A 111,473-nucleotide genomic window follows, 5' to 3' on the forward strand; every position below is an offset into this window, starting at 1 on the left:
TCTTCTGGGCGATATCGTTTTCCCGACATTCTCTATCTCCTTGAATGCAGCCATTTGTTTCCTTGTTCGTGGCTGCGTTCAAAGGGGTCGGGTCAAGACTGACGTCGCCCCTCGGGTGGGACAATCCTCGCCAGTCCCGTATTCGTCTGCGATCGACGTTCGCGTGGCTCGACATGGCCGATGCGCGGGTTACCGATGAACTGAAGTCAAGCGAGAAGCTCCAGAGATTCCTGATGACGGCGGACAAGGTAACCGCGCCAGGCTTCGACCAGTTCTCTTCCGGCGTCGTCCATTGGGGTGGCAAGCAACCCCTCGATCTCCTGAATTGCTGCCTCGAACGTGAGCCACGGCGCAGCCTCAACCTGGCCCGCAAGGCGCCGGGCGATCGCCCGCCTGCCGGAGCGGCGCTGCGCCTCGCTCAGCACGTCCGGGCGTTCGATGTAGATCAGCCTGCGACCGAGCTCGACCAGCCTGGCATCCTCGAATTGCTCAACGATCGCAGGCCGCACTTCCCACGGAACCTTGTGGAATCTCTCCATGCGCGTTTCGTCGGCTGCTTGAACGAACCCGTCGTAAACTCGCTCTTCGACGTGGACTGAAGCCTGACGCGGCTCCCGCGTTGACTCGAATACGGCAATCAGGCGCGCCCGCAGACCATGGTCCGACCGCAGTACATTGGCGCGGCGTTCCAGTTCCTGCATACCCAGCATTTTCGACCGCGCGATGTCCGGCGCGTCATGGGCCGGCATGAGGATCGGCGAGCCGTTGCACTTAACCACGTGAATCGGCTTTGGCAGGCCGCAGAGCCGCGCCGCCAGTTCTTCGTCACTCAAATTGCGCAGCTCATCGGGATCATGGCCGAGCTCGAAGACGTAATATTCCGAACCGTTCGCCGCGTTCGGTCCAAGGGCTGTAACCAGCCACGAGTACGTGCGGCCTCCGTAGATGGCGCTGAGGGAGAGCACACGCTCGTCGCCAAAGCATTCGAGCACCGCGGCCTTTTGACTGAGACGCATGAAGGCCGACCAGACATCCGGCGCCCGCTCCTGGATCAACCGGCAAAGATGTACAGTGGCCTCGGCGTCAGCCATCGCGTCATGGGCGTTGATGTGGAGCCAGCCATTTGCGCGCGCGACCCGTGCCAGGGCGAAACTTGGCACGCCCAGCTGATCGGCAGGGATCGCGAGCGCATCGGGTACGTAGATCGCCGACGCTTGAACCATGCGCATTACGTCGGTCCGAACGTTGCCGCCGGTGTTCGTCAGGAAGCAGGGGTGCAGGGTCTGGTAGAGGGCCTGGCGCAGTAGGTGCTCGTCGAAGCGGTATGAGTTGTAGGCCACGAACAGCGCGGGCGACCATGCGAGCAGCTTCTCGCGGATCGCTCGCACCATCTCGTAATGCGACGGCAGCGCCGGATCAGTCAGATGGGCGATCGTCCTTCCCGTCAGTCGCATCGCCTGCGGCGCCGGAACGATGTGCGGCTGAAGACGGCAGCGCGTCTCAAATCGTTCCAGTTCGTTCAGCTCGCTGTCCGTCCTGATGGCGGCAAACTGAAGGATCTGGTCGAACGACGTGCTCGTCCCGGTCGTCTCCACATCGTAGAAGACAATGGCCATCGCCGGCCCTCACGCGTCCAGTCAGCGCTTCGGCAGGTTCCTAATTCTGTATTCGAGCATCTGCTTGCTGACCCGGAGTTGCCGGGCGAGGTCCTCGATCGGTGCATCATCGTCTATGTCGAACCTGCGCGAAGCGAGCGCCTTCTCGATGAAGAAGTCCGGCACGAGCAATGCCGCCGCGAAGCGGTTGGCCTCGATCTCGATGATGTCCGTACCCAGGGCTGAGGCCGCGTCGCGCCTCAGGGCGCGTAGCTCGATGCGGAACTCCTTATCGACATGGACCTTCTCGGTAATGAGGTCACGGTGCATCTCGAGATGGCCGATCTCGTGCGCGATGCTAAAGCGTTGCCGGTTCGGATGATGTAGGGCGTTAATGCCGATGATCGGCCGCCCGTCCTTCACGAAGATCATACCGGAAAGCTCATCGTCGAGCGGCGAGTAACGGAGCGTGGCGCCCATGTCCTTAGCGATCCTGTCCACGGGAACCGGCACGCCGTGGATAGCCATGCGCTCAAGCACTGCGTGGGCTGTCTTTTCGGGATTGGGTCTTCTTGCGGGGGCCATGGTCTTCATCCTCCTCGTTGACATTGGCGGCAGTGTCATCGCGGATCAGCCGCGCTACCTGTGCCCGCTGGGTGCGACTCAGATTCTCGGGTAGCGGCAGCTCGTCCGCCTCCACCGTGCTTTCGAGCAAGGCGGGGTTGGGCAGAAGATCGGTCACCTTCAGCCCCAACATCTCGGCAAACCGGTAGAGGTGGTGCAGAAGCATGTTCTGCCGGCCGGTCTCGATGTTTGCGAGCGCGGCCCTCGACATGCCCATCCGGGCGGCGAGGTCTTCCTGCGTGATCTTGAGCCGCTTGCGCCGCGCCTTGATCAGCGCGCCGACATGCCGGCGCAGCAATTCCGAGTCCATGCGACGTTTCTAAGAGTGTACGCCGCTCATGTCAATCTCAAGCACAATGTGCTTGTCACACACATTGATGGCGTGCCTATAATTGACAAAATCGAGAATCGACATCATAGTCCCTCGCAATGCTGGCGTGCCAGCGCAACCATCGGGCAGAGGAGAAGGATCCCATGTCCCAGATAGCTGTCGAGGAAGACATCATCGATGTCGAAGATTGCGTCCGGCGCGGCGAGGAGCCGCGCACGGGCGCGCAGTACCGTATCAAGGTCGGCAACGACCGGCTCGAGTATGAGACCTATGTCGTCGCCGATCCTGTGCCCACCGGCGCGCAGGTACTCACGGCGGCCGGGCACACGCACGTCGTCGGCCATATCTTGATCGCCGTGCTCCGGGACGGCGGCCTGGAAGAAATCCGGCCGGATGAAACCGTCGAGATTTTCCGCCGGGGCGTCGAGCGTTTCATCGCTTTCCGCTCCGACCGGTCCTTCCGGTTCATCCTCAACGACCGGCGCCTCGAATGGGGTGCCGACAGCATCCTCGGGCGAGTGCTCAAGCTCCTGGCGGGTCTCGACCCGGCCAAGAGCGGCGTGTGGCTGGAGCGCCGCGACGAGCCCGATATGCTCGTCGAGGACGATCAGCTCATCTCGCTCGCCGGGAAGGAGGTCGAGCGGTTCCGCGCCGCGCCCGTCTTCATCCTCTGCATCGAAGGCGACTCACATCGCTGGCTGAAAAGCACCATCACGATGGAGGAAATCGCCGCGCTCGGCGGATGGGACCCTTCGCAGGGCGTCATCGAGGTCGATAAGGACCAGAACGAGCGCCAGCTCAAGCCGGGCGAGGTCATCACGCTCAAACCCGGCTTCAGCTACGGCAAGAAGCTCTGCTGGAAGCGGGGCTGACCATGAACGCGCGCATCGAGGCGGAGCTCGGCTTGCTCCGCCTCCACTATGATGAGGCCGAGTATGTCCACACGGGCGGGCTCCACTGGTTCAGGGTCGGCCCTCTCCGCACCCCGGAAAACTGGTCGCCGGATGCGATCCCGGCCGTGTTCTCGGTGACGGAGGGGCACCCGGGAGCCGTGCCCTACGGGTTCTATGTGCCGGCTGATCTGACCTTCAACGGCAAGCCACCGTCCGAACACCCGGCACCGCATCAGCCGCCATTTGCCGGCAAATGGCGCTTCCTCTCGTGGCAGGCGGTCGGATGGCGACCGACTGCCGACATCTCGACCGGCTCGAATCTTTGGGGATGGGTGAGGAGCTTCGTCCAGCGATTGCGAGAGGGCCAATGACCGACACGCTGTTGCTCCTCACCCCGGACCTGCACGCTGCTCTGTGGGCGCATCTGCTTCCAGAGGATAATCACCGCGAACAGGCGGCGTTTCTCTTCTGCCGCTCAAAGGCCGAGGGCGGCTGCGTGGCGCTTGAGGCGATCGAGGCCGCGTTTCTTAAGGCGGCGGATTTCGCCGCCCAATACAGCGATTATATCGAGTTGACCGATGAATGCCGGATCGGTCTGATCAAACGCGCTCACGGCCTTGGCGCCGCTCTTGCCGAGTTTCACTCGCATCCCGGTCCGTGGCCGGCCGCGTTCTCGCCCTCCGACCGCCGTGGACTGAGGGAGACAGTGCCGCATATGCGCTGGCGCCTCCCCGGTCGCCCTTACCTTGCGGTCGTGGTCGCCCCGTCCGGATTTGACGCCCTTCTTTGGTCGGACGGAGAGAAAGTGCCCTGGCCGCTTGCCGGCATCCGGGTGGCCGGCCGGGTCCATACACCGACTAACGCCTCGCTGGAAGGTTGGACCAATGCCGACGCCCGACCGCTTTGATCGAAATGAGCGCCTATTCGGAAAGGAGGGCCAACAGGCAGTACGCCGTGCCCATGTCGGGATCGTCGGTGTCGGCGGCCTAGGCACGCATGTCGTCCAGCAACTCGCGCTCCTCGGCGTTGGTGCCCTCACGCTGGTCGATCATGAGGATCTGTCGCGTTCCAACCGCAACCGCTATGTCGGTGCGTGGCATGACGATCCGGTACCCGGCTCACCCAAAGTCGACCTTGGTCGGCGGCTCGCCGGACTGATCGATCCCGCGATCATTGTCGTGACCGTCCGGGATAGCTTGCTGTCATCCGCGGCCATCAGCGCACTCCGCAGCTGCGACTACGTTTTCGGCTGTATCGATTCCGATGGCGCGCGCTTCGTCCTGAATGAGTTTTGCCTCGCCTATCGCAAGCCGCTCTTCGACTTGGCCTCGGACGCGCCGGAGCCGGGTTACTATGGCGGTCGCGTCGCCGTTGTGTGGGGCGACAGCGGCTGCCTCCACTGCCGCGAACTACTCGACGAGGAGGAAGTGCGGCGGTTCCTCTCGACAGCAGAGATCCTCGAGAACGAGGCGTCGGTCTATGGCATCGACCGCGCGGCATTGGGCGAGGCCGGCCCGTCGGTCGTGTCAGTCAACGGCGTGGTCGCGTCGCTCGCCGTGACGGAATTCATGGCTATTGTCACGGGTATCCGTCCACCACAGCTACATCTCGACTATCGTGGCGATCGTGGCACGGTTGGCACAAGGACCGATGACCGTGCTCCTGATTGCTACTACTGTACGGCCATCAAGGGTCAGGGCGACGCCGCGCGCATTGATAGATATTTTCAATCACCGGCGGCCGTGCGAAGCGCCGCGCCTTGATGCAAGATCGAACGATCTTCGCGATGGCGCTACCCGCAGGGCTTCGGTAGGCTCTTCAAAAGAGAAGAAGACACCTCAGCACTCCCTCACGCGCGCGCCGCCAATCGTGGAATCTCGCTTTCCGCGAGCCTGAAAGTCGTTGGTTGTGGACTCGTGCGCAATGCGCATCACGATGTCGACGAGTGATCGTCTGTCGTCTGGAGTTTGGCGTTAGGTTCGAACGTGCCGGGCCGCGGTTCCGGCGTTCGCGGCAATTGCTGAGACGACCGGGCGCGAGATCGTCGCGCACTTCATGCAACATTCAAACTTTCAGCGCGCGGCAGCCCCCGCATCAAACCAGCTGGATCCGGTCGCTACGGAGATTGCATGGGTGGCGCGCACCACCACATCGCAAATCAATTTTGATGTCCTCAGCTGTCCGCGCTTTGGCTGGATTGGCCTCCCGGAAATACATCGTCACGGCTCTTCGAGCTGGTTGACCACCTTGCGGATCGCCGTGCGCTGTCGCGGCGAGAGCAAGCGTCGTGATAGACACCAGATGGGTCTGAATGTGGGACCCCCGGGGGATGGCGCACCCAACAGGATTCGAACCTGTGACCTCCACCTTCGGAGGGTGGCGCTCTATCCAGCTGAGCTATGGGTGCATGCCGTGTTGCTTACGTGGTGCTTACGCGGGTTTCTTGCGAGAGAGAGGCCTCTGAGCACCGATCTCACAAGTCCTTATTTTACAAGCTCCTTTCGATCTCCCTTCCTGTGCGAGCCGGCTTGACACCTGCCTTCGGAGGGCAGATCGGCAGGCCATAAATAACTTTGTTGTCACTGTATGAAGCAATATATGACATGTGGCTAAGGCCTGTGTACGAGAAGGGGCTACATTGGGAAGCCGGACTCTTCCGTTGACGGATTTAGCCATATCTCATATATGGTTATGTCAGACTAAGACAAAGTAGTTCATGTCATGTCCCGGCTCGTCTCCGCCCCTTTCTTTAGCGCGCATCCGGTCTTCGACCGTGCGGAGTACGCGGCTGCGGTAGGCCGAGATCCGAGTGACAAGGTCGTCACCGCGATGCTTGCTCAGCACCTTCAAGCCGGCAACATCAAGCGGGTCGCGCGGGGCGTCTTCGCTTCCGTTCCCAAACACGCCGACGCCCGAAAGTGGTCGGTCGATCGGTTCTTGGCAGCATCCCGACTACGCCGGGGCGCTGTCATCGCCTATCACTCGGCGCTGGAGCTGCACGGCTCCGCCTACACGGAGGGGTATGAGGTCCAGGTGATCGCACCCGGTGAGCCAGGCGTGCTCGAAGCCGCCGGCTTCTCCTGCCGCTTCGTCAAGCCGCCGCGCGGCTTCGCCCGACGAGATGGAGAATTGAAGGACGGGGTGATGGTGGTTGACCGCATGGGGCTCGATGTTCGCGTCACGACGGTCGAGCGCACGATCGCGGATCTGTTCGACCGCTACGAACTCGCCGGCGGGGCGGATGAGCTGTTCAACTCTCTCGATCTCGTGGCACGGGTCGATGCTGCAGCCCTGGTCCGCCACATGCGCGCACTTGGCAACGCGGCGGCGGCCGGTGCGCTGGGCTTCTGGCTCGAGCGCGAACAAAAGCGGCTTGGCATTCCCGACGCAGCGCTCCGGCAACTGCACGCGATGGCACCGCGTCAGGCTCGTTATGCCCTGGGCGCCAGGCCAGGAGAGGGGAGGACGGCCAAGGGCTGGAACGTGATCTTACCTCTCGACGTCATGGAACGCCGGTTCGAGGGGCTGTGAGTGGCGGCGCCTTCGATTCAGACGCTTCAGCGGATTGCCGACGATACCGGTCATCAGGCCGGGACGCTCGAAAAGGTACTCCGGCTGCTCGATATCCTGCAGCAAGCTGCGGGCGACACCATCTTGAGTGAACGGCTCGCTCTCAAGTGCGGCACGGCGCTCAATGTCTTTCATCTCGGTCTCGACCGGCTGTCGGTTGATATCGACCTCAACTATATCGGCGCCCTTGAGCGATCGGCGATGGAAGCTGAGCGGCCAGAGGTCGAAGCTGCTCTGAACCGTCTCCTCGCATCTCAAGGCTATGTCGTTCGACGCCAGCCTGACGAGCATGCGGGCGGCAAGTGGCTTCTGCGCTTTGCCTCCGCGTTGGGCGGAAACGCCACGCTGGAGCTCGATGTGAACTACATGGCGCGCCAGCCGCTGTTTGGCGCCGCTCGTATGCCGTCGACTTCGCTTGGCGGCGTACGAGCAGAACAAGTGCTGGTCCTCGACCTCCATGAGATCGTCGCCGGCAAGCTCGTTGCACTCTTCGACCGGCACGCAGCGCGCGATCTTTTTGACGCGCGCCGCATCCTGTCGCTCGATGGACTCGACTGGAAAAAGATCAAGGCCGCCATGCTCGCTTTTGGCGCCTGCGGGCGCCGAGACTGGCGAACGGTGTCAATCGATTCCATCAAAGGTGATCCGCGCGAGCTTCGGCAAAAGCTTATGATTTGTCTGCCGCGTGGCTATTTCGCTGACCGGCGTGCGATTGACACTTGGGTTGAGGAAACCGTCGCGCTCTGCCGAGAGAAATTTGCCTTCCTTCTCGATTTGACGACGGCCGAGCGGGAGTTCCTTGACTGCGTACTCGACCGTGGGGAGATCAATACCGATCTGCTGGATGTTGCACCCGAGATCCGCGCTCGCATGGGGGCTATGCCGATGCTTGCCTGGAAGTGCCAGAACGTGCGGAAGCATCGTGGGCTCGACGGTTGATGTCTGGTTCAATGTACGATGACGTACCTCGTCGAGTGAGTTTCGACCTCATCCGTCAGAAGCGTGCATACATTTCTCTGACGGAGCTGCGCTGGGTGGCGGCACGAAGGGCCGCAACACCTGACCTATTAATGGCGTGCGCGGTCGCAACCAACTTGATTGCACCTCTGAAGGTGTACGGATTGACGAGAGGGTGACCGTGGCCCGAGTCTTCACGCGTGAGCAATTCTATGAGCTCGTCTGGTCCAAGCCGATGACGCACTTGGCGAAAGAGTTCGCCATCTCCGATGTTGCGCTTCACAAGATCTGCCGAAAGCACGACATCCCCAACCCACCGCTTGGCTGGTGGGCGAAGAAGGCGGCCGGAAAGAAGGTGAAGCAGACGCCACTGCCGGAAGCCAAGCCCGGTGCTCCCGACAGGATCACGATTGCCGATGGTGAGTTCAGTCGTGAATCCGCCAATCTCGCGGCCGCACGCGAGCAGGCACGCGTTCTGGCATCCGACGGCGGCGACAACGAAACTGCACCGCCGCACCCGATCGTCGACCGCACCATCGCGGCGCTCAGAAAGGCGAAACCATCCGATATCGGACTGGTCGCCGTCAGCCAAGGTGGACTCATCAGGTGCGAGGTTGCGCCGCGATCTGTCGATCGCCTCGCAGTCATCCTGCCGCGGATCGTACGGGCGGCTTCCTTGCAGGGATTCCAGCTTGTCGGCGGTGAGGGCGCGGCGCACTTCAAATCTGAGACCGAAGTCATCGGTTTTTCGATCTCCGAGCTGGTCAAGCGGGAGAAGCATGTGCTGACCGATGCCGAGCGTACCAAGGAGGAGGCATGGCAACGCAAGCGCGACCTGGCGGCAAGGCGCAATGGCTGGGATTCTGCATTCTTCGAGAGGCCGCGATTTCCCGAATGGGACCATCACCCGACAGGTCGGCTCTCGTTCGAGTTCGAGCAGGTCTATGTGCTCGGAGGAGGCACTGCGCCTCGTCGCAGCTTCCGCGACGCCAAGGTTCAACGGCTCGAGACCATGGCGAGCGAGATCGGCGTGGGGCTGGCGGTGCTCGCCGCCGCAAAGACAGAGCAACGGCTCAAGAGGGAAGCGGAGGAGCGGAGAAGGGAGGAAGAGCGACGCCGGCGCGAACTGGCGGAGCGTGCCAAGCATATCGAGGATCGTCGCATCGCCGGGCTTGGGGCCATTCTGGCGGAACTCGACGAGCTCGATCGGCTGCGCCGGCTCATCGCCATGCTCACGACAGAAGCCCCGGCCGAAGCGACACCGCGCCTTTCGACGTTCCTCTCCTGGGCACGGGATCATTTGGCAAAGCGCGAAGCGCGGCTTTCTGCGCAGGCGATCGAGGAGCGGTTCGCGGCCGCGCATTTGTTCGGCGACGACGACGATCATGCCTTCACGCCGTCGAGATGGTACTAAAGCGAGAAACTTGGCGTGCGAGCCAATGGCGAATGATTGCTGATCGTGCTAAAGCAATGACAGTATTTCTCGCACTGCCCGCGCGACGCGTTGCGTGATCGACGAAGCGAAAAAATCGACCTATCATTGTCGATAGTCGCTGAAACCTCGTTGAATTGGAGCGCGATTTTCTGTTGAAAATCAGCACCAAAAATTTTTGTCGGTGCGCAGTTCGGATCGCGACATGCGATCGAAAAAAATTGCGCTGAAAAATCAGCGCATTAACATGGCCAAAAATAGATGAGTGGGTAGGGCGCAGCGCGGGCCTTATGCGAAATAGCCCACCGTCGCGCCGATGAGCAGATAGACCCGTCCCAGAGGCGAGCTCAGATATTCCTCCAGGTCTTCGTCCGCCGTCTCCGAAGCGGTCGCATCCTCCAGAAGCCGCTCGAAGCCCTGCAGGAAAGCGTGCACGTCGCGCTCGAAGCCCTTGTCGCGGGCCGCTTCGGCCCGTATGCGACGCTTCACGTCCGCCTCGTTGAGGCGCAGCAGCCGGTTGGCGAACACATTGCGGTCGCCGCGCTCGAACCGCTCGCGCAATGGCGCGGGCGGTTCTCCGTAAAGACGGGTCTCAAGCTCGAAAGTGAAAGCCTGCAGTCTGCTGACGATCCGGATGGCGTCGGCGGAGTCGGCCTCGGCTCCGATCGGCGCCGGCCCGTCGGCCGGTTCGCTCGAAGGCGTCGGCGGCGTGACGGAAACGGCCGCGAGATCGAGCGGATCGGCTTCGTCCGTCGCGTCAAGGATCTCGCGCCAGCTCACCTCCTGCTTGCGCCGGCGCGGACGCGAAGCCTCCCGGTCGGCCTGGGCGGAGCGCCCCTGCGCGGATGAGCGAGATTTCGCCGGGACCGGCGGCTCGCGTCGCCCGTTCTTGCGGCGCTCGGCGAGGTCCTCGGCGAACGCCTCGAACTTACGGCCGTTCTTTCCTGCATTTTCCGACCCCGCGTCGGCGCGCGCGGCATCCTTGAGATCGAGCGGCTCGTCGCTGGCGATTTTTCCGGGAGCTGGCTTGCGTTCGGCGGCCTCGTCGCCGGCGGATTTTTCTGCTGGCGTTGTTTGCGCGCTCTGGCTGACAGGGACTTCGGGCGGTTGCGGCGTCGCGCGCGGCGCGGACCCGTGCGCAGGCGCGCTTTGCGCTTCGGCGGCGGCCTCGGCTGCGGCGGGCGTTGGCGCTTCTTTCTGTGCGCGGGTCTTTTCTTCCCGGCGGCGGGCTTCAGCCAGTCGGGCGAGTCGTTCGGTTTGGGTCGCGATCGCGTCGGCGAGCCGGTCGGCGCGTTTGCGCTGCTCCTCGATCAGCGCCTCAAGGCGCGCGTTCTCGCGCTCGAGGGCTTCGCGCGCCTCGGCGAGCGCGCGATTGCGCGCCTCGATGCGGGCGGCGGCTTCGGCCTGGGCGGTTTCGGCGCTCTCGGCATTGGCGCGCGCTTCGCTGCTGGCGCGGGCGAAATCGCCGGAGGCTTTGGCGGCGGCCTCCGCGGCGCGCCGGGCGGCCTGGCTTACTTCCGCCGCCGCGGCGTTGGCCCTGGCCGCTTCGGCCGAGGCGGCCTCGACGGTCTCATGAGTCGCGCGGCGCATCGTTTCGAGCGCCGATTCGGCGGCCTTTCGGGCTTCCTCGGCGAGCCGGGCGGTCGAAGCGGTGACCGTCTCGGCGCTGCGGGCGGCGGCGTCGGCCGCTTCAGCCGAGACGCTCGTCGCCTTTTCGATGGCCGTTCGCGTCTGCGCCGCGGAAGAGTCGACGGCTCCGGCCGCGGCGCGGAATCGCTCGTCCGCGCCCTGCAACGCCTCGCACAGAGCGTTGAAACTCTGATAGGCGGTCTGGGCGGCCGCATCGAGCCGGGCGAGCCGTTCTTCGAGATTGGCCTGGGCGCGGGCCGCCACGTCGTCGGCCGTATGGAGGGCTTCGATGCTCGCCTGCGCCTTGGCGGCGATGGCCGCGGCGAAGGCGTCGGCCTGGGCGTTCAGATGCTCGGTGAGATCGATCAGGCGCGCGCGCTCGTCGGCGACGCGCTGAACCGCGCCCGCGGCGCTCGACTCCATCGACGCGCCGGCTGTCTCAATGGCGTCGACATGCTGGCGGATCATCGCCTCGACCGCGGCGAGGCGCCGCAGCGCGCCGTCGAGCCCGGTGTTGAGGGCGTCGACCTGCTCGCGCACGACCGCGCCGACGCTGCGCGCGCCTTCGGCGGCGGCGACGTCGGGCGTAACGAACTGGCGCGCCGCCGCGGCGATCGACTCGGCCGCGCCCATCATCTGCATCTGCCGGGACATGATGTAACCGATCAGCAGAATGAGCGTCGGCACGATGACGACGAGCAGAAAGACCTCCAGGCTGAGCGATTCATAGAAAGACCAGCCGCCAAGCCCGTCATTGATCTCCCGATAGGCGAGGGCGTCGCCCAAGGGCCAGCCGATAACGACAGCGCAGAAGAGAAACAGCGCAGACAGCCGGGCGCACAGCCACATCTGCCGGCTCGCGGCGTTCCAGCCCCGTCGCCGGCGGGGATTCTCCCACGAAGCTGCTCGCAACGCGCCTTCGGGCGCATCCTCGTTCTCAAGCGCGCCGCCGCCCGGCGCTTCGACGATGCCGCTCACGCGCAGGCGCGGCGCGTCGCCGCCAGCGGCGGTCGGCGCGTCGGGGTCGATGGGCAAGGTCGGCTCGGTGCGGTCGTTCATTCGCTTGTCGTTAAGCAAGCTCAACCGCATAGCGGATTTCGGCGCCCGCGCCAAATGTCGCGCTTCGGGCCGGCGCCCCGTCGCGGGCGACGCTTCGCCATTCCGCCGCGGGAGAGAATCCGGCTAGCAGACGAACGATACGGAGGCCAGGAAATGCTGCGCGATCTCGTCAGACGCTGTGTCGAGAGCCGCTGGTTTCAGTACGGCGTGCTGGCGCTGATCGTCTTCAATGCGGTCATTCTAGGAGCCGACACCATCCCTGCCGTGCGCGCCGCGCTCGGGCAGACGCTGCTCGCCGCGGACCGGATCATCGTTTACGCTTTCGTCGGCGAGATCGCCCTGCGAATTTACGCCTATCGTCTGGATTACTTTAAATCCGGCTGGAATCTCTTTGATTTCCTGATCGTATTCATATCGCTGTTCGCCGCATCAAGCGGCCTGTCGGCGCTGCGTGCTTTCCGCGTGCTGCGGGTTCTGCGCGTCATCGCCGTCATTCCCCGCATGCGGGTCGTCGTTTCAGCGCTGCTCGACGCCATTCCCGGCATCGCTTCGGCCGGAGTCGTGATCGTACTGATCCTCTATGTCTTTGCGGTGATCGCCGCGAATCTCTACGGCGCGGCCCATCCGGCGCTTTTCGGCGACGTCTTCGCGGCGATGTACACGCTGTTTCAGGTGATGACGCTCGAGGGTTGGCCGGACATCGCCGAGGCGGTGCGCGAGACGCATCCGCGCTCTTGGGCCTTCTTCGTGAGCTTCCTGCTGATCGGCGCCTTCACGTTGCTCAACCTCTTTGTCGCCATTGTCGTGCGCGCGGTGGAGGAGGACGCCGGCCCGCTTTTCGGCGGCTTTGTGGAGGAGCAGCGGGCGCTGCGCGAGGAGGTCGCCGCCCTGCGCCGCGAAATCGCCGCGCTCGCCCGACGCGAGCGTTGAGCCCGCCCTTGCTTGCCGGCGCTGCGCGCGGCGCGTATTGCTAGGCCCAATAATCGAACGATCAGTCAGGGAAAGGACGCGCCCCATGCGTTCCAATTCGCGCATCCAGCTCAACTTCGCCCTTGATCCCGTCATCGAGGAAATGCGCGCCATGGTCGCGCGCTGGGTCGATGAAAAGCTCGCTCCCAGAGCCGATGAGATCGACCGCACGAACGAGTTCCCCCGCGACCTGTGGCCGGAGCTCGGCGCGCTCGGGCTTCTCGGGATCACCGCCGACGAGGAATTCGGCGGCGCGGGGCTCGGCTATCTCGCCCATTGCGTGGCGATGGAGGAGATTTCGCGCGGCTCCGGCGCGGTGGGCCTGTCCTATGGCGCCCACTCCAATCTCTGCGTCAACCAGATCAACCTCAACGGTTCGAAGGAGCAGAAGGCGCGCTATCTGCCGAAGCTCGTCGCCGGCGAGCACCTCGGCGCGCTCGCCATGTCCGAGCCCGGCGCGGGCTCCGACGTCGTGGGCATGAAGCTCCGGGCCGAGAAGAAGGGCGACCGATACGTCCTCAACGGCTCGAAGATGTGGATCACCAACGGGCCGGGCGCCGACGTCGCGGTGGTCTACGCCAAGACCGATCCGGCCGCGGGCCCGCGCGGCATCACCGCCTTCATCGTCGAGAAGGGGTTCAAGGGATTCCGCTCCGCCCAGAAGCTCGACAAGATGGGCATGCGCGGCTCGGACACGTCCGAGCTCGTTTTCGAGGACTGCGAAGTCCCTGAAGAAAACGTTCTCGGCAAGCTCAATGAAGGCGTGGGCGTGCTGATGAGCGGGCTCGACTATGAGCGCACGGTGCTTTCCGCCGGCCCCGTCGGCATCATGCAGGCCTGTCTCGACACGGTGATCCCGTACGTTCACGAGCGCGAGCAGTTCGGCAAGCCGATCGGCTCCTTCCAGCTCGTGCAGGCCAAGATCGCCGACATGTACACGACCATGAACGCCTGCCGCGCCTATGTTTACGCCGTGGCGGCGGCCTGCGACCGCGGCGAGACGACCCGGCAGGACGCGGCCGGCTGCATCCTCTATGCGGCGGAAAAGGCGACCCAGGTCGCCCTCGACGCGATCCAGCTTCTTGGCGGCAACGGCTACATCAACGAATATCCGACTCCGCGCTTTCTGCGCGACGCCAAGCTCTACGAAATCGGCGCCGGCACATCGGAGATCCGCCGCATGCTGATCGGCCGGGAGATTTTCGAGAAGACTGCGTGAGCGACCGGCGTCCGACCGTTCAGGCGGACAGTCTTTCGATGAGCGGGCAGTCCGGGTTCCCGGCGGCGGCGCGTTTCTTCGATGATCGTCCGGGTTGCGGCGCGATGTGGCGGCAGAACTCCGGGGCGGCGCCGCGCCTATGACGACATGGAAGACCCGCGGAAGGCGCAGGGCCGCGCCTGTTGAGGGCCGGTTCACCTTTCCTTGACCATCAAGCGGCGAGAATGCCGGTTGCGCGCCGTCTCGCGCGGCCCGATACTGCGCGCGCCGGCAAGGGAACAGGCTTTCGCCGATGGAACTAACGCGCCGTCTGCTGACAGGCATGCTCGCCGCGGTCCTCGCGGCCGCGCCGGCGCTCGCCTGCTGCCTGCAGGCGGGCGCGGCGCACGCCCACGCGGCTGGCCCCGCGACGCCTGTCCACGCCGCGTCTCATGCCGCGCCCGCCGCGAGCCACTGCGACGAGGCCCCCGAAGAGACGGGCGGGAAGGCCGCCGATAACTCGCCGGACGCCGGGCCGGAAAAGCGATGCCCGGACTGCGACGAGTGCGAATCAGCCTCGTTCAAGAAGGACATGGCGGCCGCCAAAGCGTCGCAGAAGATCGACGGGCCGGCCCTGGCGACGTTGCCTGTAACGGCGGCTTACGCGGCCGCGCCGAGAGCCGGCGCGCGCCCGGGACTGCCGCCGCCGGCGACCGCGCCGCCCCGACCGACGCCGGTCTCCCTTAAAGACATTCTGCGCCGCTGATCCCTGCGCGAAGAACGGGCCGCTCGCCGCGGCCGCGACGTTTATTCGTACAGGGATCGCTTTATGCTTGCTGAAAATCGTCTTGGCGCCGTTGCGGCGCTTTTCCGACGCCGTCCAGGTTTCGCCGCTGCGCTTGCGGCGTTGCTCGTTCTTATCGGCGCGCCGGCCGCCGCGCAAAGCTTCGAAGAGCTCGAGGCGCGCCTCGCCGCGCATCCGTCCGTGACGTCGCTGCGCGCCGAGCGCGAGGCCCGCGAGCAGCTCGCGCGCGCCGCGCGCGGCCTGCCCGATCCTGTCGTGTCCTTCGGCGTCAACAATCTGCCGCTGTCCGATCCGGGCTTCGACAGACTGATGATGACCAACAAGGCGATCGGCGTGCGCCAGCAGATTCCCAACCGGCGCGAGACCCGCGCCCGCGCCGAGCAGGAGCGGGGCGCGGCGCGCGCGGCCGATCTGAAAGCCGACTGGCTGCTTTCGCGTCTTCGCGCCGAGCTGGTCGCCGCGCTTGCGGAGAAAGGACGCGCCGCTGAGCAGCTCGCCATCGCAAGACGACAGGCCGAGAAATATGACGCGCTCGAAGCGATCCTGCGCGGCGAGCTGGACGCGGGCCGGCCGGCCTTCGCGCGGCTGTCGCAGATTGACGTGGAACGTGCGGACATCGACCGCCGGATCGCCGCGCTTGAAGGCGAGCGCGGGCGGATCGACGCCGCGCTAGTCGATCTCGTGGGCGAAGCGGCCGACGTCTCGCCGCCGGCGGAAGAACTCCGCATCTGGGACGGGGACGTCGGCGCGTTCTATGCCGCTCGCCTCGCCGAGGCGGGCGTGAACATCGCCGAAGCGGGCGTGCGCGAATGTAAGGCCGCCTTCGGTCCAGATTTCGGCGTGCAGCTTACCTATCAGCAGCGCGAGAGCGGCGTCGATCCGCTGGGCGACCCGTTCAACGGCGACGACTGGTTCTCCGCCGGCGTGACGCTGACGGTTCCTCTGTGGGCGGCGAGCAGCCAGAAACCGCGCCTCGCCGCCGCGCGCGCGCGCGAGTCGGCCGCACGGCTCGATTATCACGCCGCTGTCCGCGCGGCAGAAGAAGAATGGCGCGCGCGCCTCGCCCTTTATCTCGCCGCGCAGCGCGGCCTCGCGGCTCTCGAAGAAAAAATCGCCGCCGTAGACGAACGCATCGCCGCCATGAAGCGCGCTTACGAAGCCGGGCGGGGCGATTACGCGCTCATCCTCGACGCGGAGATCGGCCGGCTCACGCTCTTGTCGCAGCGCGCCGCCGAACGCGCCGCGATCCGCCGCCTCGCCGCTGAAGCCAACAGCCTTCTGGTGATGCCATGAAACGGATTTTCCAGGCCCTTCTGCTCGCTTTCGCACTCCTCGCCGTCGGCTGCGGCAAAGCTCCCGAGGAAGAGTCGCAGCTCTATTACTGTCCGATGCATCCCCACTACACATCGGAGCATGAGGGGGCCTGCCCGATATGCGGCATGGATCTCGTTCCGGCAGAGAAGGGCTACACGCCTGCTCCGCAGGCGACGCAAAGCCGTCTGCAAACTGAAGAGGAGAAGAAAGAAGACCGTGGGCGGATTCTTTATTACCGTCATCCGATGGGGCTTCCCGACACCTCGCCGGTTCCGAAGAAAGACTCGATGGGAATGGACTACATTCCTGTCTATGAAGGCGATATCGACGCCGGTTTGGGCGCGGTCGCAGTGGCGCCGGAGATGATCCAGAGCATGGGCGTGCGCACGGCGTCCGTTCGCATGGAGACGTTCGGCCGAACGGCGCGCGCCTTTGGCGCGATCGAGGCGAGCACGCGGCTCGAAACGACGGTGTCGGCCCGCGTCGAGGGATGGGTCGAAGCGCTCCAGGCGAGCGCAGTCGGCGACGAGGTCGCGGCGGGCGATCTTCTCTTCCGGCTTTACAGTCCTGATCTCATCGCGGCGCAGCAGGACTATCTCGCGGCCCTGCGCGCGGGCGGGCAGGAACGGATCGCGTCGGCCGCGCGGCGGCTGCGCTCGCTGGGGCTCGACGCGCGCGCGATCGAAGCGATCCGCGAGACCGGCCGCGTCGAAGAGCGCGCGCCGGTCTACGCCCCGCGCGACGGCGTCGTCGCTGCGCTCGACATTCGCGAAGGCGGGTTCGTGAAGCCGGGCGACCGGCTGCTGGCGTTGCAGAACTACGAGGAGGTGTGGATCATCGCCGCACTCGCCGAACAGGATCTTGCGATGATCCGCCCGGGCCAGCCGGTCGAAGCGGTCGTCGCCGGCGACGCCGGCGCGCGGCGTGCCGGCGTCGTCGATTACGTCTATCCTACCGTCGATCCCGAGACGCGCACAGGCCGGGCGCGGATCGTTCTCGCCAATGACGACGGCGTGCTGAAACCTGGCGCCTTGGCGGACGTGACCATCGCTGTCGACGCGCGCCCGCGGCTGGCGGTTCCCTCCGAAGCCGTGCTGCGCGATTCCCGTGGCGCGCATGTGATCCGAGCGCTGGGGGAAGGGCGCTTCGCACCGATTGCGGTGGAGACGGGCGTAGTCGCCGCAGGCTTCACGGAAATTGTCTCAGGCCTTTCAGAGGGCGACGAGATCGTCGTCAGCGGGCAGTTCCTTATCGATTCGGAGAGCAGTCTGCGCGAATCCCTCCGCAAACTGACGGCGCCGGAGGCCGATGAAAGTGCGGCTCACCTGCAGCACGAACACGGGGGCGGGCATTGACGCAGCAGGACGCTCACGCGCTCGCGGGCCGGGATCCGTCTCAGTCATGGGTCGCGCGCCTCATCGTCTGGTCGACGCACAATCAGCTTATCGTGACGGCGCTCGCCGCGGCGCTCGCCGTCGCGGGCGTGCTTGCGATAAGCCGCACGCCGCTCGACGCGATTCCCGATCTCACTGACACGCAGGTCATCATCCGCACGGACTTTCCGGGTCAGTCGCCGCAGATCGTCGAGGATCTCGTCACCTACCCCCTGTCGACCGCCATGCTGGGCCTGCCGAGAGCCAGAGACGTGCGCGGACAGTCCATGTTCGGGTCGAGCTTCGTCTATGTGATCTTCGAGGACGGGGTCGACCAGTACTGGGCGCGCGCGCGCGTCGTTGAGGCGTTGTCGAAGCTCGGCGGCGCCCTGCCGCCCGGCGCCGTTCCGCGCATCGGGCCCGACGCGACCGGAGTCGGCTGGGTTTATCAGTATGCGCTCATAGATCGGTCGGGCCGGCATGATCTCGCTGATCTGCGCGCGCTTCAGGACTGGTTCCTCAAGTTCGAGCTTTCCGCCGTGCCCGGCGTTGCGGAAGTGGGCTCGGTCGGCGGCTTCGTGCGCGAGTATCAGGTGCTGATCGATCCCGTCCGGCTGCGCGCCTATGACGTGCCGTTCTCGCGCATCGCGGACGCCGTCCGGGCGGCGAGCGGCGAGGTCGGCGGGCGCGTCGTCGAACAGGCCGAGACGGAGTTCGTCATCCGCTCGGCCGGCTATGTGAACGGGCTCGACGATCTTCGAAACGTCGTCGTCTATGCGCGCGACGGCGCGCCGGTCACGCTTGCGGACGTCGCGCGCGTCGTCGAAGGCCCGGCGCTGCGGCGCGGGATCGTCGAGCTGGACGGCGAAGGCGAAGTCGTCGGGGGCGTCGTCATAATGCGTTCGGGCGAGAACGCCCTCAATGTGATCGAGGCGGTGAAGGAGAAAATCCGCACGATCGCGCCGGGCCTGCCGGAAGGGGTCGAGATCATTCCTGTCTACGATCGCGCGCCGCTGATCGAAGGCGCCGTCGAGTATCTCGCGCACAAGCTGATCGAAGAGGGGATCGCGGTCGCGCTCGTCACGCTCATCTTTCTTCTGCACGCCCGTTCGGCCTTCGTCGCCATCGTCATTTTGCCGCTCGGCGTGCTCGGCGCGTTCCTTGTCATGTCGTGGCAGGGCGTGACGGCGAACATCATGTCCCTCGGCGGCATCGCCATCGCCATCGGCGCGATGGTGGACGCTTCCATCGTGATGGTGGAAAACGCAAGCCGGCGACTTTCCGCATTGGGAGAAAGACCGGATCCGGCGACGCGGCGGCGCGCGATTCTCGAAGCTGCTCAGGAAGTGGGGCCGGGCCTCTTCTTCTCGCTTCTCATTATCACCGTCTCGTTTCTGCCGGTCTTCGCCTTGACCGGCGAAAGCTATCGGCTGTTCTCGCCGCTCGCCTTCACAAAGACTTATGCGATGGCCTTTGCTGCGATCCTGTCGGTGACGCTTGCGCCGGTCCTGATGCTCTGGCTGATCCGCGGCCGGATCGCGCCGGAGGGGCGAAACCCGGCGAACCGCTTCTTCATGCGCCTGTATCGGCCGGCGCTGACGCTGGCTTTGCGGTTCCGCTGGCTCACGCTTGCGGCGGCCGGTCTTCTGCTCGCAAGCGCCCTGTGGCCGCTCGCCAGGACGGGCATGGAGTTCATGCCGGCGCTCTATGAAGGCGAGCTGCTCTATATGCCGATCACGTTGCCGGGCGCGTCCGCGACGAAGATGCGCGAGATTCTGGGACAGACGAACCGTCTCATCAGAACCGTTCCCGAGGTCGAAAGCGTCTTCGGCAAGGCGGGCCGCGCCGACACGGCCACCGATCCGGCGCCGCTCACCATGATCGAGACCTGGGTCAGGCTGAAGCCGAAATCCGAATGGCGCCCCGGCATGACGCCTGAAAAGCTTATCGAGGAGCTCGATCGTCGGCTGAAGCTGCCCGGACTCGTCAACAGCTGGGGCTATCCCATCAAGATTCGCATGGACATGGTCTCGACCGGCGTGCGCACGCCGGTCGGCGTGAAGATCGCGGGCGACGATCTCGACGAGATCGCACGCATCGCCGGCGAGGTCGAGCGCGTCGTCGCGGCGGCGCCGGGCGCGCGCTCGGCTTTCGCCGATCGCGTGCTCGGCGGGAAATATCTCGAAATCGTTCCCGATCGCGTCGAACTCGCCCGACGCGGCGTCGATATGGCCGCCTTTCAGGCCGTCGTGCAGGCGGCGCTGGGCGGCGCGAAGCTCGCCGAAAGCATCGAGGGCAGGGAGCGTTACGACATCATCGCGCGCTATGACCGGCCGTACCGGGAATCGGCGGAGGACCTGCGCGACGTTCTCGTTCGGACGCCGGCCGGCCAGCACATTCCGCTCGGCGAACTGGCCGACATCCGCTTCGTCGAGGGTCCGCCGATGATCCGTTCCGAGAACGCCCGGCTGACCGGCTGGGTGTTCGTCGACATCGCCGGGCGCGATCTCGGCGGCTTCGTGGAAGAAGCGCGCCGCCTCGTCGCTGAAAACGTCGCGCTGCCGGCCGGCTACTCCATAGAATGGTCGGGCCAGTTCGAACAGCTCGAGGAGGCCGGCCGGCGCCTCGCCGTCGCCATTCCGGCGACGATCGCGATCATCTTCCTTCTCCTGATGCTGCATTTCGGCAGACTCGACCGCACGCTGATGATCATGCTGTCGCTGCCCTTCGGACTCGTCGGCGGCCTGTGGGCGGTCTATCTCGCCGGCTATGCGTTTTCCGTCGCGGTCGCCGTCGGCTTCATCGCGCTCGCCGGCGTGGCGGTCGAAACGGCGGTGGTCATGCTTCTCTATATCGACAAGCAGGTGCGCGACCGTCCGCCGCAAACCCGCGAGGCGCTGCTCGAAGCGGTCATGCACGGCGCCGTTCTGCGCCTGCGGCCGAAGCTGATGACGGTCGCGGCCATCATGGCGAGCCTGACGCCTATTTTTCTGACGGAGGGGCTCGGCGCCGACGTGATGCGCCGGATCGCGCTGCCCATGCTCGGCGGCATGGTTTCGACGACGTTGCTCACGCTCATCGTCATTCCGGCGATCTACCACCTTTGGGCGAGCCGTCAGCTTGCGGTCGGGCCGTCAGCTGCGTCTGCGCCGGCTCGCCGTCCTGACGCAGAGGTGCCGCGCGACGTTTCATAATCGCGCCGGCGTCGATAGAACAGGGGGCGACGGACGGCGCAGAGGCAGCGCCGGCCCGCGGCTGACGGCGGAGGAGAGACCATGACGGTGAAAACGGCTCTGAAGGACGGCGTTCTCGTGATGACGATCGACAACCCGCCGGTGAACGCCCTCGGTCAGGCGGTGCGCGCGGGGCTCGCCGCCGGGCTCGATCGGATCGAATCCGATCCGGCGATCCGCGCCGCGATCATCATCGGCGAAGGAGCGATATTCTCCGGCGGCGCGGACATTCGCGAGTTCGGCAAACCGCCGCAGAAGCCATACCTGCCGGACGTGCTGAACCGGCTCGAGAAATGCCGCGTTCCGACGATCGCCGCCATGGCCGGGCCGGCCATGGGGGGCGGGCTTGAGACCGCGCTGGCCTGCCGGTACCGGATCGCCGGGCCGAAAGCGCGGTTCGCCCTGCCGGAAGTCAATATAGGCCTCATCCCCGGGGCCGGAGGCACGCAGCGTCTGTCGCGCCTTATCGGCGTGAAGCGCGCTGCGGAGATCATCACGACCGGCAAGCCCGTGGACGCCGAAGCCGCCGCCGCGACAGGCCTCGTCGACCGCCTCGCCGACGGCGATCTTCTGGAGGCCGCGCTCGCTTTCGCGCGCGAAGTCGCCGATGCAGCTCCCCGCGCGCCGTTGTCGGCGGTTCCGCGGCCGTCCGACTGGGACGAGGGGTGGCTTTCAGATTACGAACGAAAATGCCGGGCGCGGGCGCGCGGCCAGCTTTCCCCCGTGAAAGCGTTCGAGGCCGTGCGCGCTTCGGGAACGATGCCTTTCGCTGAAGGCCTGGCGAAGGAGCGCGCGCTTTTCATGGAGTGCATGGAGAGCGACCAGCGTCAGGCGCTCATCCACGCCTTTTTCGCCGAGCGCCATGCCGGCAGGCATCCCTCGCTCGAAGGCGTCTCGCCCCGGCCGGTTGAAACGGTCGGCGTTCTGGGGGCTGGAACGATGGGCGCGGGCATCGCCATCGCCTGCGCCGGCGCGGGTTATCGGGTGCGGATCTTCGACGCCAAACCGGAGGCGCTGGAGGCCGGAATGGCGCGCATCCGCAAAACGTTCGAGGACGCCGCCGCAAAGGGCCGGCTCGCACCGGACGCGCTCGCCGCCGCGCTCGCCCGCGTCGCGCCGGCCGACGGCATGGAGGCGATGGACGGCGCCGATCTCGTCATCGAAGCCGTGATCGAGCGCATGGACGTGAAGAAAGACGTCTTCGCCGCGCTCGACCGCATCGCAAGGCCCGGCGCAGTGCTGGCGACGAACACCTCTTATCTCGATGTCGACGAAATCGCCGCGGCGACAGGCCGGCCGCAGGACGTCGTGGGCATGCACTTCTTCAGCCCCGCGAACGTCATGCGCCTGCTCGAAGTGGTGAAGGCCGAAAAGGCCGCGCCTGACGCGCTCGCTACAGCGCTCGCCGTGGGCAAGAAGCTCGGCAAGGTTTGCGTGATCGCCGGCGTGTGCGACGGCTTCATCGGCAACCGCATGTTCAAGAAGTATCGCCAGCAGGCGGAGTATCTGATCGAGGACGGCGCGTTGCCGCAGGAAGTCGATGCGGCGATGCGCGCGTTCGGCTTCGCCATGGGGCCGTTCGAGGTGTTCGATCTGGCCGGCCTCGACATCGGCTGGCACAACCGGCGGCGCGAGGATGCGACCCGCGACCCGCGCGAGCGTTATGTGGACGTCGCCGACAGGCTCTATGAAATGAACCGTCTGGGCCAGAAGACCGGCGCCGGCTGGTATCGGTATGAGAAGGGCGATCGCACGCCGCATCCCGATCCGGCGGTTGAGGCGCTGATCGTCGAAGCCTCGCGGCGCAAGGGGATCAAGCGCCGCCCGATACCCGCGGAGGAGATCCGAGAGCGGCTGGTCTACGCGCTTGTCAACGAAGGCGCGCGCATCGTCGAGGAGGAAATCGCGGCGCGTCCCGCCGATGTCGATCTCGTCTTCATTCACGGCTACGGCTTTCCGGCCTGGCGCGGCGGGCCGATGTTCTACGCCGATCAGGTCGGGCTCGCGCGCGTGCTTGAAACAATTGAACGCTTCGCGCAGGAAGACGGCTTCGCTTGGAAGCCATCCGCGCTTCTCCAGCGCCTTGCGCGCGAGGGCGGGGATTTCGCCAGCCTTAACGAGAGCCGCTAAAAGGCGGCTAAAAGATTAATCAAATGATCCGCGGGCGGGCCGATTTTCACGGCGATGCGCCGCCCGGCGTGCGGCCGAATGGCCGCTCAAGGTTATCATTTGTTGCGGTTCGTTTACCAACTATCCTAACAGGCGGTTAAGGCTGGGCGGCTAGAGTGCCTGCGCGGCGTGGGACAGGTCCGCGCTTCGTGAGGGTAGCCCTATGACCGTCTATCGCAATCAGCGGATGTCGCGCGGCGACGGCTGCGCGGCTCGACGCGACGGAAAACTGAAGCGCCGTATCCGGCGTTTCGCAGCCGCCCGCGACGGCAATATCGCCATCATGTTCGTGTTCATGCTCGGCGCGCTCATGCTGTTCGTCGGCGGCGCGGTCGACTTCACGCGATACAACATGGTTCGGGCGGACCTCGTCGAATCCATGGACGCCGCCGGCCTCGCCATGGCGCAGATAGACGCCCTCAACGGACCGGAGATCCAGGCGGCTCCCGATCGGGAGGAATATCTGAAGCAACAAGGGCGGAAGTTTTTCTATGAAAACTTCAAACATGCGAACTGGGTCGAAGATCTCAACATTGATTTCGAGCTCACGTCCTCGACGATCACGCCAAAAGCCGCCGGACGCGTGCGAACCCTGTTTTTGCATATCGGCGAGATGCTTCAGTCAGGCGGCGACAAGCTGACGTATCTGAATTTGAACACCGAAACGCAGATTGTCCGCCGCGACGACGGCAACATCGAAGTGGCGATGGTGATGGATATCACCGGCTCGATGTCCGGGCAGCGAATCGCAGACCTCAAAGCCGCCGCCAAGGAAATGATCGATATCGTCGTACGCGACGATCAGAGCGAGTGGTATTCCAAGGCGGCGCTCATTCCCTATTCGATGGGCGTGAATGTCGGCGGATACGCGAACCAAATCCGTGGTTCAGCGGCGGGTCCCATTGCAATTACGAACATCGCAAGAGCCGATATCGGATCTCCGGTAAATATTACAAATATTCGAACGGATTATAATCCTGTAAGAGTGTATACATCAAGTAGCCAAGGATTTTCAAATGGAGACACAGTATGTATAGAAGACGTCGATAGCAGCGGTTATGGCTCAAACAAGCTTGAAGATCAAGTTAACGACAAGGCTTTCACTGTTTCGAATGTTACATCCAGCACCTTTCGACTTGATGGCGTGAATGGCTCCTCTTGGTCCGGTTCCTATCAGTCTGGGGGCGTAGTAAGAGAATGCAAAGTTATAGTGACCGCATCTGGGCACGGATTTTCTACGGACGACTACGTGCACATAAATGGCGTTGTCGGGGTAGATGATGTCAACAATAACACCACGAACTCTTGCCCGGATGCTAACGACGACGACGTTTGCGATGGAAAAGCTTGGCGCATAGAGAAGATCGACAACAACACCTTCGCGCTCAAAGACCTTTTTAAGGGAGTCCGTTACGACGGCTACGTATCAGGGGGCTCTGCTTGGTGCACAGTACCTGGCTGCGAATATCATCTCTTTCCAAGAGCCAGTGATGGGAGAAAGAAAATATTTCAAATTACCACATGCGTTTCTGAGCGTGTTGGATCACAAGTCTATACAGACGCGCCGCCTTCGATCGCCTATGTCGGCCGCATCTACAAGGGTTCGGAGAACACCTGCCCGGCCGAGCCGATCGTGCCGCTGTCGACCGACAAAGCCGCTTTGAAGGCGTCCATCGACGCTTATAACGCAGCCGGGTCGACGGCGGGCCAGATCGGCATTGCGTGGGGCTGGTACATGATTTCGCCGAATTTCGGCTATCTGTTTCCGAGCGAGAGCGTTCCGGCGCCTTATGACGACGACGAGACCACCAAGGTCGTCGTCATCATGACGGACGGCGAATTCAACACGCCCTATTGTCAGGGCGTGATCGCCAAGAACGCCGCCAGCGGCAGCGGCAGCAGCGCCAACAAGATCAACTGCGACGCGACGAACGGCGATCCGTATGCACAGGCGCTTAGTCTGTGCTCGGCGATGAAGGACGAAGGCGTCGTCGTCTACACCATCGGATTCGATATCAGCTCCAGCGCCGAAGTGACGAACCTGCTGACGAACTGCGCATCCGGTCCCGATAATGTCTATTTCGCCGCCACAGGCGACGAACTGCGCGACATTTATCGAGCCATCGGCAGCGAGATCACCAAGCTGCATATCAGCAAATAGGAGTTAGGAGCATGCGCGCCTTCGTATGGAAAGCGTTTACGGGCGGGAGCCGCCGACGACGCGGTTTCGCCCGCGATCGGGGCGGCGCGTCGGCGGTGGAGTTCGCTATCGTTGCGCCTGTCTTCCTGATGTTCATGTTCTCGACCTTCGAGGTGGCGTGGTTCTATTTCGTCAACGCCACCGTGGACAGCGCCAGCATCAACGCCGCCCGTCTGTTGCGCACCGGGCAGGTGCAGAAGGCGGAGCTCGACAAGAACGAATTTTTCTATGACGTCGTCTGTCCAAAGCTCAAGCTGTTCGGGGATTGCTCTTCACGGCTAACGGTCGAGGTGAAGACATTCTCTTCGTTCTCGGAACTTGTGGCCGATACGACGCCTGTCGTGTGTCAGGACGAGGAGCAAACCGTCATCGACGCCATTCCATACGAGCCCGGCGCCGATGAATCCATCGTCAGGCTGCGTTTGTGCTTCATGTACGACACCATCAATCCGGCGATCGGCATGAAGCTCGCCCAGAACGAAGCCGGTCAGCGCAAGGTCATGGCGAGCTACATTCTGCGCGTCGAGCCTTACACGAAGCAAAGCCCTGCGAGCTAAACGATGGAAAGTCTGATTTTACGCATGGGAAAGACGATGCGCGCCCTGCCTGATCGCAGGTATGGCAGGTGCGCCGGTATCAGCCGCGTTCTACGATTTTGCCGAGAAGCGAAAGGCATGGCGGCGACGGAATTCGCTCTGATTCTGCCTATTCTCGTTCTGATTTTCTTTGGCATGCTGGAGGCGTCGGACGCCATGCTGGCCAATCGGCGCGCCACCAACGCCGGCAACGCGTTGGCTGATCTCGTAAGTCAGGCAAAAGTCGTGACGCCCAGCGAACTCCAGGAAATATTCACGGGGGTGACGCGCATGCTGCAGCCGCCAGACGGCTCCAGCGTATCCATGACGGTGGTGAGCGTTTCGCTAGACCCTGACGATAATTCCCGCATGCTCGTGGAGTGGAGCCGCAACAATGCCGGAGAGACGCCTTACGCAGCAGGGTCCGAATATGACAGGATCGACGACGTTACGGTACTTCAGTCCGGGGTCTCTCTGGTCGTTTCGGAATTGATCTATGATTACAACTCGGGCCTGACGAGCAGGGTTCTCGGCTCGCCGCTAACGATCTCCCGAATCGCTTCGCGCTGGCCGCGGCGCTCGGTTCGGGTGAAGCTGTGCCCTGATGCGAACCCATATTGCTGACAGGTCCTTGGCGACGCCATGATCGCTTGGCGACGGAAGTGTCGCCGGAATGACGCTGCGTAGCCGGCCCGTCAGGGAAGGGTTCCTGTTTCGATGAACTGTTCCGCGCTGCGCATCATACATGTCTTTCCCACTTTTGCGATCGGCGGGCAACAGATGCGGCTGGCTTCGCTGGCCCGCGGGCTGGGATCTGACTTCCGGCATGTCGTGGTCGGTCTTGACGGCGACCTGGGCGCGCTCGCTGCGTTCGACGGCGTCGAAATCGAGGCGAAAACGTTCGCGCTGAGGAAGGGCCGCGGCCTTTTTCCCGAGAATATCGTCCGGCTGCGCCGACTCCTGGGCGATTCAGGCGCAGACCTTCTTTGCACCTATAATTTCGGCGCCATCGAGGCGGCGATCGCGAACCGTTTCGGTCCCCGGCTGGCGCATGTTCACCACGAGGACGGCTTCGGGCCGGATGAAGCTTTCGGGCGGCAGAAAAGGCGCCGCGTGTGGCTGCGCCGCCTGGCCTTGCGGCGCGCGACGACGGCGGTCGCCTCGCTTGGCCTTGAACAGGCGGCGCTCGAAGTCTGGCGCCTGCCGCGCGCAAGGGTGAAGCGCGCGCCCGCCGGCGTCGACGTCAAGCGCTTCGCCGCCGCGTCCCGCGCGCGCAGAGCGGGGTCGCCCGTCGTCATCGGCGCGGTCGGCGCGCTGCGGCGTGAGAAGAATTTCGCACGCCTGATCGAAGCGTTCTCCGCGATCGGAGGGGAGGCCGACGCGCGGCTCGTCATTCATGGCGAAGGGCCAGAGCGGGCGCGGCTCGAAGCGCTGATTCGCGGCCGCGGGCTTGCGGGCCGCGCGTTTCTGCCGGGCGCGACTCCGGCGCCGGAGGACGCCTACGCCGCGATGGACGTCTTCGCGCTGTCGTCGGATACGGAACAGACCCCCTTGAGCGTGATGGAGGCCATGGCGGCGGGTCTTCCGGTCATGGCGACCGACGCGGGCGATATCAGGGAAATGGTCTCGGAGGAAAATCGCCCTTATATTCTCCCGCTCCATGACGGCGAGGCATATAAAGCGGCGTTGATGACGTTGATTCGCGACGAGACATTGCGGCGCAATATCGGCGCGGCGAACGCGCGCCGCGCGCGCGCGCGCTTTCCTGTCGAAGCGATGGTCGACGGGTTCCGGAAGATTTATCTCGATGCTGTCGTGGAGGCGCGGCGATGAGGTTCGAGCTCGCGCCCGTCACGGACGTCGAAGCGCTGCTCGCCGAATGGCGCGCGCTTTACGCGCAGGCGCCGGCGAAGTCGTTCTTTCTCTCGCCGGCCTGGATGGCCGCATGGCTCGCCGGCGCGCCGTCGCGGGGGCTGCTGCGGGTCTTGCGCGGGTCCGTCGGCGACAGGCCGATGCTCCTTGCGATCATCGGCTCGACGGGGCGTCGCCGCCCGCCGCTCGTCGGCCCGCGTTGCGCCCACCTTCACGAATTCGGCGAGGAGGCGCTCGACGCCGTCTACATCGAGGATAATGATTTCCTGATCGGGCCTGACGCGCCTGACGATGCCCGCACGCGCGCCTTGGCGGCGCTGGCGGATGCGCTCACGGACGCCGACGAGATCGTGCTGCGCAATGTGCGTCCGTCGCTCGGTTTCGCCGTGAACGAGCTGTGCGGCGTGGGGGAGTGGGAGCTGCGCCGCGTCTGGACGCAGCCGACCTACGCCGTCAATCTCGACATGTTGCGCAAGCTCGGCTGCGATTACCTGTCGAGCCGGTCGAGCGGGCTGCGTGCGAAAGTGCGCCGCGCCCGGCGACTCTATGAGATCCGCGGTCCGATAAGAGCGAAACTGGTTCAGGCGGGCGACGAGAAGGCGCGCGCCTGGCGCGAGCTCATCGATCTGCATCAGGACGGCTGGCGCCGTCGCGGCGAAGCCGGGGCGTTCGCCAACTCCGCCCTGACAGCCTTCCATGAGCGATTCATGGCCGCCAATCCGGAACGGTGTCATCTTTTCGCCGTTGACGTCGGCGACGCGCCGTTGGGCAGGCTCTATAACTTCATCGATGACGGGCGCGTGCTGAACTATCAGGGCGGTTTCCGTTTCGAGGATGACAATCGTCTCGCGCCCGGTCTTCTGACGCACGCACTGGCGGCTCAATACTATCTTGAGCAGGGATTCGACTCTTACGATCTGCTTGTCGGCGAAGCGGAGTACAAGCGTCGGCTTGCCGATCAGAGCGGCGTGCTTTCGACGATCGTGCTGGCGCGACGGGACTTTCGCGCGCGGTTGCGCGATTCGCTCAGGCGCGCGCGCGAGCTGGCCTGACGGCGCGAAGGAAAGCGTCGAACATCAGCACCGTCCAGAGCTCCTGTCCGGCGTCGAGGCGCCCGGCGCGGTGGGCGCGGGCGAGCGCTTCGACCTTTCGCGCATCGAACAGGCCGCTTTCCCGCCAGGCGCGCGAGGAAAGGAACGTGTCAAGCGGACCTTTCCGGCGACGCAGCCATGCCGCGACTGGCGGCGAAAACCCCTGTTTCCGCCTGCGGAGGATCGCGTCCGACAGGCGGGCGCGCAGCGCCGCCTTGAGCGCGCGCTTGCCTTCGCCGCCGGCTCGCCGGTGTTCAGGCGGCGCGCCGCAAGCCCATTCGACAAGAACATGATCGAGGAACGGCGCGCGCGTCTCTAGCGAGACGGACATGGCCGCGCGGTCGAGCTTCGTCAGCATCCGGCCGGGAAGCCACACGCCGAGATCGGCGGCTTGCGCGGCGTCGAGCGGGTGGTCGAGACCGCGCATCGCCGCAGCGACGACGTTCTCCGGCGCATAATCGGCCGAGGAATGTTTGAAATCGTCCGATAGAAGACGATCCATCCGCTCAGGCAGATTCGCCGCCATCGCGCGGGCGTAAGCCGTAGAACCATCGAGAGCCAGCGCCTGCAATGTCGTCCTCAGGCGCAAGGGACGCGGCGCGCCGTCGAGCTTGGGATAGAGCGTCCCCGCGGCGCCAAAGATCGCGCGGCGCAACGATTGCGGCGCGAGCCGGCGAATGCGCTCCTCAAGCAAGTGGAACGCATGCCGGCGGTAGCCGGCGAAAAGCTCGTCCGCGCCGTCTCCCGTAAGCGCGACGGTCATGCGCGCGCGCGCCTGTCGGCACAAGAGATAAGTCGGCAGCGCCGAAGGATCGGCGAAGGGCTCGCCATAGGCGGCCGCAACCGGGTCAATTAGCGCAGCCGCGTCGATCGTCGCCAGCGTTTCGTCGTGCTCGCTCGCATAACGTTCGGCGACAAGGCGCGCGAAAGGCCGTTCGTCATGGTTCTTCTCGTTGAAACCGATGGTGCAGGTCCGAACCACCCCCCCCGCTTGCGCCATCGACGCGACGACGGCCGAGGAATCGACGCCGCCGGAGAGAAAAGCGCCAAGCGGTTCATCGGCGATCATTTGCAAGCGGACCGCTTCATCGAATCCGTCGAGAAGCCCCGTTTGGGCCGCCTCGAAGCCCTCGCCGGTTCGCGCCGCGAAGTCGGGACGCCAGTATCGCCGGATTTGGGGCGCTTCGCCGCGCCTTACGGTCAAGGTAGAGCCGGGCGGCAGCTTGCGCACAGTGCGATAGACCGATTTCGGATCAGGAATGAAGCCGTAAAAAAAGTAATCTGCGAGCGCTTCATGATCGAAGTCGAGCGCGACGAGACCGGAGGCGGCTAGAGCGGCGATCTCTGATGCGAAGACGAGAAAAGCGTCCGCACTCAGAGCGTAGTAAAGGGGCTTTTCGCCGAGCCGGTCGCGAGCAAGCAGGAGCTCGCCGCGCGCTTCGCTCCAGAAGCCGAACGCAAACATGCCGCGCAGTTCTTTTATGTAATCCAAGCCATGCCGGGCGATGCCTTCGGCCAGAACCTCTGTATCCGAACGGGTTGACAGGGCGACCCCTTCTGTGCGCAGCCGCGCCGCCAGCGCCTGATAGTTGTAGATTTCTCCGTTATAGACGAGAACGCCGTCCGCGCCGCTGGCGTGAAACGGCTGGGCGCCGCCTTCGCGGTCGATGACGATGAGCCGGCGATGGGCGAGGCCGACGCCCGGCGCGATGTGAAGCCCCTCCGCGTCCGGCCCGCGATGGGCCAGCGCGTCGGCCATGCGCTGGAGCGCGGCGCGGTCTATCTCGCGCGCGGCCTTAAGGTCGACGATGCCGGCGATCCCGCACATCGCTCAACCGCGGAGTCTGTCGCGCAGGCGCGCGCGCCATCGCGCGAAGGGCTCCGCGTCGGCGAGAAAGGCTGCGAGCGACTCTCCTGGCGAGGCGTCGTCGTCCGCCGGCGCAAGGAGAATGAATGCGCCGGCCGGATCTTGCCGTCCGCGCAGCCGTCGTCCGACCTGGGCGAGTTTCAGCGCGCGCGCATCCGTGAATGGCGTGTCGCCGAGCCAATAAAATCGCGTGAGCGCAAAACGGCGTCCGGCCGCGCTCTCGACGAGGTCCGCGCTCAGCGGACGATATCCGCTGAGAGGCGGATGAAGCGTCGAGTCATTTTCGATTTTGCGCCAGCCTGCGGGCGGGACGGCCAAGGCTGTCGTCTCGGTCCCGCGCCGTTCGTACGTCAGATAGGCGGCGACGACTTCGACGCCCGCGCCGCCTTGTGCGTAAGCAATGCGTGTGGTGCTGTCGGCCGGCGGCACGTCCCATTCGTTCGTAGAAGGAAGAATGCGCCAGCCTGGCGCGTTGAGGGGCGGCAGGCTTGCAGGCGCGATGACGCCTGGGGCGCGATCGACGACAAAACGCGCGTAAGCGCCGGCGGCGGTCGGCAGGCTGACGAGCGCGGCGAAAAGGAGCGCTGCGCCGGCGCGCCTCGATGCCGGCGTCGGCGCTGGGGTTGCGGGCGGCGCGGTCTGGGCGCCGGCGAAGCGTCGGGCCAGAGCGGCGAGGGCGAGCAGGATGATTCCATAAAAGGCGAGGCTGAGGCCGAAATGGTCGGCTGCGATCTCGACCGCGCCGCCGGAGCGCGCCGTGATCGTGATGATCAGCGCGACGCGCGCGATATTGGCGAGAATCGCGACCGCAGCGGCGACTCCGACGAAGGCGACTGCCCGCCCCGCCGACAGGCGCGCAAAATGCGAATAGGCGAGCGCCAGCATCGTCGCGGCCAAAAGGAAATTAAGCCCGGCGCAGGACGGCGCGATCAGAAGCGTCCCCTTCGGCGTGTCGATGAGGCGTCCGTCAAGGCGCGCCTCGGCGCCCAGCATGTTCGCCAATGCAAGCGCGCCCTGGGCGGCGATGGTCTGCAAGACGGGCAGGACGATTTCGCCGAACGGAACCATGAAGAAGAGAAGGGCGAAAGGAATCGCCCAGGCTTTCGCGTTCGTTGGGCCAAAGGCGAATATCGCGCCGGCGATCAGCAGGCTAACGAAAGCCAGTTGCTCGACGATGGCGGCGTTCCCGGCGTAGCCCGCGAGCCACATGAAGGCGGCCGCGCCGGCTGGGATCAGCGCCGGCGGCCAGAAGCGCGGGCAAGCCGCCTCGCGCCGGCTGAGGAGGATAAGCCCAAGCGCGAGCGGCGCGGCGAGCGCCCCATGCCGCCAGGTCGAGGACGTCGTCCATTGCTGCGCCATGTCGGCGAGGCTTGGCCATAGGAGCGCGCAAACCGCCAGCGCGAAAACGCCATAAGCGATAAGCGCCTGGCGCCATGGTGCGCCAGGCGTCGCCGCTACGACGGGCCTTCCAAGCCCGATGCTCGCCTGTTCTGTCATCCCCAAGTCGCCGGCTCCGGCCGATTGCGCGTCGGCTTGCCCGATGCACGCTTCAGACCAGCCGGGGGCGAGCCCGCCGAAGGTCCGTTAACGATTGAGCCGACCTTCGATCAGGGCGTCCACCACGGCGGGGTCGGCGAGCGTCGAGATGTCGCCAAGCGATCCGTAATCGTTCTCGGCGATCTTGCGCAGGATGCGCCGCATGATCTTGCCGGAACGGGTTTTGGGCAGGCCTGGCGTGAAGTGAATGAGGTCGGGCTGGGCGATCGCGCCGATCTCCTTGCGCACGGCGTCCTTCAGCTCCTTCGTCAGGGCGGCCGACGGCGCTTCGCCCTCCATCAGGGTCACATAGGCGTAAACGCCCTGGCCCTTCACGTCGTGCGGATAGCCGACGACCGCGGCTTCGGCCACCTTCGGGTGGGCGACGAGGGCGCTTTCGATCTCCGCCGTGCCCAGACGATGGCCGGATACGTTGAGCACGTCGTCCACGCGGCCGGTGATCCAGTAATAGCCGTCCGCATCGCGTCGCGCCCCGTCGCCGGTGAAATACTTGCCTGGATAATTCTTGAAGTAGGTGTCGATAAAACGCTGGTGGTCGCCGAACACGGTGCGCATCTGTCCGGGCCAGGAAGAAAGCAGCACCAGATTGCCCTGCGCTTCGCCTTCAAGAAGATTCCCCTCCGCGTCGACGATGCCGGCCCTGATCCCGGGCAGCGGCCGGGTCGCCGAGCCGGGCTTGAGCGCCGTCGCGCCCGGCAGGGGCGAGATGAGTATGCCGCCGGTCTCGGTCTGCCACCAGGTGTCGACCACGGGGCAGCGGCCGTCGCCCACGACGCGGTGATACCACAGCCAGGCCTCCGGATTGATCGGCTCGCCCACTGTTCCGAGAAGGCGCAGCGACTGGCGCGAGGTCGTCTTCACGGGCCCGTCGCCTTCGCGCATCAACGCGCGGATGGCCGTCGGCGCCGTGTAGAAGATGTTCACCCGGTGCTTGTCCACGGTCTTCCAGAAGCGGGAATAGTCCGGCCAGGTCGGCACGCCCTCGAAGACGAGCGTGGTCGCCCCGCAGGCCAGAGGCCCATAGACGATATAGCTATGGCCGGTGACCCAGCCGACATCCGCCGTGCACCAATAAATCTCGCCCGGCTTGTAGTCGAACACCGCATCGAACGTATAAGCGGCGTAGGCGAGATATCCGCCGGTCGTATGCAGCACGCCTTTGGGCTTTCCGGTCGAGCCGGACGTATACAGGATGAACAGCGGATCCTCCGCGTTCATGGTTTCGGCCGGGCAGAAGGGGGAGACGTCGTCTCGCGCTTCGCCATGCCAGAAGAGATCGCGCCCGGCGACGATCGGAACATCGGCTTTCGTACGCTCGACGACGAGCACGAGCCGCACAGTCTGCGCGCGGGCGAGCGCTTCGTCGACATTGCGCTTGAGGGGGATGATTTTGCCGCCGCGCACGCCTTCATCGGCGGTGATGACGGCGACGGCGCCGCAATCGTTGATGCGGCTCGCCAGCGCCTCCGGCGAGAATCCGCCGAAGACGACCGAATGCACCGCGCCGATGCGCGCGCAGGCGAGCATGGCGTAAACCGCTTCGGGAATCATCGGCATGTAGATGACCACCCGGTCGCCTTTGCGCACGCCGCGCGCCTTGAGGACGTTCGCCATGCGGCAGGTCTCTTCGAAGGCTTCGCGATAGGTGATCTTTTTATGCGTATCCGGGTCGTCGCTTTCCCAGATGACGGCGACCTCGTCGGCCTTATCCGGCAGGTGACGGTCGAGGCAGTTCGCGCAGGCGTTGAGCGCGCCGTCGTAAAACCAGCGGATATGCAGATCGTCGGCGCTGTAAGAAACGTCGGAGACTTTTGAAAAAGGCCTGATCCAGTCGAGGCGCCGGCCGACCTCGCCCCAGAACGCGTCCGGATCCTCTTCGGCGAGCCGGCGCATCGCCGCCTCCTTTCGGGCGGTGACGTTGGCGGCTTCCGCGAGAGCCTTCGGCGCGGGAAAGAGGTTCGGTTCGGAGGTCATTCGACGTTTGCTCCCTGTTTCGCCTTGTCGCGCCGCCTGCCGGCGGGCGCGGGCGCGATGTTAGGACATGGCGGGAAAAGGCGCAAAACCGCACGGGGCCGGCGCCCTGTCGGCGGAAAGATCAGCCCGCCGAGGCGGCGTCGGCGAGAATGAAACAGGCGATCCTGCGCGCCTTGAGAGCCTTGCAGGTCTCGCTCGCCTCCTCAGCGTTGAGGGTGACGAAACGGGCGCGATAAAGATAATCGCCCGCCGCCGTAACGGTCGGCTGCACTGCGCGCGGGCGCGCGACGAGTCCCGCCTCGCGGGCGGCTTTCTCGAGCTCGAGCTGCGCCATCTCTTTCGTCGAATAGGCGCCGATCTGAACATGCCAGACGGGCTCGCCGGCGAAAGAAGCCTCGGCGTCGCCTTCGCTCCATATTTGCGGAGCGGAAAGCGAAGCCAGACGCGTGCGTTCATATTCGTTGAGGTCGTCCTCTACGGCCGCCGAAGCGATGAGCGAGCCGATGACGTCGCCGGCCTCGGCAGCGGCCGGCGCTTCGCCGCCGAGCCGGGTTGCGGCGAGGGCGACCTCCTCGCGCATCGCATCACTGCCGGCGACCGTCGGGATGGTCTTCTGGCTGGCGGCATGCGCAAGCAGACTCGGCTTCAGCCGCGGGCTCGGCGTGTTGCGGTGCAGGGACGCAATCAGCGTCGGATTCTTTTTCAGCCGCCCGAAGGCGTCATCGAGAATCTCGCGCATGTGGGCGTCCCGGGTGCGCACCGAGCGCCCGCCCAGCACGATGCCGATGAGACGGTTTCCGTCCCGGGTCGCGCTGGTCGCCAGATTGAACCCGGACATGCGCGTGTAGCCAGTCTTCAACCCGTCCGCGCCCGGATAGGTTTTCACCAGCGCGTTGTGAGTGCGATAGGTGCGCCCGCTCCACTCGAAGTTCTCGGTGGAGAAGTAATGATAATATTGGGGGAAATCCTGAACGAGGCGCTTGCCTAGCACGGCCATATCCCGCGCGGTGGTGCGCTGCTTGGAGTTCGGCAGACCGGAGGCGTTGCGAAACGTCGTACCGCGCATGCCGAGCGCGCGCGCTTTTTCGGTCATCTTCTGGGCGAAACGCCATTCCGAACCTGCGATCGCTTCGGCCACGACGACGGCGACGTCGTTGGCGGATTTCACCACGAGCGCTTTGACCGCCGTGTCGACGTCGATGGTCTCGCCTGCAGTCAGGCCAAGCTTCGAAGGCGGCTGGCCTGCGGCCTGGGCCGAGACCTTGAGTTTCGAATTCGGCGACAGACGACCCGCCTCCATTTCCTCGAACAAGAGATAGAGCGTCATCATTTTGGTCAGGGACGCCGGATAGCGCGCCTCAGTGGAATATCGGTCGAAAAGAACGTCGCCCGAATCGGCGTGAACGACGATGGCGGCGTATTTGGGATTGGCGGCGGCGGGAATGCAGGCGAGCAGGAATGCTGTCGCGCAGGCCCACGCCAAGAATGACAAACGCGAAACAAGAGTCATTTTGCGAGCCTCGCCCAACCGCGCGCGCTATTCAAGATGACGGCGGGTGCCCCCGACCGTCGCTCTGTCCGACCGCCCGCAAACGCAGCATGCGGCCGGCGAAAGAAGGCCGACGACCCGGCCGTACCGATCCTGTCTGGGTCGCTCCCGAGCAAGCGGCGTGCCGCGGCCCCGCGACAGAGGACCATTGTCGCTGCCGCCGGTAAACTGTTCGTTAACCGTCTCCGGCCGTTACGCGCAAAAAGTTTTGTGCATCGCACAAACTCCCCCTTGACGGCGCGGGGGCGAGTCTCTATGTTGCATCGCACAAGAGATTTGCGCATAATTCCCATCAGGGAAGGAGAAAAATCATGGCGACTGCGAAAAAGACTACCGGCGCGGGCGAAGCATTCGCTTTCGACGCCTTCAGCGCGGCCGGCCCCGAGGCTTTCAAGGAAAGCTACGAGAAGTTTTCTGGCGGCGTGAGCAAGCTTTTGGACTTCCAGAAGGGCGCGTTCGAGGCCGCCATCGCCTCCAGCGGCGCGCTCGCCAAGGGCTTCGAGAAGGCCGCCTCCGAACAGGCCGCCTTCGCCAAGCAGGCCTATGAGGAGGGCGTCGCGGCGGCGAAAGCGGCTGCGGCTTCCAAGAGCCTGCAGGATGCGTTCGAGGTTCAGACCGAATACCTGCGCACGGCCTTCGAGAAAAATCTCGGCCAGTACAATAAGTTGACCGATCACTGGCTCGCGACCGCCAAGGAGGCGGCCCAGCCGCTGACTGAGCGTTACGGCGAGTTCGTCGATCTGGTTCAGTCCTATCGCCCGTAAGCGGGCGCGCGGCGGCGCTTGTCGCGAAAATTTGTACAGTCGCGTAGGAGAGAGGCCCGGTGCGTATCGCCGGGCCTCTTTCCGTTTTTCCCGCCTGCTAATTCTTCTAAAATGCCGCCGTCTGGCGGTTTGCGTCTTTTCAACCTTGACCGGATACATATCTAATTATGCAGCCGCGGCGCGCGCCGCGAGCGAGTGTCAGGTCGGTCGATCGTATCGGGTTATGGCGGAAGAACGCGACAATCAGCAGGGGCCTGGCGTCGGCGTGGTGACGAAAACCCAGCCGAAGACGCGGCGGCCTTCGCTCTACAAGGTTCTCCTCTTGAACGACGATTACACGCCGCAGGAGTTCGTCGTCTGGCTGCTGCAGGCGGTTTTCAACAAGGGTCCGGAGGACGCGATCCGGATCATGCTGCACGTGCACCAGAACGGCGTGGGCGTTTGCGGCGTATACACCTACGAGGTGGCGGAGACGAAAGTCGCCCAGGTCATGGAGCTTTCCCGCCGCAATCAGCATCCCTTGCAATGTACGATGGAGCGGGAGTAGCGCGTGGCCTCATTCAGCAGAAGTCTCGATCAGGCGCTTCATCGCGCAATCGCCCTGGCGACTGAGCGCGAGCACGAGCTCGCGACCTTGGAGCATCTGCTTCTTGCGCTCACGGAAGATCAGGACGCTGCGGCGGTGATGCGGGCTTGCAATGTCGACATCGAGCTTCTGCGCAGAAATCTCTATGAGTTCATCGAGAACGATCTTGCGAATCTGAAGGCCGAGACCGGCCAGCAGGCTAAACCGACGGCGAGCTTCCAGCGCGTCATCCAGCGCGCGGTCATTCACGTGCAGTCGTCCGGGCGCGAGGAGGTGACCGGCGCCAATGTGCTGGTCGCGCTGTTCGCCGAACGCGAGAGCCACGCCGCGCATTTCCTGCAGCAGCAGGACATGACCCGGTTCGACGCGGTCAATTATATCTCGCACGGACTCGCCAAGCGACCGGGCGAGAGCGTTTCGCGAACGCCGCGGGGCGCAGGCGAGGACGCCGAAGCGAGCGGCAAGCCCGGCGACAGCGCGCTGGCGGCCTATTGCGTCAATCTCAACGAGAAGGCGCGACAGGGCAAGATCGACCCGCTTATCGGGCGCGAGGCCGAGATCGAGCGCTCGATCCAGATTCTCTGCCGCAGACGGAAGAACAACCCGCTGCTTGTCGGCGATCCGGGCGTAGGCAAGACCGCCATCGCGGAGGGACTAGCGCGCAAGATCGTGGACGAAGAGGTGCCGGAAGTTCTTCAGGACTCGGTCATTTTCGCGCTCGACATGGGCGCGCTGCTCGCCGGCACGCGTTATCGCGGCGACTTCGAAGAGCGCATCAAATCTGTGCTGCGCGAGCTCGAAGAACACGAGGACGCCATCCTGTTCATAGACGAGATCCACACTGTGATCGGAGCGGGCGCCACCTCGGGCGGGGCGATGGACGCCTCGAATCTTCTGAAGCCCGCCCTGCAGTCCGGCGCGCTGCGCTGCATGGGTTCGACGACGTACAAGGAGTATCGTCAGCATTTCGAGAAGGATCGCGCGCTCGCGCGCCGGTTCCAGAAGATCGACGTCTACGAGCCGAGCGTCGAGGACACGGTGAAGATCCTCACCGGTCTTAAACCCTATTTCGAGAAGCATCATCACGTCGAATATACGCCCGACGCGATCAAGTCGGCGGCGGAGCTTTCCGCCAAGCACATGACCGATCGCAAACTGCCCGACAAGGCGATCGACGTGATCGATGAAGCCGGCGCCCGGCAGATGCTGTTCGCGCCGAACCTGCGTAAGAAGGTGATCGACGCCGAGGACATCGAAGAGATCATCGCAAAGATGGCGCGAATCCCGCCGAAGTCCGTCTCGAAATCCGACACCGAGCGGCTGCGCAATCTCGGCGAGGATCTGCGCCGGGTGGTGTTCGGGCAGGACGCGGCCATCGATCAGCTCGCCGCCGCGATCAAGCTTTCGCGCGCAGGGCTTCGCGAACCGAACAAGCCCATCGGCAGCTATCTCTTCGCCGGGCCGACCGGCGTGGGCAAAACCGAGGTCGCTAAACAGCTGGCGATCCTGCTCGGCGTCGAACTCATCCGCTTTGATATGTCCGAATATATGGAGCGGCATACGGTCTCGCGCCTCATCGGCGCGCCGCCAGGCTATGTCGGCTACGATCAGGGCGGGCTGCTCACCGATGCGATCGACCAGCATCCGCATTCGGTGCTGCTGCTTGACGAGATCGAAAAGGCGCACCCGGAGATATTCAACATCCTGCTCCAGGTGATGGACAACGGCCAGCTCACCGACACCAACGGCAAGAAGATCGACTTCCGCAACGTCATTCTCATCATGACGACGAATGCGGGCGCGCAGGACGCCGCCAAGCTCGCCATCGGCTTCGCCGGCGGTCGGAAAACCGACGAGACTGACGAAGCGATCAAGCGCCTGTTCACGCCGGAGTTCCGCAACAGGCTCGACGCAGTCGTGCATTTCGCCGGCCTTACCCCGGCGATCATCGACCGCATCGTCGAGAAGTTCGTCCTACAGCTCGAAGCCCAGCTCGCCGATCGAGGGGTCACTTTCCAGTTGTCTCCCGAGGCGACGCGATGGCTCGCCGAGCGCGGCTTCGACGACGAGATGGGCGCGCGTCCGCTCGCCCGCGTCATTCAGGAGCATGTCAAAAAGCCGATAGCGGACGAAATCCTGTTCGGAGAGCTCAGGAACGGCGGTCTGGTCAAGGTCTCGCTTGACAAGAACGATCCGAAGAAGCTCGCCTTCGAGTTCGTGCCCGACAAGCCGCCCGCCGGCGAGCCAAGCGTGCCGGCGTTGGTGGACAAGAGCTAGCGCCGGGCATCGTCTAAAGTCATGCTTGTCTTCCGACCGCTCGACTTGACGCCGCGGCTGGGGTCGGGAAGGGTGGCGGCATGACCGCCGATCAAGCCGAAGCCCGAGCTCATTACGACGCGCATGGCTATGCGCATCTGCGCGAGGTCGCGCCGCCGGCGGTCGCGCGCGGTCTTCTCGGCCTCATCAGCCGCGATCTGACCGCTCGGCCGGAGACGTTGGCGCGCACGCTGAAAAAGCCAAGCGTCAACACGCGGCCGGCCTATGAGTTCTATGGTTACCATTACGCGCCCGTGATGGGTTTCCATTGGGGGCTGACCTCGCGCATGTGCGAGGTCACGGGCAAGCGCCTTATCCCAACCTACGCCTATTTTCGGGTATACCAGCAGGGCGATGTTTGCATCGTGCATTCCGATCGGCCGTCCTGCGAGCACAGCCTGTCGATGCCGCTGGGCTATTCGGACGGGCGCGTGTGGAGCTTCGCCATCGGCCGGAACTGGTATGACTTCGAGATCGCCTCGAAAATGGAGGCCGCGCGAGATTTCGGCGACGAACCCTTCAGCGAGCTTCAGCTAAATCCCGGCGACGCCGTTCTCTACAAGGGGGTGAACTATCGGCACGGCAGGCTCACGCCTAATCCGAACCGCTGGTCGGCGCATCTTTTCCTACACTGGGTCGACAGCGAAGGCCCCTATAAAGAATGGGCCTTCGACAAGCAGGCGCTTCCTGAAGTTCGGGACTTTCCTTTTCCGGAGCCGGGAGCCGCGACCGGTTAAAGCGCCGCGGAGATGCGCGCGGCAAGCTCTTTCAGCGTTTCGGCGTCGGCCGGCTGGCCGGCGGCGTGCGGGCGCTCCGTCCTTTCCTGATAAACGGGAATGACGTGAAAATGGATGTGAAAGACGCTCTGCCCGGCGGGCGCGCCGTTGAACTGTACGATGCGCACGCCGTCAGGCTGGAGCGCCTTCTCAACGGCGCAGGCGATCTTCTTGACGGCGGCGATCAGGGTCTTGAGCTCATCGTCCTCGATGTCGAAAAGATTCGTCGCCTGCGCTTTCTTCGACGTGACAAGCGTATGGCCTTCCGATTGCGGAAAGATGTCCATGAAGGCAAGCACAGCCTCGTCCTCGTAGACCTTCACGCAGGGCGCATCGCCGCGGATAATCTTCGCGAAGATATTATCGGGATCGTAGGGCTGCTTTTCCGTCATGTTCAGATCTCCGTTGAAGGGGCGTCCGTTACGGCGCCGCATTGAGTACACCGTAAGCGGCGAGAGTTCCACCATGCGGCCATGCCGAGAACAACGAACAGAAAGGTCGGAAAAAGCCAAGGCTTTACACGCGTGAATCGCGCTCCGCCGCATTGCTTGCAGAGCGTGCCGTCGAAGGCGTAGCCGGTCTGCTGACGCCCTTCGTCCACACTTGCGAGCAGCATTCGTGCGGCGTACGCTTGATTGGATGGCGCGAGGATCCGATACCCGCCGAGCGCGACGCGGTGCAGCGGCAGCGTGGAAAGAGTCTGCGCCTCGCCGAGAAGGGCGTCCACGCCGTTCGCCTGAAGAAAGCCGCAGGCGACATGGGCTTCTTCAGGGTCATAAATCGTCGCGACAGTCACGAGTTCCGGCATGAGATCGGTTCATCCGCGCCTGAACGGCGCGTATTCCTTCAAAAAGTCTATTTCTGCGGCGTTCTGCGCGCGCTCCTGTGCGAGATAGCGCGCGACCGCCTCGCGGAAACCGGGATCGGCTATCCAGTGCGCCGAACGGGTCTCGACCGGCTCATAGCCGCGCGCAATCTTGTGCTCGCCCTGGGCGCCTGCCTCGACGCGCGCAAGGCCCCGCTCGATGGCGTATTCCACGGCCTGATAATAACACAGCTCGAAGTGCAAAAAGGGGTGATGCTCCGTGCAGCCCCAATAGCGCCCGTAGAGCGCGTCGCCGCCGATGAAATTCAACGCGCCGGCGATAGGAACGCCCTCCCGCTCTGCGACGATCAGAAGAACCCGCTCGCCCATGCGTTCGGCGATCAGGCTGAAAAAGGCGCGAGTGAGATAGGGCCGGCCCCATTTGCGCGCGCCCGTGTCCTGATAGAAGCGCCAGAAAGCGTCCCAGTACCGTTCCGTGATCTCTGCGCCGGAGAGATGGCGCACGACGAGGCCCGCGCTCAGCGCCTCCCTGCGTTCGCGCCGAACGGCCTTGCGCTTGCGTGCGGACAAGGCCGCGAGAAAGTCGTCGAACGTCGCGTAGCCGCGGTTGAACCAGTGATACTGGGCCCCGGCGCGCGGCAGGAAGCCTTGCGCGGCGAAATGGGCGGCGTCCTGCGCGCTCAGGAAATTGGCGTGCACGGAGGAGACGCCGAAACGTTTCGCGATCTGCACGATCGCTGCGGCGAGCGCGCGCCGGCGTGTTTCGTCCGCGGCGAGCAGACGCGGGCCCGGAGCCGGGGTGAACGGGACGGCGCAGACGAGCTTGGGATAGTAACGTCCGCCGGCGCGCTCGTAAGCGTCGGCCCAATGATGATCGAAGACGTATTCGCCCTGACTGTGGCTTTTGACATAAAGCGGCGCGACGCCGACGGGGCGACCGTTTTCTTCCAGCGCGACATGCGCCGGCGCCCAGCCGGCTTCGGGCGCGACCGAGCCGGACTCTTCGAGGGAAGCGAGAAAGTCGTAGGCGAGAAAGGGGTTGTACGGCGCAGCGGGAGGGTTGGCGACGGAGTCCCATGTTTCGCGCCCGATTTCGGCGATCGCCGAGGCCGTCCGCGCCGAGAGGAGATCCCCGCCGTCGGCCATCACGCGATCTCGAAGACGCCGTCGATCTCGACCGCCGCGCCCATGGGCAGGCTTGGCGCGCCGACGGCCGCGCGCGCGTGCCGGCCGGCTTCGCCGAAAACCGCGACCATGAGGTCCGAGGCGCCGTTGATCACTTTCGGATGATCGGCGAAGTCCGGCGCGCAGTTGACGAAGCCGCCGAGCTTCACCACGCGCCTGACCCGATCGAGATCGCCGCCGGCTGCGGCCTTGAGCTGGGCGATGAGGTTGATTCCGCAGGCGCGCGCCGCTTCGACGCCGTCATCAAGGGAAAGGTCCGCGCCGAGCTTGCCTTTGATGAGCTGATCAGGCGTGCTCGACACCTGTCCCGAAATGAAGACCAGATTGCCGGCGACCACATAGGGAACGTAGTTCGCCACCGGCGGGGCGGGGTCAGGCAGGACGATGCCGAGCTCGGCGAGTTTGCTGTCGATACGGCCCATGGGCGGTCCTCCATTTGGCTCCGGCGTTACAACGAGATGGCGGCTCGCGCCCGCGGCGTCAATCGTTCCGGGCTTGATCGCCCTTCGGACGCAGCGCGCGCCCGGCGGCGATCGCCTTCGCGCCGAATTTCGCGCGAATTTCATCTATCGCGCGCTCCTGCGCCGCTAGGCGCGCCTGAGGATCGCCGAAGAGATCGTCCTGCGCGGCGCCTGCGCCGTCGTTCGCAAGGTCTGAGAAGCCGACGCCGATCAGCCGCCAGGCGCGTCCCGGGGCGGCCTCGGCGAGCAGCGCGCGGGCGGCGGCGAAAGCCGCTCGGGCGAGGTTGCTCGGTCGATCGAGCGTCTCGCGCCGCGTGATCGTCCGAAACTTCGAATCCTTGAGTTTGAGCGTCACCACGCGGCCCAGAAGATTCGCCTTCTTCATCCGCATGGAAACTTTTTCGCAGAGCGCCCAGAGAACGTCCTCGAGTGCGCGCAGGTCTCGAATGTTCGCCTCGAACGTCGTCTCCGCCGAAACGCTTTTCGCCTCCCGCTCGGGCCGGACGGGCCTTGCGTCCTCGCCTCGCGACAGGCGCGCCAGCCGCAGGCCAGTCTCGCCGTATCGGCGGGCGAGTTCGGCCGGGTCGGCCTTCTGGAGTCGTCCGATGGTCGCAAAGCCGTCGCGCGCAAGCCGCGCCGTCATCGCCGCGCCGACGCCCCAGATGAGCGAAACCGGCTGCGGAGCGAGAAAGGCGAGCGTCTGCGCGCGCCCAATCACGGCGAAGCCGCGCGGCTTGTCAAGGTCGGAAGCGATCTTCGCGAGAAACTTGTTATGGCTGAGACCCACCGAAACGGTGACGCCGATCTCGCGTTCGATACGCTGCTGCAGCCGCGCGAGCGCGACGGCGGGCGGCGCGCCGTGCACACGCTCGGTGCCTGAGAGATCGAGAAACGCCTCGTCGATAGACAAGGGTTCGACGAGAGGGGTGAGCGCTTCCATCATTGCGCGTATCTGGCGCGAGACGGCGGCGTATTTCGCCATGTCGGGCCGGATGACGACGGCGTCGGGGCAGGCTTGCAGCGCCTTGAACATCGGCATCGCCGAGCGCACGCCATAGGTGCGTGCGACATAACAGCAGGTCGACACGACGCCGCGTTTTCCCCCGCCTACGATTACGGGCCGATCGGCGAGGGCGGGGTCGTCGCGCTTTTCGATCGCCGCGTAGAAGGCGTCGCAATCGATGTGAGCCACGGCGAGGCCGAAGAGCTCGGGATGCGAAACGAATCGCTTCGAGCCGCAGGTCGGGCAGCGTCCAATAAGGGCTTGGACAATAGCGAAGCAATCCCGGCATAAGGATAAAACACTTGTTTTATCAATATGTTGTTCAGAATAATTCATGTGGTGTCGAAGCCTGGCGGGGCGGCTGGGCCCTTCGATAAACAATCAATTAATACCTTTCAGGCGATATGGGCGAAACCATTCACCAAGGTTCCGGCCCGCCGGGGCCCTAGCGATGGCCGAGCGAATGCGCGACATGGCGGCGATGGAAAGCCTCGAAGCGTCCGCGACGACGAAGACGGTTCTCATCGTCGAGGACAACGAACTCAACATGAAGCTCTTCCACGACCTCCTGGAAGCGCACGGCTATCGCACGCTCGAAGCCAGAACGGGGCCAGAGGCGCTCGCGCTCGCGCGCCGGCACCTGCCGGACCTTATTCTGATGGATATTCAGCTGCCGGAGATTTCAGGGCTACAGGTGACCCGGCAGTTAAAGGAAGATGAATCGCTCGCCGCCATCCCTGTCATCGCCGTCACGGCCTTCGCCATGAAGGGAGACGAGGAGCGCATCCGCGCCGGCGGCTGCGAGGACTATATCGCCAAGCCGATCTCGGTCGCCCATTTTCTTGAGAAAGTGAAAAGATATTTGGACTAGGCTCAGGCGAATTGGACATGAACCTACCGACACGGTGGCTGCATGACGGCGCGCGTACTGGTCGTCGACGACTTCGAGCCGAACGTGAAACTGCTCGAAGCCAAGCTTCGCGCCGAGTATTTCGACGTGATCGGCGCCTATTCGGGCGAGGAGGCGATCCAGAAGGCGCGAGCGGATCAGCCTGACATCATTCTGCTCGACGTCATGATGCCGGGAATGGACGGGTTCGAGGCCTGCCGGCTTCTCAAGAAAGATCCAGAAACGGCGCATATTCCAGTTGTAATGGTTACGGCGCTCGATCAGCAGGCGGATCGGGTCGCGGGGCTTGAGGCGGGCGCAGATGATTTTCTGACCAAGCCGGTCGAGGATGTCGCGCTGTTCGCTCGCGTGCGCAGCCTGTCCCGGCTTAAAATGATGACCGACGAGCTCAGGATGCGCTATGCGACGAGCAAGGGACTCGGCGTCGTGCCGGATATCGATCTCGACTCGATGGCGACGACCGACGAAAAGGGACGCATATTTCTCATCGACGACCAGCCGGATCAGGCTGAACGTTTACGGGGCATGCTCGCCGACGATTACGTGCTTTCGACCGAAGCCGAACCGACGGTGGCGCTAAGCCGGGCGCGTTTGGGCGAATTCGACCTCGTGATGGTGAACATGTCGATCGAAGCCGCCGATCCGCTGCGCCTGTGCTCCTCGATCCGGTCTTTCGAGGAGACGCGCCTGACGCCGCTTCTGGCGATCGTGCGCCAGGGGGAGACGCGCAAGCTCGTGCGCGCGCTGGAGCTAGGCGTCAATGACTACCTGACGCGGCCCATCGACCAGAACGAGCTTATCGCTCGCGTTTCGACCCAGGTCCGGCGCAAACGCTACATCGAGCATCTGCGCTCGTCCTTCCAGGCGAGCCTGGAAATGGCGGTCACGGATCAACTGACGGGCCTGTACAACCGGCGTTACCTCGCAAGCCATCTGTCTGCGATGTTCGATCGCGCTTACTGGACGGGCCGCCCTCTGTCGGTGATGGTGCTCGACATCGATCACTTCAAGGGCATCAACGACACTTACGGCCACGACGCCGGCGACCGCGTGCTGCAACATTTCGCCGAGCGCATCCGTCAGTCGGTGCGCAGCATGGATCTGGCCTGCCGTTACGGCGGGGAAGAGTTTCTCATCGCCATGCCGGATACGGACAAACACGCCGCTAGCCTCGTCGCCGAGCGCATCCGTGAGGATGTCGCGGCGCAGCGGGTGATCCTGAACGGGGGGCGGGACGAGATCGGCGTCACCGTTTCGATCGGCATAGCCTCGACCGAGGACGGGCTTAAGGAAGACTCCGCCCAGAAGCTCATCAAGCGCGCGGACGAGGCGCTCTATCAGGCGAAGACCGGCGGCCGAAACCGCGTGATGGCGAGCGCGGCCTGAGACTTGGCGCGGCGGCGGGACATGCAAAGGGTCGCCCGCGGGCGACCCTGAAAAACCGTAAAGAAAAAGACCGTGACGGGCAGGGCGAGGCCCCGATCCTACTTGATCTTGCCTTCCTTGAACTCGACATGCTTGCGCGCGATGGGATCGTACTTCTTGAGCACGAGCTTTTCCGTCATCGTACGGGTGTTCTTCTTCGTGACGTAGAAATAGCCGGTGCCGGCCGTCGAGTTCAGCCGGATCTTGATCGTGGTTGGCTTGGCCATGCTCGTGGCTCCTGGCGGGGCCGCTGCAGACAGGATCCTGCGGGCGGCGATTGAAAAGAGGGGCGGAAAATAGCCGCACGCGCCGGCGTGTCAAGGTGCGCCGACGCGTCAGGGCCCAAGGCGCGGCCGCGTCGGCGCGAGCAGCATCAGCAGGAGCGCGAAAGCGCCGGCGAGCGCGGCCGGCAGGGCGTCTGGTCCGGCGAGATCCATGATCGCGCCGCCGAGGGCAGGCCCCGCTAGCGCGCCGGCGTTATAGGCGAGGGCGATGCCCGAATTGGCCGCAGCAAGCTCCTTTCCCGCGAAGCGCCCGCCCACATAAGCGAGAACGCAGGTGGCCACGCCGACGATGGCCCCGCCCCAGACGAACAGCAATGGATAGAGCGCAAGCTCGTTGCGGACCGCCGCCGGCAGAAGAGCCGCGCCGGCGAGCCCCGCCGCCGCGCAGGCCGCAAGAACAATCCGCGGCGAGTAGCGGTCCGCCGCCAGGCCCAGAAGATACTGAAATGCAACCGGTCCGAGCGAGTAGGCGAGGACGATCCGGCCGGCGGCGACCTCGCCCAGCCCGATGCGCAGGCCATAGACCGGCGCAAGACTCAACAGCGCCGCCTCTCCCAGCGAAAAGACGGCCATCGCCAGAAAGATAATCGGCGCTCGACGCGTGACGACGGCCACGGAAACCGTCTTCTCGCGCGGACTGAAGGCGGGCGGGCGCGCCGTCAGAATCGGCGGCGCTGCGAGGACGAGAAAGGCTGCGCCTGCGATGAAGGGCGAAGCGCCGTCATAGCCGGTCAGCTCCAGCGCGAGCGGTCCGGCCGCAAAGCCGCCGGCGAGCGCGGTGGCGTAAAGGCCCACCACCGCGCCGCGCCGCTCGGGGCTGACTGCGAGATTGATCCAGATCTCGCTGGCGACGAAAAACGCGGTGCTGCCGGCGCCGATCAGAAGGCGGGCGACATGCCAGAGATAGAGCCGCTCGCCGCTCAAAAAGGCTGCGGCGTAGCCGGCGAAGATCACTGCGAAGGCGGCGGCCAGTACGCGCCTGATGCCGTAACGGCCGATCACGGCCGGCAGAAAGGGCGTCAGCGCCAGCCCGGCGAGCGCCGAGAGCGCGACATTGACGCCGATGAAGCTGTTGCTGGCGCCCAGACTGGCCAGCCTCACCGCGAAAAAGGGGAGGCTGTGCCCGAGGCAGGCTGCAAAAACCGACACTCCGACGATCGCGGCGACGAGGCCGCGGCGTCGCTCCGCTGGCGTGAGGTCCAAAGGCGCGCTCATCCGCGCGCACTGTGAATCGCTTCCCCAATCTTGGCCAGTCCTGCCGCCTCGCGCGTCAGGTCCAGTTTTCGGCTTCGTCGCGCGGCTCGGCGAAACCATGCATCCGATTGGCCCATTGCAGGCCGATGAGTCCGCCCTTCACGATCGGCAGAAGCCACAATGTCATGCCCAGGATCAGCGGCGCGGATATGGCGAACTGAAGCGCAAGCGGGGGATCGAAGAGTTGCTTCGCGGCGAGCGCGAGCGGAATCGTCAGATGGCCGACGATCATGATGGTCGCATAGGGCGGCGCGTCATCGGCCCGGTGGCCGGCGAAGTTAAGGCCGCAGACGGCGCAGGCGCCATGGGTGCGCGTATAGCCGGCGAAAAGCGCGCCCCTGCCGCATTCGGGACATTTGCCGGCCAAGCCGCGCCAACCGGCGCGCAGCCATGACCGTTTCGTCCGGTCGCGGCCAAAAACAATCGCCGCTTCGTCGGAGGACATACGCGTCACGCCTCGCCTGATCCGCTATTTGTACTCGACCCTGACGATCTCGTAGGAGCGCGCGCCGCCGGGCGCGGCCACCTCGACGACGTCGCCTTCGGTTTTTCCGATCAGGGCGCGCGCGATAGGCGAAGATATGGAGATCTTGCCTTCTCTCACGTCGGCCTCGTAGTCGCCGACGATCTGCCAGGACTTTTCCTCTTCCGTATCTTCGTCGGCGAGAGTGACGGTCGCGCCGAACTTGACGGCGCTGTCCGCCGAGCCGTTCATCTTCGACACGTCGATCACCTGGGCGCGGCTGTATTTGTCCTCGAGCTCGATGATCTGGCTTTCGATCCAGCCCTGGCGCTCCTTGGCGGCGTGGTACTCGGCGTTCTCGGACAGGTCGCCATGGGCGCGCGCTTCAGCGATAGCCTGAATGACGGCCGGGCGCTCCTCGTTCTTGAGGCGGCGCAATTCCGCCTCCAGGCGCTCGTAGCCGGCTTTCGTCATCGGGACTTTTTCCATTTCCCGCCCTTTCTCAACCAGAAAGCGAAAAAAGACGGCGGCCGCACGTAATACGGGCGGCCGGCCGATCTCATTTACTGCTTATGCAAAATAGGACTGAAGCGGCGCGGCTTCAAGCGCGCCGGCGCGCATCGCCTCGATGGCGCGAACGGTCGAGCGGGCGCCGGTAGCGGTCGTGATGCAGGGAATCTTCTGGGCTAGCGCCGTAGTGCGGATCGAGCGCGAGTCCTTGATCGACTGGGCGCCCTCGGTCGTGTTGAAAACGAGATGCACCTCGCCATTCTTGAGGGCGTCGACGATGTGCGGCCGGCCTTCGAGCACCTTGTTGACGCGGGCGACGTCGAGCCCCTGCGAGCGGAAATAGTCGGCCGTGCCGCCAGTCGCGATAATCCGGAAGCCCATGCCGAGAAGCCGGCGGGCGGCGTCGAGCAGAAGCGGCTTGTCGGAATCCTTGAGCGAGATGAACACGCAGCCTTCGAGCGGAATGCGCGCGCCAATGGCGAGAAGGCTCTTTGCCCGGGCGCGGTCGAAATCGCGATCGACGCCCATCACTTCGCCGGTCGAGCGCATCTCCGGTCCCAATACCGTGTCGACCCCGGGGAAGCGCGCGAACGGAAAGACCACTTCCTTGACGGCCGTATGGGAAAGCCGCGGCGGCGCCGAGAGTCCCAACTCGCGAATCTTCGTGCCGGCCATGACCTTGGCGCCGAACCGCGCGATGGGAACGCCTGTGGCCTTGGCCACGAAAGGCGCAGTGCGCGACGCGCGCGGGTTCACTTCGAGGACGTAAATCTCGCCGTCTTTGATCGCATACTGAACATTGACCAGTCCCACGACGCCGAGCTCGAGCGCAAGACGCCGGGTCTCCTCCTCAAGCTCTCGAATCAGCGCTTCAGGCAAGGTGTAGGGCGGCAGCGAGCAGGCGCTGTCGCCGGAATGCACGCCAGCCTCCTCGATATGCTCCATCACTCCGGCGATGTATACGTCCGTTCCGTCGGCGATGGCGTCGACGTCCACCTCGACCGCGTTCTGAAGATATTGGTCGAGCAGGAGCGGTTCGTCTTCGGTGATCTCGATCTGGGCTGTGGCGAGGTATGTTCTCAGCGATTCCTCGTCGCGTACGATCTCCATCGCCCGCCCGCCCAGCACGTAGGACGGGCGCGTCACCAGCGGATAGCCCACCTCGGCGGCGATGCGCGGGGCGTCGTCGCGCGAGCCGGCGACGGCGTTGTTGGGCTGGCGCAGATCGAGCCGCGCGATGAGCTTCTGGAACCGCTCGCGATCCTCGGCGAGGTCGATCGCGTCGTAGGAAGTGCCGAGAATGGGCACGCCTTCTTCATGCAACGTCTTGGCGAGCTTGAGCGGCGTCTGTCCGCCATATTGCACAATGACGCCGAGGAGTTCGCCCGTCGCGCGCTCCCTGTCAATGATCTCGAGCACGTCCTCGCCGGTCAGCGGCTCGAAATAGAGCCGGTCCGAGGTGTCGTAATCGGTCGAGACGGTTTCTGGATTGCAGTTGACCATGATCGACTCGACGCCAAGCTCGGCGAGCGCAAAAGCCGCATGGCAGCAGCAATAGTCGAACTCGATGCCCTGGCCGATCCGGTTCGGTCCGCCGCCGAGAATTACGACCTTCTTGCGGTCGGAGGGATTGGATTCGCAGGTCGTCGCCCCTTCGACCAGCGGTTCGTAGGCTGAGTACATATACGGGGTCTTCGCGGCGAACTCCGCCGCGCAGGTGTCGATGCGCTTGTAGACCGGGCGAACGCCGAGAGCGCGCCGGTGCGCGCGCATTTCCGCTTCCGTCCCGCCGGCGAGCTCGGCCAGGCGCCTGTCGGAAAAGCCCATGGCCTTGAGCGCGCGCAGTCGCTCGGGGTCCGTCGGAACGCCTTCCGCGGCGACCAAACGCTCGGCGTCGACGATGGCTTGTATCTGCTCCAGAAACCACGGGTCGTATTGGGTGATGAAACGTACCTGTTCGATGGGCAGGCTGTGGCGGAAGGCTTCGGCGGCGACGCGCAGCCGGTCCGGGGTCGGCGCGGCGAGGGCGGCGCGGAAGGCGTTGACGTCGTCGCCTTGGCCGAGGCCGGGAATGGCGATGGGATCGAGGCCGGAAAGGCCGGTCTCAAGCGAGCGCAGGGCTTTTTGCAGCGACTCGGCGAAGGTGCGGCCGATGGCCATCGCCTCGCCTACGGATTTCATCGCGGTCGTAAGCAGCGGTTCGGCGCCGGGAAACTTCTCGAAGGCGAAGCGCGGGATCTTCGTGACCACGTAGTCGATGGTCGGCTCGAAAGAGGCGGGGGTCGCGCCGGTGATGTCGTTGTCAAGTTCGTCGAGCGTGTAGCCGACGGCGAGCTTGGCCGCGACCTTGGCGATCGGAAAACCCGTCGCCTTGGATGCAAGCGCGGAGGAGCGCGACACGCGCGGATTCATCTCGATGACGACCAGCCGGCCGTTTTCCGGATTAATCGCGAACTGAACGTTCGATCCCCCCGTTTCGACGCCGATTTCGCGCATCACCGCGATCGCGGCGTTGCGCATCCGCTGGAACTCCTTGTCAGTGAGGGTGAGCGCCGGCGCCACGGTGATCGAATCGCCGGTATGCACGCCCATCGGATCGATATTCTCGATCGAGCAGACGATGATGCAGTTGTCCGCCTTGTCGCGGACCACCTCCATCTCGAATTCTTTCCAGCCTAGCAGGCTCTCGTCTATCAGCACCTGGCCGACGGGCGAGGCGTCTAGCCCCATGCGCACGATCTGCTCGTATTCCTCGCGGTTGTAGGCGACGCCGCCGCCCGTGCCGCCGAGCGTATAGGCAGGCCGGATGATGGCGGGCAGGCCGATTTCGTCGAGCGCCTTCATGGCTTCGGCGAAGCCTGCGGGGCGGTCATAGCCGACGATTTTGCCGGCGGCGTTGCGGATCGGCGGCGAAGAAGCGATGGCGGCGCGGGGAGAATCGAGGCCGATCCTGTCCATCGCGGCGCGAAAAAGTTCGCGATCCTCGGCTTTTTCGATTACGTCGGCGCGCGCGCCGATCATTTCCACGCCATGAGCGGCGAGAACGCCCGAACGCTCCAGCTCCAGCGCGCAGTTCAAGGCTGTCTGCCCGCCCATGGTCGGCAGCAGCGCGTCGGGTTCTTCGCGGGCGATGATTTTCTCGACGAACTCGGGCGTGATCGGCTCGACATAGGTGGCGTCGGCGAGTTCCGGGTCGGTCATGATCGTCGCCGGGTTGGAATTGACCAGAATGACCCGGTAGCCCTCCGCCTTCAGCGCTTTCACCGCCTGCACGCCGGAATAGTCGAACTCGCAGGCCTGACCGATGATGATCGGCCCCGCGCCGATAATGAGAATGGACGAAATATCGGTGCGTTTGGGCATGGGCGTCTCGCGCGTGTGCGCGCCGAAACGGGCCGGGCGTCCGGTGTCCGCCGCGCGCGGGGTTAGCTGAAATGTCGATTAAAGCGGCTTCATAGGCGAAGCCGGCCGGGGAGGGAAGACGCGCGGGCGAAGAAAAGCGCCCTGCCGCTTCTGCCGGCGCGCCGCGCCGGGTTTTTCAGCCGCTTCATGACAGAAAGGCCGATCCGGGTTACGGTCTGGCGCGACAGAAAGTCAGGGTTTTGTCAGGGAGAAGTCGATGCGCGCCTTGCTGATTCCTTTCGTCTGCGCGGCCGCCGCCGCAGCGCCAGCTTTCGCGAACCCCGCTCCGGAAGTCGAGATCCGCGAATGGAAAGTTCCATGGGAGCAGTCCCGCCCGCGCGACCCCTTCGCCGAGAGCGAGAAATCCGTCTGGTTTGTCGGCCAGCGCGCCGGCTATCTTGCGCGGCTCGACGTCGAGAGCGGCGAGGTGACCAAGGTCGATCTGCCCGACAGGGAGCGTCCGCATAATCTTATCGTCGATGAGAAGGGGATCGTCTGGTACGCCGGCAACGCGACCGGCGTCATCGGCCGCTATGATCCCGCAAACGGCGAGATCGAGACGATCCCGATGCCCGATCCTGCCGCGCGCGATCCGCACACGCTCGTCTTCGATAACGATGGGAATATCTGGTTCACCGTGCAGGGAGGGAATTTCGTCGGCCGGCTCAATATGGAGACCCGCAAGGTCGATCTTGTTCCTTCCAAGACCGAGCGCTCGCGTCCCTATGGGATAAAGATCGCGCCCGACGGCGCCGTGTGGGTCGACCTCTTTGGGACCAACAAGTTGGCGAAGATCGACCCTGAATCCCTCGCCTTGACCGAAATCGAGCTGCCGCGCGCTGAAACGCGCCCGCGCCGTCTTGAAATCACCGCCGACGGGCGCGTGTGGTACGGCGATTACGCCGGCGGCTATCTCGGCGTCTATGATCCGGCGAGCGGCGCGTTCAAGGAATGGCCCCTGCCTTCAGGAGCGACTTCGCGCCCCTATGGCATGGCCTCCGACGCATCGGGCCGTATCTGGATTTTCGAGACCGGCGTGCAGCCCAACATGATGGTCGGATTCGATCCGGAGACGGAGGAATTTTTTAGCGCGACGCCCGTGCCCTCCGGCGGCGGCACGGTGCGCCACGCGCATTATCATCAGCCGAGCGGGACGGTGTGGTTCGGCGCTGATACGAACACCATCGGCCGAGCTGTCGTCGAGCCGAAAGCGGGCGCAGGACGGTGAGCCTGCGCAACCTACCGGCGGGCGCGTTCCTGCTTTTTCTCGCCGTGCCGGCCTGGGCGCTGCCCGACGGCGCGGACTGGAGCCATGACGGCGGGCCCGGCCGGCCGGACTGCTCGGCTTGCCATTTCGACGCTGCCCCGCTGCGCCAGGATGCGCGCCTAACGCTGGATGGATTGCCTGAGCGGATCGAGCCCGGCGCGCGTTACGACCTTGCGCTGACCCTCAGCGCCGAGACGCTGAAAGTCGCCGGCTTCGTGCTGCGGGCGGAGATGAACGGCGCGGAAGCTGGCGCTTTCGAGCCGCTCGGCGAGGGGCTGGAGGCGAAGGGCGGCGCGCTGCGTTCGAACGCGAAGGGCGCGCGGCCGGACGCGCCGGGGCGCGTCGTGTGGCGGTTCCGCTGGACGGCCCCGGAAGAGCTTGCCGGCCCGGTGCGGTTCTATGTGGCCGCCAATGCCGGCAATGACGATCTGTCGCCTTTCGGCGATCAGGTGTTCCTTTCGGTTTTTCAATCCTCAGGCCGCTGATTCGGCGAGACTCGCGCCGAGACGCATATGGGCGAGCGCGTCGAGATCGGCGAAGACCGAGCCGGCGGTAGCCTCGCGCCCGGCGCCCTTGCCGAACAGTACGACGGGCGCGCCGAACTCGCGCTCGATGACGAGGCAGTTCTCTTCCAGCTTCGGCCTGCCCAGCGGCGTGTCCGCCGGCGCCCGCCGCAGCCGCACCTCCAACTCAAGGCCGCCCGCCGTCCGTCGCGCCGTCGCGACCTGCTTGTAGGGCCTGCCGGCGGCGTGCGCGGCGGCGATCTCGGCGGATGACAGCGCGCCCAACGCGTCGCGCGGAATTTCGGCCGGATCGACCGCGACGCCGAAGGCGCGCCTGACGATCAGGGACAGTTTCTCCGCCGCGTCAACGCCGTCGATGTCGGCGGTCGGATCCGCCTCGGCGAAGCCTGCTTCCTGGGCCAGGCGGATCGCATAGGTGAGCCCGAGCCCGGCGCCGATGCGGTCGAGCACGAAATTGGTGGTGCCGTTGAGCACTGCGTCGAGGCGGATGATCGCACCCTCGCGCGCGACCTCCTCCACGGTCTCCAGCATGGGCACGCCGCCGCCGACGGCCGCGGAGAACCGCAATCGCGCGCCGCCCGCCTCGGCCGCCGCGTGCAGCGTCTCGTATCGGCGCGAGACCAGAGACTTGTTGGCGGTGACGACGTCGATGCCGCGCCTGAGGGCGTTGGCGATGATCTCCTCGGCGGGCGAGAGGCCGCCGATGGCCTCGACGAGAATGTCGTGTTCAGGCAGCGCGGCCGGATCGTTCGTCAGCAAACGATGGGGCGCGCCATTGCGGATGTGGCGCTCGGGATCGCGGCAGGCGACGCCAACCACCTGGAAACGCTTTTGATCCGCCAGCAGAAGATCATAGACGCCGCCGCCGACGACGCCGAAACCCAACAGGGCGACCCGCAAGGGCGCGGGCGCGGCGCTCCATTCCTTCGACACATCACTCTCCCAGAAACGCGCTTAACCGGTCGGAGAACTTCTCCGGCTCGCAAAGGAACGCATCATGCCCGACGAGGCTGTCGATGCAGAGATAGTCGCTAGGTCCGCTGACCGCGCGCGCGGTCTCTTGCGTGTCGCGGGCCGGCACGAGCCGGTCGCTGGACACGGCGACGAACAGGCATCGCGCCTTGACGTCGGCCGGATCGACGCAGGCGCGATCGAGCGAATCTGAAAGCGTGAGATACCGCGCCGCCGGCATGGCCTGCGCGTAAGCGCGCCCGCGCGCGATCAGATATTCGCACACGTCGTACGGATCGCCGGGGCGCGCGCCGCGCGGAGCGCAGTCGAAGCGCCGGCGGAGCTCCTCCGCCGAGCGATAGGTCGTCATGGCCAGCTGGCGGGCAAGGGCGACGCCTTCTTCCGGCCGGCCGCATTCAAGGCCGAATGCGATGATGCGCCGCTGGACCCCGCGCAGCGCGGTGGTCATCGGATCAGAGCGCGCCGCCGCCGAAATGACGGCGAGGCGCTCCAGCCGTTCGGGAAACAGGGAGGCGAAGGCGAGTCCGATGAAGCCGCCGTAGGAAGCGCCGACCAAGGCGTGAAGACGCGCGATCCCCAAGCGGTCGAGCGCCAGGGCGAGGGCGCGCGCCTGATCGGCCGGCGTGATCGCGCGCGCGTCGGACTCAGCGCCCGGCAGGAAGTCGAATCCGAGAAGCTGAAACCGGTCGAGGTCGATCGCGCCGCCCGGCCGGGCGACGTCGCGCCACCAGCCCGAGTCATGACCGGCGTCGGCGACACGCTTTCCTGCGGAGATGCCGCCCGCGGCGACGATCGCGGGGGCGGCCTCGGGCCCGTGCAGGCGAATGCGGAGAACTGGATCGTCGAGGCGCTCGCCGCTTTCCAGACGGAAATCCGCGCCAAGCTCGATATCGACGTCGCGCCAGGGAAGCGCGGACACGCGCCAACCGCTCAAAGGCGCAGGTCGGGTGCAGTCGCCCGCTTCGGTTTTCAGGATCGCCAACGCCGTCATGGCTCTTCTCCGCAACGCCAGATCGTTCCGAGCCATTCCGGCCCGGCGCTCATCAGGCAATTCACGGAAGACCCGAGCAGACTGGCGCGACGGCCTCGTCTCTCTCATCTCCCGGAACGCCGCCCGGAGGGGCCGCGCTCCGCAGGAATTGGCACCGTTCCAGACGTTCCGGGTCGCGGGCGTCCAGAGGTTGCCCCGGCTTCAAAGGGCCTGTCCCTCAGCCGGTCTTGATGAGCTGTCGGCAGTTAGCCCCTTCGCGGCCGCGAAGTCAACAGAAAAGCGCGTGCCGGCGCAGGATTTGGCCAAAAATCGCGCATCAGGAGGAAGATGCTGCGCCCGCCGCCGTCACATCCAGCGTTTCGGGCGGATTGACGTCGACATGGAAAATGTCGGCGCGTCCTTGTCAGCTCGGCCATAACCGGTGACGGCGTCGGCGACGAAGGGATTCGTCTGGCGCTCGCGGCCGAATGTGGACATCGGCCCGTGGCCGGGAACGAAACGCATGTCCTCGCCAAGCGGCCACAGCTTTTGCGTGATCGAGTTGATAAGCGTCTGGTGGTCGCCGCGCGGAAAATCCGTGCGGCCGATGGAGCCTGCGAACAGCACGTCGCCGACGAAAGCGAGCTTCGCCTCCTTGTTGACGATGACCACGTGGCCGGGGGTGTGGCCGGGCGCATGCAGGACGTCGAAGGCGATCCCTTCGAGCTCGAGCCGGTCGCCGTCGTCCAGGAAGCGGTCAGGCGTGCAGTCCTCGCCCATGTCGCGGAAGCCGAACTGGGCCCAGTGCTGTTCGATCTGATCGAGCCAGAACGCATCCTCCCGGTGCGGACCGATGATCGATGCCCCCGTCGCGCGTTTGACCGCCTCTGCGCCGCCCGCGTGGTCGAGATGGCCGTGGGTGAGCCAGATCTGCTCGATGCGCGCGTCCATCACTTCGGCGGCCGTCAGAATCCTGTCCGGCTCGCCGCCGGGGTCGATCACGGCGGCCCTCCCAGAAGGCGCGCGCAGGATCGAGCAGTTCTGCTGAAACGGCGTTACGGGGACGATCTCAAAGGAAAAGGGGAGCGCGGCGTCGGTCATGGAGGAAAATGGCGAACGGCTTTCAGATTGCAGGTCTCAGGCTGCCTCAGATATAGGCGCGGCCGCAACCTGCCGCCCGCCTCTAATCCTTCGCCCGTTCCACATATTCCCGGTCGGCGATCCGCACCACGATGCGTTCGCCTTCCGAGAGATAGGGCGGCACCATCACGCGCGCGCCGTTTTCGAGCAGCGCCGGCTTGTATGAACCGGAAGCCGTCTGGCCTTTCACCGTGGGTTCGGTCTCGGCGATGGCCATCGTGACCGTCTCGGGCAGGGAGACGCCGATGGGCCGGCCCTCATGGCTTTCGATCTCCACCGTCATGTTGGGCTGGAGAAAGTCGATCTGGTCGCCCACGAGGGATTTCGGGATATTGATCTGGTCGTAGGTCTCGTCGTCCATGAAGACCAGCGCCTCGCCTTCATCGTAGAGATACTGGTAGCTCTTCTGCTCCAGGCGGACGCGCTCGACCATTTCCGAGGCGGAGAAGCGTTCATTGTACTTCGTGCCGGAGACGATGTCCTGCATCTCGACCTGGTTGAAGGCCCGCAGGTTTCCCGGCGTCCGGTGCTCCGTTTTCACGACCACGCACAGCTTGTCCTTGTAGTTGAGGACCATGCCGGGGCGGATGGCGTTGCCAGCGATTTTCATGCGTTATCCTGTCGTAGGGGAATTTTGCGGGGCTCTATAGCGCCGCCCTTTCGGTTTGGCGAGGGGCGTCATGGGGGCGACGCTAATGTCCTGGCGCGTAGGGGAAGGAAAGCGACTTGTAATAGTCGAGGCTGCGGGCCGGCGGGTCGTATCCTTCCGGAAACGGCAGGCCTGAGACGGCCTGGAAATAGGCCAGGCAGGCGTCGCGCCACCACTTCGCCTCCTTCTCCTGAATGGCGAGAAAGGCGGCGACCTGCGCATGACGCTCCGCGTCGATCAGCTCATCGAGACCGGCCCAGGTCCTGCGCATCGCCGCGACCTTTTCGACTCCGCGCGTGTAGCGGTGAACGAGCTCCTCCCACAGGGTCCGGCCGGACTTCATTTCGAAATCCCATGACACGCGATGAAACCAGAGAAGATATTCTTCCGGCGTAGTTTCAGGCGCGGCGAAGGCCGCCGCCGCTTCCGGCGCGTATTGGGCGAGCGCGTTGCTGCCCGTCTCGGTGCGGTCGAACCCGACGCCTTCCCTATCGGCGCGATGATAGTAGACCGGGTTCCATTCCGGCCGGTCGAGATCGTCGACCCATGGGGCGGGACCGTAATGATGGCCGGTTCCCATCAGATGGTGAAGCCCCAGCGGCGTCATGTAATCCACGGCGGCCTCGTGCGACCCAAGCATCATGTCGACGACCGGCGCGACGAAACGTTCGTCATTGCTGAAGGTCATTCGGACCCACTCTTCTGCGATGGCCTCAGGCGAAAGCAGTGGGTTCCAGGCGAGACGGCCGAAAGCGCGCCAGTTGGCCTGATCGAAATGCGAGCCGGTCCAGTTCCGGTCCGAGCCGATATTGGAGACCCCGGCGATCGCCGTATGCGGATAATCGTGCAGCGAGCCGTCGACGACTTTCGCGACGGTCGAACCGGCGCCGGCTGCATAAGTGTCCGCGTCCAGCGTCTCCTTCCACATCGGCGCGAGATAGACGAGGTGCGTCGCGAAACCGAGATATTCCTTCGTGATCTGCAGCTCCAGCGCGAGCGGCGTGTTCGACATCGCGCCGAACAGGGGATGGAAGGGCTCGCGCGGCTGGAAATCGATGGGGCCGTTCTTCACCTGGACGAGGACGTTGTCGCGGAACGCGCCGTCCAACGGAACGAACTCGTCATAGGCCTGCTTGGCGCGGTCATCCGGGTTCTCCGCCGAGTAAACGAACGCCCGCCACATCACGACGCCGCCATGCGGAGCGAGCGCTTCGGCGAGCATGTTCGCGCCGTCCGCATGGGTGCGCCCGTAATCCTGCGGGCCGGGCTGGCCTTCGGAGTTGGCCTTTACGAGAAAGCCGCCGAAGTCGGGGATGAGCGCATAAATCTCGCTCGCCTTGTCGCGCCACCATGCGCGCACGCGCGGATCGAGCGGATCGGCCGTGTCGAGACCGCCGATCTCGATGGGCGCGGAGAAACGGGCGGTGAGATAGACGCGCACGCCATAGGGGCGGAACACGTCGGCGAGCGCGGCGGTCTTCTCCAGATAAGCCGGCGTCAGGGCGACGGCGTCGGCGTTCACATTGGTCAGAACCGTCCCGTTGATCCCGATCGACGCGTTCGCCCGCGCATAGTCGCGATAGCGCGGGTCGATATAGTCCGGCAGCTTGTGCCAGTCCCAGATCGATTGGCCCGCATAGCCGCGCTCGACGGTCCGGTCGAGATTGTCCCAGTGATTGAGCAGACGCCGTTCGATCCCCGGCCGCTCGACGATGTCGAGCGCGTCAAGCGGCTGGAGCGTTTGCATGAGGCGCAAAAGGTGAAAAGCGCCGTAAAGAACGCCGATCTCCTCATTGGCGGCGATGACGATGGCGCGGCGCCCGTCGATGCGGACGCTTCGGATGACGTAGCCCTCCGCGCCCGCTCGATCCAGCGGAAGGTCGAGCGCGGCGATCTCGGGCGAATCCTTCGGGGTGCCGATGACGATCGCGCCGTCGCCGGCGAGTCGGGTCGAACCGGCCGGCGCGCGCCGCAGCAGTCCTTCGATCCCGCGGGCGAGCTCTTCGCGCGCGATTGCGATGGTTTCGCCTGCTTGCGGACCGGTCACAACCCGCCGGGCCGCTTTGAGATAGCCTCGCGCTTCGGCGGCCGGCAGCGGCTTGTAGCGCAGCCACAGGTCATATCCGTCTTCCGCCGCGACAGGCGGCGCGGCGAGAAAAGACAGGAGCGCAAGCAGAAAGGCGAAGGGGGAACGCGGCAGGCTGGGCATGGCTCTCGAGCGGCTCCGTTGCGCGGCTTCAGGGTTGGCCGAGGCCGCCGTGAAGGTGGCGGACCGCTGTGGACGTGTCAATCGCGCTTACTCCGTAAGCGCCGCTTTTACGGCTTCGAGCTCCGCCGTCGCGTCGGCGCAATATTCGTAAGACCGGCCTGCGCGGGCGTACCAGTAACGGCTGTTGGCTTCGTCGCCTTCGATCTTGTGCAGCACGGCGTGGAGCCAGTATGCGGCCGCATCGTCGCAGCGCTGCACGATCCCGTGCGCGCCGTCCCAGTCGCCGGCGAGGGCGAGGTCGATCGCGCGGAGAAGCTCTTGTCGGATCGCTGTCGCTCCCACGAATCTACAGTCAGGCCGCCTTGAGTCAGGCTGCTTTGGTCAGCCCGTCGACGAATCTTTTGAACACCCCGAAGCTGTCCTGCGGCCCCGGCGAAGCTTCAGGATGATGCTGCACGGAGAAGGCCGGCGCGTCCTTGAGACGGATGCCGCTGTTCGTGCCGTCGAAGAGCGAAACGAAGGTGGGCTCCACATTGTCGGGCAGGCTGTCGGCGTCCACGGTGAAGCCGTGATTCATCGAGACGATCTCGACTTTGCCGGTCTCAAGATCCTTCACCGGATGATTCGCGCCGTGATGGCCCTGCGCCATTTTCTTCGTGCGCGCGCCGGCTGCGAGGGCGAGAAGCTGATGGCCGAGACACACGCCGAACACGGGGGTTTTCGTTTCGATCAGCTTGCGGATCACCGGCAGGGCGTATTCTCCCGTCGCCGCCGGATCGCCCGGTCCGTTGGAGAGAACGACGCCGTCGGGCTTCTTGGCCATGATGTCCTCGAAGCTCGCTGTCGCCGGCGCGACCGTCACCCGCGTGCCGTTCTCGGCGAGGAGGCGCAGGATGTTGCGTTTGACGCCGTAGTCGATCACGACGACATGCGGCCCGGCTCCTTCTGCGCGGCCGTAGCCTTCGCCCCACCGCCAGGCGGTCTCGTCATGGGAATAGGACTGGAGGGTCGTGACCTCGCGGGCGAGATCGCGGCCTTCAAGGCCCGGCCATTCGCGCGCTTTGGCGAGCAGGGCGTCGATGTCGAAATGACCGGTCGGATTATGGGCGATGACCGCATGCGGCATCCCCTTCTCGCGTATGCGCGCGGTCAGCGCCCGGGTGTCGACGCCGCCGATCCCGATGACGCCCCGGCGCTTCATCCAGGCGCCGAGGTCAAGCTGCGCGCGCCAGTTCGACGGGCTCGTCGGGAGGGTGCGGAACACCGCCCCGCGCGCAGCCGTCGCCGCCGCCGGCGAGGCGTTCTCAATGTCCTCGGCGTTCGCCCCGACATTGCCAATATGCGGAAAAGTAAAGGTGATGATCTGGCCGGCATAGGAGGGATCGGTCAGGATCTCCTGATAGCCGGTCATGGCCGTGTTGAAGCAGAGCTCGCCAACGGCCTCGCCGACGGCGCCGACGCCCTGGCCGCGCAGGGTAAGGCCGTCGGCCAGAACCACGACCGCGGTGGGGCGGGGCGTAGGCGCTTGACTTAATCTCATCGGGGCATATCTCTTCCGGGTTCGAAAGCAGGGCTGCGCCGGCCCTGAAAGCGCGAACTGCGAAGGCGCAGGCTGGCGCGCAAATTGCCGGGAAGCTAGGCGAAAGCCCTCGGACGGTCAACAACGGAAACGTTTGTAGTTTTCGAGCAGAATCAATGAGTTACAGGGGCAGCGGCGACTTCGCGCCGATAGGGCGCGCGCTCGCCTGTCCCGATCGGAGAATCGCATGCTGCGAGAGAAAATCGACGCCGCCCTGAAGACGGCGATGAAAGCGCGGGACGAGAAGATCAGGGTTTCGACGTTGCGGCTCATCAACGCCGCAATCAAGGACCGCGACATAGCCGCACGGTCTGAAGACCGCTGCGAGGGCGTCTCGGACGACGAAATTCTCGCCATTCTGACCAAGATGGTGAAGCAGCGCGAGGATTCCGCCGCCGCCTATGAAGAAGGCGGCCGGCCGGATCTCGCCGAGCAGGAGCGGGCCGAGATCGACGTGATCCGCGAGTTCCTGCCGCGCCAGCTTTCCGACGACGAGATCGAGGAGGCGGTCGCCTCTGTGATCGAAGAGCTTGACGCCCATGGCCTCAAGGACATGGGCCGTTGCATGGGCGCGCTCAAAGAGCGCTATCCGGGGGCGATGGATTTCGGCCGCGCCGGGGCGCTGATGAAAAAGGCGCTGGCGTAAGCGGCCCCCGCCCGACGGAAGCATCGGACGCCACAGGGAAAACTTCCGCCGAAAATCGCGTGCGCGCACAAGGCGCGCGCGTTAATTCTGGCTTTCGGTTTCCGGATTCCAAGCCATGCCCCGTTTTACGCCCGATTTCTTGGACGAGCTGAAGGCCCGGTTGCGGCCTTCCGACGTCATCGGGCGCTATGTGAAGCTGAAGAAGCAGGGCCGGGAATGGGCGGGGCTGTCGCCCTTCACGCAGGAAAAAACCCCTTCCTTTTTCGTCAACGACCAGAAAGGCTTTTTCCACTGCTTCTCCTCGGGCAAGCATGGCGACGTCATTTCCTTTCTGATGGAGACGCAGGGCCTCGCCTTTCACGAGGCGGTGGCGCGCCTCGCCGAGGAGGCGGGGCTCGAGCTGCCAGCCGAAGAGCCGGGCGAGGCCGAACGCGCGCGTAAAAGAAAGGGCCTCGCCGAAGCCTGCGCCGCGGCGGCGGATTTCTTCGCCGCCATGCTGCGCCGCGCCGACGGGCGCGCTGCGGCGGAGTATCTCGCTGGTCGCGGCGTCACGCGCGAGCAGATCGACGCGTTTCGTCTGGGCTACGCCCCCGAGGGGCGCGCAGCGCTCAAAGATCATCTCATCAACAAAGGGTATACGGAAGAAATTCTAGCCGAAGCGGGCCTGCTCATAAGGCCGGAAGACGGCGGGCCAAGCTATGATCGGTTCCGCGGCCGCGTGATGTTCCCGATCCTCGGCGTCAATGACGCGGTGGTCGCCTTCGGCGGGCGCGCGCTCGATAAAAACGCGCGGGCGAAATATCTGAACTCGCCGGAAACGCCGCTCTTTCATAAGGGGCATGTCCTTTACAACTTCAACGCCGCCCGGCAGGCGGCCGCAGAAACCGGCGCGCCGCTCATCGTCTGCGAAGGCTATATGGACGTGATCGCGCTATGGGGCGCGGGCTTCCGTCAGGCTGTCGCGCCGCTGGGGACGTCGCTCACCGACCGGCAGCTCGCACTGCTTTGGCGGGTGTCGGACGAGCCGGTCCTGTGTCTCGACGGCGACAGGGCGGGCGTCGCCGCCGCACATCGCGCGATAGACCATGCGCTGCCGCTCCTGAAGCCCGGCAAGTCGTTGTCCTTCGTGTTTCTGCCGAGCGGTCAGGATCCGGACGATCTCGTGCGCGAGGGGGGCGCGGGCGCGTTCGAAAAGGCGCTCGCCGGCGCCGCGCCGATGGCGGACGTGCTGTGGCGGCGCGAGCTTGAGGCGCAGCCGCTCGACAGGCCGGAGCGCCGCGCCGCCCTGAAGGCGCGTCTGCGCGCGCTCGCCCGTTCGATAACCGATCCTGACGTGCGGGCGGCCTATGGCGACGATTTCGCGCGCCGCCTTGACGAACTCTTCGCGCCGCCGCGCGAGGCCGGCTCCGGCGCGCGGCGCGCGGGAGGGGCGGGCTCTTTCGGGCGCGGGCGGTCAGGCGCAATGGCCCGCAAGAGCGGAAGTCGGGCGTGGATTGAGCCGGCGCGCGCGAGCCCGGCCCTCAAACGCCAGGGCGCGCCGTCAAGCTTTTTCCGCGAAGCGACCCTCGTTCTCGCCGCGATCAACCACCCGGCTCTGGTCGAGCGGCGGGAGGGGGATTTTCTGGGTCTTTCCTTCGAAAATCGGGCCCTGAATGACCTTCTGGGCGAGGTTTTATCGGCGATTTTGACTGATCCAGCTCTTGACAGCGCTGGGCTCAAACGTCATCTGCAATCCACCAAGGCGGCGGATATATTGGAGCGCGTCCTTAGCGACGATACGCTCAAGAGGCAGACATTCCTCCGGCCGACGGCTGAGATTGACGAGGTCGAGTGGGGCTGGAACGACGCCCTGCGGTTGCATCTGTTTGCGGTGGAGGCCGAACGGGATCTCGCCCAAACGGCGTCTCAGCTATTTTCACTCGGCGACGACGTCTGGAAGGCGGCGGCGGCTTCGGGCAGTCAGCTCGCCCATGCGGCGGAGGATGAAAACCGCCAGACGGGCGACGCCCAGGAAGAGGCGAAACGGTTCAACGCAGCGCTTGAACGCGCGGGCGCGACGGTTCGAAACAAATCGCGGCGGTAAGGACCGCGGCGGCGTTTTCAAACGGCAGGGATTTCCGGAATGGCGAAAAAGACGGCGACGGCGTCCGATGCGGCCGAAACCACCGAAACGCAGGACAGCCCGATCCTCGATCTAACCGACGCGCAGGTCAAGAAGCTCATCAAGACCGCGAAGGCCCGCGGCTACGTCACTTATGACGAGCTCAATTCGATCTTGCCGTCGGAGGAGTTCTCGACCGACCAGATCGAGGACGTGATGGCCCAGCTTTCCGAAATGGGCATCAACGTCGTCGAGCACGAGGAGGAGGAGGAGGAATCCGCCGAGACCGCGGGCGAAGACTCCGAGGACGCCGAGGAAGGCGCCGGCAAGGCCGTCGTCCGTCGCGAGCGAGCGGGCGAGGTGACGACCAACACCTCCGCCTCCAACGACCGCACCGACGATCCGGTGCGCATGTATCTGCGCGAGATGGGTTCGGTCGAACTTCTGTCTCGCGAGGGCGAGATCGCCATCGCCAAGCGCATCGAGGCCGGCCGCGAGACCATGATCCGCGCGCTGTGCGAATCATCGCTCACCTTCGAGGCGATCACCGTCTGGCGCGACGAACTGAATGAAGGCCGCGTTCTGCTTCGCGACATCATCGATCTTGACGCCACCTATGGCGGCGGACCGGAGTCGCGCCCCGACATGACTCAGCCGGAAGTCGCCGCGCGCGTGCAGCGCGAGGAGGCTGAGCGCGCAGAAAACAGCGAGGATGACGAAGACGAGTTCGACGAAGGGGCGCTGTCGCTGTCGGCCATGGAGGCCGAGCTGCGCGACGGCGTGATGCAGACCTTCGACGAGATCGCCTCGGACTACAAGAAGCTGCGCCGGCTTCAGGACATCATGATCGAGGAGAAGCTGAAGGGCGACAATCTTTCGCCGGCCCAGCTTCGCCGCTTCAAGAAGTTGCAAAAGGATCTGACCGAGCGCGTGCGCTCGGTGCGGCTCAACAATCAGCGCATCGAGGCGCTCGTCGAGCAGCTTTACGACATCAACCGGCGCCTGATGGGACTGGAGGGCAAGCTCGTGCGCCTCGCCGACCAGCACGGCGTGAACCGGCGCGAGTTTCTGAACGAATATCTGGGCGCGGAGCTTGATCCTGACTGGATCGCCCGCATCAAGACGAAAAAAGGCAAGGGCTGGCAGAATTTCGTCAACAAGGCCGGTCCGCAGATCGAGCAAATCCGCGAGGAGATCGGCAAGCTCTCGCAGGAGACGGGCCTCACCATCGCCGATTTCCGGCGCATCGTCTCGACCGTGCAGAAGGGCGAGCGCGAAGCGCGCATCGCCAAGAAGGAGATGGTGGAGGCGAATCTGCGCCTCGTCATCTCCATCGCCAAGAAATACACCAATCGCGGCCTGCAGTTCCTCGACCTCATTCAGGAAGGCAATATCGGCCTGATGAAGGCGGTCGATAAGTTCGAATACCGCCGCGGCTATAAATTCTCGACCTATGCGACATGGTGGATTCGCCAGGCCATCACCCGCTCGATCGCCGATCAGGCGCGCACCATCCGCATTCCGGTGCACATGATCGAGACGATCAACAAGATCGTGCGCACGTCGCGCCAGATGCTGCACGAGATCGGCCGCGAGCCGACGCCGGAGGAGCTCGCCGAGAAGCTCTCCATGCCGCTCGAAAAGGTCCGCAAGGTGATGAAGATCGCCAAGGAGCCGATCTCCCTCGAAACGCCGATCGGCGACGAGGAGGACTCCCATCTCGGCGACTTCATCGAGGACAAGAACACCATTCTGCCCATCGACGCGGCGATCCAGTCGAATCTGCGCGAGACGACGACGCGCGTCCTCGCCTCGCTGACGCCGCGCGAAGAACGCGTTCTCAGAATGCGCTTCGGCATCGGCATGAACACCGACCACACCCTTGAAGAGGTCGGCCAGCAGTTCTCGGTCACGCGCGAGCGTATCCGCCAGATCGAGGCGAAAGCGCTAAGGAAGCTGAAGCATCCCAGCCGCAGCCGGAAGCTCAGGAGCTTTCTGGATAATTGATCGTTTATGGGGCGCAAAAAAGCTGCAGGCTGCAATGCGCCCGATAATCGACCCGCCCGATGGAAACGCCCAGAGTCATGCCGACTCTGGGCGTTTCAGTTGCAACCCGCGGCCGTCAGGACCTTCTCAAATCGAAGCGATCGAGGTTCATGACTTTCGTCCACGCAGCTATGAAATCGCTGACGAACTTATCCTCCGCACCCTCGAATGCGTAGGCTTCGGCCACTGCTCTAAGCTCCGCATTCGAACCGAAGACAAGATCCGCCTCCGTGGCCGTCCATTTGAGTTCGCCGGTCTGACGATCGCGGCCTTCGAAGATATAATCGCCCTTTCCAGAGGGCGCCCATTTCGTCGACATATCGAGCAAGTTTACGAAGAAGTCGTTGGTCAGAGTCCCTGGGCGATCCGTGAAAACGCCATGGTTGGACCCCAGCGCGTTGGCGCCAAGCGCTCTCATGCCGCCGATAAGAACCGTCATTTCCGGGACGGTCAGGGTCAGCAGACTCGCCCGTTCGACAAGCTCCTCCGCAGGTGATCGTTCGATACCTTCGCCAAGGTAGTTGCGGAAACCGTCCGCAGTCAGCTCGAGAACGGCGAAAGATTCGACGTCTGTCTGCTCTTGCGCAGCGTCCATACGTCCCGGCGTGAAAGGAACGCTCACATTGTGACCTGCGTCTTTCGCCGCTTTTTCGATCGCTGCTGCACCGCCGAGCACGATGAGATCGGCGAGGGAGACTTTCTTGCCGCCGGTCTGCGCAGCGTTGAAGCCCTGCTGGATTTTCTCGAGCGTCCCGAGAACCTTCGCGAGTTCGTCCGGATCGTTGACGGGCCAGTCCTTTTGCGGCGCAAGACGAATACGCGCCCCGTTCGCTCCGCCGCGCATATCGGTGTCGCGGTAAGTGGATGCCGACGCCCATGCGGCTCTTACAAGTTCAGGCACGGACAGACCAGACGCAAGAATTTCAGACTTAAGAGTCGCGATGTCCTCCGCGTCGATCAGTGGGTGATCTACAGGCGGAATAGGGTCTTGCCAGATAAACTCTTTCTCCGGAACATCTGTGCCAAGATAGCGAGCCCTCGGTCCCATATCCCTGTGCGTCAACTTGAACCAGGCTTCGGCGAAAGCGCGTTCGAACTCCTCTGGATTATTGTAAAACCGCTCGGCGATTTCGCGGAAGCCGGGATCGAACTTGAGCGCCAGGTCGGTTGTAAACATGATCGGCGGATGACGCTTCGAGGGGTCGTGCGCGTCCGGCGTCAGTTGCGCGGCGGCCTCGTCAGTCGGAATCCATTGGATCGCGCCTGCGGGGCTACGCGTTTGCTTCCATTCGAAATTAAAGAGATTGCCGAGATACTGATGCGTCCACTGAACGGGATTTGACGTCCAGGCGCCTTCCAGCCCGCTGGTGATCGTGTCGGCGCCTACGCCGGAGCCGCACTTGTTATTCCATCCGAAACCTTGCTCCTCCACGCCGGCGGCGGCGGGTTCGGCTTCGAGGCATTCCTCGGGTTTGGCGGCGCCATGAGCCTTGCCGAAAGTGTGGCCGCCGGCGATCAGAGCGACGATTTCTTCGTCCGTCATCGCCATTCCGTTGAACGCCTGACGAATGTCGTGCGCCGCTGCAAGCGGGTCCGGATTGCCGTTCGGGCCTTCGGGATTGACATAAATCAGGCCCATTTGGGTCGCGGCCAGCGGTTTTTCGAGCTGCCTTTCTCTATGAAAGCGATCGCCGGCGAGCATTTGCGCTTCCGGTCCCCAGTAGACGAGATCGGCCTCCCAGTCGTCTTCCCGGCCGCCGGCGAAACCCAGGGTCTTAAAGCCCATGGATTCCATTGCGACGTTGCCGGCGAGAATCATCAGATCTCCCCAGGAAATGGCGCGGCCGTATTTCTGCTTGATTGGCCAAAGCAGCCGGCGCGCCTTGTCCAGATTAGCATTGTCAGGCCAGCTGTTCAGGGGTTCGAAACGCTGCTGACCGCCGGCTGCGCCGCCGCGCCCGTCATACATCCGATAGGTTCCGGCAGAGTGCCACGCCATGCGGATGAAGAACGGTCCGTAATGCCCATAATCCGCTGGCCACCAGTCCTGTGACTGGGTCATCAGCGTTTCGATCTCCTGTTTGAGGACTTCGAGATCCAGCTTCTCGAACTCCGCCGCGTAATCGAAGTCCGGGCCCATGGGATCCGAGAGACTGTCATTCCGGCGAAGCGGGCTGAGATCAAGGATTTCCGGCCACCAAAACTCGTTCGGCTTCGGTTTCCTCCGGCTCAGGCGGTCTTCGTGCGCCGATGCGCCATGCTGCGCCGCCGCTTCTCGCTGCGATGAAGATGACTGCTCTGCAACAGGCGCGACGTCGCCGGAAGATTGCTGATCAGAGCAGGCTGAGGCGAATGCGAGCGCCGCGACGGCGGCCGTTGCGAGCATGGCGGATTTGCACTTGCTATTCATAGCGTCTCGCTTTCATTCTTTTCAAAAGGTCGCGCTTGCGAATTGGACTCTGACACGCGCTAAAAATTATCAGCGCCCTCTGTCGCTGTACAATTGATTGTCTTGATGCTCAGTATCGGCTCTTTCTATGGCGATGGCGGCGAGGCGATCGCGGGGCGGCGGAGTTCCATCACCCGCGGCGGCGGCGCGCTGTAGGATTTGCTCTTCGACCGGCGCGACCGTATCGGCTATGATCCCGGCCGGTCCGGCGCTGCTCGTCGCTGCGCCAATGAGAAGGTCGAGCGTGCGCGGCGCATTTTGCGCGAAGTCGACGTCGATGAGAATTTGAGGCAGTCATGACCCGTCCTCTTATCGCCACGCCGAGAAGGCTGCCCGGCGCGCTCGCGGGCATATTGCGCGCCAAATACGACGTGCGCGAGCCGGATGGCGAGACGGTCATCTGCCTGTCGGAGTTCGCCGCCATCGCGGAAGGGGCTTCGGTCGTTTTCGCCACCGCCTTCGACGAGATGGACGCGGCCTTCATCAGGGCCCTGCCGGCGAGCGTGAAACTCGTCGCTTCCATCGGCGTCGGCGTCGATCACATAGACCTCGCCGCGGCGCGCCGGCGGGGGATCATGGTCTCCAACACGCCGGAGGTGACGACGCCCTGTCTGGCCGACGCTGCGATGGGGCTCGTCATCGCCGCCTGCCGGCGCTTTCGAGAAGGCCTCGCCATTGCAGAGACCGGCGAGGGGCGGGGGATGCTCACGCCCGACTCATGGGGTCTGCGCGTCTCAGGCAGGACGCTCGGGATCGTCGGCATGGGCAATGTCGGCAGGGCGGTCGCGAAGCGGGCCAGCGCCTTCGACATGGAGATCATCTACACGACGCCGCATCCTAGCGTCGAGATCGACCGCGAATTCTCCGCGCACGCCGTTAGCCTCGATGAGCTGCTGAGAACGGCGGATATCGTCACGCTGCATTGTCCGCTTAAAGAGGAAACGCGCCATCTGATCGACGCCGAAGCGCTGGCGAAAATGAAGCCGACGGCAGTGCTCATCAACATCTCGCGCGGGCCGGTCGTGGATGAAGAAGCGTTGATCGAGGCGCTCAGGTCCCGCCGCCTTTTCGCCGCCGGGCTTGACGTCTATGAGACCGAGCCGGGACCGATCCGCAAAGAGCTGCGCTCGCTGCCGAACGTCTTCTGTCTGCCGCATATCGCCTCGGCGACGATTGAAAGCCGCCGGGATATGGCGCTGCGGCTTCTCGCCAATATCGACGCCTTTTTCGAGACCGGCGCGCCTCTCGACCGGGCGGATTGAGCGTTTCCCGAGCGGCCAGCGGCGAATCACGGAAGAAGGAGCCTTCCTTGCGACGGGAGGGGTTATGCGGCTCGGCCTCCTTGCGCCCTGCTTGCTCGCGCTTGCAGGATGCGCGCTTTTCGGCGCCGGCCCGCGCGATCAGACTCGCGCGCCGGTCGAGCGGGAGAGCGAGGCGCTGCGTCTGCTAGGCGAGGCCGCCCTCGGCTATCGTCACGCGCTGGGCGACGCCCGGCAGGAGCTATGGGAAGTCAGGCGCCGGATCGCGGCCGCCGAGACGACAGCCGCCTCGCCCTCGACGCCCTCGGCCGAGCGCGCGGCGAGCCGGCGCGCGCTTGAATCGCTGCGCGCCGAGGAGGCGCGACTTGAAGCCAAGATCGCCGCGCTGGCCCAGGAGCTGGCCGCGCTTGAGCGCCGCTACGAGACGATGCGCCTGGAACTCGCCGGCGGGACGGGCGTGGCCCGCGCCGTCCGGCCCGTCCCGGCAGGCTATGAGCCGATGAAATAGCCTCCAGCGCTTGCCTTTCGCCGGCTTTTCCCTGAAACCCCGGCGGTTCCTGATTCACGGGCTGAAGACGCCGGCGGAGCGAACAGTGCAGAGCGAGGCGACAGCGTTCAGGTTCCCGCTTCGGCTCGGCTTCGGTTGTTCGGGCGCCTGGGGCATGCGCTGGTTTTCTGCGCGCAAGGCGGCGCGCCTCGTGGCGGCGGCCATGGAGAGCGGCGTTCGCCATTTCGACACCGCCGGCTTTTACGGACGTGGCGAGGCCGAGCGGCGGCTCGGCGCGGCGCTGAAGGAAATCGGCGATCCAGTTTTCGTCAGCACCAAGACAGGCACGCGCTATCGCGGCCTTGCGCCGCCCGAAAAGGATTTCTCGCAAGCGGCGATCATCGCTGACGTTGAGGCGAGCCTGCGCCGGCTGCAGCGCGAGCGTCTCGACCTGCTGTATTTGCACGGGCCTTCGCCCGAGGCGCTGGCGCACGCCGTTCCGATCCTGGAACGGCTGAGGCGGGAGGGCAAGATCGACCGGTGGGGGGTGTGCGCGCAGGGCGAGCAGGAGATCGCCCGCGCCGTCGAAGCGGGCGCGCAGGCGGTCATGGCCGCCTACAATCTGTTCGATCGCAGACATCGCCAGGCCTTCCGGTCCGCCAAAGCGCGAGGAGCGGGCGTCGTCGCCATCTCGCCGCTGGCGCAAGGGCTGTTCGCGCGCGACTTTTATCGCCTGCGCCGTCCGGCGGACGCCTGGCGCGTGGCGCGCGCCCTGGCGCGAAAGCATCCCCAGATTGAGCGCATTCGCGCTGGCGTCGCTGCGCTCGAAGGCGTGGACGACTGGACGCCCGCCCAGCTCGCGCTCGTCTATGCGCTCGCCGAGCCTTGCATAGACGTCGCGCTGACCACCACGACCCGGCTCGCCCATCTTCGCGAGAGCGTCGAAGCTGTGTCCCGGACGCCGCCCGTCGAGATCATCGAACGCCTCGAAAGCCTCGCCCCCGGCCTTGACGGCGGAGGACCTCGCTCCTAGCTGAGGGGCTGACCCGTTGGCGAAGGACGGCCGTTATGAGCGACAATCCCATTTTTGCCGAGATCAAAGCCAAGATCGACGCCAATCCGGTCATGCTTTTCATGAAAGGCACGCCGCAATTCCCACAATGCGGGTTTTCGGCTGCCGTCGTCCAGATTCTCGACTATCTCGGGGTCGAATACGGTTCTGCGAACGTGCTCGAGTCCCCGGAGCTTCGCCAGGGCGTCAAGGATTATTCCGACTGGCCGACCATTCCCCAGCTCTATGTCAAGGGCGAATTCGTCGGGGGATGCGACATCGTTCGCGAGATGTTCGAGAACGGCGAGTTGCGCGCCTTCCTTGAGGAAAAGGGCGTGCCGGTCGCGGCGTGAGGTCGGGCGCGGGCGGTTGACAGCCGCTGGCCTGCCCGCTATCCCGCGCGCTCCAAAGTCAAATCCCGTGGTTCGGACAATGAAAGTCAGAAGCTCCATCAAGTCGCTGAAGGCCCGGCACAAGGATTGCCGCATCGTCCGCCGCAAGGGCCGCGTCTACGTCATCAACAAGACGCAGCGCCGCTATAAGGCGCGCCAGGGCTGATCCGCCGGGCGCGCGATCTCTCCGCTTTTTGAGTTGGAAGTCTCGCTGCGGCGCGATAATCTTGCGTTGATGCGAGCGTTTTTGTTCTGCGCCTGCGCGCTGCTGGTTTCCGCAGCGCCGGCGAGGGCGGATCAGACCGACCCCCGCCTCGACGCGCTGTTTGAGGAGCTGCGCAGCGGCGATGCGCTGAGCGCGGAAGAGACAGTCGGCCGCATCCTCGAAATCTGGGCCGACTCTCAAAGCGACACCGTCGACATTCTCTATATGCGAGCTCTGGAAAGCCTTGACGCCGGCCGGTTCGAGCTCGCCGAGGCTTTGCTGGACCATGTCGTCGGCCTCGCGCCCAGCTTCGCGCAAGGCTACGCGCTGCGCGGCGCGGTGCGCTTGTCGCTTGAAGAGCAAGCCGGCGCCGTGGCCGATTTCAGCCGGGCTCTGGAGCTGGAGCCGCGCCAGTTCGAGGTGCGAATCGCGCTCGCCGAGATTCTGCTAGGCAATGGCGAAAAGCGCGACGCCTATGAGATGTTCCAGAAGGCGCTCGAGTGGAACCCGCATGACGAGCACGCCCGCCGGCGGGCGCGGAGCTTGCGCCGCGAGCTTGAAGGCCAGGAAATCTGAGCCGTCAGGGCAAGATTTCCTCAGTCTTTCCACAAATATTTCCACAAACAGGTTCAGCGGGCTCCCGAAGGCGGAAAGCCCGGGCGCACAGCCGGTCGCCCTCTACTTTTCCACACGGCCCGCGCGTCGCTTGCCCGAATCGGCAAGGGCTTTTTATCTGAAGGCGGTTGCGCAGCCGGCGACGCGGTTACGTTCTGCCCGCTGACATATGGAAGTTTTTGGAAGGGTGCAGTCTATATGGCGGACGGTTCGGCGACTCTGAAAACGGCGACGGGGGCGGGCGGCGTCGCCGCCGAGAGGCTGCGCTCCTTCATCGAGCGCGTCGAGCGCCTGGAGGAGGAAAAGGCCGCCATCGCAGGCGACATAAAGGAAGTCTACGCCGAGGCGAAAGGCGAGGGATACGATACGAAAATCCTGCGTCAGGTGATTCGCCTGCGCAAAATGGACCGCGCCGAGCGCCAGGAGCAGGAAGCGCTGCTTGAGCTTTATCTTTCCGCGCTCGGCGAGGCGTAAGCGGGGGCAAGGAGCTAGCGCCGCCCTGCGCGCGCTGGCGTTCAGGCCCCGTCGAAGACCCGCGCGAAGATCGTGTCGACATGGCGCAGCGAGACGCCGACGTCGAACAGCGCGGCGAGACGCTCTGGCGGCAGGCGATCTGTTACGTCCTTGTCGGCCTTGAGGTTGGCGAGGAATTCGCCTTCTCCGCGCCAGGCGGCCATGGCGTTGCGCTGTACGCGCCTATAGGCCTCTTCCCGCGCGAGGCCTGCCTGGGTTAAAGCCAGCAGCACTTTCTGCGAGTGGACGAGTCCGCCGAGCCGGTCGAGATTCTCCTGCATCCGCTCGGGATAGACGACAAGATTCTCGACGATCCCGGCCAGGCGATGCAGCGCGAAATCGAGATGCGCGGTGGCGTCGGGGCCGATGCCGCGTTCCACCGAGGAATGGGAGATGTCGCGCTCATGCCAGAGCGCGACGTTCTCCATCGCCGGAATGACGCACATGCGCACGAGCCGAGCGAGGCCCGTGAGGTTCTCCGTCAGCACCGGATTGCGCTTGTGCGGCATGGCGGAAGAGCCTTTCTGACCTTCCGTAAACGGTTCTTCGGCCTCGAGAACCTCGGTGCGCTGAAGATGCCGGATCTCGACGGCGAGGCGCTCGACCGAGGATGCGATGACGCCGAGCGCTGCGAAGAAGACCGCGTGGCGGTCGCGCGGGATCACCTGGGTGGAGACGGGCTCGACCGCGAGGCCGAGCTTTTCAGCGACATGAGCCTCGACCGCCGGATCGACCGTGGCGAAAGTTCCGACCGCGCCCGAAATGGCGCAGACCGCGATCTCGGCGCGAGCGGCCTCGAGCCGGCGCCGGGCGCGCGAGAACTCGGCGTAGTGACTCGCAAGCTTGAGTCCGAACGTAGTGGGCTCGGCATGAATGCCATGACTGCGCCCGACGCAAAGCGTGGCCTTGTGCTCGAAAGCCCGCTTCCTGAGAGCGGCGCGCACCCGGTCGATTCCAGCGAGGAGTAGATCCGCTGCGCGCGCGAGCTGCACCGACAGGCAGGTGTCGAGCACGTCCGAGGAGGTCATGCCCTGATGGACGAAGCGCGCCTCCGGCCCGACGATCTCGGCGAGGTGGGTGAGGAAAGCGATCACGTCATGCTTGACCTCCCGTTCGATGGCGTCGATGCGCGCGACGTCGAAAACGGCTTCGCCGCCCTTTTCCCAGATGACGCGGGCGGCCTCGGCCGGAATGACGCCGAGCTCGGCCATCTTGTCGGCGGCGTGGGCCTCGATCTCGAACCAGATGCGGAATTTGGTCTCGGGCGACCAGATCGCGGCCATCTCCGGGCGCGTGTAACGGGGAATCATCGCAGGGCTCGCGGGTTGACGCCGGCGGCGCCGGCGGACGGGCGCTTGATACGGGCTAGAGGGCGGGGGCTCAAGAGGCGGCCTGGCGCTCCGCTTACCATTCGAGGATGACCTTGCCCGACTGGCCCGAGCGCATCACGTCGAAGCCCTTCTGATAGTCCGATACCGGAAAATGATGGGTGATGACGGGCGCCAGATCGAGCCCGGCCTGAAGCAGCGCGCCCATCTTGTACCAGGTTTCGAACATGCGTCGGCCGTAGATGCCCTTTATCTCCAGCCCCTTGAAGATGACCTTGTCCCAGTCGACGCCGGCGCCGTTGGGCATGATGCCGAGCATGGCGATCTTGCCGCCGTGGTTCATGGTCTCGAGCATCGAGGCGAAGGCGGAGGGAACGCCGGACATTTCGAGACCGACGTCGAAGCCTTCGGTCATTTTCAGCTCGCTCATCACGTCGCGGAGGTTCTCGCGCGAGACGTTGACGGCGCGTGTCGCGCCCATCCTGCGGGCGAGGTCGAGGCGATAGTCGTTGATGTCCGTGACGACGACATGTCGCGCGCCGACGAAGCGCGCGACCGCGGCCGCCATGATGCCGATCGGCCCCGCGCCGGTGATGAGCACGTCCTCGCCGACGAGATCGAAGGCGAGGGCGGTGTGCACGGCGTTGCCGAAAGGGTCGAAAATGGCGGCGAGATCGTCGGATATGTCGTCGGGCAGCCGGTAAAGATTGAACGCCGGCACGGCCACATATTCGGCGAAAGCCCCCGGCCGGTTGACCCCGATGCCGACGGTGTTCCGGCACAAATGGCGCTCGCCCGCCCGGCAATTGCGGCAATACCCGCAGGTGACGTGGCCTTCCGCCGAGACCCGGTCGCCGATCTTGAGCTTCGAGTGCTCGGGATGAACTTCCGAGCCGATTTCGACGACCTCGCCCATGAACTCGTGGCCGACCGCCATCGGCACGGGGATGGTCTTCTGCGCCCATGCGTCCCAGTTGTAGATGTGCACGTCCGTGCCGCAGATGGCGGACTTGCGGACCTTGACCAGCACGTCGTTGGGCCCGATCTCCGGCTTTCCGATGTCGGCGAGCCAGATGCCTTCTTCTGGTTTCGCCTTGACGAGGGCTTTCATGGACGGCTCCTGCGAAACGGGTCTGTGATACGCGAGCCGCCGGGCGCGAGTCCATCCGGGGCGCCGCCGTCAGGCGTTCAGCGCGCGCGCGGCCTCCGGCGCGAAATAGGTGATGATCCCGTCGGCGCCGGCCCTGCGGATGGCGAGAAGCGATTCCAGCATCGCCCGCTCGCCGTCGATCCAGCCGTTCTGCGCGGCGGCTTTGATCATGGCGTATTCGCCCGAGACCTGGAACGCGAAGGTCGGCATGGCGAAGGCGTCCTTCACGCGCCGGATAATGTCGAGATAGGGGCCGGCGGGCTTGACCATCACGCTGTCGGCGCCCTCGGCGATGTCGAGGGCGACTTCGCGCAGCGCCTCGTCGCTGTTGGCGGGGTCCATCTGATAGGTCCGCTTGTCGCCCTTGAGCAGACTCGCCGCGCCGATCGCCTCGCGATAGGGGCCGTAGAACGCAGAGGCGTATTTGGCCGCATAGGCCATGATTTGCGTATTTTTCAGGCCTTCGGCGTCGAGCGCGGCGCGGATGGCGCCGACGCGCCCGTCCATCATGTCGGAGGGCGCGATGATGTCGAAACCGGCGCGGGCCTGAAGAACGGCCTGCCTGGCGAGCACGTCCACCGTTTCATCGTTCAGGATCTCTCCGTCGCGCATCAGGCCGTCATGGCCATGATCCGTATAGGGATCGAGCGCCACGTCGCACATGAGGCCGATGTCGGGAACGGCGTCCTTGACGGCCCTGGCGGACCGGCACATGACGTTGTCCGGATCGAGCGCAAGACGGGCGTCGGGCGTGCGCTCGTCGCGCCCCGTATAGGGAAAGAGCGCCAGCGCCGGTATCCCGAGGGCGCGCGCCTCGCGCGCGGCCTCGGCGGCCTGATCGGGCGAGAGCCGCATGACGCCCGGCATGGCCGGCACGGGCTCGCGCAGACCCGAGCCCGCCTTCACCACGATCGCCCAGATGAAATCATCCGGCGCGAGGCGGGTTTCCGCGACGAGCCGGCGCGACCAGGCGTCCATGCGCAGGCGGCGCAGGCGGGTCTGTGGAAAGCGCTGGTTTAGGAACATGGGGCGTCCGATGATGCTCTCTGGCTCCGTAAAGGCCTTATAAACCCCAGATTACTGCCCCGGTTAGAATTTGATTTCAAATTGAACGGCCTCGCTTAACGGCGCTTTAGCGGTTGGGCGTTTAGCATCGCTGACCGGGACTGAATTGCACGGGGCTGAACAATGGCGGCGTTTGAAGGGGCGAGAAAATCGGACGTGATCGGCTATGCGGCGAAAAGCCCGGCCGGATCTGATCCGCAGGCGCTTAAGGCCGCCTATCTGCAGCTCCTGCATCTCGTCGAGCGCCTTCACCGGCAGCTGCTCGACGTCATCAAGGACGAACTCGAGCGTCTCGGCCAGACTGACATCAACTCGGTGCAGGCGTTGCTGCTTTACAATATCGGCGACGCCGAGCTGACGCCGGGCGAGCTGCGTTCGCGGGGGCATTATCTGGGCTCGAACGTCTCCTACAATCTGAAGCAGCTCATCGACAAAGGCTATATCCGCGACCAGCGTTCGAACGTAGACCGGCGCTCCAAGCGCGTATCGCTGACGCCGTCGGGCCTGGAGATCCGCGACAAGCTGGCGGCGCTGTTCAACCGCCAGCTCGGCTCGGTGGAGCAGGTCGGCGGGGTCGATTTCGCCCTCATCGAAGCCACCAACAAGACGCTCCAGCGCCTCGAGCGTTTCTGGGCCGATCAGGTTCGCTTCCGGCTGTAAGCCTCTCTAACTAAGAATTATTTTCATTTTGGCGATGCGGCGATCGGTCCAGCTCCGGGGACCGATTTGGCTGGCCTTCGACCCCGCGCATTGGCTATCAAGGACGGCGAAGCGCCGGGGGCGCTCGCCGCTGCAAAGGGCCGCGCTGGGCAAATGGACTACGAACAGGCTTTCAGAACCGCCGTCGCGGCCGTGCGGGCCGAAGGCCGCTACCGCGTGTTCGCCGACATCGAGCGCGTCCGGGGCGCCTTCCCCAAGGCGATCTATCATGCGCCGGAGGGCGCGCGGGAGATCACCGTCTGGTGCTCCAACGATTATCTCGGCATGGGCCAGCATCCGGAGGTGATCGCCGCGATGACGGCGGCGCTGGAGAAGGTCGGCGCCGGCGCCGGCGGCACGCGCAATATCGCAGGCACCACGCATTTCCATGTGCTTCTAGAGCGAGAGCTCGCGGCGCTGCACGGCAAGGAGGCGGCGCTTCTGTTCACCTCGGGCTATGTGGCGAATGAAGCGACTCTGTCGACCATTGCGCGCATCCTGCCCGACTGCGTGATCCTCTCCGACGAGCTTAACCACGCCTCCATGATCCAGGGCATACGCGGCGGGCGCTCGGCGAAGCTGATCTGGCGGCACAACGACATCGAACATCTTGAAAAGCTGCTGCGCGACATTCCCCGCGAACGCGCGAAAGTGATCGCGTTCGAGTCCGTTTACTCGATGGACGGCGACATCGCGCCGTTGAAGGAGATCTGCGATCTCGCCGAGAAGTACAACGCCTTCACGTATCTCGACGAAGTGCACGCGGTCGGCATGTACGGGCCAAGCGGCGCCGGCGTGGCCGAACGCGAGGGCGTCGCTGGCCGCATCGACGTGATCGAAGGCACGCTCGGCAAGGCGTTCGGCGTGATGGGCGGCTATATCGCCTCCAGCGCGGCTTTCGTCGACGCGGTGCGCTCCTATGCTTCCGGCTTCATTTTCACCACGGCGCTGTCGCCGGCGCTGGTGGCGGGCGCGCTCGCCAGCGTACGCATTCTGCGCGACGCGCAGGATCTGCGCGCGCGCCATCAGGAGCGCGCCGGGACGCTCAAGCGGCTCCTTCGTGAGGCGGGCCTGCCGGTCATGCCGTCGGTCAGCCATATCGCGCCGGTGCTCGTGGGCGATCCGGTGCAGTGCAAGATGGTGACGGACCGACTGCTCGAAGAGCACGCCATGTATGTCCAGCCGATCAATTATCCGACAGTGCCGAAAGGCACCGAGCGGCTGCGCCTGACCCCGACCCCGCTGCATACGGACGAGCACATGCGCGCGCTCATCGCCGCGCTCGACGAAGTCTGGGATCGGCTCAAGCTGCGCCGCGCCGCCTGAGGCCCCTGCATAGCCGTCGCTTCGCAGAGTCCGCTCTGTCGCACGCAATGCTTTAGGTTTTAGGCCGGGCCGCGATGTCAATTTCGGCGGACGCCAATATTGACATTACGACTTGCCAATGCGCACGCACGCGGTCGTATTGCGTGCGGAGAGCAGCTTTGACGGCCGGTAATGCAAAAAGCAGCAGGGCGCGCGGGCGCGTCAGGCGGCCTTGCGCCCGGCGCGTTTCTTTTTTGTCGCCTTGCGTTTGGCCGGCGCGCGGCCGGAGCCGGTGCGGGCCGTGCCGAGGCCGATGTCCTTGGCGAATTGCGAGCGGCGCTTGGAGTAGTTCGGGGCCACCATGGGATAGTCGGCGGGCAAGCCCCATTTGCGACGGTATTCCTCCGGGCTCAGATTATATTGCGTGCGCAGATAACGCTTCAGCATTTTGAGTTTTTTGCCGTCCTCAAGACAGATGATGTAGTCCGGCGTAATGGACTTCTTGATCGGAACGGCGGGCTCCTGGCTGCCGGCGCTGGCTGTACCCCCTTTGGCGAGCGCCTTTACGGCGTCATGCACCTCCTGAAGCAGGGCAGGCAGCTTTTCCGCCGTGACGGTGTTGTTGCTGACGAACGCCGCAACGATCTCCGTGGCGAGATGCAGCGTCTCCGTGGTGTCCATGCCGTTGTTTTGGTCGGCCATCAGCCTGACTCCTTCTTATAATAACGCTCCCGTCCTCGAAGGCGAGGACGGGCAGGATGCTTCACGGTCGTTGGTTCTGTCTTTCCCGCGCCGGCCAATATACCGGTCAGCCTTTCGGGAGAAGCAGAAAAACGGCGGCTTTGTTTCGGGCTAATGTTTTGCGAAAGAAAAATCAAGAAAATTGTATAACATTTCGCAGCAAGGCGGCCTATGGCGCGCCGACGCCGCCAAAGTTGTTCGCCCACTTTTTGTTCAACCGGTTTCTTGCAGCTATTTAATCAAGACACGGTTGCTGGAACGCACGGACGACCTGCCGCCGGCCGGCCGCTTCGCGTCCCTGCGCGGTGGATTGCGGGCCGCAATGACGCCGCGTATACCGGCCCTCGCGGGGCTTTCTGCGCATTAGCCGCCCGCACGGCTTTTTGATCGAAGGGATGAGATATGTTCGAGACCTCCTTGCGTGAAAGCGATCCCGACGTTTTCGGAGCGATCGGCCGGGAGCTGCGTCGACAGCAGGAGCAGATTGAGCTTATCGCATCGGAGAACATCGTCTCGCGCGCCGTGCTGGAAGCGCAGGGTTCGGTGCTCACCAATAAATATGCAGAAGGTTATCCGGGCCGACGGTATTACGGGGGCTGCGAATTCGTCGACGAAGTTGAAGAAATCGCAATCGCGCGCGCCTGCGAGCTATTCAATTGTCGCGAGGCGATCGTGCAGCCGCATTCGGGCAGCCAGGCCAATCAGGCCGTGTTCATGGCGTTGATGAAGCCGGGAGACACCTTTCTGGGCATGGATCTCGCCGCCGGCGGGCATCTCACCCATGGGGGCAAGGCGAATCAGTCCGGCAAGTGGTTCAACGCCGTGCACTACGGCGTTCGCCGCGACGATCAGCGCATCGACTTCGAGGCGGTCGCCAGGCTCGCCGAAGAGCATCGCCCGAAGATCATCATCGCAGGCGGTAGCGCCTACTCGCGCGTCATCGACTTCCGAAAGTTCCGTGAGATCGCCGATTCCGTCGGCGCCTGGCTGATGGTCGACATGGCCCATTTCGCCGGGCTGGTCGCAGGCAGGGCGCATCCCAACCCGGTCGAGGACGCCCATGTAGTGACCTCCACCACCCACAAGACCTTGCGCGGCCCGCGCGGCGGCCTCGTGCTCACGAACAATCCCGACATCGCCAAGAAGGTCCGCTCGGCGCTGTTCCCGGGCATTCAGGGCGGGCCGTTGATGCATGTCATCGCCGCCAAGGCGGTCGCTTTCGGCGAGGCGCTGCGGCCTTCCTTCAGACAATACGCCCGCGACGTCATCGCCAACGCGCAGGCTCTTGCCGAGACCCTGGTCGAAGCGGGCTACGCGGTCGTCTCCGGCGGCACGGACACGCATCTTGCGCTCATCGACCTCAGGCCCAAGGGCGTGAAGGGCAATGCGGCCGAAGAAAGCCTCGAGAGGGCGGGGATCACCTGCAACAAGAACGGCGTGCCGTTCGATCCTGAGAAGCCGACGGTCACGTCCGGCATTCGCGTCGGCTCGCCGGCCTGCACGACCCGCGGTTTCGGCGTCGCGGAATTCCGCGAGGTCGGCGCGATGATGGCCGAGGCGCTTGACGGCCTCGCCAAGGGCGGCGACGCCGGCGCGGCCGAAAAGGCCGTGGCCGCGCGGGTGAAGGCGCTGACGGGCCGGTTTCCGATATACGAATAGGCGCCCGTCGCGAAAGGCCGTTCCATGCGCTGCCCGTTCTGTGGATGCGAAGACACGCAGGTCAAGGACTCCCGCTCGGCCGAGGACGGTTCGTCCATTCGCCGGCGCCGGCAATGCGCGGCTTGCGGCGGGCGGTTCACCACCTTCGAGCGCGTGCAGCTCCGTGAGCTGACGGTCATCAAGAATTCGGGGCGTAAAACGCCGTTCGACCGCGACAAGCTGATGCGCTCGGTCAACATCGCGCTCAGAAAACGCGACGTAGACCCGGAGCGGGTCGAGCAGATGGTGTCCGGCGTCATCCGCCGGCTCGAAGCCATGGGCGAAAACGAGATACCGTCGAAGAAAATCGGCGAGCTCGTCATGGAGGGGCTCGCCAATCTCGACGACGTCGCCTATGTGCGCTACGCCTCGGTCTACAAGAACTTCCGCGAAGCGCGCGATTTCGAGCAGTTCCTCGATAATCTCGAGGAGCAGGAGCGCGAGGGGCGCTGAAGCGAATGACGCAAGGCGCCATGACCATGAGCGACGCCGATCATCGAAAACGCAGCCAGGCGCGGCTCGCCGCCGTGCAGGCCCTCTATCAAATGGAGGCGTCGGGGGCGGGCGTGGAAAGCGTCGTTCTCGAATTCCGCACGCATCGGCTGGGAGCGGAGATCGACGGCGCAAGCCTGCGCGAAGCCGATCCCGACTTCTTCGCCGAAATCGTCCGCGGGGCGGTCGAGGCGCAGCGACGCATCGATCCCTTCATCGCGCGCTGTCTGGCGCAGGGCTGGACGCTCGCCAGGCTTGATGCGACGGCGCGCGCCATCCTGCGGGCGGCTTTTTACGAGATCATGAAGCGGCCGGATATTCCGTGCCGGGCGGCGATCGACGAGTATGTGTCGATCGCGAACGCGTTCTTTGACGGCGCGGAGCCTAAGTTCATCAACGCCGTCCTCGATCGCGCCGCCCGCGAGGCCCGCCCCGACGAATTCGCCGAGAGCGCGTGAGGCCCGTATGGCCGCGGGCGAGTTCGACATCATCCGGTCGCTTTTCGCGCCGCTCGCCGCCGAGAAGGGAGCGTTCGCGCTCGACGACGACGCCGCTCTTCTTCCGGCCGCGGAATATGTCGCGACGAAGGACATGATGATCGCCGGCGTCCATTTCCGTCCCGACGATCCGCTCGACCTCGTCGCGCGCAAGCTCCTTCGGGTCAACCTTTCCGATCTCGCGGCCAAGGGCGCGCGCCCTGTCGGCTATTTTCTCGCCTGCGCGTGGCCGAAGACGGCGACGCGCGCGCAGATAGCCCGTTTCGCCCAAGGGCTCGCCGCCGATCAGGCGCAGTTCCGCATCGCGCTTTATGGCGGGGACACGACGAAGCACCGCGCGGCCGGGGCGCCGCTCACTCTGTCGCTCACCGCTTTCGGCGCGCCGGCGCGCATGGGAATGATCGCCCGCAAGGGCGCGCAGATCGGCGACGACATCTACGTCACCGGGACCATCGGCGACGCCGGTCTCGGCCTCGCCGCGCTGGAAAAGCGCGAGACCTTCGCCAAGCCTGCCCGCGATTATCTCGTCGGCCGCTATCGGTTGCCGGAGCCGCGCCTTGTCATGGGCGGCGCGCTTGCAGGACACGCCTCGGCGGCGATCGACGTCTCCGACGGGCTGATCGCCGATGCGGGCCACATCGCCGCGGTCGGCGGCGTCGGCATCGAGATCGAAGCCGAGCGCCTGCCGCTGTCGCCCGCGGCGAAGGACTGGCTTGAAAGGCAGCCCGCGCGGGAAGAGGCGCTCGCCCGGCTCGCCGGTTTCGGCGACGATTACGAAATCCTGTTCGCCGCGCCCCCGAACCGTCGGCGCTCTATCGACATGGCCGGCAAGGTGTCGAAGACGGCGGTCGCGCGCATCGGCCAGGTCGTCAAAGGCGCGGGCGCGCGCCTGATCGGCGCCGACGGCGACGAGATCCCGGTAGAAAGTCCCGGCTTCGACCATTTCGCCGGGTAGCCGCGCAGGCTTTCATCCTTCGGAAAAAATGGTCGGAGCGACTGGATTTGAACCAGCGACCCCTTGACCCCCAGTCAAGTGCGCTACCAGGCTGCGCCACGCTCCGATCAGCCGGCGGGACGGGCCGCGCCCCGCCGGCGAGGCGCGGACTATAAGAGGGCCGGCGCGCCTCCGCAATGCGTCCGGCTCATGAATCGGCGGGCGTTTTCGCCGCGGCGCGTCAGTCGTGATCGTCGGATTCAGGCGCGATCGCCTCGATGGCGAGGATCGCGTCGTCGAGCGCTTCCTGCGCCTCTTCGAGACGCGCGAGCAGCCCCTGAAGCCGCCGGCGCGCGGCCGGCGAAAGGCCGGCGCCGGGCGGCGCAGGATCGCCTCCCGCCGGGGGATCGCCGGCTTCGCGGTCGCCCGCGTCTTCCTCAAGGAGGGGGCGCAGCGTGATGGGCTGGCCCGCGGCGGCGAGGCGGCCGAGCTCGGCGACGTATTTCACGCCGTGCTCGCGGAAGATCTTCTGCACGCCCTTGGTCGTGTAGCGCTCCTCATACAGAAGAACGCGCACGCCGCGCAGCACGTCGATGTCGACGGGGCGGTAATAGCGCCGTCCGCCGGCTCGCCGCATCGGCCGGATCTGGCCGAACACGTCTTCCCAGTGCCGCAGCACATGCTGCGGCACGTCGAGTTCGCTGGCCGCTTCGCTGATGGTTCTGAAGGCTTCGGCGGATTTTGCGACAGCCATTGCGCCTCCGCGCCGTTACGCCGTCATTCGGCGGCCGTCGCGCTGTCCCGCACGAGCGCGGCGTTGATGTTGTCCTTCAGCACATGAGAGGCGCGGAAGGCGACGACCCGGCGCGGCGTGATCGGCACTTCCTCGCCGGTCTTCGGATTGCGTCCCATACGGAGCTTCTTGTCGCGCACGGAGAAGGTCCCGAAAGACGAGATCTTTACGGTCTCGCCGTTCTCGAGCGCGCCCGAGATCTCCTCGAGGATGCGTTCGACGAAGCCGGCGGATTCATTGCGGGAAATGCCCATCTCGCGATGAACGGCGTCCGCCAGGTCTGCGCGCGTCGTGGTCTTGCCTGCCATGGCGTCGAGCCTCGCAATGGTTCCCCCGCTCGCGGCGGATGTTAAGCCCCCGGGCGGAGGCTGGTCAACAACCGATTGAATTTATTCGGCTGTTCCGCAGGGAGGGGAAATCCGGCCCGCTCACGCGCGCAGCAGCGCCGCGCCCCAGGTGAGCCCGCCGCCCATCGCTTCGATCATCACGAGATCGCCGCGCTTGATGCGCCCGTCCTCGACGCCCTGGCGATAGGCGAGGGGAATCGAGGCCGCCGAGGTGTTGCCCTGGCCGGCGATGGTGGAGATCACCTGATCGGGCCTCAGATCGAGCTTCTTCACGACGCCCTGAATGATCCGCTCGTTGGCCTGGTGGGGCACGAACCAGTCGATGTCGGTCGGCGCGACGCCGGCGCGCGCGGCGACCGTCTCCATCGCTTCGGAAATGCGCGTGACCGCCTCGCGGAAGACCTTGTTGCCCTGCATGCGCACATGGCCGGCGGTCTGGGTCGAGGAGACGCCGCCGTCGACATAGAGCAGATCGACCAGCCGGCCGTCGCTGCGCAGATAAGCGCTCATGATTCCGCGCCCGTCCGTTTCGCTTTCCTCGACGCCTTCGAGCACGAAAGCGCCGGCGCCGTCGCCGAACAGCACGCAGGTCGCGCGGTCCGACCAGTCGAGAATCCGCGAGAACGTCTCGGCGCCGATGATCAGCGCCCGCTTGTGCAGACCGCTGGCGACGAAGCGGTCGCCGGTCGCGAGCGCGTAGACGAAGCCCGTGCACACCGCCTGAATGTCGAACGCCGCGCCCTGCTCGACGCCGAGCTTGGCCTGCACGATGGCGGCGGTAGCGGGGAATGTGAGGTCCGGCGTCGTCGTCGCCACGATGACGAGGTCGATGTCGGCGGGCTTCAGGCCGGCGTCGTCGAGCGCGCGTCGCGCGGCCTCTACGGCCAGATCAGACGTATACTGACCATCTGCGGCGACGCGCCGCTCGCGGATGCCCGTGCGTTCGCGAATCCATTCGTCGGTGGTGTCGACGATTCTGGAAAGGTCGTCATTGGTGATGATCTTTTCGGGAAGGTACGATCCGCACCCGGCGATGACCGATTTCAAACTCATACCGCCGCCGCTTTCACTTCTCCATCGGCGTCGCCGCGCCGGTCTACGGATTGGGCGCGCCTGCCCACCCGCGCGATGGTCTCGGCCACCTCGTCGCGGAAGGGACGGCGCGCCAGGTTCGCCGCCATTTCGATCGCGCTTTTGACGCCGTTGGCGTCCGCGCCGCCGTGGCTTTTCACCACGAGGCCGTTGAGCCCGAGGAACACGCCTCCGTTCGCCGAGGACGGGTCCATGCGCTCTTTCAGGCGGACGAGCTGCCGGCGCAGCAACAGCGCGCCCGCCCTTGTAATCAGCGAGGCGGTTAACGCTTCCTTAAGCCAGCTTGCGACGAGGCGCGCCGCGCCCTCCGCCGTCTTGAGCGCGACATTGCCCGTGAAGCCGTCAGTGACGACCACGTCCACGGTCCCTTTGGAGATGTCGTCGCCCTCGACGAAGCCGTGAAAGGCCATTTCGGGGTCGGCTTCGCGCAGCACGCGCGCGGCGGAGCGGATGAGCTCATGGCCCTTGAGCTCCTCCGCGCCGACATTGAGCAGGCCCACCGTCGGCTTCTCCTTGCCCGTCAGCGCGCGGAAAAACGCCTCGCCCATGATGGCGTACTGGACGAGCTCGGCCTCCGTCGCCTCCACATTGGCGCCGACGTCGAGCACCACCGTGCGTCCCCTGGGGGTCGGCCAGAGCGCGGTGATCGCCGGCCTGTCGACGCCTTCGATCGTCCTGAGCTGCGAGCGGGAGACCGCCATCAGCGCGCCGGTGTTGCCGCAGGAGACGACGGCCTGCGCGTCGCCGTCGCGCACCGCGCCGACGGCGGCCCACATGGAGGTGTCGCGCCCGCGGCGCAGCACCTGCGAGGGCTTGTCGGTCATGGCGACGACGCCCTCGGCGTGGCGGACCTCCGCCCCCTTCAGCACAGCCCGCTCGGCGACGAGCGGTCCCAGCGCGGCGGCGTCGCCGAAGAAGATGAATCGCGCGGAAAGGCCGCCCGTCGCCGCCTGCGCCGCGCCGTCGACGACCACGGCGGGGCCGTTGTCGCCGCCCATGGCGTCCACCGCCAGAGTCAGCGGCGCGCTTTGCTGCGACGGGTCAGTCACTTCGACGCCCTCCCTGAACGGTCCGGTCCTGAACGCGCCTGTCCCGAACGGTCAGGATAGCCTGCGCAGGCGCTTGCGCAATCGATCCTGGCCATTCGCGGGGCGCTGATGGGGTATCCAAAAGACATGCGGTCGGCAGGTTCCTAACCTCGGTCGCGATCAGGGGCAATCGCATCCCTGAGAGCTTCGAACGGGGAAGCCGTTCCGGTCGGTCCGGCGGTCTCGCGCAGCGGTTCGACGCCGGGCTTGCGCGGATGCGGCGCCATGGCGAGGGACAGCTGCTGGACGAGGATTTCCGCCAGATCGAGCCGATCGCCCTCGAGCGGCTCGGGCGTGTCTTCCTCCACGACGAGCGCGCCGTCTTCCTCGACGGACTGCGGCGCGCGGACGAAAACGATGCGGAAATCCTCCTCCAGCGCTTCCTCGAATGGCTCCAGGCTGACGACGCACTCGCGGGTCAGGGCGGCCTCGAGGCGGCCCTCCAGCACGAGCCCGCCCTTCGTCGGCCGCGCCGAGACCGCGCCCTTGAGACGATTGAGCGCCGGCGCGCCCAGCCGGCGCGCGATCGCGGCGCGCGCGGGCGCGCCCGCTTCCACCTCATAGGCGCGCCCGCCGGCGGGAAGCTCGCCGACATCGACCCAGAAGACGAAAGCTTGTTCCGTCATGACGCAGCCTCCGCCGGCGCGGCGCTTCCGGGGACGGCGCTTCCGGGGCCGGCGCAGGGCGCTTCGGGAAAGCGCGCGACGCCGGCGATCAGGCGGGAAACGGGATGGGCGTCGATCATCGCCGCAGCCTGTCGCACATAGGCGGCGAGGGCCGGCGCGCCCGCCGCTTCCGGATCGCCGTAGACGTTGCGGGCGACGGCGTCGACGAGGGCCGCGGGCGCGGCGTCCGCGGCGAGGGCGGCCTCATAAGCGCCGATGCGGCCGTAGAACGCTTCGGCCATCTTGCGGATGCGCCGGCCGACCGCGAGATCGCCCACCCCCAGCTCGCGCAGGGCGTCGTCGAAGCTGGCGAAGGTCGCGTCGAACAGTTTCTGCGCCACGCGGGCGGCTTCATCGCCCTGGCCCTTCAGGCGGCGCAGAATGAGATAAACATGCAGGGTCAGCAGTTCGAACCGGCCCTCGACATCGTCCGCCACGCCGAGGTCGGCGTAGAAGGCCGGCGCGCGCGCCTGTCCGGCCGCTTCAGCGAACAGCGCGAGCGCGGCCTCCTTCGCCGGGTCTTTCCTGAACAGGGACAAAATCATAGGCTAGCCGGGCGCGCCCGGTTCCTGCTAGACAGCCGAGCCGTGCACGTAAGCCTCAAGCCGCTCCGGATCAAGCAATGACCCTTTCGCGCATCTGTCTCGGCCTTCTCGCGCTCGCCGCCGCGGGGGCGCAGGGATGCGTCTCGGTGCGCTCCAGCCATGGCTACGTTCTCGAGCGCGGCGAGACGGAGCTCACCGCCCGCCCTGGCATCGACACCAAGGAGAGCGTGCTCGCCAAATATGGCGAACCCTCCATGATCGGCGCCTTCAACGAAAACTCCTGGTACTACATGGCCAGCACGGAGCAGTCGCGGGCCTTCTTCAGGCCGGAAACGACCTCGCGCAGCATCGTCGCGTTCCGATTCGACGAGGAAGGTTTCGTCAAGAATGTCGAAACCTATTCCCTGGAAGACGGCATGGAGATCAATCTGGTCTCGCGGGAGACGCCGACCCGCGGCAAGGAGCTCACCTTCTGGGAGCAGCTTCTGGGCAATGTCGGCCAGCTTCCCGCGCTCACCGACCAGCAGCAGCAGGTTCCGGGACGGTAGACGATCCGCGTCGCCTCCGCTTATTCGCGGACTTGGGACGGATCGCGATTCATCCACTGGATCAGATACTTGGCTGGAAAAGCCCAGGCGACGCCGGCGATCAGGTAATAGCCGGCCTGGAACAGCCAGAAGGACGGCGCGCGCTCGCCGAGCGCGGCCGCCGCAAAAACATAGGCCGCCAGGCCCGGCAGGAGCGCGAACAGACCGACGAGCTTCTTGATGCGAGGGGACATGGGAGCGCCTCATCCGGCCGCGACGCGCCGCCGCGCGCGCGACGCGTCGCCATGCTGTAGACGGAACCCATGAGCCTTTCAACATCCGCCGCCCCCGCCGGTCCCGACATGAGGACCCAGACGGTTCGCGACGGGCGCGCCGCCCGCCGGGTCTCCGCATGGCTGTTCGCGATGTGCGCGCTCGCGGCGCTGATGGTGATCGTCGGCGGCGCGACGCGGCTTACCGACTCGGGCCTGTCGATCACCGAATGGAAGCCGGTGACGGGCGCGATCCCGCCCCTGAGCGAAGCGCAATGGCTCGAGGAGTTCGAGAAATACCGTCAGATTCCGGAATATCAGATCGTCAACCGGGGCATGAGCCTCGACGAGTTCAAGACCATCTACTGGTGGGAGTGGGGCCACCGGTTTCTCGGCCGGCTGATCGGCGTCGCGTTTCTCGTCCCGCTCGCGGTCTTCGCCGCGACGGGCGCAATCGGGCGCGCGCTGGCGCTCAAGCTCTTCGGCATATTTCTGCTCGGCGGCGCGCAGGGCGCGCTCGGCTGGTACATGGTGGCGAGCGGCCTGTCCGAGCGCGTCGACGTGAGCCAGTATAGACTGGCGGCGCATTTCGGCCTCGCCGTCGTTCTGCTTGCGGCGATGTTCTGGCTGGCGCTCGATCTGCGCCGGGCCGCCGCGGGGCGGGACGGGGCGGAAGCCTCGCCGCCGCGCCGGGACCTGTTCTGGGGCGCGCTCGCGCTCGCGGCGGGCGTCTATCTCCAGATGATCCTCGGCGCCTTCGTCGCCGGGCTCCGGGCCGGGCGCACCTACAACACCTGGCCGCTGATGGACGGGCGGTTCTTTCCGGAGGCCTATTTCGACGGCGCGCCGGGCTTTTCCGACCTTTTCGAGTCGATCGCGGCGGTTCAGTTCAACCACCGGCTCGGGGCCTATCTTCTGACGGCCGGCGCGGTCTGGTTCTGGCTCGCCGCGCGCCGAACGGCCGTCGAGCCGCGCGCGCGCGCGCTGCTTGTCGGCGTGCTCGCGCAGGCCGCGCTCGGCGTGTGGACGCTTCTGGCCGCGACGCCGATCGCGTTGGGGCTCGCGCATCAGGCCGGCGCGCTCATCGTGTTCATGCTGGCGCTTTACGTCGTTCACGGATTGACGATGTCGATGTCGATCACGAATGGTTCTTCCTCCTCCTGAGGCGACAGATCGCGCGGGTTCGCCGTCGGTCCGAGCGGCTTGCCGAGCGCGTCCATCACGCCGTTGAGGGGCGCGAGCCTGAGGACGGGCCGCGCGCCGTTCGTCGCCAGCGCCAGCGCGCCGTCGCGGTAGATCGCGCCGTAATTGCCGTAGGCCAGGCCCATCGCCGTCGCCTCGCCGACGCCGTCGACGTCGAAGGAGGCCTTGAGCCGCACGGCGCCCAGAAGCGCGCCGTCCTCGCGGTCGTAGAGGTAGACCTCGCCCGTCGCCCCGTCGAGCAGCGCGATCTGGCCGCAGCATTCCTCCGTAGGCCCCCCTTCGACGAGGCCGTTGAGGGCGAGTCCGATGCCGGCGGGCTCTTTCACCGGCGTGCGCGCGAGCAGGGCGGGCTCGGCCCCGGCCTCGAGCCGGTAGATCGCCCCATCGGGCGCGGCGGCGTAGACCGCGCCGTCCACGTCGTCGACCGCGCAGCGCGAAAAACCGCCTTCATGGGTTCCCGATTCCGTCGCCGTCGCCGTGACTGCGCCGTCGCGGATTTCGAGCGCGGTCGCGCGCCAGCCGTCGGCGCGCATCTCGTGCAGCGCGAGCCCGCCCTCGCGCGTCGGCCCGACGCAGAAGCCCTCGACCCCGCGTCCGCCGATGAACAGGGTCGTCTGCAGGACGAGCGTCCGCTCGGCGTTGTCGACGGCGTAGAAGCGATAGGCCGGCCCGTCGCTCCGCTCGCCGCTCTCGTCGCCGCGTTCGACGCGCGCGACGGCGTAGCCCTGCGCGCTCGGGCCTTCGCCCGCATAGGCGACCGACAGTCCGGTCGCGGAAAAGCCGCCGGCGGCGGCGACCTCGCGCCCGTCCTCGATATTGTAGGCGACGATCCCGTCCGCCGTGGCCGCGAGGACGAGCCCGTTGAAAGGCAGGCCCGGATGGGCCCAGAAGGCGACGCCTGCGATGCGCGCCGGCGCCGGGCCGAACTCGTCGACGGCGGCGACTTCCCTGGCCTCGACCCGCTCGGGCGGCGGCGGTTGCGGCGAGTCGGCCGGCTCGCGCCCGCAGGCGGCGAGGGCGAGCAGGGCGGCGGCGGTCAGCCCCGGCGCAAGCCGACAGGGAATCCCGGGACCGCAAAGAGTCTGCCGACGGTTCTTATTCATTGATCGAATCCCTTCATCGCGTCGCGCCGCTTTTAGCCGATCCGGGCCGGGCGCGCCGCCTTGCGGAGAAAAAACCGGCGCATTATGCTGTATTACAGGGTAATGCGCGAGACCCCGATGAGCAGAGAGACGATCACCTTCCGCACCGATCCCGAACGCCGGGCCGCGCTTGACCGGCTCGCCGGGCTGATGGAGCGCGACCGCACCTATGTGCTCAACGCGGCGATCGACGCCTATCTCGATCTCTTCGACTGGCAGAAGCGCCGCATCGCCGCTGGTCTTGACGCCGCCAGGCGCGGCGACTTCGCCGATGAAGCCGAAGTCGCGGCCGTCTTCGACAGCGCGCGCGCCCGCGCGGCGAAAGGAAAGCCCGAATAGGTGCGCGTGCGCTTTACGCGGCCGGCGCTCGCCGATCTCGAAGAGGCCTTCGCCTTCATCGCCGAGCGCAATCCGCAGGCCGCGGCCGACGTCATCGACGCCGTCGAAGGCGCCGTGGCGGCGCTTGCGCGCCATCCCCGGCTCGGCCGGCCGGGCAGGGTGAAGGGAACCCGCGAGCTCGTCGTAGCCGGCGCGCCGTTCGTCGCGGCCTACCGGATCACGGGCGAGACCGTGGACATTCTCGCCGTCATTCACGCCGCGCGGCGCTGGCCGGATCGCTTCGGGGAGGGCTGAGCGGCCTTGCGGTAACCAGATACCACACGCATAACCTGCCGATTTTGCAAGGCGATTTCGAAAGGTGTTGACGCGTCCGCGCCGCTGGGTTATCGGCGCGGCTCCCTCCCGGCGGTCCGAGCGCGCGCCGTCCGGGATCCGACATCCAACGCTCGCGTTCCAGGATCGACCGTCATGAAAACCTACTCCGCCAAGCCGGGCGAGGTTGAGTCCAAATGGGTGCTGATCGACGCCGAAGGGCTCGTCGTCGGCCGGCTCGCCTCGCTCATCGCCATGCGCCTGCGCGGCAAGCACAAGCCGCATTACACCCCGCATGTGGACTGCGGCGATCATGTGGTCGTCGTCAACGCCGACAAGGTCGTCTTCACGGGCCGCAAGCTGAAGCAGAAGAAGTTCTTCTGGCACACCGGCTATCCGGGCGGGATCAAGGAGCGCACGATGGACAAGATCCTCGGCGGCAAGCATCCCGAGCGCGTTCTGATGAAGGCGGTGGAGCGGATGATGCCCAAGGACTCCCCGCTCGCGCGCGCGCAGATGACCAAGCTGCGCGTCTACGCCGGCCCCGATCATCCGCATGCGGCCCAGTCGCCCGAGCCGCTCGACGTCGCCGCCCTCAACGCCAAGAACTCGAAAGCCGCGTAAGCCATGAGCACGACCACCCTTGAAAACCTGAAAGACGCCGCCGCCGAGGCCGGCCTCGTCGCCCCGGCCGAAGACGCCCTGCCCGAGCCGAAGATCGACGCCCAGGGCCGCGCCTACGCCACCGGCAAGCGCAAGACCGCCGTCGCGCGCGTGTGGATCAAGCCGGGCGCCGGGCGCATCACGGTCAACGACAAGGACCACACGGAATATTTCGGCCGCGCGGTGCTGCAGATGATCATCAAGCAGCCGCTCGTCGCCGTCGAGCGCGCCGACCAGTACGACGTGGTGTGCACGGTGTCGGGCTCCGGCCCGTCGGGCCAGGCCGGCGCGGTGCGCCACGGCATCGCCCGCGCGCTCACCTTCTACGAGCCCGAGCTGCGCCCGACGCTGAAGAAGGGCGGCTTCCTCACCCGCGACAGCCGCGTCGTCGAGCGCAAGAAATACGGCCGCAAGAAAGCCCGCCGCTCGTTCCAGTTCTCCAAGCGCTAGGGCGGCCGTCTTCCCGGGCGCTGCGCGGCGCGCAGCGCCGCTGCCCAGACCCGGCGTCGCTCTCGGCCGAGTTCCCGTCATCCCGGACGCTGCGCAGCATGAAATGCTGCGCCGCCGATCCGGGATCGCTCCCCATACGCTCCCCGTCATGCCGGGCGCGCCGCAGCGCGCAGCGCCGCCGCGCAGGCCCGGGATCGCTCTCGTCCCGCCCGCCGTCCCCCCGGCCGAACGGGCGCTTGCGTTTCGTGCGAAACGAACGGGCCGGCGTTCGCGCTCGTTCAGCGCCCGCGCGGGCGCCGGCCCGGTTTCGAACGATTCGCCTCGCGGCGTTTCGCACGGAATCGCCCCCGGGGCCCGGGCGGCGCGCCGCGCCGGCGCGGCCCGGCGGGCGGGCGCGGCTGGGCGGGAAGGGAAAGGCGCGGGCGTTCTCATGCGCCCAGTATGGAGCCGGGCCGACAGGCGGGGATAACTTTCCCCGTTTTTCGGTTAAGTCCTTGTTTTTCCGAGGGGGGAATTCCACGCAAAGGCGGAAGAATTCGGGAATGGGGCAGGCAGCAGGCGGCAGGGAGCAGGGAGCAGCAAGAGCAGGCCGGCTGGAGCTGAGGCGCCGCCCGCCGATGCGGAGCGCGCCGCGCATTCGAAAAGGCGTCCATCGGCCTTCGGCCTCAGCCCGCGCTAAGATCCTTGGACAGGAATTCGCCGGCCGTAGCGCGAACCGGCGCCCGCCGTTAAGGCGTCGCAGCGAGGCGGAAATTCCGCGGGCTCATGCGGGCTTGCGCCGTTTGCGGGCCGGGGCGGGGAGGCGGCTCCGCGCCGGCTTTTTCGCGCGGCGCGCCGGCGCGCGCGACAGCGGCTCCAGCATGGCGAGGCGCACCGGCGGGCGGCCCGGAAACTCCGCGATCAGGCTGAGCTCGCCGCCCATGCCCTTCACATATTCGCCGAGGGTGGAGAGCAGCATGTCCGCGCGCCGCTCGATGCGCGAAACCGTGTCCTGGCCGACGCCGAGGCGCTGCGCCATGCGTGTCTGCGTGAGCCCCATGGCCTTGCGCAGATCCTGCAGGGACGCCTCCTCGGCGACGAGCGCGGCGGCGCGCGCCTCGATCTTCCGGCGGCGCGCCGCCGGCAGCGATTTCATGATTTCATCAACCGTTCGACCCACGGTCATCCTCTCTTCAGTTGCGCGACATGCGCGTCAAAGCGTTCATCTGCGATCCTGATCAAACGCCTGTAGAACTTCCTTTCGCTTCCGCCGGCCTTGTCGCCGGCGACGAGCAGCACCGCCTGTCGATACGGGTCGAACGCCAAAGCGACCCGCCAGACGCCGCCGTCCGCATCGAAGCGCAGCTCCTTCATGTTGGCGTGCTTCGATCCTTTCAAGGCGTCGACCCAAGGCCGGCCCGTCTCAGGGCCGAATCGCTCGGGCAGCTCGGCGCGCGCCAGCAATTCGTCCTGAACGGCGTCCGGCAGCAGAAAAACTCCTCTTCGAAGGCGTCATGCAGACGGACCGTCCACGGCATGGTCAATATGGCTTTCTATCCATATGGCGTCAAGGTCATATGAAAGCGGATCGCCGGACCGGCCGAAACCTGCGGCGAGTCGGCGCGGGCGGGGAGAGGGGCCGCGGCGCCAGAGGCCGAGGTGGCCGCGCTGGCGCTACGGCCGGCGGCGTCAAAACGTGTCAGCCGCCGGCGCAAAAGCGATTACGGGCCGCGCCGCCTGACCGCGGCGCGGCGAAAGGGCGGGCGTCAGGCGCGGGCCGTCCGGCGCCCGGCGAAGCCGAGCCCTGCAAGGCCGGTCAGCAACAAGACGAGCGCGCCGGGAACCGGCACTTCCGAGACGGCGAGCGACTTGACCTTGTATCCGTCGCCGGACCCGCCGGGCACGGTGGCGATCAGATAGCGGAACGCGTTCCCCATGAGATTGACCGTCACGAGTCCTTCCAGGCCGGAACCCGCGCCGGAGGCGATCAACGAACTCACCGACGTAAGACAGCTCAGGCCGCCCGCCGTGCAGGAGGCGACCGATCCGTCATTGGTCCCCCAGATCCGGTAATCGTCGAAAAACGACGCCAGCGACAGCGTGATCGATTCGAAATTCACAATCACTCCGAAATCGAAGACGATCGCTTCGTCGTCGCCGACATTGTCGATCTGGTTGCTGTCGAGAAGGCCGAGATTCACGCCGAGCCCGAAAAGGCCCTGATGAAGGCTCGGGGTCGGGGGCTGTTCGGTGTTGATGGCGATTGCGGTGACCGAGTGCGCGCCGTCGGTGAAGACCGCCGTCTCGCCGAGATCGCCGCCGAGTCCGGCGAAAGTGAAGGTGGCCGCCTGCGCCGGGGCGCCCATGAGGGCGGCTGACAACGCCGCCGCAAGCGCGGCGTTCTTAAAGCGAAGCATATCTGTCTCCATGCATAAAGAGCGCGATCCAGATCCCGGCCGGACGAGACGCGGGGAGATTCGCCGCCAGAGGAGACGCTTATCAAAACGTCAATTTCATATCAATATTTATACAATGACGCTAAACATTTGCGTAATGGTTTTCACGGTTTTCGCGCCTTTGGTTGGTAATGAACGCCGATGCAATTTTCCGGAGCAACGGCTCCTGAAGCCGTGAAGGCGCGGCCGCGCTACGGCCGCCGCCGCCGCTTGCCCTTGCCGCCGGCGCCTTTCGGCTTCGACAGCAGGGAGGAGACCGTCCCTTCCGACTTCCTGACGCGGGAGGCGGGCGCGCCGCCCGCTTGCGCCTCGATGTCCGCCTGGCGGGCGAAGGGATCGTCGGCGACGGCGAGCTCGACCGCCTCCAGGCGCCGGATCTCGTCGCGCAGCGCCGCGGCCTCCTCGAACTCCAGATTGGCGGCGGCCTCGCGCATCCGCTTTTCCAGATGCTCGATGTGCCGGCGCAGATTGTGGCCGGGCGCGGCGCCGTCGAAGGCGGCGGCGTCCTCGGCGAAGCCCGACGGCGACGGCGCGCCGGGCAGGCCGCGATGGCCGACGAAGGTGGCGCCCATCGCCGCCTTGCGGCCCTCGTCCTGCTCGCGGGCGATGTCGGCGATCTTCGCCTTCACCGTGGCGGGCGTAATTCCGTGGGCCTCGTTATGGGCGATCTGTTTCTCGCGCCTTCGCTCCGTTTCGCCGATCGCCCGCTCCATGGAGCCGGTCACATTGTCCGCATAGAGAATGACCCGCCCGTCGACGTTCCGCGCCGCCCGGCCGATGGTCTGGATGAGCGAGGTCTCCGAGCGCAGGAAGCCTTCCTTGTCGGCGTCGAGGATCGCCACGAGCTGGCATTCGGGAATGTCGAGCCCCTCGCGCAGCAGGTTGATGCCGACGAGAACGTCGAACGCGCCGAGCCTGAGGTCGCGGATGATCTCGATGCGCTCGATCGTGTCGATGTCGGAGTGCATGTAGCGCACCCGCACGCCCTGCTCGTGCATGTATTCGGTCAGGTCCTCGGCCATGCGCTTCGTCAGCACCGTGACGAGCGCGCGCCCGCCCTTCTTCGCGACCGCCTTGCACTCGGCGATGACGTCGTCGACCTGATTGGTCTTCCCGCCCGTGACGGGGCGCACCTCGACCGGCGGATCGACGAGGCCAGTGGGGCGGATCACCTGCTCGACGAAGACCCCGCCGGTCTGCGCGAGCTCCCACGGGCCGGGCGTGGCCGACACGCAGACCGTCTGCGGGCGCATCTTCTCCCATTCCTCGAATTTGAGCGGGCGGTTGTCCATGCAGGAGGGCAGGCGGAAGCCGTATTCGGCGAGCGTCTTCTTGCGGTTGAAGTCGCCGCGGAACATGGCGCCGATCTGCGGGATCGTGACGTGGCTTTCGTCGACGAACAGAAGCGCGTCTTCGGGCAGATATTCGAACAGCGTCGGCGGGGGCTCGCCCGGCTTGCGGCCCGTCAGATAGCGCGAGTAGTTCTCGATACCCGCGCAGGCGCCGGTGGCGGCGAGCATTTCGAGATCGAACCGCACGCGCTGTTCGAGCCGCTGGGCCTCGAGCAGGCGGCCCTCCGCGCGCATCACGGGCAGCACCTCGTTCAGCTCGCGCTTGATGCTTTCGATCGCCTGCTGCAGGGTCGGGCGGGGCGTCACATAGTGCGAGTTGGCGTAGACCGTGATCTCCTCGAGATCGTCCGTCTTCTGACCGGTGAGCGGGTCGAACTCGACGATCGACTCGATCTCGTCGCCGAACAGCGACACGCGCCAGGCGCGGTCCTCATAGTGGGCGGGGAAGATCTCGATGACGTCGCCGCGCGCCCGGAACGAGCCGCGGGCGAAGCCGGCGTCCGCGCGCCGGTATTGCAGCGCGACGAGATCGGCGAGCAGCCGCTTGCGGCTCACGCTCTCGCCGAGCCGCAGCGAGAAGGTCATGGCGGTGTAGGTCTCGACCGAGCCGATGCCGTAGATGCACGAAACCGAGGCGACGATGACGACGTCGTCGCGCTCCAGGATCGCCCGGGTGGCGGCGTGGCGCATCCGGTCGATCTGCTCGTTGATGGAGGACTCCTTCTCGATATAGGTGTCCGTGCGCGGAACATACGCCTCAGGCTGGTAGTAGTCGTAATAGGAGACGAAATACTCCACCGCGTTGTCGGGGAAGAACGCCTTGAACTCGCCGTAGAGCTGCGCCGCGAGCGTCTTGTTGTGCGCGAGGATGAGCGCCGGGCGCTGCAGCGCCTCGATGACCTTGGCCATGGTGAAGGTCTTGCCGGTGCCGGTGGCGCCGAGCAGGACCTGGTCCCATTCGCCGCGCCGGATCCCCTCGACCAGCTCGGCGATCGCCTGCGGCTGGTCGCCGGCGGGCTCGTAGGCCGAGACGACCCGCAGCGGCCGCGACTTGCCGCTGGCGGCTGGCCGTTCGGGCCGGTGGGGCGTCCATGTCCCGCGGGTCTCGACGATGCGGGCGTGATACTGGGCCAGCGCCTCGGCGAAGCCGCCGGCCTTGATCTCGGCGGCAGGGGTCGCGGGCTGGACGGTCGGACGCTTGCGGGACTGGCTGCGGGGCGTGCTTCTGGGCGCGGGCATGGCCGCAATGTAGGCCGCCGCGCGGGGAAGGGAAGAGAAAGAGCGCCTATTCAAGCACGCTCGGCCAGTTCGCGTCGGCCCTGGCGATGAAGCCGGGGATGTCGGCTTCCCATTTGCGCTGCACGCCGGCGTCGTAGTTGAGATAGAGCCCGCCCTCGACGATGGTCCAGTATTTCGGGTTTCCGCGCGCGACATAGCCCTGCGCCACGGCCCAGGCGCAGTAGCCGCCATATCGGGGCGCATAGGCTTCCGGATCGGCGCGGAATCTTTCCAGGTTCTCCGCCGAGGCGAAGCGCCACCGTGCGCCTTTGTATTCGAGGCTGAACGCGGCCGAGCCCTTCGCCGGCTCGCCCTGGACGAAATAGGCCACGGCGTCATAGCCGTCGAGCGCGAGATTGGAGAACAGCCCGGTGTAGACTTCGGGCTTGGCCGCCTGCGCCGCGCCGGCGGCGAAGAAGGCGGCGCATAGCGCGGCGATGAAACGAAGCGGCATAGGTTCGCTCTCGGGGTTGGTTGCGCGGGAGAACCTACGCCGCGACCGGCGGCGCGCAAGCGCGCATCCGTTCACGATCCGGCGACGCCGACCAGGAAATAGACGGCCGCGCTGCTGGCCAGACCGGCGATGACGTTCATCGGCAGGCCGATCTTCACGAAGTCCGAAAAGCGGTAATTGCCCGCCGCATAGACCAGCGTATTGGTCTGATAGCCGATGGGCATGGCGAAGCTCGCGCTCGCGCCGAACATCACCGCGACGATCAGCGGGCGCGGGTCCATGCCGAGACTTTCCGCGATCGAGATGACGAGCGGCGTCAGCAGCGCCGCCACGGCGTTGTTGGTCACCGTCTCGGTCATGGCCGGGGCGAGGACGAAGATCCCGAAGATCAGCAGAAACGGCGGGCGCCGCCGCGCCGGCGATCGTAAAGGGAGTCTCGGCCGGAAAGGCGAGCCCCGCGTCCGCGCCTGCGGAGCGCCTGCGCGCCGGGGCGGATTTCACTTTCGCCGAAAGCGCATTAGGATGCGCGCCGTTTTCGTATTCCGTATCCAATCCGAGGCGGACATGGTTCGTGCGTCCATCATTCCAAGCCTTGCGCTCGCGTTGGTTTTCGTCGTTCTGCAACCGGCTTTCGCCGCGCCGTCCGACGCGCTCGCCGCGCTGTTCGACGACTACTGGGCGCACGAGATGGCCGAGAACCCGTTCGCAGCGACCGCGGCCGGCGTCGAAGGTTATGACGACAAGGTTCCCGCCGTCGCGCCGGAAGATCACGCCCGGCGCGCGGACGCGGCCCGGGCCTTCATGGCGCGGCTCGAGGCGATCGATCTTTCCGCCGTGTCGGAAAGCGAGCGGATGAGCGCGGAGATTCTGCGCTTCATTCTGAAGCACGATATCGCGCTGTCGAAGTTCCGGATGTGGCGCATCCCGTTTCTCGCGGACACCGGCTTTCACTCCGACATCGGCTATGCGGTTCGCGCGACGCCTTTCCGTACCGAGAAGGACTATGAGAACTATCTCGCCCGGCTGAGGGCGCTGCCGGGCTATCTCGATCAGAATGTCGAGAACATGCGTATCGGCCTCGCCGAAGGCTTCGCGCAGCCGAAGGAGATTCTGCCCTACATCTTGCCGTCCTTCGAAGCGCAGGCGACGGCGCAGGCGGAGGATCATCCCCTCTACAGGCCTTTCGCGTCGATTCCCGAATCGATCGGCCGGCGCAAGCGCGCTGCGCTCGCGCGGGAAGGAAAGGCGGTTCTCGAAAACCATGTGATCCCGGCCTACGCCCGCGTTCTCGCCTTCATGAAGGAGGAATATCTGCCGAACGCGCCGGAGAAGATCGGCGCGCGCAACCTGCCGGACGGCGAAGCCTATTACGCCGCGCTCGTGCGCTATTACACGACGCGCGACGACGCGACGGCCGAGGAAATCCACCAGATCGGCCTCAAGGAGGTCGCGCGCATCCGCAAGGAGATGGAGGCGGCGATCGCCGAGTCGGGATTCGAGGGTTCGTTCGAGGAGTTTCAGGAGTTTCTGCGTACGGACGAACAGTTTTACGCCGACGCGCCCGAGGCGCTTCTGAAAGAGGCGGCGTGGATCGCCAAGACCATCGACGGGCGGCTGCCCGGCTTTTTCGGCAAGCTGCCGCGCCAGCCCTATTCGGTCGAGCCGGTGCCGGCCGAGATCGCGCCCAACTACACGACGGGGCGCTATGTCTCGGCGCCGGCGGACGCGCCGCGCGGCGGGGCCTACTGGGTGAACACCTACGCCCTCGACAAGCGCCCGCTCTACGAGCTGCCGGCGCTCACGCTGCATGAGGCCGTTCCCGGCCATCACCTGCAGAACGCGCTCGCGCTGGAGATCGAGAACGCGCCCGAATTCCGCAAGCAGTTCTATCCGCACGCCTTCGGCGAGGGCTGGGGCCTCTATTCGGAGAAGCTGGGCGTCGAGATGGGAATCTATCAGACGCCTTACGATCATTTCGGCCGGCTGTCCTACGAGATGTGGCGGGCCTGCCGGCTGGTCATCGACACGGGCGTCCACGCCAAGGGCTGGAGCCGTCGGCAGGCGATCGACTATCTCGCCGCCAACACCGCCCTGTCGCTGCATAACGTGCAGACCGAGGTCGACCGCTATATCGCTTGGCCGGGCCAGGCGCTCGCCTACAAGATGGGCGAGCTGACGATCTGGGAGCTCCGGCGCAAGGCGGAAGCCGAACTCGGCGACCGGTTCGACATCCGCGCTTTCCACGACGCGGTGCTGACCGAGGGCGGCCTGCCGCTCGATCTCCTCGCCGCGCGCGTCGACGCCTATATCGCGCGCACGAAGGGGAGGTAGCCCCGACGGGCCGCGCCGCCGACGAAAAACGCGGCGCTTGCGGCGCCGCGTTTGAACGCTCCGGTCGCGGCGGCGGGACCGCCTAGGGCGTCGCGCAGCTCGCCTCGTAGCATTCTTCGAACATCGGAACGGCCTGAGCCGTGGCGAAAGCGGCGGGCAGGGCGATCGCCATCGCGACGAGGCCGATGCCGATATAGAGCGCGGCCGCGCTGAACGCGGCGAAATCGGCCAGCGGCCTGGCTTCCGCATGGCGGGGCGCTGAAATGACGGCCATAGACGCCTCCTCTACTCGAAACTTCGTTCGCCCGGCGCTTCGATGACGGCAGTCTGTCGCAAATCCGTTATCAAAGTGTCACGGAACTTTCATATAGCGCACAATTTGCGCAACTTCAATGGCGGATATGCGCAAAGAGTGCGCAGACTGGCGGCGGCGGCTCGCCAGCCAGCCCGGCGGTCGGGCCCGGTCGGCCGCAGGGCCGCGGCGATAGACCGCCTCGGGCTTGCCGGCGTTTCGGGGAAGACTGCATAAGGCGCGCGCCGCGCCGCTTGCTGGCGGCCTTTCCGGGAGCCGTTTCCATGGCCGAAAACCGCGACGACGTTCCTCGCACGCCGCCCGAGGACTGCGCGGCGATGGAGGAGGTGCGCTATGAGATCGACCGCATCGACCGGCTGCTGGTGCGCCTCGTGGCGGAACGGCAGCGCTATATCGAGGCGGCCGCGCGCATCAAGGAGCGTCAGGACGAAGTCCGACTCGAATGGCGGATCGAGGACGTGGTGGCCAAAGTTCTGGCTTCGGCCGAGCGCGAAGGCCTTTCGAAACGAATCGCCGAGCCCGTCTGGCGGCTGCTCATCGACCGCTGCATCGAACATGAGCACGAAAAATGGCGACTGTTTCGAAATCAAAACAAAAAATAAATTGCTAATGATTTCAATAGGTTGAAGGAAGGCTCGCTGACGCGCGCCGGCGAAAGGACCGGATTCCCTTTGCGCGGCGGACGGCGCGGGCGATAATCCGCCGAGCGTTCAGCGAGATCCCCCGACATTGCAGCAGAAAGGATGAACTGATGAACAAGAACGAATTCATCGATCGCGTGGCGGACATGGCCGGGATGAGCAAGGCTGAGGCCACGCGGGCGGTTGACGCGGTGTTCGACGCGATCACCGAGGCGCTGCGTCGGGGAGACGACGTCCGGCTCGTCGGCTTCGGCACGTTCTCTGCGGCCAAGCGCGCCGCGCGCGAGGGGCGCAATCCGCGCACCGGCGAGACAATCCAGATTCCGGCGAGCATCCAGCCGAAATTTTCGGCGGGCAAAGGCCTGAAAGACGCGCTCAACTGATCTTCGGATTTGCGGCAGGCCGCCTTCCGGCCCGGCAGGGCGGGAAGGCGGCTTTCTTTTGCGCGGGCGCCGGCCTTGTCGGCGCCTGAGGCGCGCGATAGGGAGAGCGGCGCGCTTCGCGACGGGCGGTTAGCTCAGCTGGAAGAGCGACTGGTTTACACCCAGTAGGCCGGCGGTTCGAACCCGTCACCGCCCACCACGCCTCGCCTGCGCGCGCAAAATTTTTCAGGACAGAATCTTTTACGCAGAGAATCTTCCACCTGATTTCGCCGTCGGGCGATATTCCTCTGGATCAGCCGGCGCGACGCAAATAGAAGCGGGGCGTCGTTTCGCCGGGGCGCCGGCGAAACGCCCTAGCTGTGAAACGAACGGCCCGAACGATGGCGAAACTCATACCCGTCGATCCTTTTGACTGCGTGGTGTTCGGCGCGACCGGCGATCTCGCCCTGCGCAAGCTGATGCCGGCGCTGTATCACCGCTGGCGCGACGGCCAGATCCCGGCGAGCTCGCGCATCGTCGGCGCGGCCCGCGCGGCGCTTTCCGCCGACGAATACCGCGCTATGGCGCGCGAGAAATATCAGGCGTTCTTTCCCGACGACCCCATTGACGAAAAAACCTGGAAAGGGTTCGCCGAGCGCCTGGCCTATTGCGAGCTCGACGCCGGCGATGCGGGTTCGAACTGGGCGGACCTGTCGGCGCTTCTCGATCCCGCGTCGGGCAAGAAGCGGATGTTCTATTTCGCGCTGCCGCCGTCGATTTACGGCGACGTCGCCGCGAACATCGCGCGCGCGGGCCTGAAGACGCCGCAGACCGCCGTCGTGCTCGAAAAGCCGATCGGCTTCGATCTCGCCTCGGCGCGCGCGATCAACGACGCGGTGGGCCGGAGCTTCGAGGAGCGGCAGGTTTTCCGCATCGACCACTACCTCGGCAAGGAGACGGTCCAGAACCTGCTGATCCTGCGCTTCGCCAACGCGATCTTCGAGCCGCTGTGGAACGCCAACGTCATCGACCACGTGCAGATTTCGGTGAACGAGTCGATCGGGGCGGGCGGGCGCGCGAGCTATTACGACAAGTCCGGCGCCTTGCGCGACATGGTGCAGAACCATCTGATGCAGCTTCTTTGCCTGGTCGCAATGGAGCCGCCGCTCGAACTCGCCGCGGACGTCGTGCGCGACGAGAAGATCAAGGTGCTGCGCGCGCTGCGCCCCTTCACGGCGGCGACCGTGAAAGAAAACTCCGTACGCGGCCAATACCGCGCGGGCGTTATCGACGGCCGGCCCGCGCCGGGCTACGAGGAGGAGCTCGGCCGCAAGAGCGACACCGAGACTTTCGTCGCCCTCAAGGCGCATATCGACAACTGGCGCTGGGCGGGCGTGCCGTTCTATCTGCGCACCGGCAAGCGCATGAGCGCCCGGCGCTCCGACATCGTCATCCAGTTCAAGAATGTCGCCCATTCGATCGTCGGGCCGGAGGCGGGCGCGCTGCATCCCGTTCGCCTTGTCATCCGTCTGCAGCCGGACGAAGGCGTCAAGCTGATGCTGATGACGAAGGATCCGGGCCCCGGCGGCATGCGTCTCAAATACGTGCCGCTCAATCTGAGCTACGCCGAGACTTTCACCAGGCGCTATCCGGACGCCTATGAGCGCCTGCTGATGGCGGTGGTGCGCGGCGATCTCGCGCTGTTCATGCGGCGCGACGAGGTGGAGGCCGCGTGGGCCTGGGTCGACGACATATTGCAGGCATGGTCGGACGAGGCGGTGAAGCTTTATCCCTACACGGCGGGCTCGGACGGGCCGGCGCAGTCGGCCATGCTGCTTGACCGCGACGGGCGGGAGTGGTTCGACGAAACCTGAGGCGCCCTTTTTCGCACGCCAAGGACGGAACGCCATGCCGAAGCTGAACAAGACCGTCGAAGCCGTGACGGCGCGCATCGTCGAGCGCAGCCGTCGAACCCGGGCGGCCTATCTCGCGCAGATGCGCCAAGCCGCCGGCAGGGAGCCGCGCCGGCGCGCGGTCTCCTGCGGCAATCTCGCCCATGCGGCCGCGGCCTGCGGCGCCGAGGAGAAGAAGGCGCTCGCCAGGGGCGACGGGCCGAATATCGGGATCGTCACCGCCTATAACGACATGCTGTCGGCGCATCAGCCGCTGAAGGACTATCCGGATCGCATCAAGGCCGCGCTGCGCGAGCTCGGCGCGACGGCGCAGGTCGCCGGCGGCGTGCCGGCCATGTGCGACGGCGTCACGCAGGGGCAGGCGGGCATGGACCTGTCGCTGTTCTCGCGCGACGTGATCGCGCTGGCGACGGCCGTCTCGCTGTCGCATGACGTGTATGACGGGGCGCTGATGCTCGGGGTCTGCGACAAGATCGTGCCCGGACTGTTCATCGGCGCGGCGCGTTTCGGCTGGATGCCGGTGATGTTCCTGCCGGCCGGACCGATGCCGTCAGGCATCACCAATGACGAAAAGGCGCGGGTGCGCCAGCTCTACGCCGAAGGCAAGATCGGCCGGGATGAACTGCTGGCCGCCGAAAGCGCGAGCTATCACTCGCCGGGCACCTGCACGTTCTACGGCACCGCCAACTCCAATCAGATGATGATGGAGATCATGGGCCTGCATCTGCCGGGCTCGGCCTTCGTCAATCCGGGCACGCCGCTACGCGAGGCCTTCGTGGCCGAGACGGCGCGCCGTGTCGCCTCCATCACCGCGCTCGCAGACGAATACATTCCCTTCTGCGACATCGTGGACGAGCGCGCCATCGTCAACGCCGTCATCGGCCTGCACGCGACCGGCGGCTCCACCAACCACACGATCCATCTCATCGCGATGGCGCGCGCGGTCGGCGTACTGATCGACTGGACCGATTTCAGCGACCTGTCGAAGGTCACGCCCCTGCTCGCGCGCGTCTATCCCAACGGGCGCGCCGACGTGAACCAGTTCCAGGCGGCGGGCGGGCTCGCCTTCGTGATCCGCGAGCTGATCGACGCCGGCCTCCTGCATGAGGACGTGAAGACCGCCATGGGCGAGGGGCTTTCCCGCTACGCCGAAGAGGCCTGGCTCGACGACGGCCGGCTCGCCTGGCGCGCGCCGCCGGCCGCTTCGGCCGATGAAGAGATTTTGCGCCCGGCGGTCGATCCGTTCTCGAAGACGGGCGGGCTCGTCCTGCTCGAAGGCAATCTCGGCCGCGCCGTCATCAAGGTCTCCGCCGTGAAAGAGAACCGCCGCACGATCGAGGCGCCGGCGATCGTCTTTCGCAGCCAGAAGGAGCTGATGGACCGGTTCAAGGCCGGCGAGCTCAATCGCGATTTCGTCGCGGTCGTCCCCTTTCAGGGCCCGAAGGCGAACGGGATGCCGGAGCTGCACAAGCTCACCCCGCCGCTCGGCGTGCTTCAGGACAAGGGCTACAGGGTCGCCCTCGTGACCGACGGGCGCATGTCGGGGGCGAGCGGCAAGGTGCCGGCGGCCATTCACCTGACGCCGGAAGCGCTCGACGGCGGCGCGATCGCAAAGATCCGCGACGGCGACGTCATCCGGCTCGATGCGGAAACGGGCGAGCTCTCTGCGATGCTGGACGAGGAAGAGCTCGCCGCGCGCGCGCCGGCGAAAGCGGATCTGTCGGGCGAGCATTGGGGCGCGGGCCGCGAGCTGTTCGCAGGCATGCGCGCGCTGGTCGGCGGCGCCGAGGAGGGAGCGATGACCTTCCGCCTTGAAGAGCGCCTCGGGGCGAAGGCGGGCGGCGCGTCATGAACGGAGAAATGCTGGTCGCCGATATGGGCGGCACCAATGCGCGCTTCGCCCTTGCATCCTATACGGACGGAAAGGTTTCGATCCGCGAAAAGCGCGGCTATCGCGCGGCGGAGTTCCCGACGCTGATCGACGCCGCGAAGGCTTTTCTCGATGCGGTTGGAACGAAGCCGCGGCGCGCCTGCTTCGCAGTGGCGGGGCCGGTGATCGACGACGTCGTCGATTTCACCAATTCTCCCTGGACGCTGCCGGTGAGCGAAACGAAGGCGGCTCTGTCGCTCGAAACGCTTCATGTCGTGAACGATTTTTATGCGCTCGCCGCCGGCGCGCTGCATCTGCCGGAAAAAGGGTTCGAGGTCGTCCGGGCAGGCGCGGGCGATCCGTCCGCGCCGCGCGTGGTGCTCGGCCCCGGCACGGGCTTCGGCCAGGCGCTAGTCGTGCCCGTCGACGGCGCGCACCGGGTGGTGGCGACCGAAGGGGGGCATGTCGGCGTCTCTCCGGGTACGGAGGAAGAACTGGCGGTGTTCGCCGAGCTTGCGCGCGCCGCGCCGCGGGTGTTCGTCGAGCGGGCGGTGTCGGGCCCCGGCATCGTCAATCTTTACCGCGCGCTGTCGGCGCTCGCCGGCGACGCGCCGGCGTTCGACTCGCCCGACGACGTCACGCAGGCCGCTCTTGCCGGCTCTGACGCGCGCGCGGTCAGAACGGTCGAGCTTTTCTGCGAGCTTCTGGGGCGCGCGGCCGGCGACGCGGTGCTCGGCTGCGGCGCGCGCGGCGGCGTCATCCTGGGGGGCGGCATCCTGCCGAAGATCCGGGATTTCTTCAGGCGGACGCGGTTCGTCGCGTGTTTTCTCGACAAGGCGCGCCAGCGCGAATATGTCGAGGACGTGCCGGTCCGGCTCATCGTCGACGATGCGGCGGCGCTTTACGGCGCTGGTTACGTGCTGGCCGCGGCCGGCGCGCCGGCGTTGCGATGACGGCATTGGGGCGCCCGCGCCCGAATCCCGCCCCGATCGCCCTCACAAGGTCTTGATTCCAGCCTTATGGCGCCGCGAAAGGCGGCCACCATCTCCTCAATGGAATCGAGGAGATTGCGCCATGCCGATCCGTGACCTCGTCGCCGCTTTCGCCGCGCCCGCCGTCGCCGTTCTCGCCGTCGGCGTGGGGGCTGCCCTCGCCTCCGGGTCGGGCTTTGAGGAACGGCCCGCCTATGGCGGGACGCTCGAACGGCTCAGCGAGGCGGAGGCGCGCGCGCACGCCGCGCAGGTCTTCCAGCGCGCCGATCTCGACCGGTCCGGCGATCTCGATGCGGACGAATACGCCTCACTCGCGGTCGTCGTCGCCGAGCTTGCGCGCTTCAACGGCTTTCTCGCCCTCGAGATCGCGGGCGAAGCCGACACGATCGCGCTGCCGGCGCCCGCACGCGGCGGCCTTACCACGGCCGAGCGCATCCGCATCGACGCCGTGGCGCGGGCGGAGTTCTATGCTGCGGCGGGCGAGGATATGCGCCTGTCGCGCGACGAGTTCGTCGGCGAGAGCGCGGCGCGCTTTTCCGCGGCTGACCGCAACGGCGACGGCGCGCTCGTTCGCGGCGAGCTTGCCGCCTTCGCGGCCGCCGCGGCGCGCGTGGCGGGCTCGGACGTCTAGCTCTTCCGCTCCGCCGGCCAGTTGTCGATAAGGCGCGTGCGGCCGATGCGGACGGCGGCGAGCACGCGCGCGCGCGCGCCGGGCGCGAGCGGTCCGGGTTCGAGCGGGGAAAGATCCGCAGCGGCGCGCGTCTCGACATAATCGATCCCGTCGAATCCGGCTTCCCGCAGCGCGGCGCGCGCTTCTTCCATCGCCTCTGCGACGGGCGCGCCCTGCGCCAGCCGCTCGGCCGCCGCCCTGAGCGCGCCGTTCAGCCGGCCGGCGATCTTTCGTTCGTCTACGGACAGATAGGCGTTGCGCGACGACATGGCGAGTCCGTCAGGCTCGCGCACGATCGGCGCGCCGACGATCTCGACCGGCATGTCGAGATCGCGGACCATTTGGCGTACGACCAGGAGCTGCTGGTAGTCCTTCTCGCCGAAAACGGCGATATCGGGTCTGACCTGATTGAACAGCTTGCATACGACGGTGGCCACGCCGCCGAAGAAATGCGGCCGGGCCTCCCCTTCGAGCGCGCGCCCGAGGGGCCCGGGCGTCACGCTGGTCTCGAATCCGGGCGGATACATCTCCTCGGGGGAAGGCAGATAGGCGAGATGGCAGCCGGCCGCCTGCAGTCGCTCGAGATCGGCCGCTTCGTTGCGCGGATAGGTCGCCAGATCCTCATGGGCCGCGAATTGCCTGGGGTTCACGAAAATGCTCGCCACCGCGCGGTCGGCGAGATTGCAGGCGGTCTTCACGAGGGATATATGCCCTTCATGCAACGCCCCCATGGTCGGAACGAAGCCGACGGCGAGCCCCTTCGCCCGCCAGGCGGCGATCCTCGTCCGCAGGGCGCGGACGTTGCGCACGACGCCCATTTGAGAATCATGGCTGACTGGCGACATCGGCGGAACTCTGGGACAAGGGACTCTGGGATAAGATTGCTTGATCGGCGCGGGCGAGGCTCGCTGGAGAGGCTCATGCGACACTCCGCTGCAGGGCGCAAGATGGATGGCGGCTCGACCTCGCGTCTGTTGGGGCGGGCCGCGATCGCCGGCGCGGCGTTGGTTCTGTCGGCCTGCGCGAGCCTCAGGGGCGACGACGCCCCGGACGTGACCGGCGATTCCGTGGATGAAATAAACTGGGCGTTCGCGCGCACGGCCGAACTCGAGGCCGAGGTGGCGCGCCTGACCGAGGAGAACGCGCGCCTGTCCCGGAAACTCGCTGCGCTGGAGGCGGCCGCCAGGGAGGCGGAGCAGGCCGCCTCGGCCGCCGCCGACGAAGCGTCCGAGAAAGAACCCCCCGCTGCGCCGCCTGCGAGGCCGCAGTCGCAGGCGAAAAACGTCATCGCCGCGCCGGAAGCCCGCACGGCGCTGGCCGGCGCGCCGGTGCCGGTGGATCCTTCTCCGCGGCTCGTTCAGCCGTCGTTCGCTTCGGCCGAAGACGCGGTGTTCGAGAACGAGGCTGACGACAGCGACATTCCTCTCGCCAGCGTCCTTTACGGCGTTCATCTCGCCTCCTATCGCGGCGTCGAGGAGGCGCGGGCCGGCTGGCGCAGGCTGCAGCGGGAGAATCCCGACGAGCTCGGCCTGCTCGAGCCGCGCCTGGCGGAGATCACGCTTGATGCGCGGGGCACGTTTCTACGGCTGATCGGCGGCGGCTTCTCATCCGCGGAAAAGGCGGCCGCCCTGTGCGCGCGGCTTAAGGCCAGGGGCGTGTATTGTGCGGTGACGGGCTTCGACGGGGAACGGCTGTCGCTGTCGGAAACCGGCTGAGCGCCTCGTCGTCGCCCGGCCCGCCGCCTCTCAGGCCTTGGCGAAGTGCTTGCGCGGGCTCTGGCGCTCGGCGCCTTTCCAGCGGCGCACGAACTCCTCAAGCTCGGGATCGCCGCCTTCGGGCAGCACGATTTTCAGCTTCACATACTGATCGCCGCGCGCGCCGCCCGGCTTGATGAGCCCGCGGCCCTTCAGTCGCAGCACGGCGCCGGAGCTCGACCCCTTGGGCACGGCGAGCGAGACGTCGCCGCTGATCGTCGGCACGGTGATTTTTCCGCCGAGCACCGCCTCCTTCAGCGTGATCGGGGCTTCCATGTAGATGTCGCCTTCCTTGCGCTCGAAGATCGGGTGCGGCTTGACCTTGATCTCCACATAAACGTCGCCGTGGGCGCCGTTGGGGCCGCGTTCGCCCTGGCCGCGCAGGCGCAGGCTCTGGCCGTCGTTGATGCCGGCGGGGATCGCCAGATCGAAGGTCTTGCCGTCCGGCATGGTGACGCGCTTCTTCGCGCCGCGGGCCGCGTCGAGAAAATCGACCTCGAGCCGGTAGCGCAGGTCGCGCCCGCGGCCGAAGCCGGCGCTGGAATAACCGCTCCCGCTCGCGAAGCCGCCGCGCCGGCCGGCGCCGAACAGATCGGCGAAGATGTCGCCGAGATCCTCGAAGGACGCGCCCGCCCCGGGTCCGCCCGGACCGCTGCGGAAACCGCCGAATCCTTCCGCGCCGGGACCGGCGTGGCTCCACTGGCGGAAGCCGCGCTCGCGGCCTTCGGCGTCGATCTCGCCCTGGTCGTAACGCTTGCGCCGTTCGGGATCGCCGAGAATGTCGAAGGCGGCGGAAATCTCCTTGAACCGCTCTTCGGCCTTCTTGTCGCCGGGATTGCGGTCCGGATGATGCTGCTTGGCGAGCTTGCGGAAAGCCGCGCGGATCTCGGCGTCGCTGGCCGACCGCGACACGCCCAGCACCGTATAAGGGTCTCTGGCCACCGCTCTTGCGTTCCTTCGCTGTTCTGCTTGGACCCAAAGACGACCGTCATAGGCCGCGCGCCGTCTGAAGGGACGGCGCGCATTCATGAGATAAGCGATTTTCGCCGGAAATGAAGTCGGTCCGGTTAATCCCGTCGCGTTATCCGGCGAAGGCGGGACGTTCCGGCCCCGTCGCCGCGCGCAGGAAGCGGCCGATCGAACTGGCGAGCAGATCCGCCTTGACCGGCTTGGGCAGGAAGTCGTTGATCCCGGCGGCGAAGCAGGCGCGGCGATCCTCCTCGGAGGCGGCGGCGGTGATGGCGATCACCGGCACCGACGCCCAGGCCGCGCCGGAATGCCGGATCTCCCGGGTCGCGGTCAGGCCGTCCATCACCGGCATGTGCAGATCCATGAGGACGATGTCGAATCGCTCGGCGGCCAGCCGCTGCAGCGCTTCCGCGCCGTTTTCGGCTTCCGTGACGTCGACGTTCAGGGGGCGGAGCAGGGCGCCGACGACCTGCCTGTTGACGATGTTGTCCTCGACGAGCAGCACGCGCGCGCCGGAAAGCGGCGCCTCGCCGCGCGTCGTTTCTGGGGCGTCGGCCGCGGGAGAATCCGCCGGCGCGCGCCTGACGGCGGGCGAGCCTGCGCCGGCGCAGATCGGCGCGTCGAAGCGCAAGGTGAAGGCGGTTCCCGCGCCGGGCTTCGAATCGACGGCGAGGGTCCCGTCCATCGCGCGCACGATGCCGAGGCTCACCGCCAGGCCCAGCCCTGCGCCCCCATGACGGCGGGTGATGGAGTTGTCGCCCTGTTCGAAAGCGGCGAACACGCGCGCGCGCTCCTCATCGCTCATGCCGACGCCGGTGTCGCTCACCATGAGGCTGACTTTGGCCGTATCGGCGCGATCCTCGCAGCGGCGCGAGGCCGCCTTGATCAGCACGGCGCCGCTGTCGGTGAACTTCACGGCGTTCGAGATGAGATTGTTTAGGCACTGGACGAGTCGCGGCGCGTCGAGCAACAGACGCGGCTCTTCGAGCTGCTCGACGTCGAGCGACAGCGTCACGTTCTTGCGCGCCGCGGCGTCTCGATGCAGCGCGGCCGAGTTGCGGACGAGAGCGGCGAGGTCGGTTTCGCGCGGCTCCAGGATCAGCTCGCCCGACTCGATCTGAGAGTAGTCCAGCACTTCGTTGAGCAGCGACAGCAGCGAGTCGCCGGAATGGATTATCGTCTCCACCTGGGTGCGCTGGGCAGGGTTCAGCTCGGTGTCGCGAAGGGCCTGCGCCATGCCGAGCACGCCGTTGAGGGGCGTGCGGAACTCGTGGCTCATCTTGGCGAGGAACTGGGACTTCGCCTTGCTCGCCTGCTGCGCGGCCGCGCGCCCCTTCAGGGCGGCCGCCGTCATTTCGTTGAGCGTGCTGATGTTCTTGCGTCGGCCGAGATAAGACGCCACGAGCGCCCACATGAAGACGCCGACCGTCAGCAGGGGCAGAAGGTCGTGGGTCCGGTAGGAGAGGAGCGCGCTCATGGCGATGAAGGCGATCACGATCGGGCCGGCCGTCGAGGCGAAGATCAGGAACGTGTTGGCGTTGTGGACGGTGACGTGAATGAGCGCGCCGGCGAACAGGCAGGCCGCGCCGAAATAGCCTGCGGCGGAGTCGAGCTCCACCACAATCCAGGCCGGCGCGAGGAATATGGCGGAGTTCAGAACGTTCAAGGCGGCAAAACCGAGCGTCGCCCGGCGCGAAAGGCTGGCGCGAGGGGCGCG

Annotated in this window: 105 protein-coding genes, 3 tRNA genes and 1 riboswitch (1 of these 109 running past the window's edge); of the genes, 58 read left to right on the forward strand and 50 right to left on the reverse strand. The window is 65.7% G+C overall.

Annotation, left to right across the window (positions count from 1 at the left end; genetic code table 11):
• Positions 1 to 206 precede the first annotated feature (206 nt).
• The 3 genes from CHB64_RS04700 to CHB64_RS04710 are packed head-to-tail and all read right to left on the reverse strand — an operon-like array spanning position 207 to position 2,529.
• Positions 207 to 1,616, reverse strand: coding sequence for an exonuclease domain-containing protein (locus CHB64_RS04700; RefSeq protein WP_089411479.1), 1,410 nt, complete (start codon positions 1,614 to 1,616; stop codon positions 207 to 209).
• A gap of 21 nt (positions 1,617 to 1,637) precedes the next feature.
• Entirely contained in the window at positions 1,638 to 2,180 is a 543-nt protein-coding gene (locus CHB64_RS04705; protein WP_183234023.1) for an ImmA/IrrE family metallo-endopeptidase, read from the reverse strand.
• Positions 2,128 to 2,529, reverse strand: a complete 402-nt coding sequence (locus tag CHB64_RS04710) for a helix-turn-helix transcriptional regulator (RefSeq protein WP_089411481.1) — start codon at positions 2,527 to 2,529, stop codon at positions 2,128 to 2,130. Before CHB64_RS04710 ends, CHB64_RS04705 begins: the two co-directional genes overlap by 53 nt.
• A 164-nt stretch (positions 2,530 to 2,693) precedes the next feature.
• Between CHB64_RS04710 and CHB64_RS04715 the strand changes: the two genes are divergently transcribed.
• Genes CHB64_RS04715 through CHB64_RS04730 form a run of 4 tightly spaced genes read left to right on the forward strand, consistent with a single transcriptional unit; the run spans position 2,694 to position 5,206 of the window.
• Positions 2,694 to 3,422, forward strand: coding sequence for a multiubiquitin domain-containing protein (locus tag CHB64_RS04715; RefSeq protein WP_159462415.1), 729 nt, complete (start codon positions 2,694 to 2,696; stop codon positions 3,420 to 3,422).
• Between the two features lie 2 nt (positions 3,423 to 3,424).
• Positions 3,425 to 3,814, forward strand: a complete 390-nt coding sequence (locus CHB64_RS04720; RefSeq protein ID WP_089411483.1) for a hypothetical protein — start codon at positions 3,425 to 3,427, stop codon at positions 3,812 to 3,814.
• Positions 3,811 to 4,350: a Mov34/MPN/PAD-1 family protein gene (locus CHB64_RS04725; protein ID WP_089411484.1), complete on the forward strand. Its 540-nt coding sequence runs from the start codon at positions 3,811 to 3,813 to the stop codon at positions 4,348 to 4,350. Before CHB64_RS04720 ends, CHB64_RS04725 begins: the two co-directional genes overlap by 4 nt.
• Positions 4,328 to 5,206, forward strand: a complete 879-nt coding sequence (locus tag CHB64_RS04730) for a HesA/MoeB/ThiF family protein (protein ID WP_089411485.1) — start codon at positions 4,328 to 4,330, stop codon at positions 5,204 to 5,206. The genes CHB64_RS04725 and CHB64_RS04730 overlap by 23 nt, the downstream gene beginning before the upstream one ends.
• A gap of 567 nt (positions 5,207 to 5,773) precedes the next feature.
• On the opposite strand, the gene CHB64_RS04735 is transcribed toward CHB64_RS04730, so the two are convergent.
• Positions 5,774 to 5,850, reverse strand: a tRNA-Arg gene (locus CHB64_RS04735).
• A gap of 314 nt (positions 5,851 to 6,164) precedes the next feature.
• Between CHB64_RS04735 and CHB64_RS04740 the strand changes: the two genes are divergently transcribed.
• The 3 genes from CHB64_RS04740 (at position 6,165) to CHB64_RS04750 (ending at position 9,384) form a co-directional block, all read left to right on the forward strand.
• Positions 6,165 to 6,974, forward strand: coding sequence for a type IV toxin-antitoxin system AbiEi family antitoxin domain-containing protein (locus tag CHB64_RS04740; RefSeq protein ID WP_089411486.1), 810 nt, complete (start codon positions 6,165 to 6,167; stop codon positions 6,972 to 6,974).
• Positions 6,975 to 7,952 carry a nucleotidyl transferase AbiEii/AbiGii toxin family protein gene (locus CHB64_RS04745; protein WP_089411487.1) on the forward strand — a complete coding sequence of 326 codons (978 nt, stop codon included), beginning with the start codon at positions 6,975 to 6,977 and terminating at the stop codon, positions 7,950 to 7,952.
• A 193-nt stretch (positions 7,953 to 8,145) separates the two neighbouring features.
• On the forward strand, positions 8,146 to 9,384 hold the full coding sequence (locus CHB64_RS04750; protein ID WP_200815228.1) for a hypothetical protein: 1,239 nt from the start codon (positions 8,146 to 8,148) through the stop codon (positions 9,382 to 9,384).
• Positions 9,385 to 9,690: 306 nt separating this feature from the next.
• Here CHB64_RS04750 and CHB64_RS04755 read toward each other — a convergent pair whose 3' ends face one another.
• Positions 9,691 to 12,090 (reverse strand): hypothetical protein, encoded by a 2,400-nt coding sequence (locus CHB64_RS04755; protein ID WP_089411488.1) that lies wholly within the window; start codon positions 12,088 to 12,090, stop codon positions 9,691 to 9,693.
• A gap of 153 nt (positions 12,091 to 12,243) precedes the next feature.
• On the opposite strand from CHB64_RS04755, the gene CHB64_RS04760 reads away from it, so the two are divergent.
• The 12 genes from CHB64_RS04760 (at position 12,244) to CHB64_RS04815 (ending at position 28,850) form a co-directional block, all read left to right on the forward strand.
• Positions 12,244 to 13,020, forward strand: a complete 777-nt coding sequence (locus CHB64_RS04760; RefSeq protein WP_200815229.1) for an ion transporter — start codon at positions 12,244 to 12,246, stop codon at positions 13,018 to 13,020.
• Between the two features lie 142 nt (positions 13,021 to 13,162).
• A complete protein-coding gene (locus CHB64_RS04765; protein ID WP_375790378.1) occupies positions 13,163 to 14,278 on the forward strand; it encodes an isovaleryl-CoA dehydrogenase in 1,116 nt (371 codons plus the stop codon).
• 292 nt (positions 14,279 to 14,570) lie between these two features.
• Entirely contained in the window at positions 14,571 to 15,023 is a 453-nt protein-coding gene (locus CHB64_RS04770) for a hypothetical protein (RefSeq protein ID WP_089411490.1), read from the forward strand.
• 63 nt (positions 15,024 to 15,086) lie between these two features.
• Entirely contained in the window at positions 15,087 to 16,355 is a 1,269-nt protein-coding gene (locus tag CHB64_RS04775; protein ID WP_089411491.1) for a TolC family protein, read from the forward strand.
• Positions 16,352 to 17,731, forward strand: a complete 1,380-nt coding sequence (locus CHB64_RS04780; protein ID WP_221401121.1) for an efflux RND transporter periplasmic adaptor subunit — start codon at positions 16,352 to 16,354, stop codon at positions 17,729 to 17,731. The genes CHB64_RS04775 and CHB64_RS04780 overlap by 4 nt, the downstream gene beginning before the upstream one ends.
• Positions 17,728 to 20,943, forward strand: coding sequence for an efflux RND transporter permease subunit (locus CHB64_RS04785; RefSeq protein WP_089411492.1), 3,216 nt, complete (start codon positions 17,728 to 17,730; stop codon positions 20,941 to 20,943). The genes CHB64_RS04780 and CHB64_RS04785 overlap by 4 nt, the downstream gene beginning before the upstream one ends.
• An 81-nt stretch (positions 20,944 to 21,024) precedes the next feature.
• Positions 21,025 to 23,112 carry a 3-hydroxyacyl-CoA dehydrogenase NAD-binding domain-containing protein gene (locus tag CHB64_RS04790; protein WP_089411493.1) on the forward strand — a complete coding sequence of 696 codons (2,088 nt, stop codon included), beginning with the start codon at positions 21,025 to 21,027 and terminating at the stop codon, positions 23,110 to 23,112.
• Positions 23,113 to 23,314: 202 nt separating this feature from the next.
• On the forward strand, positions 23,315 to 25,312 hold the full coding sequence (locus CHB64_RS04795; RefSeq protein ID WP_089411494.1) for a pilus assembly protein: 1,998 nt from the start codon (positions 23,315 to 23,317) through the stop codon (positions 25,310 to 25,312).
• Positions 25,313 to 25,323: 11 nt separating this feature from the next.
• Positions 25,324 to 25,908, forward strand: a complete 585-nt coding sequence (locus CHB64_RS04800) for a TadE/TadG family type IV pilus assembly protein (RefSeq protein ID WP_089411495.1) — start codon at positions 25,324 to 25,326, stop codon at positions 25,906 to 25,908.
• Between the two features lie 117 nt (positions 25,909 to 26,025).
• Positions 26,026 to 26,550, forward strand: a complete 525-nt coding sequence (locus CHB64_RS04805; protein WP_159462416.1) for a TadE family protein — start codon at positions 26,026 to 26,028, stop codon at positions 26,548 to 26,550.
• A gap of 93 nt (positions 26,551 to 26,643) precedes the next feature.
• Complete coding sequence (locus tag CHB64_RS04810; protein ID WP_089411497.1) at positions 26,644 to 27,759, forward strand: glycosyltransferase; 1,116 nt, start codon at positions 26,644 to 26,646, stop codon at positions 27,757 to 27,759.
• Positions 27,756 to 28,850: a GNAT family N-acetyltransferase gene (locus CHB64_RS04815; protein ID WP_089411498.1), complete on the forward strand. Its 1,095-nt coding sequence runs from the start codon at positions 27,756 to 27,758 to the stop codon at positions 28,848 to 28,850. The genes CHB64_RS04810 and CHB64_RS04815 overlap by 4 nt, the downstream gene beginning before the upstream one ends.
• On the opposite strand, the gene asnB is transcribed toward CHB64_RS04815, so the two are convergent.
• The 4 genes from asnB to CHB64_RS04835 all read right to left on the reverse strand — a co-directional run bounded on the left by asnB (position 28,825) and on the right by CHB64_RS04835 (position 35,797).
• Positions 28,825 to 30,717: an asparagine synthase (glutamine-hydrolyzing) gene (asnB, locus tag CHB64_RS04820; protein ID WP_089411499.1), complete on the reverse strand. Its 1,893-nt coding sequence runs from the start codon at positions 30,715 to 30,717 to the stop codon at positions 28,825 to 28,827. The genes CHB64_RS04815 and asnB overlap by 26 nt on opposite strands.
• 3 nt (positions 30,718 to 30,720) lie before the next feature.
• Entirely contained in the window at positions 30,721 to 32,253 is a 1,533-nt protein-coding gene (locus CHB64_RS04825; protein WP_089411500.1) for an exosortase C-terminal domain/associated protein EpsI, read from the reverse strand.
• An 87-nt stretch (positions 32,254 to 32,340) separates the two neighbouring features.
• Complete coding sequence (gene acs / locus CHB64_RS04830; RefSeq protein ID WP_089411501.1) at positions 32,341 to 34,287, reverse strand: acetate--CoA ligase; 1,947 nt, start codon at positions 34,285 to 34,287, stop codon at positions 32,341 to 32,343.
• A gap of 121 nt (positions 34,288 to 34,408) precedes the next feature.
• A complete protein-coding gene (locus CHB64_RS04835) occupies positions 34,409 to 35,797 on the reverse strand; it encodes a D-alanyl-D-alanine carboxypeptidase (protein WP_089411502.1) in 1,389 nt (462 codons plus the stop codon).
• A 350-nt stretch (positions 35,798 to 36,147) separates the two neighbouring features.
• On the opposite strand from CHB64_RS04835, the gene CHB64_RS04840 reads away from it, so the two are divergent.
• The 4 genes from CHB64_RS04840 to CHB64_RS04855 all read left to right on the forward strand — a co-directional run bounded on the left by CHB64_RS04840 (position 36,148) and on the right by CHB64_RS04855 (position 40,239).
• On the forward strand, positions 36,148 to 36,600 hold the full coding sequence (locus tag CHB64_RS04840; RefSeq protein WP_089411503.1) for a phasin family protein: 453 nt from the start codon (positions 36,148 to 36,150) through the stop codon (positions 36,598 to 36,600).
• A 223-nt stretch (positions 36,601 to 36,823) separates the two neighbouring features.
• Positions 36,824 to 37,147, forward strand: a complete 324-nt coding sequence (clpS, locus tag CHB64_RS04845; protein ID WP_089411504.1) for an ATP-dependent Clp protease adapter ClpS — start codon at positions 36,824 to 36,826, stop codon at positions 37,145 to 37,147.
• 3 nt (positions 37,148 to 37,150) lie between these two features.
• Positions 37,151 to 39,463, forward strand: a complete 2,313-nt coding sequence (gene clpA, locus CHB64_RS04850) for an ATP-dependent Clp protease ATP-binding subunit ClpA (protein WP_089411505.1) — start codon at positions 37,151 to 37,153, stop codon at positions 39,461 to 39,463.
• Positions 39,464 to 39,543: 80 nt separating this feature from the next.
• The gene (locus CHB64_RS04855) at positions 39,544 to 40,239 is read left to right on the forward strand and encodes a hypothetical protein (protein WP_089411506.1); all 696 of its coding nucleotides are present in this window, start codon (positions 39,544 to 39,546) and stop codon (positions 40,237 to 40,239) included.
• Here the strand turns inward: CHB64_RS04855 and CHB64_RS04860 are convergent.
• The 5 genes from CHB64_RS04860 to CHB64_RS04880 are packed head-to-tail and all read right to left on the reverse strand — an operon-like array spanning position 40,236 to position 44,089.
• A complete protein-coding gene (locus CHB64_RS04860; protein WP_089411507.1) occupies positions 40,236 to 40,670 on the reverse strand; it encodes an HIT family protein in 435 nt (144 codons plus the stop codon). The two genes, CHB64_RS04855 and CHB64_RS04860, sit on opposite strands and share 4 nt — an antisense overlap.
• A 2-nt stretch (positions 40,671 to 40,672) precedes the next feature.
• Positions 40,673 to 41,086, reverse strand: a complete 414-nt coding sequence (locus CHB64_RS04865; RefSeq protein WP_089411508.1) for a hypothetical protein — start codon at positions 41,084 to 41,086, stop codon at positions 40,673 to 40,675.
• A gap of 9 nt (positions 41,087 to 41,095) precedes the next feature.
• Entirely contained in the window at positions 41,096 to 42,250 is a 1,155-nt protein-coding gene (locus CHB64_RS04870; protein ID WP_089411509.1) for a GNAT family N-acetyltransferase, read from the reverse strand.
• Complete coding sequence (locus CHB64_RS04875) at positions 42,250 to 42,711, reverse strand: RidA family protein (RefSeq protein WP_089411510.1); 462 nt, start codon at positions 42,709 to 42,711, stop codon at positions 42,250 to 42,252. Before CHB64_RS04875 ends, CHB64_RS04870 begins: the two co-directional genes overlap by 1 nt.
• A 58-nt stretch (positions 42,712 to 42,769) precedes the next feature.
• Positions 42,770 to 44,089: a DNA polymerase IV gene (locus CHB64_RS04880; RefSeq protein ID WP_089411511.1), complete on the reverse strand. Its 1,320-nt coding sequence runs from the start codon at positions 44,087 to 44,089 to the stop codon at positions 42,770 to 42,772.
• Positions 44,090 to 44,204: 115 nt separating this feature from the next.
• Here CHB64_RS04880 and CHB64_RS04885 point away from each other — a divergent pair, with 115 nt between their 5' ends.
• Both CHB64_RS04885 and CHB64_RS04890 read left to right on the forward strand, forming a co-directional pair.
• Positions 44,205 to 44,624, forward strand: coding sequence for a response regulator (locus tag CHB64_RS04885; RefSeq protein WP_375790374.1), 420 nt, complete (start codon positions 44,205 to 44,207; stop codon positions 44,622 to 44,624).
• A 42-nt stretch (positions 44,625 to 44,666) separates the two neighbouring features.
• Positions 44,667 to 46,049, forward strand: coding sequence for a PleD family two-component system response regulator (locus CHB64_RS04890; RefSeq protein ID WP_089411512.1), 1,383 nt, complete (start codon positions 44,667 to 44,669; stop codon positions 46,047 to 46,049).
• 98 nt (positions 46,050 to 46,147) lie between these two features.
• Here CHB64_RS04890 and rpmG read toward each other — a convergent pair whose 3' ends face one another.
• The 5 genes from rpmG to carB form a co-directional block, all read right to left on the reverse strand.
• Positions 46,148 to 46,315 carry a 50S ribosomal protein L33 gene (gene rpmG, locus CHB64_RS04895; protein WP_089411513.1) on the reverse strand — a complete coding sequence of 56 codons (168 nt, stop codon included), beginning with the start codon at positions 46,313 to 46,315 and terminating at the stop codon, positions 46,148 to 46,150.
• Between the two features lie 108 nt (positions 46,316 to 46,423).
• On the reverse strand, positions 46,424 to 47,587 hold the full coding sequence (locus CHB64_RS04900) for an MFS transporter (RefSeq protein WP_159462417.1): 1,164 nt from the start codon (positions 47,585 to 47,587) through the stop codon (positions 46,424 to 46,426).
• Between the two features lie 55 nt (positions 47,588 to 47,642).
• On the reverse strand, positions 47,643 to 48,071 hold the full coding sequence (locus CHB64_RS04905) for a DUF983 domain-containing protein (protein ID WP_089411515.1): 429 nt from the start codon (positions 48,069 to 48,071) through the stop codon (positions 47,643 to 47,645).
• Between the two features lie 24 nt (positions 48,072 to 48,095).
• On the reverse strand, positions 48,096 to 48,578 hold the full coding sequence (gene greA / locus CHB64_RS04910) for a transcription elongation factor GreA (RefSeq protein WP_089411516.1): 483 nt from the start codon (positions 48,576 to 48,578) through the stop codon (positions 48,096 to 48,098).
• 81 nt (positions 48,579 to 48,659) lie between these two features.
• Complete coding sequence (carB, locus tag CHB64_RS04915) at positions 48,660 to 51,962, reverse strand: carbamoyl-phosphate synthase large subunit (protein ID WP_089411517.1); 3,303 nt, start codon at positions 51,960 to 51,962, stop codon at positions 48,660 to 48,662.
• A 256-nt stretch (positions 51,963 to 52,218) separates the two neighbouring features.
• Here carB and CHB64_RS04920 point away from each other — a divergent pair, with 256 nt between their 5' ends.
• Entirely contained in the window at positions 52,219 to 53,229 is a 1,011-nt protein-coding gene (locus CHB64_RS04920; protein WP_200815230.1) for a Vgb family protein, read from the forward strand.
• Positions 53,226 to 53,753, forward strand: coding sequence for a choice-of-anchor V domain-containing protein (locus CHB64_RS04925; RefSeq protein WP_089411518.1), 528 nt, complete (start codon positions 53,226 to 53,228; stop codon positions 53,751 to 53,753). Before CHB64_RS04920 ends, CHB64_RS04925 begins: the two co-directional genes overlap by 4 nt.
• On the opposite strand, the gene CHB64_RS04930 is transcribed toward CHB64_RS04925, so the two are convergent.
• The 7 genes from CHB64_RS04930 to carA form a co-directional block, all read right to left on the reverse strand.
• Entirely contained in the window at positions 53,742 to 54,725 is a 984-nt protein-coding gene (locus CHB64_RS04930; protein WP_089411519.1) for a homoserine dehydrogenase, read from the reverse strand. The genes CHB64_RS04925 and CHB64_RS04930 overlap by 12 nt on opposite strands.
• A gap of 1 nt (position 54,726) precedes the next feature.
• Positions 54,727 to 55,755, reverse strand: a complete 1,029-nt coding sequence (gene metX, locus CHB64_RS04935) for a homoserine O-succinyltransferase MetX (RefSeq protein WP_089411520.1) — start codon at positions 55,753 to 55,755, stop codon at positions 54,727 to 54,729.
• Between the two features lie 101 nt (positions 55,756 to 55,856).
• A riboswitch (SAM riboswitch) is annotated at positions 55,857 to 55,992 on the reverse strand.
• A 108-nt stretch (positions 55,993 to 56,100) separates the two neighbouring features.
• The gene (locus CHB64_RS04940) at positions 56,101 to 56,835 is read right to left on the reverse strand and encodes an MBL fold metallo-hydrolase (RefSeq protein ID WP_089411521.1); all 735 of its coding nucleotides are present in this window, start codon (positions 56,833 to 56,835) and stop codon (positions 56,101 to 56,103) included.
• A gap of 82 nt (positions 56,836 to 56,917) precedes the next feature.
• Positions 56,918 to 57,484 carry an elongation factor P gene (efp, locus tag CHB64_RS04945; RefSeq protein WP_089411522.1) on the reverse strand — a complete coding sequence of 189 codons (567 nt, stop codon included), beginning with the start codon at positions 57,482 to 57,484 and terminating at the stop codon, positions 56,918 to 56,920.
• A gap of 82 nt (positions 57,485 to 57,566) precedes the next feature.
• The gene (locus CHB64_RS04950; RefSeq protein WP_089411523.1) at positions 57,567 to 59,732 is read right to left on the reverse strand and encodes an alpha-glucuronidase family glycosyl hydrolase; all 2,166 of its coding nucleotides are present in this window, start codon (positions 59,730 to 59,732) and stop codon (positions 57,567 to 57,569) included.
• An 87-nt stretch (positions 59,733 to 59,819) separates the two neighbouring features.
• Complete coding sequence (locus tag CHB64_RS04955) at positions 59,820 to 60,074, reverse strand: hypothetical protein (protein ID WP_200815231.1); 255 nt, start codon at positions 60,072 to 60,074, stop codon at positions 59,820 to 59,822.
• Positions 60,075 to 60,099: 25 nt separating this feature from the next.
• On the reverse strand, positions 60,100 to 61,272 hold the full coding sequence (gene carA / locus CHB64_RS04960) for a glutamine-hydrolyzing carbamoyl-phosphate synthase small subunit (RefSeq protein ID WP_089411524.1): 1,173 nt from the start codon (positions 61,270 to 61,272) through the stop codon (positions 60,100 to 60,102).
• Positions 61,273 to 61,501: 229 nt separating this feature from the next.
• Here carA and CHB64_RS04965 point away from each other — a divergent pair, with 229 nt between their 5' ends.
• The 3 genes from CHB64_RS04965 to rpoD all read left to right on the forward strand — a co-directional run bounded on the left by CHB64_RS04965 (position 61,502) and on the right by rpoD (position 66,065).
• Positions 61,502 to 61,957 carry a GatB/YqeY domain-containing protein gene (locus CHB64_RS04965; protein WP_375790377.1) on the forward strand — a complete coding sequence of 152 codons (456 nt, stop codon included), beginning with the start codon at positions 61,502 to 61,504 and terminating at the stop codon, positions 61,955 to 61,957.
• Positions 61,958 to 62,072: 115 nt separating this feature from the next.
• Positions 62,073 to 64,040 carry a DNA primase gene (gene dnaG / locus CHB64_RS04970; RefSeq protein ID WP_089411526.1) on the forward strand — a complete coding sequence of 656 codons (1,968 nt, stop codon included), beginning with the start codon at positions 62,073 to 62,075 and terminating at the stop codon, positions 64,038 to 64,040.
• A gap of 39 nt (positions 64,041 to 64,079) precedes the next feature.
• Entirely contained in the window at positions 64,080 to 66,065 is a 1,986-nt protein-coding gene (gene rpoD, locus CHB64_RS04975; RefSeq protein ID WP_089411527.1) for an RNA polymerase sigma factor RpoD, read from the forward strand.
• A gap of 115 nt (positions 66,066 to 66,180) precedes the next feature.
• On the opposite strand, the gene katG is transcribed toward rpoD, so the two are convergent.
• Positions 66,181 to 68,514: a catalase/peroxidase HPI gene (katG, locus tag CHB64_RS04980; protein WP_311725719.1), complete on the reverse strand. Its 2,334-nt coding sequence runs from the start codon at positions 68,512 to 68,514 to the stop codon at positions 66,181 to 66,183.
• A 335-nt stretch (positions 68,515 to 68,849) separates the two neighbouring features.
• Between katG and CHB64_RS04985 the strand changes: the two genes are divergently transcribed.
• From CHB64_RS04985 to CHB64_RS05015, 7 genes are all read left to right on the forward strand, one after another.
• Positions 68,850 to 69,815, forward strand: a complete 966-nt coding sequence (locus CHB64_RS04985; protein WP_089411528.1) for a 2-hydroxyacid dehydrogenase — start codon at positions 68,850 to 68,852, stop codon at positions 69,813 to 69,815.
• 64 nt (positions 69,816 to 69,879) lie between these two features.
• Positions 69,880 to 70,320, forward strand: a complete 441-nt coding sequence (locus CHB64_RS04990) for a hypothetical protein (RefSeq protein ID WP_089411529.1) — start codon at positions 69,880 to 69,882, stop codon at positions 70,318 to 70,320.
• An 85-nt stretch (positions 70,321 to 70,405) separates the two neighbouring features.
• On the forward strand, positions 70,406 to 71,332 hold the full coding sequence (locus CHB64_RS04995) for an aldo/keto reductase (RefSeq protein ID WP_268802333.1): 927 nt from the start codon (positions 70,406 to 70,408) through the stop codon (positions 71,330 to 71,332).
• Positions 71,333 to 71,367: 35 nt separating this feature from the next.
• A complete protein-coding gene (gene grxD, locus CHB64_RS05000) occupies positions 71,368 to 71,703 on the forward strand; it encodes a Grx4 family monothiol glutaredoxin (RefSeq protein WP_089411531.1) in 336 nt (111 codons plus the stop codon).
• 79 nt (positions 71,704 to 71,782) lie between these two features.
• Entirely contained in the window at positions 71,783 to 71,908 is a 126-nt protein-coding gene (gene ykgO / locus CHB64_RS05005; protein ID WP_089411532.1) for a type B 50S ribosomal protein L36, read from the forward strand.
• 69 nt (positions 71,909 to 71,977) lie between these two features.
• Positions 71,978 to 72,523 (forward strand): tetratricopeptide repeat protein, encoded by a 546-nt coding sequence (locus CHB64_RS05010; protein WP_143265941.1) that lies wholly within the window; start codon positions 71,978 to 71,980, stop codon positions 72,521 to 72,523.
• 237 nt (positions 72,524 to 72,760) lie between these two features.
• Complete coding sequence (locus CHB64_RS05015; protein WP_089411534.1) at positions 72,761 to 73,036, forward strand: DUF2312 domain-containing protein; 276 nt, start codon at positions 72,761 to 72,763, stop codon at positions 73,034 to 73,036.
• A gap of 41 nt (positions 73,037 to 73,077) precedes the next feature.
• Here the strand turns inward: CHB64_RS05015 and purB are convergent, their stop codons facing one another.
• The 3 genes from purB to hemB all read right to left on the reverse strand — a co-directional run bounded on the left by purB (position 73,078) and on the right by hemB (position 76,579).
• Positions 73,078 to 74,385, reverse strand: a complete 1,308-nt coding sequence (gene purB / locus CHB64_RS05020; RefSeq protein WP_089411535.1) for an adenylosuccinate lyase — start codon at positions 74,383 to 74,385, stop codon at positions 73,078 to 73,080.
• Between the two features lie 94 nt (positions 74,386 to 74,479).
• On the reverse strand, positions 74,480 to 75,514 hold the full coding sequence (tdh, locus tag CHB64_RS05025; RefSeq protein WP_089411536.1) for an L-threonine 3-dehydrogenase: 1,035 nt from the start codon (positions 75,512 to 75,514) through the stop codon (positions 74,480 to 74,482).
• A gap of 69 nt (positions 75,515 to 75,583) precedes the next feature.
• Positions 75,584 to 76,579, reverse strand: a complete 996-nt coding sequence (hemB, locus tag CHB64_RS05030) for a porphobilinogen synthase (protein ID WP_089411537.1) — start codon at positions 76,577 to 76,579, stop codon at positions 75,584 to 75,586.
• 162 nt (positions 76,580 to 76,741) lie between these two features.
• Between hemB and CHB64_RS05035 the strand changes: the two genes are divergently transcribed.
• Both CHB64_RS05035 and hemA read left to right on the forward strand, forming a co-directional pair.
• Positions 76,742 to 77,278: a MarR family winged helix-turn-helix transcriptional regulator gene (locus CHB64_RS05035; protein WP_089411538.1), complete on the forward strand. Its 537-nt coding sequence runs from the start codon at positions 76,742 to 76,744 to the stop codon at positions 77,276 to 77,278.
• A 153-nt stretch (positions 77,279 to 77,431) separates the two neighbouring features.
• Positions 77,432 to 78,643 carry a 5-aminolevulinate synthase gene (hemA, locus tag CHB64_RS05040; RefSeq protein WP_089411539.1) on the forward strand — a complete coding sequence of 404 codons (1,212 nt, stop codon included), beginning with the start codon at positions 77,432 to 77,434 and terminating at the stop codon, positions 78,641 to 78,643.
• A 201-nt stretch (positions 78,644 to 78,844) separates the two neighbouring features.
• Here hemA and CHB64_RS05045 read toward each other — a convergent pair whose 3' ends face one another.
• On the reverse strand, positions 78,845 to 79,324 hold the full coding sequence (locus CHB64_RS05045) for a MucR family transcriptional regulator (protein ID WP_221401120.1): 480 nt from the start codon (positions 79,322 to 79,324) through the stop codon (positions 78,845 to 78,847).
• Positions 79,325 to 79,765: 441 nt separating this feature from the next.
• Between CHB64_RS05045 and glyA the strand changes: the two genes are divergently transcribed.
• From glyA to thiL, 4 genes are read left to right on the forward strand one after another with little or no spacing between them, the layout of a single operon-like run.
• A complete protein-coding gene (glyA, locus tag CHB64_RS05050; RefSeq protein ID WP_089411540.1) occupies positions 79,766 to 81,022 on the forward strand; it encodes a serine hydroxymethyltransferase in 1,257 nt (418 codons plus the stop codon).
• 24 nt (positions 81,023 to 81,046) lie between these two features.
• On the forward strand, positions 81,047 to 81,514 hold the full coding sequence (nrdR, locus tag CHB64_RS05055) for a transcriptional regulator NrdR (protein WP_089411541.1): 468 nt from the start codon (positions 81,047 to 81,049) through the stop codon (positions 81,512 to 81,514).
• 26 nt (positions 81,515 to 81,540) lie between these two features.
• A complete protein-coding gene (nusB, locus tag CHB64_RS05060) occupies positions 81,541 to 82,011 on the forward strand; it encodes a transcription antitermination factor NusB (RefSeq protein WP_089411990.1) in 471 nt (156 codons plus the stop codon).
• Positions 82,012 to 82,018: 7 nt separating this feature from the next.
• A complete protein-coding gene (gene thiL, locus CHB64_RS05065) occupies positions 82,019 to 83,005 on the forward strand; it encodes a thiamine-phosphate kinase (RefSeq protein WP_089411542.1) in 987 nt (328 codons plus the stop codon).
• A gap of 29 nt (positions 83,006 to 83,034) precedes the next feature.
• On the opposite strand, the gene CHB64_RS05070 is transcribed toward thiL, so the two are convergent.
• The 7 genes from CHB64_RS05070 to CHB64_RS05100 form a co-directional block, all read right to left on the reverse strand.
• Positions 83,035 to 83,111 (reverse strand) — tRNA-Pro (locus tag CHB64_RS05070).
• Between the two features lie 114 nt (positions 83,112 to 83,225).
• Positions 83,226 to 83,738, reverse strand: a complete 513-nt coding sequence (locus tag CHB64_RS05075; RefSeq protein WP_089411543.1) for a MerR family transcriptional regulator — start codon at positions 83,736 to 83,738, stop codon at positions 83,226 to 83,228.
• Positions 83,739 to 83,761: 23 nt separating this feature from the next.
• Positions 83,762 to 84,085, reverse strand: a complete 324-nt coding sequence (locus tag CHB64_RS05080) for an integration host factor subunit alpha (RefSeq protein WP_089411544.1) — start codon at positions 84,083 to 84,085, stop codon at positions 83,762 to 83,764.
• A gap of 120 nt (positions 84,086 to 84,205) precedes the next feature.
• The gene (locus CHB64_RS05085; RefSeq protein WP_089411545.1) at positions 84,206 to 85,177 is read right to left on the reverse strand and encodes a beta-ketoacyl-ACP synthase III; all 972 of its coding nucleotides are present in this window, start codon (positions 85,175 to 85,177) and stop codon (positions 84,206 to 84,208) included.
• A complete protein-coding gene (plsX, locus tag CHB64_RS05090) occupies positions 85,174 to 86,265 on the reverse strand; it encodes a phosphate acyltransferase PlsX (RefSeq protein WP_234993315.1) in 1,092 nt (363 codons plus the stop codon). Before plsX ends, CHB64_RS05085 begins: the two co-directional genes overlap by 4 nt.
• Positions 86,266 to 86,408: 143 nt before the next feature.
• A complete protein-coding gene (locus CHB64_RS05095; protein WP_089411547.1) occupies positions 86,409 to 86,930 on the reverse strand; it encodes a YceD family protein in 522 nt (173 codons plus the stop codon).
• Positions 86,927 to 87,514: a ubiquinol-cytochrome C chaperone family protein gene (locus CHB64_RS05100; RefSeq protein WP_089411548.1), complete on the reverse strand. Its 588-nt coding sequence runs from the start codon at positions 87,512 to 87,514 to the stop codon at positions 86,927 to 86,929. The genes CHB64_RS05095 and CHB64_RS05100 overlap by 4 nt, the downstream gene beginning before the upstream one ends.
• A gap of 77 nt (positions 87,515 to 87,591) precedes the next feature.
• Here CHB64_RS05100 and CHB64_RS05105 point away from each other — a divergent pair, with 77 nt between their 5' ends.
• A complete protein-coding gene (locus CHB64_RS05105; RefSeq protein ID WP_089411549.1) occupies positions 87,592 to 88,062 on the forward strand; it encodes an outer membrane protein assembly factor BamE in 471 nt (156 codons plus the stop codon).
• 20 nt (positions 88,063 to 88,082) lie between these two features.
• Here the strand turns inward: CHB64_RS05105 and CHB64_RS05110 are convergent, their stop codons facing one another.
• Entirely contained in the window at positions 88,083 to 88,295 is a 213-nt protein-coding gene (locus CHB64_RS05110; protein WP_089411550.1) for a DUF2842 domain-containing protein, read from the reverse strand.
• A 69-nt stretch (positions 88,296 to 88,364) separates the two neighbouring features.
• Between CHB64_RS05110 and CHB64_RS05115 the strand changes: the two genes are divergently transcribed.
• On the forward strand, positions 88,365 to 89,477 hold the full coding sequence (locus CHB64_RS05115; protein ID WP_089411551.1) for a COX15/CtaA family protein: 1,113 nt from the start codon (positions 88,365 to 88,367) through the stop codon (positions 89,475 to 89,477).
• On the opposite strand, the gene CHB64_RS05120 is transcribed toward CHB64_RS05115, so the two are convergent.
• A complete protein-coding gene (locus CHB64_RS05120) occupies positions 89,426 to 90,619 on the reverse strand; it encodes a hypothetical protein (protein ID WP_089411552.1) in 1,194 nt (397 codons plus the stop codon). The genes CHB64_RS05115 and CHB64_RS05120 overlap by 52 nt on opposite strands.
• Before the next feature lie 117 nt (positions 90,620 to 90,736).
• Here CHB64_RS05120 and CHB64_RS05125 point away from each other — a divergent pair, with 117 nt between their 5' ends.
• The 4 genes from CHB64_RS05125 (at position 90,737) to rpsI (ending at position 92,422) form a co-directional block, all read left to right on the forward strand.
• Complete coding sequence (locus CHB64_RS05125) at positions 90,737 to 90,997, forward strand: CopG family ribbon-helix-helix protein (protein WP_089411991.1); 261 nt, start codon at positions 90,737 to 90,739, stop codon at positions 90,995 to 90,997.
• Positions 90,998 to 91,291: a type II toxin-antitoxin system RelE/ParE family toxin gene (locus tag CHB64_RS05130; protein ID WP_089411553.1), complete on the forward strand. Its 294-nt coding sequence runs from the start codon at positions 90,998 to 91,000 to the stop codon at positions 91,289 to 91,291.
• 174 nt (positions 91,292 to 91,465) lie between these two features.
• On the forward strand, positions 91,466 to 91,933 hold the full coding sequence (gene rplM, locus CHB64_RS05135) for a 50S ribosomal protein L13 (protein ID WP_089411554.1): 468 nt from the start codon (positions 91,466 to 91,468) through the stop codon (positions 91,931 to 91,933).
• A 3-nt stretch (positions 91,934 to 91,936) separates the two neighbouring features.
• Complete coding sequence (gene rpsI / locus CHB64_RS05140) at positions 91,937 to 92,422, forward strand: 30S ribosomal protein S9 (protein WP_089411555.1); 486 nt, start codon at positions 91,937 to 91,939, stop codon at positions 92,420 to 92,422.
• A 763-nt stretch (positions 92,423 to 93,185) separates the two neighbouring features.
• On the opposite strand, the gene CHB64_RS05145 is transcribed toward rpsI, so the two are convergent.
• From CHB64_RS05145 to CHB64_RS05170, 6 genes are all read right to left on the reverse strand, one after another.
• A complete protein-coding gene (locus CHB64_RS05145; protein WP_200815233.1) occupies positions 93,186 to 93,587 on the reverse strand; it encodes a helix-turn-helix domain-containing protein in 402 nt (133 codons plus the stop codon).
• Positions 93,584 to 93,865: a type II toxin-antitoxin system RelE/ParE family toxin gene (locus tag CHB64_RS05150; RefSeq protein WP_200815234.1), complete on the reverse strand. Its 282-nt coding sequence runs from the start codon at positions 93,863 to 93,865 to the stop codon at positions 93,584 to 93,586. The genes CHB64_RS05145 and CHB64_RS05150 overlap by 4 nt, the downstream gene beginning before the upstream one ends.
• A gap of 302 nt (positions 93,866 to 94,167) precedes the next feature.
• Positions 94,168 to 94,818 carry a hypothetical protein gene (locus CHB64_RS05155; RefSeq protein ID WP_089411556.1) on the reverse strand — a complete coding sequence of 217 codons (651 nt, stop codon included), beginning with the start codon at positions 94,816 to 94,818 and terminating at the stop codon, positions 94,168 to 94,170.
• Positions 94,819 to 95,048: 230 nt separating this feature from the next.
• On the reverse strand, positions 95,049 to 97,448 hold the full coding sequence (uvrB, locus tag CHB64_RS05160; RefSeq protein WP_200815235.1) for an excinuclease ABC subunit UvrB: 2,400 nt from the start codon (positions 97,446 to 97,448) through the stop codon (positions 95,049 to 95,051).
• A gap of 46 nt (positions 97,449 to 97,494) precedes the next feature.
• Positions 97,495 to 97,941: a YHS domain-containing (seleno)protein gene (locus tag CHB64_RS05165; protein ID WP_089411558.1), complete on the reverse strand. Its 447-nt coding sequence runs from the start codon at positions 97,939 to 97,941 to the stop codon at positions 97,495 to 97,497.
• A gap of 71 nt (positions 97,942 to 98,012) precedes the next feature.
• Positions 98,013 to 98,336 carry an SLC13 family permease gene (locus tag CHB64_RS05170; protein ID WP_327078522.1) on the reverse strand — a complete coding sequence of 108 codons (324 nt, stop codon included), beginning with the start codon at positions 98,334 to 98,336 and terminating at the stop codon, positions 98,013 to 98,015.
• Positions 98,337 to 98,505: 169 nt separating this feature from the next.
• On the opposite strand from CHB64_RS05170, the gene CHB64_RS05175 reads away from it, so the two are divergent.
• Complete coding sequence (locus CHB64_RS05175) at positions 98,506 to 100,272, forward strand: DUF885 domain-containing protein (protein WP_089411993.1); 1,767 nt, start codon at positions 98,506 to 98,508, stop codon at positions 100,270 to 100,272.
• A gap of 82 nt (positions 100,273 to 100,354) precedes the next feature.
• On the opposite strand, the gene CHB64_RS05180 is transcribed toward CHB64_RS05175, so the two are convergent.
• Positions 100,355 to 100,546 (reverse strand): hypothetical protein, encoded by a 192-nt coding sequence (locus CHB64_RS05180; RefSeq protein WP_089411560.1) that lies wholly within the window; start codon positions 100,544 to 100,546, stop codon positions 100,355 to 100,357.
• Between the two features lie 302 nt (positions 100,547 to 100,848).
• Here CHB64_RS05180 and CHB64_RS05185 point away from each other — a divergent pair, with 302 nt between their 5' ends.
• The 7 genes from CHB64_RS05185 to CHB64_RS05215 all read left to right on the forward strand — a co-directional run bounded on the left by CHB64_RS05185 (position 100,849) and on the right by CHB64_RS05215 (position 106,994).
• Complete coding sequence (locus CHB64_RS05185; protein WP_089411994.1) at positions 100,849 to 101,187, forward strand: chorismate mutase; 339 nt, start codon at positions 100,849 to 100,851, stop codon at positions 101,185 to 101,187.
• A gap of 149 nt (positions 101,188 to 101,336) precedes the next feature.
• Entirely contained in the window at positions 101,337 to 101,609 is a 273-nt protein-coding gene (locus CHB64_RS05190) for an HU family DNA-binding protein (protein ID WP_089411561.1), read from the forward strand.
• Positions 101,610 to 101,732: 123 nt separating this feature from the next.
• Positions 101,733 to 101,808, forward strand: a tRNA-Val gene (locus CHB64_RS05195).
• A 181-nt stretch (positions 101,809 to 101,989) separates the two neighbouring features.
• Positions 101,990 to 103,462, forward strand: a complete 1,473-nt coding sequence (gene zwf, locus CHB64_RS05200; protein ID WP_089411562.1) for a glucose-6-phosphate dehydrogenase — start codon at positions 101,990 to 101,992, stop codon at positions 103,460 to 103,462.
• Between the two features lie 34 nt (positions 103,463 to 103,496).
• Positions 103,497 to 105,353: a phosphogluconate dehydratase gene (gene edd, locus CHB64_RS05205; RefSeq protein WP_089411563.1), complete on the forward strand. Its 1,857-nt coding sequence runs from the start codon at positions 103,497 to 103,499 to the stop codon at positions 105,351 to 105,353.
• The gene (gene glk / locus CHB64_RS05210; protein ID WP_089411564.1) at positions 105,350 to 106,324 is read left to right on the forward strand and encodes a glucokinase; all 975 of its coding nucleotides are present in this window, start codon (positions 105,350 to 105,352) and stop codon (positions 106,322 to 106,324) included. Before edd ends, glk begins: the two co-directional genes overlap by 4 nt.
• Before the next feature lie 121 nt (positions 106,325 to 106,445).
• Positions 106,446 to 106,994 (forward strand): hypothetical protein, encoded by a 549-nt coding sequence (locus CHB64_RS05215; RefSeq protein WP_089411565.1) that lies wholly within the window; start codon positions 106,446 to 106,448, stop codon positions 106,992 to 106,994.
• Here CHB64_RS05215 and panC read toward each other — a convergent pair.
• Positions 106,991 to 107,851 (reverse strand): pantoate--beta-alanine ligase, encoded by an 861-nt coding sequence (gene panC / locus CHB64_RS05220; protein WP_089411566.1) that lies wholly within the window; start codon positions 107,849 to 107,851, stop codon positions 106,991 to 106,993. The two genes, CHB64_RS05215 and panC, sit on opposite strands and share 4 nt — an antisense overlap.
• Before the next feature lie 102 nt (positions 107,852 to 107,953).
• On the opposite strand from panC, the gene CHB64_RS05225 reads away from it, so the two are divergent.
• Positions 107,954 to 108,748 carry an SPOR domain-containing protein gene (locus tag CHB64_RS05225; RefSeq protein WP_159462418.1) on the forward strand — a complete coding sequence of 265 codons (795 nt, stop codon included), beginning with the start codon at positions 107,954 to 107,956 and terminating at the stop codon, positions 108,746 to 108,748.
• A 30-nt stretch (positions 108,749 to 108,778) separates the two neighbouring features.
• Here CHB64_RS05225 and CHB64_RS05230 read toward each other — a convergent pair whose 3' ends face one another.
• Together CHB64_RS05230 and CHB64_RS05235 are read right to left on the reverse strand one after the other, a co-directional pair.
• Positions 108,779 to 109,729 (reverse strand): DnaJ C-terminal domain-containing protein, encoded by a 951-nt coding sequence (locus tag CHB64_RS05230; protein ID WP_089411568.1) that lies wholly within the window; start codon positions 109,727 to 109,729, stop codon positions 108,779 to 108,781.
• A 139-nt stretch (positions 109,730 to 109,868) separates the two neighbouring features.
• Positions 109,869 to 111,473: the 3' portion of a response regulator gene (locus tag CHB64_RS05235; protein WP_089411569.1), read on the reverse strand. Its footprint extends 201 nt past the window's final position; the window shows 1,605 of its 1,806 coding nt (coding positions 202-1,806); the start codon falls outside the window, past its right edge; it ends in the stop codon at positions 109,869 to 109,871.

The organism is Amphiplicatus metriothermophilus (assembly GCF_900199215.1).
Lineage (GTDB): Bacteria > Pseudomonadota > Alphaproteobacteria > Caulobacterales > Parvularculaceae > Amphiplicatus > Amphiplicatus metriothermophilus.

What these genes read in the sequence shown, in the direction of transcription:
- CHB64_RS05080 (WP_089411544.1), bottom strand. Translation starts at nt 84,085, where the DNA reads ATGGCAGGCAAGACCACGACGCGCGCAGACCTGGCGGACGCCGTTCAT.
- CHB64_RS04880 (WP_089411511.1), bottom strand. Translation starts at nt 44,089, where the DNA reads ATGAATTATTCTGAACAACATATTGATAAAACAAGTGTTTTATCCTTA.
- CHB64_RS05125 (WP_089411991.1), top strand. Translation starts at nt 90,737, where the DNA reads ATGAGCAGAGAGACGATCACCTTCCGCACCGATCCCGAACGCCGGGCC.
- rpmG (WP_089411513.1), bottom strand. Translation starts at nt 46,315, where the DNA reads ATGGCCAAGCCAACCACGATCAAGATCCGGCTGAACTCGACGGCCGGC.
- ykgO (WP_089411532.1), top strand. Translation starts at nt 71,783, where the DNA reads ATGAAAGTCAGAAGCTCCATCAAGTCGCTGAAGGCCCGGCACAAGGAT.
- CHB64_RS04720 (WP_089411483.1), top strand. Translation starts at nt 3,425, where the DNA reads ATGAACGCGCGCATCGAGGCGGAGCTCGGCTTGCTCCGCCTCCACTAT.
- CHB64_RS04835 (WP_089411502.1), bottom strand. Translation starts at nt 35,797, where the DNA reads ATGACTCTTGTTTCGCGTTTGTCATTCTTGGCGTGGGCCTGCGCGACA.
- CHB64_RS04770 (WP_089411490.1), top strand. Translation starts at nt 14,571, where the DNA reads ATGGAACTAACGCGCCGTCTGCTGACAGGCATGCTCGCCGCGGTCCTC.
- glyA (WP_089411540.1), top strand. Translation starts at nt 79,766, where the DNA reads ATGTTCGAGACCTCCTTGCGTGAAAGCGATCCCGACGTTTTCGGAGCG.
- CHB64_RS04815 (WP_089411498.1), top strand. Translation starts at nt 27,756, where the DNA reads ATGAGGTTCGAGCTCGCGCCCGTCACGGACGTCGAAGCGCTGCTCGCC.
- CHB64_RS05115 (WP_089411551.1), top strand. Translation starts at nt 88,365, where the DNA reads ATGAGCCTTTCAACATCCGCCGCCCCCGCCGGTCCCGACATGAGGACC.
- CHB64_RS05145 (WP_200815233.1), bottom strand. Translation starts at nt 93,587, where the DNA reads ATGACCGTGGGTCGAACGGTTGATGAAATCATGAAATCGCTGCCGGCG.
- hemA (WP_089411539.1), top strand. Translation starts at nt 77,432, where the DNA reads ATGGACTACGAACAGGCTTTCAGAACCGCCGTCGCGGCCGTGCGGGCC.
- CHB64_RS04885 (WP_375790374.1), top strand. Translation starts at nt 44,205, where the DNA reads ATGGCCGAGCGAATGCGCGACATGGCGGCGATGGAAAGCCTCGAAGCG.
- CHB64_RS05225 (WP_159462418.1), top strand. Translation starts at nt 107,954, where the DNA reads ATGCGACACTCCGCTGCAGGGCGCAAGATGGATGGCGGCTCGACCTCG.
- CHB64_RS04765 (WP_375790378.1), top strand. Translation starts at nt 13,163, where the DNA reads ATGCGCGCCATGGTCGCGCGCTGGGTCGATGAAAAGCTCGCTCCCAGA.
- CHB64_RS05185 (WP_089411994.1), top strand. Translation starts at nt 100,849, where the DNA reads ATGGCCGAAAACCGCGACGACGTTCCTCGCACGCCGCCCGAGGACTGC.
- purB (WP_089411535.1), bottom strand. Translation starts at nt 74,385, where the DNA reads ATGATTCCCCGTTACACGCGCCCGGAGATGGCCGCGATCTGGTCGCCC.
- rpoD (WP_089411527.1), top strand. Translation starts at nt 64,080, where the DNA reads ATGGCGAAAAAGACGGCGACGGCGTCCGATGCGGCCGAAACCACCGAA.
- asnB (WP_089411499.1), bottom strand. Translation starts at nt 30,717, where the DNA reads ATGTGCGGGATCGCCGGCATCGTCGACCTTAAGGCCGCGCGCGAGATA.
- CHB64_RS04860 (WP_089411507.1), bottom strand. Translation starts at nt 40,670, where the DNA reads ATGACGGAAAAGCAGCCCTACGATCCCGATAATATCTTCGCGAAGATT.
- CHB64_RS04760 (WP_200815229.1), top strand. Translation starts at nt 12,244, where the DNA reads ATGCTGCGCGATCTCGTCAGACGCTGTGTCGAGAGCCGCTGGTTTCAG.
- CHB64_RS04940 (WP_089411521.1), bottom strand. Translation starts at nt 56,835, where the DNA reads ATGACCGACGCCGCGCTCCCCTTTTCCTTTGAGATCGTCCCCGTAACG.
- grxD (WP_089411531.1), top strand. Translation starts at nt 71,368, where the DNA reads ATGAGCGACAATCCCATTTTTGCCGAGATCAAAGCCAAGATCGACGCC.
- CHB64_RS04950 (WP_089411523.1), bottom strand. Translation starts at nt 59,732, where the DNA reads ATGCCCAGCCTGCCGCGTTCCCCCTTCGCCTTTCTGCTTGCGCTCCTG.
- nrdR (WP_089411541.1), top strand. Translation starts at nt 81,047, where the DNA reads ATGCGCTGCCCGTTCTGTGGATGCGAAGACACGCAGGTCAAGGACTCC.
- edd (WP_089411563.1), top strand. Translation starts at nt 103,497, where the DNA reads ATGCCGAAGCTGAACAAGACCGTCGAAGCCGTGACGGCGCGCATCGTC.
- CHB64_RS05175 (WP_089411993.1), top strand. Translation starts at nt 98,506, where the DNA reads ATGGTTCGTGCGTCCATCATTCCAAGCCTTGCGCTCGCGTTGGTTTTC.
- CHB64_RS04805 (WP_159462416.1), top strand. Translation starts at nt 26,026, where the DNA reads ATGGCGGCGACGGAATTCGCTCTGATTCTGCCTATTCTCGTTCTGATT.
- CHB64_RS04855 (WP_089411506.1), top strand. Translation starts at nt 39,544, where the DNA reads ATGACCGCCGATCAAGCCGAAGCCCGAGCTCATTACGACGCGCATGGC.
- thiL (WP_089411542.1), top strand. Translation starts at nt 82,019, where the DNA reads ATGGCCGCGGGCGAGTTCGACATCATCCGGTCGCTTTTCGCGCCGCTC.
- greA (WP_089411516.1), bottom strand. Translation starts at nt 48,578, where the DNA reads ATGGAAAAAGTCCCGATGACGAAAGCCGGCTACGAGCGCCTGGAGGCG.
- CHB64_RS05155 (WP_089411556.1), bottom strand. Translation starts at nt 94,818, where the DNA reads ATGCTTCGCTTTAAGAACGCCGCGCTTGCGGCGGCGTTGTCAGCCGCC.
- CHB64_RS04985 (WP_089411528.1), top strand. Translation starts at nt 68,850, where the DNA reads ATGACCCGTCCTCTTATCGCCACGCCGAGAAGGCTGCCCGGCGCGCTC.
- CHB64_RS04790 (WP_089411493.1), top strand. Translation starts at nt 21,025, where the DNA reads ATGACGGTGAAAACGGCTCTGAAGGACGGCGTTCTCGTGATGACGATC.
- CHB64_RS04780 (WP_221401121.1), top strand. Translation starts at nt 16,352, where the DNA reads ATGAAACGGATTTTCCAGGCCCTTCTGCTCGCTTTCGCACTCCTCGCC.
- rplM (WP_089411554.1), top strand. Translation starts at nt 91,466, where the DNA reads ATGAAAACCTACTCCGCCAAGCCGGGCGAGGTTGAGTCCAAATGGGTG.
- CHB64_RS04920 (WP_200815230.1), top strand. Translation starts at nt 52,219, where the DNA reads ATGCGCGCCTTGCTGATTCCTTTCGTCTGCGCGGCCGCCGCCGCAGCG.
- CHB64_RS04725 (WP_089411484.1), top strand. Translation starts at nt 3,811, where the DNA reads ATGACCGACACGCTGTTGCTCCTCACCCCGGACCTGCACGCTGCTCTG.
- CHB64_RS04840 (WP_089411503.1), top strand. Translation starts at nt 36,148, where the DNA reads ATGGCGACTGCGAAAAAGACTACCGGCGCGGGCGAAGCATTCGCTTTC.
- katG (WP_311725719.1), bottom strand. Translation starts at nt 68,514, where the DNA reads ATGAATAGCAAGTGCAAATCCGCCATGCTCGCAACGGCCGCCGTCGCG.
- panC (WP_089411566.1), bottom strand. Translation starts at nt 107,851, where the DNA reads ATGGGCGTCGTGCGCAACGTCCGCGCCCTGCGGACGAGGATCGCCGCC.
- efp (WP_089411522.1), bottom strand. Translation starts at nt 57,484, where the DNA reads ATGAAAATCGCTGGCAACGCCATCCGCCCCGGCATGGTCCTCAACTAC.
- CHB64_RS05100 (WP_089411548.1), bottom strand. Translation starts at nt 87,514, where the DNA reads ATGATTTTGTCCCTGTTCAGGAAAGACCCGGCGAAGGAGGCCGCGCTC.
- CHB64_RS05035 (WP_089411538.1), top strand. Translation starts at nt 76,742, where the DNA reads ATGGCGGCGTTTGAAGGGGCGAGAAAATCGGACGTGATCGGCTATGCG.
- hemB (WP_089411537.1), bottom strand. Translation starts at nt 76,579, where the DNA reads ATGTTCCTAAACCAGCGCTTTCCACAGACCCGCCTGCGCCGCCTGCGC.
- clpS (WP_089411504.1), top strand. Translation starts at nt 36,824, where the DNA reads ATGGCGGAAGAACGCGACAATCAGCAGGGGCCTGGCGTCGGCGTGGTG.
- CHB64_RS05105 (WP_089411549.1), top strand. Translation starts at nt 87,592, where the DNA reads ATGACCCTTTCGCGCATCTGTCTCGGCCTTCTCGCGCTCGCCGCCGCG.
- tdh (WP_089411536.1), bottom strand. Translation starts at nt 75,514, where the DNA reads ATGAAAGCCCTCGTCAAGGCGAAACCAGAAGAAGGCATCTGGCTCGCC.
- CHB64_RS05095 (WP_089411547.1), bottom strand. Translation starts at nt 86,930, where the DNA reads ATGACGGAACAAGCTTTCGTCTTCTGGGTCGATGTCGGCGAGCTTCCC.
- nusB (WP_089411990.1), top strand. Translation starts at nt 81,541, where the DNA reads ATGAGCGACGCCGATCATCGAAAACGCAGCCAGGCGCGGCTCGCCGCC.
- carA (WP_089411524.1), bottom strand. Translation starts at nt 61,272, where the DNA reads ATGAGATTAAGTCAAGCGCCTACGCCCCGCCCCACCGCGGTCGTGGTT.
- CHB64_RS04740 (WP_089411486.1), top strand. Translation starts at nt 6,165, where the DNA reads ATGTCCCGGCTCGTCTCCGCCCCTTTCTTTAGCGCGCATCCGGTCTTC.
- CHB64_RS04710 (WP_089411481.1), bottom strand. Translation starts at nt 2,529, where the DNA reads ATGGACTCGGAATTGCTGCGCCGGCATGTCGGCGCGCTGATCAAGGCG.
- glk (WP_089411564.1), top strand. Translation starts at nt 105,350, where the DNA reads ATGAACGGAGAAATGCTGGTCGCCGATATGGGCGGCACCAATGCGCGC.
- CHB64_RS05190 (WP_089411561.1), top strand. Translation starts at nt 101,337, where the DNA reads ATGAACAAGAACGAATTCATCGATCGCGTGGCGGACATGGCCGGGATG.
- CHB64_RS04990 (WP_089411529.1), top strand. Translation starts at nt 69,880, where the DNA reads ATGCGGCTCGGCCTCCTTGCGCCCTGCTTGCTCGCGCTTGCAGGATGC.
- uvrB (WP_200815235.1), bottom strand. Translation starts at nt 97,448, where the DNA reads ATGCCCGCGCCCAGAAGCACGCCCCGCAGCCAGTCCCGCAAGCGTCCG.
- CHB64_RS05180 (WP_089411560.1), bottom strand. Translation starts at nt 100,546, where the DNA reads ATGGCCGTCATTTCAGCGCCCCGCCATGCGGAAGCCAGGCCGCTGGCC.
- zwf (WP_089411562.1), top strand. Translation starts at nt 101,990, where the DNA reads ATGGCGAAACTCATACCCGTCGATCCTTTTGACTGCGTGGTGTTCGGC.
- CHB64_RS05085 (WP_089411545.1), bottom strand. Translation starts at nt 85,177, where the DNA reads ATGAGTTTGAAATCGGTCATCGCCGGGTGCGGATCGTACCTTCCCGAA.
- CHB64_RS05045 (WP_221401120.1), bottom strand. Translation starts at nt 79,324, where the DNA reads ATGGCCGACCAAAACAACGGCATGGACACCACGGAGACGCTGCATCTC.
- CHB64_RS04825 (WP_089411500.1), bottom strand. Translation starts at nt 32,253, where the DNA reads ATGACAGAACAGGCGAGCATCGGGCTTGGAAGGCCCGTCGTAGCGGCG.
- CHB64_RS04775 (WP_089411491.1), top strand. Translation starts at nt 15,087, where the DNA reads ATGCTTGCTGAAAATCGTCTTGGCGCCGTTGCGGCGCTTTTCCGACGC.
- CHB64_RS05075 (WP_089411543.1), bottom strand. Translation starts at nt 83,738, where the DNA reads ATGGCTGTCGCAAAATCCGCCGAAGCCTTCAGAACCATCAGCGAAGCG.
- CHB64_RS05165 (WP_089411558.1), bottom strand. Translation starts at nt 97,941, where the DNA reads ATGCCGCTTCGTTTCATCGCCGCGCTATGCGCCGCCTTCTTCGCCGCC.
- rpsI (WP_089411555.1), top strand. Translation starts at nt 91,937, where the DNA reads ATGAGCACGACCACCCTTGAAAACCTGAAAGACGCCGCCGCCGAGGCC.
- CHB64_RS04800 (WP_089411495.1), top strand. Translation starts at nt 25,324, where the DNA reads ATGCGCGCCTTCGTATGGAAAGCGTTTACGGGCGGGAGCCGCCGACGA.
- CHB64_RS05015 (WP_089411534.1), top strand. Translation starts at nt 72,761, where the DNA reads ATGGCGGACGGTTCGGCGACTCTGAAAACGGCGACGGGGGCGGGCGGC.
- CHB64_RS04905 (WP_089411515.1), bottom strand. Translation starts at nt 48,071, where the DNA reads ATGTCCTCCGACGAAGCGGCGATTGTTTTTGGCCGCGACCGGACGAAA.
- CHB64_RS04700 (WP_089411479.1), bottom strand. Translation starts at nt 1,616, where the DNA reads ATGGCCATTGTCTTCTACGATGTGGAGACGACCGGGACGAGCACGTCG.
- CHB64_RS05120 (WP_089411552.1), bottom strand. Translation starts at nt 90,619, where the DNA reads ATGAATAAGAACCGTCGGCAGACTCTTTGCGGTCCCGGGATTCCCTGT.
- dnaG (WP_089411526.1), top strand. Translation starts at nt 62,073, where the DNA reads ATGCCCCGTTTTACGCCCGATTTCTTGGACGAGCTGAAGGCCCGGTTG.
- CHB64_RS05010 (WP_143265941.1), top strand. Translation starts at nt 71,978, where the DNA reads ATGCGAGCGTTTTTGTTCTGCGCCTGCGCGCTGCTGGTTTCCGCAGCG.
- metX (WP_089411520.1), bottom strand. Translation starts at nt 55,755, where the DNA reads ATGACGGCGTTGGCGATCCTGAAAACCGAAGCGGGCGACTGCACCCGA.
- CHB64_RS05110 (WP_089411550.1), bottom strand. Translation starts at nt 88,295, where the DNA reads ATGTCCCCTCGCATCAAGAAGCTCGTCGGTCTGTTCGCGCTCCTGCCG.
- CHB64_RS04870 (WP_089411509.1), bottom strand. Translation starts at nt 42,250, where the DNA reads ATGGCCGACGGCGGGGATCTCCTCTCGGCGCGGACGGCCTCGGCGATC.
- carB (WP_089411517.1), bottom strand. Translation starts at nt 51,962, where the DNA reads ATGCCCAAACGCACCGATATTTCGTCCATTCTCATTATCGGCGCGGGG.
- CHB64_RS04890 (WP_089411512.1), top strand. Translation starts at nt 44,667, where the DNA reads ATGACGGCGCGCGTACTGGTCGTCGACGACTTCGAGCCGAACGTGAAA.
- CHB64_RS04755 (WP_089411488.1), bottom strand. Translation starts at nt 12,090, where the DNA reads ATGAACGACCGCACCGAGCCGACCTTGCCCATCGACCCCGACGCGCCG.
- CHB64_RS04810 (WP_089411497.1), top strand. Translation starts at nt 26,644, where the DNA reads ATGAACTGTTCCGCGCTGCGCATCATACATGTCTTTCCCACTTTTGCG.
- CHB64_RS04715 (WP_159462415.1), top strand. Translation starts at nt 2,694, where the DNA reads ATGTCCCAGATAGCTGTCGAGGAAGACATCATCGATGTCGAAGATTGC.
- CHB64_RS04875 (WP_089411510.1), bottom strand. Translation starts at nt 42,711, where the DNA reads ATGGGCCGTATCGACAGCAAACTCGCCGAGCTCGGCATCGTCCTGCCT.
- CHB64_RS04795 (WP_089411494.1), top strand. Translation starts at nt 23,315, where the DNA reads ATGACCGTCTATCGCAATCAGCGGATGTCGCGCGGCGACGGCTGCGCG.
- CHB64_RS04865 (WP_089411508.1), bottom strand. Translation starts at nt 41,086, where the DNA reads ATGCCGGAACTCGTGACTGTCGCGACGATTTATGACCCTGAAGAAGCC.
- CHB64_RS05215 (WP_089411565.1), top strand. Translation starts at nt 106,446, where the DNA reads ATGCCGATCCGTGACCTCGTCGCCGCTTTCGCCGCGCCCGCCGTCGCC.
- CHB64_RS04900 (WP_159462417.1), bottom strand. Translation starts at nt 47,587, where the DNA reads ATGAGCGCGCCTTTGGACCTCACGCCAGCGGAGCGACGCCGCGGCCTC.
- CHB64_RS04730 (WP_089411485.1), top strand. Translation starts at nt 4,328, where the DNA reads ATGCCGACGCCCGACCGCTTTGATCGAAATGAGCGCCTATTCGGAAAG.
- acs (WP_089411501.1), bottom strand. Translation starts at nt 34,287, where the DNA reads ATGACCTCCGAACCGAACCTCTTTCCCGCGCCGAAGGCTCTCGCGGAA.
- CHB64_RS04705 (WP_183234023.1), bottom strand. Translation starts at nt 2,180, where the DNA reads ATGGCCCCCGCAAGAAGACCCAATCCCGAAAAGACAGCCCACGCAGTG.